Annotated in this window: 92 protein-coding genes, 5 pseudogenes and 1 other annotated feature (2 of these 98 running past the window's edge); of the genes and pseudogenes, 81 read left to right on the forward strand and 16 right to left on the reverse strand. The window is 46.4% G+C overall.

The window, feature by feature from the left end; all coding sequences use genetic code 11:
• A protein-coding gene (locus tag G7035_RS16470) for an aminotransferase A (protein ID WP_019688116.1) crosses the window boundary here: on the reverse strand, window positions 1-97 show its 5' end (the start). It extends 1,058 nt beyond the left edge of the window; the window shows 97 of its 1,155 coding nt (coding positions 1-97); it begins with the start codon at window positions 95-97; its stop codon lies off the left edge, out of view.
• Window positions 98-405: 308 nt separating this feature from the next.
• On the opposite strand from G7035_RS16470, the gene G7035_RS16475 reads away from it, so the two are divergent.
• The 4 genes from G7035_RS16475 to G7035_RS16490 all read left to right on the forward strand — a co-directional run bounded on the left by G7035_RS16475 (window position 406) and on the right by G7035_RS16490 (window position 3,811).
• Complete coding sequence (locus G7035_RS16475; protein WP_019688115.1) at window positions 406-810, forward strand: VOC family protein; 405 nt, start codon at window positions 406-408, stop codon at window positions 808-810.
• A 106-nt stretch (window positions 811-916) separates the two neighbouring features.
• The gene (locus G7035_RS16480; protein ID WP_019688114.1) at window positions 917-1,447 is read left to right on the forward strand and encodes a GNAT family N-acetyltransferase; all 531 of its coding nucleotides are present in this window, start codon (window positions 917-919) and stop codon (window positions 1,445-1,447) included.
• 199 nt (window positions 1,448-1,646) lie between these two features.
• The gene (aspA, locus tag G7035_RS16485) at window positions 1,647-3,056 is read left to right on the forward strand and encodes an aspartate ammonia-lyase (RefSeq protein ID WP_016821686.1); all 1,410 of its coding nucleotides are present in this window, start codon (window positions 1,647-1,649) and stop codon (window positions 3,054-3,056) included.
• A gap of 167 nt (window positions 3,057-3,223) precedes the next feature.
• Window positions 3,224-3,811: a restriction endonuclease gene (locus G7035_RS16490; protein ID WP_019688113.1), complete on the forward strand. Its 588-nt coding sequence runs from the start codon at window positions 3,224-3,226 to the stop codon at window positions 3,809-3,811.
• A 94-nt stretch (window positions 3,812-3,905) separates the two neighbouring features.
• On the opposite strand, the gene G7035_RS16495 is transcribed toward G7035_RS16490, so the two are convergent.
• Window positions 3,906-7,082: a bifunctional cytochrome P450/NADPH--P450 reductase gene (locus tag G7035_RS16495; protein WP_019688112.1), complete on the reverse strand. Its 3,177-nt coding sequence runs from the start codon at window positions 7,080-7,082 to the stop codon at window positions 3,906-3,908.
• Window positions 7,083-7,371: 289 nt separating this feature from the next.
• On the opposite strand from G7035_RS16495, the gene G7035_RS16500 reads away from it, so the two are divergent.
• The 6 genes from G7035_RS16500 to G7035_RS16525 all read left to right on the forward strand — a co-directional run bounded on the left by G7035_RS16500 (window position 7,372) and on the right by G7035_RS16525 (window position 15,424).
• The gene (locus tag G7035_RS16500) at window positions 7,372-8,376 is read left to right on the forward strand and encodes a BMP family lipoprotein (protein WP_019688111.1); all 1,005 of its coding nucleotides are present in this window, start codon (window positions 7,372-7,374) and stop codon (window positions 8,374-8,376) included.
• A 27-nt stretch (window positions 8,377-8,403) separates the two neighbouring features.
• Window positions 8,404-10,077 carry a methyl-accepting chemotaxis protein gene (locus tag G7035_RS16505; RefSeq protein WP_016821682.1) on the forward strand — a complete coding sequence of 558 codons (1,674 nt, stop codon included), beginning with the start codon at window positions 8,404-8,406 and terminating at the stop codon, window positions 10,075-10,077.
• Window positions 10,078-10,274: 197 nt separating this feature from the next.
• The gene (locus G7035_RS16510; protein ID WP_019688110.1) at window positions 10,275-12,716 is read left to right on the forward strand and encodes an AraC family transcriptional regulator; all 2,442 of its coding nucleotides are present in this window, start codon (window positions 10,275-10,277) and stop codon (window positions 12,714-12,716) included.
• A 126-nt stretch (window positions 12,717-12,842) separates the two neighbouring features.
• Window positions 12,843-13,850 carry a tripartite tricarboxylate transporter substrate binding protein gene (locus G7035_RS16515; protein WP_019688109.1) on the forward strand — a complete coding sequence of 336 codons (1,008 nt, stop codon included), beginning with the start codon at window positions 12,843-12,845 and terminating at the stop codon, window positions 13,848-13,850.
• A 48-nt stretch (window positions 13,851-13,898) separates the two neighbouring features.
• On the forward strand, window positions 13,899-14,900 hold the full coding sequence (gene kdgT, locus G7035_RS16520) for a 2-keto-3-deoxygluconate transporter (RefSeq protein WP_017428226.1): 1,002 nt from the start codon (window positions 13,899-13,901) through the stop codon (window positions 14,898-14,900).
• A gap of 170 nt (window positions 14,901-15,070) precedes the next feature.
• Complete coding sequence (locus G7035_RS16525) at window positions 15,071-15,424, forward strand: hypothetical protein (protein WP_016821678.1); 354 nt, start codon at window positions 15,071-15,073, stop codon at window positions 15,422-15,424.
• An 84-nt stretch (window positions 15,425-15,508) separates the two neighbouring features.
• Here the strand turns inward: G7035_RS16525 and G7035_RS16530 are convergent, their stop codons facing one another.
• Together G7035_RS16530 and fdhF are read right to left on the reverse strand one after the other, a co-directional pair.
• Window positions 15,509-15,991 (reverse strand): helical membrane plugin domain-containing protein, encoded by a 483-nt coding sequence (locus tag G7035_RS16530; protein WP_019688108.1) that lies wholly within the window; start codon window positions 15,989-15,991, stop codon window positions 15,509-15,511.
• Between the two features lie 12 nt (window positions 15,992-16,003).
• Window positions 16,004-18,946 (reverse strand): formate dehydrogenase subunit alpha, encoded by a 2,943-nt coding sequence (fdhF, locus tag G7035_RS16535; protein ID WP_019688107.1) that lies wholly within the window; start codon window positions 18,944-18,946, stop codon window positions 16,004-16,006.
• A 602-nt stretch (window positions 18,947-19,548) separates the two neighbouring features.
• On the opposite strand from fdhF, the gene moaA reads away from it, so the two are divergent.
• The 11 genes from moaA to G7035_RS16590 all read left to right on the forward strand — a co-directional run bounded on the left by moaA (window position 19,549) and on the right by G7035_RS16590 (window position 27,989).
• On the forward strand, window positions 19,549-20,562 hold the full coding sequence (gene moaA, locus G7035_RS16540) for a GTP 3',8-cyclase MoaA (RefSeq protein WP_019688106.1): 1,014 nt from the start codon (window positions 19,549-19,551) through the stop codon (window positions 20,560-20,562).
• 39 nt (window positions 20,563-20,601) lie between these two features.
• Window positions 20,602-21,414, forward strand: coding sequence for a formate dehydrogenase accessory sulfurtransferase FdhD (fdhD, locus tag G7035_RS16545; RefSeq protein ID WP_016821674.1), 813 nt, complete (start codon window positions 20,602-20,604; stop codon window positions 21,412-21,414).
• Between the two features lie 133 nt (window positions 21,415-21,547).
• The gene (locus tag G7035_RS16550) at window positions 21,548-21,796 is read left to right on the forward strand and encodes a MoaD/ThiS family protein (protein WP_016821673.1); all 249 of its coding nucleotides are present in this window, start codon (window positions 21,548-21,550) and stop codon (window positions 21,794-21,796) included.
• Between the two features lie 59 nt (window positions 21,797-21,855).
• Window positions 21,856-22,560, forward strand: coding sequence for a molybdenum cofactor biosynthesis protein (locus G7035_RS27835; protein ID WP_017428222.1), 705 nt, complete (start codon window positions 21,856-21,858; stop codon window positions 22,558-22,560).
• 90 nt (window positions 22,561-22,650) lie between these two features.
• Window positions 22,651-23,730: a thiazole biosynthesis adenylyltransferase ThiF gene (locus G7035_RS16560; protein ID WP_019688105.1), complete on the forward strand. Its 1,080-nt coding sequence runs from the start codon at window positions 22,651-22,653 to the stop codon at window positions 23,728-23,730.
• Window positions 23,731-23,805: 75 nt separating this feature from the next.
• The gene (gene modA / locus G7035_RS16565) at window positions 23,806-24,627 is read left to right on the forward strand and encodes a molybdate ABC transporter substrate-binding protein (RefSeq protein WP_019688104.1); all 822 of its coding nucleotides are present in this window, start codon (window positions 23,806-23,808) and stop codon (window positions 24,625-24,627) included.
• A 27-nt stretch (window positions 24,628-24,654) separates the two neighbouring features.
• Window positions 24,655-25,320 (forward strand): molybdate ABC transporter permease subunit, encoded by a 666-nt coding sequence (modB, locus tag G7035_RS16570; protein ID WP_016821669.1) that lies wholly within the window; start codon window positions 24,655-24,657, stop codon window positions 25,318-25,320.
• Window positions 25,321-25,505: 185 nt separating this feature from the next.
• Window positions 25,506-25,853, forward strand: coding sequence for a Na-translocating system protein MpsC family protein (locus G7035_RS16575; RefSeq protein WP_016821668.1), 348 nt, complete (start codon window positions 25,506-25,508; stop codon window positions 25,851-25,853).
• Window positions 25,854-25,953: 100 nt separating this feature from the next.
• Window positions 25,954-26,691: a tRNA(His) guanylyltransferase Thg1 family protein gene (locus tag G7035_RS16580; protein ID WP_019688103.1), complete on the forward strand. Its 738-nt coding sequence runs from the start codon at window positions 25,954-25,956 to the stop codon at window positions 26,689-26,691.
• A gap of 3 nt (window positions 26,692-26,694) precedes the next feature.
• Window positions 26,695-27,132 (forward strand): AAA family ATPase, encoded by a 438-nt coding sequence (locus G7035_RS16585; RefSeq protein ID WP_019688102.1) that lies wholly within the window; start codon window positions 26,695-26,697, stop codon window positions 27,130-27,132.
• 26 nt (window positions 27,133-27,158) lie between these two features.
• Window positions 27,159-27,989 carry a hypothetical protein gene (locus tag G7035_RS16590; protein WP_019688101.1) on the forward strand — a complete coding sequence of 277 codons (831 nt, stop codon included), beginning with the start codon at window positions 27,159-27,161 and terminating at the stop codon, window positions 27,987-27,989.
• A gap of 37 nt (window positions 27,990-28,026) precedes the next feature.
• Here the strand turns inward: G7035_RS16590 and G7035_RS16595 are convergent, their stop codons facing one another.
• Window positions 28,027-28,515, reverse strand: a complete 489-nt coding sequence (locus tag G7035_RS16595; RefSeq protein ID WP_019688100.1) for a hypothetical protein — start codon at window positions 28,513-28,515, stop codon at window positions 28,027-28,029.
• 337 nt (window positions 28,516-28,852) lie between these two features.
• Between G7035_RS16595 and G7035_RS16600 the strand changes: the two genes are divergently transcribed.
• From G7035_RS16600 to G7035_RS16610, 3 genes and pseudogenes are all read left to right on the forward strand, one after another.
• Window positions 28,853-30,319 carry an Ig-like domain-containing protein gene (locus G7035_RS16600; RefSeq protein WP_019688099.1) on the forward strand — a complete coding sequence of 489 codons (1,467 nt, stop codon included), beginning with the start codon at window positions 28,853-28,855 and terminating at the stop codon, window positions 30,317-30,319.
• Window positions 30,320-30,530: 211 nt separating this feature from the next.
• Entirely contained in the window at window positions 30,531-31,409 is an 879-nt protein-coding gene (locus G7035_RS16605) for a hypothetical protein (protein WP_019688098.1), read from the forward strand.
• A 231-nt stretch (window positions 31,410-31,640) separates the two neighbouring features.
• Window positions 31,641-36,229 (forward strand): annotated as a pseudogene (locus G7035_RS16610) (OmpL47-type beta-barrel domain-containing protein).
• Window positions 36,230-36,273: 44 nt separating this feature from the next.
• Here the strand turns inward: G7035_RS16610 and G7035_RS16615 are convergent.
• Window positions 36,274-36,783, reverse strand: a complete 510-nt coding sequence (locus G7035_RS16615) for a discoidin domain-containing protein (RefSeq protein WP_019688096.1) — start codon at window positions 36,781-36,783, stop codon at window positions 36,274-36,276.
• A 333-nt stretch (window positions 36,784-37,116) separates the two neighbouring features.
• On the opposite strand from G7035_RS16615, the gene G7035_RS16620 reads away from it, so the two are divergent.
• Complete coding sequence (locus G7035_RS16620; protein ID WP_019688095.1) at window positions 37,117-37,488, forward strand: hypothetical protein; 372 nt, start codon at window positions 37,117-37,119, stop codon at window positions 37,486-37,488.
• A 108-nt stretch (window positions 37,489-37,596) separates the two neighbouring features.
• On the opposite strand, the pseudogene sigK reads toward G7035_RS16620, so the two are convergent.
• A pseudogene (sigK, locus tag G7035_RS16625) lies at window positions 37,597-38,297 on the reverse strand (RNA polymerase sporulation sigma factor SigK).
• A 189-nt stretch (window positions 38,298-38,486) separates the two neighbouring features.
• Between sigK and G7035_RS16630 the strand changes: the two are divergent.
• Both G7035_RS16630 and G7035_RS16635 read left to right on the forward strand, forming a co-directional pair.
• Window positions 38,487-38,627, forward strand: coding sequence for a hypothetical protein (locus G7035_RS16630; protein ID WP_019688094.1), 141 nt, complete (start codon window positions 38,487-38,489; stop codon window positions 38,625-38,627).
• 56 nt (window positions 38,628-38,683) lie between these two features.
• A pseudogene (locus tag G7035_RS16635) lies at window positions 38,684-39,153 on the forward strand (2-thiouracil desulfurase family protein).
• A gap of 92 nt (window positions 39,154-39,245) precedes the next feature.
• On the opposite strand, the gene G7035_RS16640 reads toward G7035_RS16635, so the two are convergent.
• A complete protein-coding gene (locus tag G7035_RS16640; RefSeq protein ID WP_019688092.1) occupies window positions 39,246-39,995 on the reverse strand; it encodes a YdcF family protein in 750 nt (249 codons plus the stop codon).
• Window positions 39,996-40,206: 211 nt separating this feature from the next.
• Here G7035_RS16640 and G7035_RS16645 point away from each other — a divergent pair, with 211 nt between their 5' ends.
• From G7035_RS16645 to G7035_RS16665, 5 genes are all read left to right on the forward strand, one after another.
• Window positions 40,207-41,094 (forward strand): DMT family transporter, encoded by an 888-nt coding sequence (locus G7035_RS16645; RefSeq protein ID WP_019688091.1) that lies wholly within the window; start codon window positions 40,207-40,209, stop codon window positions 41,092-41,094.
• Between the two features lie 169 nt (window positions 41,095-41,263).
• Entirely contained in the window at window positions 41,264-42,040 is a 777-nt protein-coding gene (locus G7035_RS16650) for an NAD-dependent epimerase/dehydratase family protein (RefSeq protein WP_019688090.1), read from the forward strand.
• 234 nt (window positions 42,041-42,274) lie between these two features.
• Window positions 42,275-43,267 (forward strand): ABC transporter permease, encoded by a 993-nt coding sequence (locus tag G7035_RS16655; RefSeq protein ID WP_016821653.1) that lies wholly within the window; start codon window positions 42,275-42,277, stop codon window positions 43,265-43,267.
• An 18-nt stretch (window positions 43,268-43,285) separates the two neighbouring features.
• Window positions 43,286-44,179, forward strand: coding sequence for a carbohydrate ABC transporter permease (locus G7035_RS16660; RefSeq protein ID WP_016821652.1), 894 nt, complete (start codon window positions 43,286-43,288; stop codon window positions 44,177-44,179).
• Window positions 44,180-44,288: 109 nt separating this feature from the next.
• The gene (locus G7035_RS16665; protein ID WP_019688089.1) at window positions 44,289-45,830 is read left to right on the forward strand and encodes an extracellular solute-binding protein; all 1,542 of its coding nucleotides are present in this window, start codon (window positions 44,289-44,291) and stop codon (window positions 45,828-45,830) included.
• A 71-nt stretch (window positions 45,831-45,901) separates the two neighbouring features.
• On the opposite strand, the gene G7035_RS16670 is transcribed toward G7035_RS16665, so the two are convergent.
• A complete protein-coding gene (locus tag G7035_RS16670; protein ID WP_019688088.1) occupies window positions 45,902-48,163 on the reverse strand; it encodes an AraC family transcriptional regulator in 2,262 nt (753 codons plus the stop codon).
• Between the two features lie 230 nt (window positions 48,164-48,393).
• Window positions 48,394-49,107 (reverse strand): expansin ExlX, encoded by a 714-nt coding sequence (gene exlX, locus G7035_RS16675; protein ID WP_016821649.1) that lies wholly within the window; start codon window positions 49,105-49,107, stop codon window positions 48,394-48,396.
• A gap of 350 nt (window positions 49,108-49,457) precedes the next feature.
• Here exlX and G7035_RS16680 point away from each other — a divergent pair, with 350 nt between their 5' ends.
• A complete protein-coding gene (locus tag G7035_RS16680; RefSeq protein WP_016821648.1) occupies window positions 49,458-50,174 on the forward strand; it encodes a metal-dependent hydrolase in 717 nt (238 codons plus the stop codon).
• Window positions 50,175-50,269: 95 nt separating this feature from the next.
• Here the strand turns inward: G7035_RS16680 and G7035_RS16685 are convergent, their stop codons facing one another.
• Entirely contained in the window at window positions 50,270-51,349 is a 1,080-nt protein-coding gene (locus G7035_RS16685; RefSeq protein WP_019688087.1) for a M42 family metallopeptidase, read from the reverse strand.
• 183 nt (window positions 51,350-51,532) lie between these two features.
• Here G7035_RS16685 and spoVAC point away from each other — a divergent pair, with 183 nt between their 5' ends.
• From spoVAC to G7035_RS16760, 15 genes and pseudogenes are all read left to right on the forward strand, one after another.
• A complete protein-coding gene (gene spoVAC, locus G7035_RS16690; RefSeq protein WP_016821646.1) occupies window positions 51,533-52,039 on the forward strand; it encodes a stage V sporulation protein AC in 507 nt (168 codons plus the stop codon).
• On the forward strand, window positions 52,036-53,058 hold the full coding sequence (gene spoVAD / locus G7035_RS16695) for a stage V sporulation protein AD (protein WP_016821645.1): 1,023 nt from the start codon (window positions 52,036-52,038) through the stop codon (window positions 53,056-53,058). The genes spoVAC and spoVAD overlap by 4 nt, the downstream gene beginning before the upstream one ends.
• Window positions 53,055-53,411, forward strand: coding sequence for a stage V sporulation protein AE (gene spoVAE, locus G7035_RS16700; RefSeq protein ID WP_016821644.1), 357 nt, complete (start codon window positions 53,055-53,057; stop codon window positions 53,409-53,411). Before spoVAD ends, spoVAE begins: the two co-directional genes overlap by 4 nt.
• Window positions 53,412-53,626: 215 nt before the next feature.
• Window positions 53,627-54,586, forward strand: a complete 960-nt coding sequence (locus tag G7035_RS16705) for an AAA family ATPase (RefSeq protein ID WP_019688086.1) — start codon at window positions 53,627-53,629, stop codon at window positions 54,584-54,586.
• 3 nt (window positions 54,587-54,589) lie between these two features.
• The gene (locus G7035_RS16710; protein ID WP_029515144.1) at window positions 54,590-55,837 is read left to right on the forward strand and encodes a DUF58 domain-containing protein; all 1,248 of its coding nucleotides are present in this window, start codon (window positions 54,590-54,592) and stop codon (window positions 55,835-55,837) included.
• Window positions 55,834-58,080, forward strand: coding sequence for a transglutaminase TgpA family protein (locus tag G7035_RS16715; protein WP_019688084.1), 2,247 nt, complete (start codon window positions 55,834-55,836; stop codon window positions 58,078-58,080). Before G7035_RS16710 ends, G7035_RS16715 begins: the two co-directional genes overlap by 4 nt.
• Before the next feature lie 141 nt (window positions 58,081-58,221).
• Window positions 58,222-58,752: a YqeG family HAD IIIA-type phosphatase gene (locus G7035_RS16720; protein ID WP_013372205.1), complete on the forward strand. Its 531-nt coding sequence runs from the start codon at window positions 58,222-58,224 to the stop codon at window positions 58,750-58,752.
• The gene (yqeH, locus tag G7035_RS16725; protein ID WP_019688083.1) at window positions 58,745-59,872 is read left to right on the forward strand and encodes a ribosome biogenesis GTPase YqeH; all 1,128 of its coding nucleotides are present in this window, start codon (window positions 58,745-58,747) and stop codon (window positions 59,870-59,872) included. The genes G7035_RS16720 and yqeH overlap by 8 nt, the downstream gene beginning before the upstream one ends.
• Before the next feature lie 105 nt (window positions 59,873-59,977).
• Window positions 59,978-60,847, forward strand: a complete 870-nt coding sequence (gene aroE, locus G7035_RS16730; RefSeq protein WP_019688082.1) for a shikimate dehydrogenase — start codon at window positions 59,978-59,980, stop codon at window positions 60,845-60,847.
• A 67-nt stretch (window positions 60,848-60,914) separates the two neighbouring features.
• Window positions 60,915-61,211 (forward strand): ribosome assembly RNA-binding protein YhbY, encoded by a 297-nt coding sequence (yhbY, locus tag G7035_RS16735; protein WP_013372202.1) that lies wholly within the window; start codon window positions 60,915-60,917, stop codon window positions 61,209-61,211.
• Window positions 61,212-61,228: 17 nt separating this feature from the next.
• Window positions 61,229-61,818 (forward strand): annotated as a pseudogene (nadD, locus tag G7035_RS16740) (nicotinate-nucleotide adenylyltransferase).
• The gene (gene yqeK / locus G7035_RS16745; RefSeq protein WP_016821637.1) at window positions 61,802-62,398 is read left to right on the forward strand and encodes a bis(5'-nucleosyl)-tetraphosphatase (symmetrical) YqeK; all 597 of its coding nucleotides are present in this window, start codon (window positions 61,802-61,804) and stop codon (window positions 62,396-62,398) included. Before nadD ends, yqeK begins: the two are co-directional and overlap by 17 nt.
• On the forward strand, window positions 62,395-62,742 hold the full coding sequence (gene rsfS, locus G7035_RS16750) for a ribosome silencing factor (protein ID WP_017428187.1): 348 nt from the start codon (window positions 62,395-62,397) through the stop codon (window positions 62,740-62,742). Before yqeK ends, rsfS begins: the two co-directional genes overlap by 4 nt.
• Window positions 62,739-63,647 (forward strand): CvfB family protein, encoded by a 909-nt coding sequence (locus G7035_RS16755; protein ID WP_016821635.1) that lies wholly within the window; start codon window positions 62,739-62,741, stop codon window positions 63,645-63,647. Before rsfS ends, G7035_RS16755 begins: the two co-directional genes overlap by 4 nt.
• A gap of 2 nt (window positions 63,648-63,649) precedes the next feature.
• Entirely contained in the window at window positions 63,650-64,423 is a 774-nt protein-coding gene (locus G7035_RS16760; protein ID WP_016821634.1) for a class I SAM-dependent DNA methyltransferase, read from the forward strand.
• A gap of 72 nt (window positions 64,424-64,495) precedes the next feature.
• On the opposite strand, the gene G7035_RS16765 is transcribed toward G7035_RS16760, so the two are convergent.
• A complete protein-coding gene (locus G7035_RS16765) occupies window positions 64,496-64,885 on the reverse strand; it encodes a tautomerase family protein (RefSeq protein ID WP_019688081.1) in 390 nt (129 codons plus the stop codon).
• Between the two features lie 179 nt (window positions 64,886-65,064).
• Window positions 65,065-65,323: a binding site (T-box leader), on the forward strand.
• A 61-nt stretch (window positions 65,324-65,384) separates the two neighbouring features.
• Here G7035_RS16765 and leuS point away from each other — a divergent pair.
• A complete protein-coding gene (gene leuS / locus G7035_RS16770) occupies window positions 65,385-67,823 on the forward strand; it encodes a leucine--tRNA ligase (RefSeq protein ID WP_019688080.1) in 2,439 nt (812 codons plus the stop codon).
• Here leuS and comER read toward each other — a convergent pair.
• On the reverse strand, window positions 67,804-68,649 hold the full coding sequence (comER, locus tag G7035_RS16775; protein WP_016821631.1) for a late competence protein ComER: 846 nt from the start codon (window positions 68,647-68,649) through the stop codon (window positions 67,804-67,806). The two genes, leuS and comER, sit on opposite strands and share 20 nt — an antisense overlap.
• A gap of 289 nt (window positions 68,650-68,938) precedes the next feature.
• Between comER and G7035_RS16780 the strand changes: the two genes are divergently transcribed.
• The 6 genes from G7035_RS16780 (at window position 68,939) to holA (ending at window position 76,679) form a co-directional block, all read left to right on the forward strand.
• Entirely contained in the window at window positions 68,939-69,595 is a 657-nt protein-coding gene (locus G7035_RS16780) for a ComEA family DNA-binding protein (protein ID WP_016821630.1), read from the forward strand.
• Window positions 69,596-69,680: 85 nt separating this feature from the next.
• Window positions 69,681-70,199: a deoxycytidylate deaminase gene (locus G7035_RS16785; protein WP_016821629.1), complete on the forward strand. Its 519-nt coding sequence runs from the start codon at window positions 69,681-69,683 to the stop codon at window positions 70,197-70,199.
• A gap of 202 nt (window positions 70,200-70,401) precedes the next feature.
• Window positions 70,402-73,020 (forward strand): ComEC/Rec2 family competence protein, encoded by a 2,619-nt coding sequence (locus tag G7035_RS16790; RefSeq protein WP_019688079.1) that lies wholly within the window; start codon window positions 70,402-70,404, stop codon window positions 73,018-73,020.
• A 407-nt stretch (window positions 73,021-73,427) separates the two neighbouring features.
• A complete protein-coding gene (locus tag G7035_RS16795; RefSeq protein ID WP_013311184.1) occupies window positions 73,428-73,976 on the forward strand; it encodes an RNA polymerase sigma factor in 549 nt (182 codons plus the stop codon).
• Window positions 73,973-75,436, forward strand: coding sequence for a zf-HC2 domain-containing protein (locus tag G7035_RS16800; RefSeq protein ID WP_019688078.1), 1,464 nt, complete (start codon window positions 73,973-73,975; stop codon window positions 75,434-75,436). Before G7035_RS16795 ends, G7035_RS16800 begins: the two co-directional genes overlap by 4 nt.
• 214 nt (window positions 75,437-75,650) lie before the next feature.
• Window positions 75,651-76,679 carry a DNA polymerase III subunit delta gene (holA, locus tag G7035_RS16805; protein ID WP_029515142.1) on the forward strand — a complete coding sequence of 343 codons (1,029 nt, stop codon included), beginning with the start codon at window positions 75,651-75,653 and terminating at the stop codon, window positions 76,677-76,679.
• 83 nt (window positions 76,680-76,762) lie between these two features.
• Here the strand turns inward: holA and rpsT are convergent, their stop codons facing one another.
• A complete protein-coding gene (gene rpsT, locus G7035_RS16810) occupies window positions 76,763-77,035 on the reverse strand; it encodes a 30S ribosomal protein S20 (RefSeq protein ID WP_013372187.1) in 273 nt (90 codons plus the stop codon).
• Between the two features lie 198 nt (window positions 77,036-77,233).
• Between rpsT and gpr the strand changes: the two genes are divergently transcribed.
• From gpr to G7035_RS16840, 6 genes and pseudogenes are all read left to right on the forward strand, one after another.
• The gene (gene gpr / locus G7035_RS16815; RefSeq protein ID WP_019688076.1) at window positions 77,234-78,235 is read left to right on the forward strand and encodes a GPR endopeptidase; all 1,002 of its coding nucleotides are present in this window, start codon (window positions 77,234-77,236) and stop codon (window positions 78,233-78,235) included.
• A 233-nt stretch (window positions 78,236-78,468) separates the two neighbouring features.
• The gene (locus G7035_RS16820) at window positions 78,469-79,728 is read left to right on the forward strand and encodes a stage II sporulation protein P (RefSeq protein ID WP_019688075.1); all 1,260 of its coding nucleotides are present in this window, start codon (window positions 78,469-78,471) and stop codon (window positions 79,726-79,728) included.
• Between the two features lie 28 nt (window positions 79,729-79,756).
• Window positions 79,757-80,266: a hypothetical protein gene (locus G7035_RS16825; protein WP_016821622.1), complete on the forward strand. Its 510-nt coding sequence runs from the start codon at window positions 79,757-79,759 to the stop codon at window positions 80,264-80,266.
• A gap of 70 nt (window positions 80,267-80,336) precedes the next feature.
• Window positions 80,337-82,151 carry a translation elongation factor 4 gene (lepA, locus tag G7035_RS16830; RefSeq protein ID WP_016821621.1) on the forward strand — a complete coding sequence of 605 codons (1,815 nt, stop codon included), beginning with the start codon at window positions 80,337-80,339 and terminating at the stop codon, window positions 82,149-82,151.
• A gap of 412 nt (window positions 82,152-82,563) precedes the next feature.
• Window positions 82,564-83,751, forward strand: a complete 1,188-nt coding sequence (gene hemW / locus G7035_RS16835) for a radical SAM family heme chaperone HemW (RefSeq protein ID WP_019688074.1) — start codon at window positions 82,564-82,566, stop codon at window positions 83,749-83,751.
• 156 nt (window positions 83,752-83,907) lie between these two features.
• Window positions 83,908-84,383 (forward strand): annotated as a pseudogene (locus G7035_RS16840) (N-acetyltransferase).
• An 86-nt stretch (window positions 84,384-84,469) separates the two neighbouring features.
• On the opposite strand, the gene G7035_RS16845 reads toward G7035_RS16840, so the two are convergent.
• Window positions 84,470-84,805, reverse strand: coding sequence for a hypothetical protein (locus tag G7035_RS16845; RefSeq protein ID WP_230877791.1), 336 nt, complete (start codon window positions 84,803-84,805; stop codon window positions 84,470-84,472).
• 556 nt (window positions 84,806-85,361) lie between these two features.
• On the opposite strand from G7035_RS16845, the gene hrcA reads away from it, so the two are divergent.
• From hrcA to G7035_RS16920, 15 genes are all read left to right on the forward strand, one after another.
• A complete protein-coding gene (gene hrcA / locus G7035_RS16850; RefSeq protein WP_182096012.1) occupies window positions 85,362-86,393 on the forward strand; it encodes a heat-inducible transcriptional repressor HrcA in 1,032 nt (343 codons plus the stop codon).
• Window positions 86,394-86,513: 120 nt separating this feature from the next.
• A complete protein-coding gene (grpE, locus tag G7035_RS16855; protein WP_019688072.1) occupies window positions 86,514-87,086 on the forward strand; it encodes a nucleotide exchange factor GrpE in 573 nt (190 codons plus the stop codon).
• Window positions 87,087-87,174: 88 nt separating this feature from the next.
• Window positions 87,175-89,010: a molecular chaperone DnaK gene (gene dnaK, locus G7035_RS16860; protein WP_013372176.1), complete on the forward strand. Its 1,836-nt coding sequence runs from the start codon at window positions 87,175-87,177 to the stop codon at window positions 89,008-89,010.
• Between the two features lie 247 nt (window positions 89,011-89,257).
• Complete coding sequence (gene dnaJ, locus G7035_RS16865) at window positions 89,258-90,385, forward strand: molecular chaperone DnaJ (protein ID WP_019688071.1); 1,128 nt, start codon at window positions 89,258-89,260, stop codon at window positions 90,383-90,385.
• Between the two features lie 152 nt (window positions 90,386-90,537).
• A complete protein-coding gene (gene dcuS / locus G7035_RS16870) occupies window positions 90,538-92,193 on the forward strand; it encodes a DcuS/MalK family sensor histidine kinase (RefSeq protein ID WP_080561187.1) in 1,656 nt (551 codons plus the stop codon).
• Window positions 92,186-92,893, forward strand: coding sequence for a two-component system response regulator DcuR (dcuR, locus tag G7035_RS16875; RefSeq protein WP_019688069.1), 708 nt, complete (start codon window positions 92,186-92,188; stop codon window positions 92,891-92,893). The genes dcuS and dcuR overlap by 8 nt, the downstream gene beginning before the upstream one ends.
• Window positions 92,894-93,013: 120 nt before the next feature.
• Window positions 93,014-94,360 carry a 2-hydroxycarboxylate transporter family protein gene (locus G7035_RS16880; protein WP_019688068.1) on the forward strand — a complete coding sequence of 449 codons (1,347 nt, stop codon included), beginning with the start codon at window positions 93,014-93,016 and terminating at the stop codon, window positions 94,358-94,360.
• A gap of 62 nt (window positions 94,361-94,422) precedes the next feature.
• Window positions 94,423-95,619, forward strand: a complete 1,197-nt coding sequence (locus tag G7035_RS16885) for an NAD(P)-dependent malic enzyme (protein WP_019688067.1) — start codon at window positions 94,423-94,425, stop codon at window positions 95,617-95,619.
• A gap of 180 nt (window positions 95,620-95,799) precedes the next feature.
• A complete protein-coding gene (locus tag G7035_RS16890; RefSeq protein ID WP_016821610.1) occupies window positions 95,800-96,174 on the forward strand; it encodes a hypothetical protein in 375 nt (124 codons plus the stop codon).
• A 24-nt stretch (window positions 96,175-96,198) separates the two neighbouring features.
• Entirely contained in the window at window positions 96,199-96,384 is a 186-nt protein-coding gene (locus G7035_RS16895; RefSeq protein ID WP_016821609.1) for a YfhD family protein, read from the forward strand.
• Between the two features lie 230 nt (window positions 96,385-96,614).
• Window positions 96,615-97,580: a 50S ribosomal protein L11 methyltransferase gene (prmA, locus tag G7035_RS16900; RefSeq protein ID WP_019688066.1), complete on the forward strand. Its 966-nt coding sequence runs from the start codon at window positions 96,615-96,617 to the stop codon at window positions 97,578-97,580.
• Window positions 97,581-97,582: 2 nt separating this feature from the next.
• On the forward strand, window positions 97,583-98,275 hold the full coding sequence (locus tag G7035_RS16905; RefSeq protein ID WP_016821607.1) for a site-2 protease family protein: 693 nt from the start codon (window positions 97,583-97,585) through the stop codon (window positions 98,273-98,275).
• A gap of 159 nt (window positions 98,276-98,434) precedes the next feature.
• Entirely contained in the window at window positions 98,435-99,199 is a 765-nt protein-coding gene (locus G7035_RS16910) for a 16S rRNA (uracil(1498)-N(3))-methyltransferase (RefSeq protein ID WP_019688065.1), read from the forward strand.
• A gap of 1 nt (window position 99,200) precedes the next feature.
• Window positions 99,201-100,544, forward strand: a complete 1,344-nt coding sequence (mtaB, locus tag G7035_RS16915) for a tRNA (N(6)-L-threonylcarbamoyladenosine(37)-C(2))-methylthiotransferase MtaB (RefSeq protein WP_019688064.1) — start codon at window positions 99,201-99,203, stop codon at window positions 100,542-100,544.
• A gap of 103 nt (window positions 100,545-100,647) precedes the next feature.
• Window positions 100,648-101,082 carry an NUDIX hydrolase gene (locus G7035_RS16920; RefSeq protein ID WP_019688063.1) on the forward strand — a complete coding sequence of 145 codons (435 nt, stop codon included), beginning with the start codon at window positions 100,648-100,650 and terminating at the stop codon, window positions 101,080-101,082.
• Here G7035_RS16920 and G7035_RS16925 read toward each other — a convergent pair.
• Window positions 101,072-102,094, reverse strand: a complete 1,023-nt coding sequence (locus G7035_RS16925) for a Na/Pi cotransporter family protein (RefSeq protein ID WP_019688062.1) — start codon at window positions 102,092-102,094, stop codon at window positions 101,072-101,074. The genes G7035_RS16920 and G7035_RS16925 overlap by 11 nt on opposite strands.
• A gap of 297 nt (window positions 102,095-102,391) precedes the next feature.
• Here G7035_RS16925 and G7035_RS16930 point away from each other — a divergent pair, with 297 nt between their 5' ends.
• The 5 genes from G7035_RS16930 to G7035_RS16950 all read left to right on the forward strand — a co-directional run.
• Window positions 102,392-103,771, forward strand: a complete 1,380-nt coding sequence (locus tag G7035_RS16930) for a class I SAM-dependent rRNA methyltransferase (protein ID WP_019688061.1) — start codon at window positions 102,392-102,394, stop codon at window positions 103,769-103,771.
• Between the two features lie 241 nt (window positions 103,772-104,012).
• On the forward strand, window positions 104,013-107,579 hold the full coding sequence (addB, locus tag G7035_RS16935) for a helicase-exonuclease AddAB subunit AddB (protein WP_019688060.1): 3,567 nt from the start codon (window positions 104,013-104,015) through the stop codon (window positions 107,577-107,579).
• Window positions 107,576-111,595 (forward strand): helicase-exonuclease AddAB subunit AddA, encoded by a 4,020-nt coding sequence (gene addA / locus G7035_RS16940; RefSeq protein ID WP_019688059.1) that lies wholly within the window; start codon window positions 107,576-107,578, stop codon window positions 111,593-111,595. The genes addB and addA overlap by 4 nt, the downstream gene beginning before the upstream one ends.
• 28 nt (window positions 111,596-111,623) lie before the next feature.
• Complete coding sequence (locus G7035_RS16945; protein WP_019688058.1) at window positions 111,624-112,808, forward strand: exonuclease SbcCD subunit D; 1,185 nt, start codon at window positions 111,624-111,626, stop codon at window positions 112,806-112,808.
• Window positions 112,805-115,343, forward strand: the 5' portion of a protein-coding gene (locus G7035_RS16950; RefSeq protein WP_019688057.1) for an AAA family ATPase. 851 nt of this gene lie beyond the right edge of the window; only the first 2,539 of its 3,390 coding nucleotides appear in the window; it begins with the start codon at window positions 112,805-112,807; its stop codon lies beyond the right edge, outside the window. Before G7035_RS16945 ends, G7035_RS16950 begins: the two co-directional genes overlap by 4 nt.

The following is a 115,343-nucleotide window of genomic DNA, read 5'->3' on the forward strand; positions in this document are numbered from 1 at the left end:
ATGACAGAGTTCCGGGTAATGCGGCAACTTTATTGGCGATTTTGCGGATGCCGCTGATTTGAATATTTTTAACCTGATCGTTAAGCAAATGCTCCATAGTGTGTAATGCCACCTTTTTCTGTATTAGAACAAGTTTACAATAATATGATCTGATTTTGCTACGGCAAGAAGAATTCATTTTTACATAATTCAGGTACTAAATTGGCTAATTTGTGGTATCTTAAATATAGGGTATGTTTGTAAGCGTAATCATAAGGAAAATGGGGAGTGATCAAAGCCAATTGACTTAACGATCACAGAACTAGATAAATGTCAGCTTGATTGACTTTGTGAGATAGTTAAGTTATCTTTTGTGGAGAAGTAGTATGATAAAGTAGAATGAATAGAATGAAGAGGTGAAATGTCGTGGGAGTAACAGCTAAACAAATTTTTGTGAATTTACCAGTTAAAAACTTGCAACACTCCATTGATTTTTTCACTACCATCGGATTTGAATTCAACGCTCAGTTCACAGATGAACATGCAACCTGCATGGTTGTTAGTGAACATATTTTTGTCATGCTGTTGGTTGAAGAACGTTTTAAAACGTTCACTTCAAAGGAAATTTCAGATGCCACGAAAAGCACAGAAGCGATTGTTGCCCTATCGGTGGAGAGCCGAGAAAAGGTGGATGAGATCGTTCACAAAGCTTTGAAAGCAGGCGGCAAACCCTCAAATGAGCCTCAAGATCATGGTTTTATGTATGGCTGGAGTTTTCAGGATTTGGATGGTCATCTATGGGAGTTCTTTTATATGGCAGAGCAGTCATAGAAGTAAGGATGATTAAGCAAACGAAGTATCATGGAAAGTAATCTATCCTAAAAAGATAGTTTACTTTCTTTCTTGCATGTGATTGAACTCATCAGGAGGAATTACAATGTCTAACGAAGTGAGAATATACTCTGTTCAAGTGCTCAGCGAAGTATTGTCAGATTCACTAAGCCGACTGTTGATCGACGTGGTTGCTGATGGTGCATCTATAGGTTTCTTACCGCCACTGAGGTATCAGGAGGCAGCAGCTTATTGGAACAGTGTGCTTGAGGACGGTGTAGTTCTGTGGATTGCCGAGAAGGACGGAATACCTGTGGGGACGGTTCAGCTTCAGTTGGCTCAAAAAGCGAACGCTACACATCGTGCAGAAATTGCAAAGCTTATGGTGCATCCGTCCGGACGCAGGCTTGGGATCGCACGACAGTTAATGAAGGCAGCCGAAGAAGAGGCAGTGCGTCAGAACAGAACCCTACTGGTGCTGGATACGCGTGTTGGAGATCCTTCTAATAGATTATATGAGTCGATCGGGTTTGTGGAAGCTGGTGTTATTCCGAACTACGCTCAATCAGCCGATGGTCAGCTGCACGCCACTCGATATTATTATAAGCCATTAAATCCGTATTCCAGTCATAGCTGAGCATTTGCCGAATAACCGTGGTATTTGCGGGAAATCATAACTTGTCATTGGATTACATAACCTTTTTCCGCGTTTATTCGACTGGTAAAGCACGGGAATCGGAACGTATAATGAAGAGGAAATCAGAAAAGGTTTTTTTATGTCATTTGACTGTACTGAATTGAAGAACGTAGCAAACACAGCGGAGGAATCAAAGAATATGAGGCTGGAGCATGATTTTTTAGGAACCAAGGAAGTGCCGTCAGATGCTTATTACGGTGTACAAACTCTAAGAGCAAAAGAAAATTTTCCAATTACAGGCCAACGATTGCATCCTGAGTTGATTAAAGCCATGGCGATCGTAAAAAAGGGAGCAGCGACGGTAAACATGGAACTAACCCGTTTACATCGCCCCAAAGCAGAGGCCATTATTCAGGCTGCTGACGAGATTATTCAAGGACAGTTGCATGATCATTTTATCGTCGATCCGATTCAGGGCGGCGCAGGCACGTCCATTAATATGAATACAAATGAAGTGATTGCAAACAGGGCGCTGGAGCTGATCGGTAAGCAGCGAGGAGACTATCAGGAGATCAGTCCTAATAATCACGTTAATATGGCGCAATCGACGAACGATGCTTTTCCTACGGCCGTACATTTGGCTGTATTAAGTATGATTGATAAGCTGTTAGTCACCATGAGTGAGCTTCAGGAAGCTTTTTCCCGCAAGGCCACTGAGTTTGATAGTGTGATCAAAATGGGTAGAACCCACTTGCAGGATGCAGTGCCGATCCGATTAGGGCAGGAGTTTCAGGCTTATGCTCGTGTGCTGGGCCGTGATATCGGACGCGTTCGTGCAACCAAAGATCACCTGCTAACCATTAATATGGGTGCAACTGCAGTGGGTACCGGCCTGAATGCAGACCGTCGTTATATTCAGCGTGTCGCTGAGGTACTGGCTGAGGTTAGTGGCTTTCCTGTGGAAGCAGACGAAAACCTCGTAGATGCCACACAAAATACGGATGCCTATACTGAAGTGTCCGCTGCCTTGAAAATTTGTATGATGAATATGTCCAAGGTGGCCAATGACATCCGTTTGATGGCTTCTGGACCACGCGCTGGTCTGGGAGAACTGAGTCTGCCTGCTCGTCAACCAGGATCATCCATTATGCCGGGCAAGGTAAATCCAGTGATGTGTGAAGTCATTAATCAAATTGCCTTTCAGGTCATTGGTAATGATCATACAATCTGCTTGGCTTCGGAGGCAGGCCAACTGGAGCTGAACGTGATGGAGCCTGTACTTGTCTACAATTTGCTGCAATCGCTGGAAATTATGAAGCAGGGCTTCCACGTTTTCCGTGTTCATTGTGTGGAAGGAATTGAAGCAAATGTGGAGCGGTGCCGTGAATATGTGGAGAACAGTGTAGGTATTATTACAGCGCTCAATCCGCACCTCGGATATGAGGTCGTATCACGCATTGCCCGCGAAGCAATTACGACTGGCAAATCGGTACGTGAGCTGTGTCTGTTATATAATGTACTGACTGAGGAAGAATTGGACATTATATTGGACCCGTACCAAATGACTCAGCCTGGTATTGCCGGAGAATCTTTGCTGAATCGTGAATAATATTGCGGAGTTTAGAATGTAGGCAACTTTGAGATAAAATGAAGGCAGCCCCGTCGAATTCGGCGGGGTTGCTTTTGTGTAAAACCGTGTCAGTGTGATAGGTAGTAACGGTAACCCTACTAAGGAATATACCGCTTGCATGCCTGCTGTAGAAAAGGGGAAGAGGAATGCTGCTGGAGCAATTATCGGCGTATAAGGAATTAGGAATAGGACTTATTGTATTACTATTACTGCTTGTGCTCATCATCAGGGGAATGATACGTGGTCGTCGGAATCGGATTTTACGTGATCTGGACCCGCGTAAAATCGGAATTCAGGATATAGATCGTATGGAGGATGGCTCGGAATTTGAGTTTTATTTGCAGCGGTTGTTATCCGCACTTGGCTATAAGGACATTTATAAAACAACCAGCAGCCGGGATTTTGGAGCGGATCTGGTATTTACAGACCGTGAAGGCGCCAGAGTCGTAATTCAAGCCAAGCGTTATGCTGTACAACATCCGGTGGGGTTGGGTGCGGTGCAGGAAATTTACACCTCTATGCGTTATTATGCAGCCGACAAGTCCATCGTTATCACCTCCGGTCGTTATACAGAATCCTGTAAAACACTTGCTGCTGTCAACGGGGTTAAATTATTGGACCGCAATGATTTGGAAGACATGATTGATTTGTTCAAGTCAAAGCGCCGCGAGGAGGTTATGGATGTAATAGAAAGTAGGGCAGAGGTGATCGCTTCCAAATGGAGTGAAAAATAATTATAAAAGGGACTGAACTACTGGCGGCAAGCTTGAAGCCTAGTAATCAGTCCCTTTTATTATTGAATATGATGCTGCTCTTATACCGCTATCATCAGATGCCTGTCCAGACATCCTTGGCATAGCGTTTATCCTGTTGGAGCTGCTCCAACCATTGCTGCGCTTCTTCTTTACTAGTATGGTGTACATCCGCATAGGCCGCACAGAGCGTGTCTTCAACGTCGGGGGCCATCCGGCTACCGTCGCCGCATACATACAGATGCGCTCCTTCATCAAGCAAGTGAATCAGAGTGTCTGCATCTTCATTCATGACATGCTGTACATACCTTTTGGGTTGACCAGGCAGACGTGAAAAGGCTGTATGAACCGTAACGATTCCTTCCTGCTCCCAGGCCTCCAGCTCTTGCTTGTATAGATAATCGAGCTTTGGATCACGGCAGCCATAGTATAGATGCGCCTCGCCGAGCTGTTCTCCTCTCTCCTTAAGCACATGGCGTGTTTGGAGAAATCCGCGGAATGGAGCAATACCAGTCCCTGGACCGACCATGATCACAGGCACGGTCGGGTCTTCCGGCAAACGGAAGCCAGACTGAGGCTTTCGCACAAAAATGACAACCGGATCATCTGGTTGGAGCTGTGCTAAATAATTGGAGGCGATACCGAGATATTCGCCCTTTCCGCTACGGGCTGGTCCACGCACGACGCTCACGGTTATACTCGCTGAATTCTCCGACTCAAGCGGAGAACTGGAGATGGAGTAGTATCTAGGCTTGAGTGGTGGTAACAGCGAGATGAAGTTTTCAAATGGCAGCTCGCAGGCTGGATACTTCTCCAGAATATCCAGCATCGTGACGCGCTTCTTTCGTATCTCTTGATCGAAAGTAGTATCCTCGAGCAAAGCTTCGATTTCTTTCTTATGCGGTGGACACACTGTAAAGGATGCCAGTTGCCTTAGCTGGGCTCTGGTTGCCGATTCTTGCAGTTCCACACTGAGAGTGAGCAAATCTCCTACGCTGACAGGCCGATCCAAGGGGAGATGCGCCGCATCCCGGTCACTGCCTTTTAATACAATGTAGTCCTGATCCTGTAACTTAAAGCGTTGCATCACCCTATTAACCAGCGAAGCAGGATTACGCGGCAAAACACCAAGATGATCACCCTCGCGATAGGACAATCCGGTTGGTAATTGGATCTCCAGATGTCGTGTACTGCGTTCACTTTCAGCAGCGTGCAGTTCACGATTCGCGGTAACAACGGCAGTAGCTGCCTCATAGTTGGCCGCCAGCGGAGCGCTTAGTACATCGCTTACAAACTCTATGCTCAGACTGCTGGTGTCCTGCGGTTCTGTATCACTGTGCTCTATTCCGAAGGCATTTAGCAATTCCGGCCATAAGCCATGGTTCCAGTCTTCCCAATCCTTCTCGAAGTCACCACTGGCGTCGCCTTCACCCCGGTCATACAGTCGCTCTGCCCCTTTGGCAGCCATTAGCTCATCAATCATCCTTGGAATGCGTTGATACGTGCTGGCCCAATTCCGGTCACCGCAACCAAAGACAGCATACCTTATGCCTGCCAATTGTCCCTCGTCTACCTGCTTCAACCATTCTACGAAGGCATCTGCATTATCTGGCGGATGCCCGTTATAAGATGCGGTCGTAATAAGTACCACACCTTCTTTAGGCAAATGGTCCACACGATCATTTAGAGTTGCAATGCTACTGTTGAAACCCCAATTCCGGCCTAAATCGGCTAGTTCACCTGCAAGTCCCTCAGCTGTACCCAGATTCGAGCCGTACAAAGATAGCAAAGAAGTATCATGCTTTTCGGCATGGCGGGCTGCAACTTTTTGTTCCTCTTTTTCATGAAGTTCTTGAGCGGCACCTGGCAGCATGACGGCAGTCTGTGTACTGCGTGGCCGTACTTGAATGGTGAAGCCTTCCGGCTTGAGCGTGAGCGTTTCTTTGACTTTCAACTCATAATGAGTATGGTCAATCAGCTCAAAATGTTTCAGTACCATACCCAGCACAAGAGTGGCCTCCTGTAAGGCAAACTGTTGTCCGATACAGGCCCGTTGACCGTTGCCAAACGGTTTGTAGGCATCTTGCGGAATGGCGGATGGGTCCTCAAAGCGTTCGGGTCTAAATTCCTCAACATCTTCGCCCCAAGCCTCGGTATCACGGTGAAGTTTGGGAATAAGTACATTGACACTGTCGCCTTTTTTAAGCGGATAGGTTCCGTCGAGCAGCGTATCTTCTTTGGCGAAGAGAGAAAAGGCGGGAGCTGTTGGCCATAGCCGCAGGGCTTCATTCAGTATCATCCTTATGTACTTGAGTTCACGCACCTGAGTATAGGAAGGCAGCGAATCGGTGAGCACGCGATCTACTTCTTCATAGGCTTTGGTTAGTGTTCGTGGATTTTTAAGCAAATAGTAAATGGCAAAGGATAAAAGTCCACTGGTCGTTTCATGACCGGCGATGAGAAAGGTAATGATCTGATAGCGGATATTTTCATCATCCAGCGTTTCACCTGTTTCCGGGTCCTTGCCTTCCAGCATACGTGCCAGTAAATCCTCTTCACCTTGGTTGCCCGTGGTTTTGCGTTCTTGAATAATGCTGTCCACCAGAGAGAACATCGTTTCGATGTCGTGTTTAAACTGTTTTTTCTTCGATAACATCAGCTTGTTTTGCAAATTGAGACGTTGCAACTGACCCATTGCTTCATCCAGTGCGCGTGTCATACTGGTCACGAACGGATGGGGCTGGTCGCGGTAAAAGCTGTTAAAACGATAATTAAAGCCGCATAACCCGATAGTATCCAAAGTCAGGCGGGTCATATCCTCCGGTACCTCTACACTTTCATCTGGATTGAGCCGAGACCATTTTTGCACCAACTGAACAGCAAGATCAAGCATCATATTGTGGTAACCCTTCATGGCCCGCTGGCTGAAGCTTGGCAGCAATATTTGATGGGCCTTGCGCCAGTTCGGCTCCTCAGTCCAGCTTGTGAATAGTCCATCTCCGGCAAAAGCTCGTACTTTTTGTAAGGGAGCCCACACCTGTTTGTCGAAACGGGATTCATCACAAGCATCTGCGACCAGCTTATGACCGGAAATATAAATGTTCGTTCCTTCAGGCAGATCCATGCGAAAGATGGGACCGTACTCATTTGCAAGCTTAACCAGCGACTGGACAGGGGCATGGGTATCGATCAAGGGCAGATTTCCTAAGGGACCGTATGTTTTAGGCTGCGGAATTGAATTTGTTGAAGTCATTCTAAATGTAGCTCCTTTCAGTTTCAATATAGAGTGATGGTTGAAGGGGGTTCCTACGTTTACCATAAAAATTACACTTTATTCTTTCCGGATAAACGAAATAAATAATTTTAGACAGTTCGTACAATAAAAGCAGTACGAAAAGAGACGCTTATTACATGTAGAAGAAGATGAACCCATTGTCATTATCCATTTACAATGAATTTACAGAAAAATTTATGAACAAATTCACCTCTATAACCGATATAAAGATGTTGGGGATTTGCATTTTATGTTGAGGTGATATGTCATGAAAAAACGAGCTGTATTATTAATTTTTAGGTGGATTCCCATTGTCACGATCTTTGCATTATTGCTAAGTGCATGTGGGCAATCAGACGTACAAACCAAGGCCGAACCCATTAAGGTGGGAATCGTGCTGTCAGATATTGGTCTGGGTGATCAATCTTACAGCGATGCGGCTTTTCGAGGTTTGGTCAAGGCACGGGATGAGGGGAAGATTGTTTTTGAATACCGGGAAATAACTGAGACCAAGACGTATGATGCTGCTTTTAATCAGCTTGTTCAAGAAAAAGCGGATTTAATCATTGGATTGGGTTACATGGTGAAGGACAGTTTGGAGGCCGTTGCCAAAAAGAATCCAGACCGTAAATTTTTAATTGTGGATGAAACATCGGAATTGCCGAATGTGGCCTCCATTACCTTCAAAGCAGAAGAGGGCAGTTTTATGGCCGGGGTTGTTGCCGGTTTGACGAGTCGTACGGAACAGGTGGGTTTTCTCGGAGGTGCGGAATCTCCTCTGTTGAAAAAGTTTGAAATTGGGTATCGTGCAGGGGTGCAATCAGTCAAGCCTAATGCCAAAGTTACGGCAACGTATGCAGGAGATTTTGGCAAACCGGAGCTGGGTACGAAAATTGCGGATGACATGATCAATCAGGACCAGATTGATGTCATTTTTGCAGCAGCAGGGCTAACCGGTGTAGGTGCGCTACAGGAAGCGCAGAAGCAGCACAAATTCGCCATCGGGGTCGATAGCGACCAGTTTTTTATTGCAGAAAAAGCGGTGGTGACCTCAATGATTAAAAACGTAGACAGTGCAATTTATACAGTAGTCAAAGGCTTTGCAGACCATCAAAGAAAATTTACGGAGAAGGATATGGTGTTTGGACTTGCGGAAGAAGGTATAGGTTTGGCGCCTATTCGTGTCGTGACACTGAATCCGGATCAGCAAAAGGTAATGGATGATTTAATGGAAAAAATCAAATCCGGCACACTTACTGTACCCACCCAATAAATTTTCGCAAACGGAGGATGAATGCTGATGAAACTGCAAGGTAAACTGGTGCTTAACGCGATGATTTCCCTGATCGCTTGCCTGGCTTTAGTAGCTTATATCATTTTTGAATTGTTACGTATTAACGCTCAAAGCAGTAATCTTGTTCCAGCTATGTTGAATGTACAGCAGCTTAATGCCTATTTGATTCAGTCGGGGCAGGCACTGCAAAATTATTCTACTTCCATGACGGAGAGCAACAAAGCCGATGTGCAAAATCAGCTAACTCAGTCTGAAAAAACGATTACTTTGCTTTCACAGGGCATGATGCAGACCGAAGCACAGCAAAAGCGACTGGATTCGATTAAAATAAAATTCAGCCAATTGAAAGTAGCAACGGAAAAAGCGATGAGTGCTCAGAACAGCCCAGAATCCAAACGAGAGGCCATGCGTGCCCAGGGGATTCAGAACGATGTATTTATGCTGGATCTGCTGACCAAGGCGCGTTACGACCAATACACAGAAGACCTGACCAAAAGTATTCGTTTTACTTGGCAATTAGCCTTGGCAGGTGCAGTTCTACTTCTGGTGGCGGTTGGGCTATATAATACATATACCTCCAGGCAGCTTGCCCTTAGAACTCGCAAGTTAACGGATGCAGCGAAGCAAATTGCCGAGGGGAATTTAACTGTTCAACTTCCTCAAACAAAGGGCCGAGATGAGCTGGACGAGCTCAATGAATCTTTCCGTGTTATGATCGGGAACTTGCGCAGCATTGTACTTTCCATTGATCAGGCGGGTAATCGTGTCGATCTGATGGCTCGGGATATTGATCAGCACAATGAGGCCATGAAGGAAATTGTGACACAAGTCAGCACATCAACAGAGGAACTTGCGATAGGCAGTCAGAAAATTGCTGAGGACCTGTCATCGACAGTTAGCGTGGTGGATGATATGCAGCAGAAGTTTGAATCTAATTTGCTGGAGACTACGCAATCAACCACGTATAGTGAGGATGCTTTGCGTGTCATTGAGCAGGGTGCGCGTGTCATGAGTGATCAAATGCGAATTGTTGCAGAGAACCGTTCGGCAATGTCTGAAGTGGAACAAACCGTTAGAGAGCTGGAATCTAATGCAGCTGAGATCACAACTATGACCGGTTATGTATCTGAAATTGCCAGCCAAACGTCGCTGTTGTCCTTGAATGCCTCGATTGAGGCTGCACGTGCGGGTGAAGCGGGAAAAGGCTTTGCTGTTGTTGCCAATGAAGTGAAAAAGCTGGCGAGTCAATCTGAATCTGCTGTAAAGAAAATTTATACCGCTGTTGAGGGGATCACGCAGGCTATGGATAAGGTGAAGACTTCTGTGGCACAAAGTCAGGAGTTGTTCCGCGAGCAGGAGAAGGCAACCTCCTCCACCGGAGAATCGTTTAGAGAGATTAGTGGCAAAGTGCAGCAAATTGCCGGCCAAGTCAGCAAATTATCCATAGACATGAATGTATCACGAGAACTGAGTGTACAGGTGCAGCAAGCTATTGAGAATATTAGCGCAATCACTCAGCAGTCCGCCGCAGGCAGTGAAGAGATTACGGCTTCCACGGTGGAGCAGAAGCGTTCCTTCGAGGAATCGGCTGAGAAGGTAAAGGAGCTTCGCCAGATTCGTGAGGAGATGCAGCGGGAACTGAATCGTTTTCAGGTGGAAAAGACGAGCCAAACACTGTAATACGAATATCTATGCCGCTGAACAATGGATGCAAGCAGCACATAAGAAGAAGTTCTACCTTGTACAGGGAGACTTCTTCTTTTTTATTATTAATGATGTGACTTCTGTTAAGTTTGATTTGTAAAGGCAGGAAATTCCACTTCATGTGTCAAATAGATGTAAAGGTAATATGTCATCTAATATTGAGTAAGAGGAAGATGGACAACGTAGTCCGGAAGGATGAAGTTACAGGAATGTTGCGACTTAAGCTTCGATTGATACTGAAAAATAAGCAGACAAGACTGATTCTGCTGCTCACGCTGTGCGTGTCGCTCGTGATCAGCGTGATCGGCTTGCTATCGTATTCAAGATACCGTGAAGGTTTGGATACCGAGTTGAATACACCTAATATAGAATTGTTGCAAATCAATCTGGATGTGACTAATCGGGCTTTTCGTGAGTCGGATAACAAGGCACTGGATGCGGCTTATTATCCGGATGTAGAGTCTTTTATACGTATTTATGCGGATGGAAAATCGGTATCCAACAAAGCCTCCGTTATCGAACGACTTCAGAAATATTTGAAAACCCTTTCTTCACACGAAGAAATTTATTCGATTGAAGTCATTTCTTTGGATAATCATGCTCTCGTGTCCAGCAATTATGGTTATTTGCCCGATTGGAATCAAGCACCGGATACAACCTGGGTTCCCTGGATTCAGGACATTCAAAAAAAGCCGCTATTGATTAAGCGGAGATGGTATGGTACTGATCAACAGCATGGCACGATAGAGCTGCTCTCGCTGGCTAGACCTATAGTAGAGAATGGACAGGTCAGGGGTGCGGTGTTAATCAATCTGGATTACGACCGTTTTTTCTCCAAACTGTATATTCATTTATCCAACTCGCAATACGTCTATGATCTGGAGGGCGAGCTGATCTATCCCAAACTGAGATCGTCCATACCCTTAAATGATATGGGCAGGGTTTTGAAAGAGTTGGATGTGAATCCTTATGCTTATGTAGAAATTGGAGATATGGAATATATGGCGAACCAGACCTTCTCCGATGTTACAGGCTGGCGTCTAGTATCACTTGTGCCGATGGACAAGCTACTGAAAAATGTAAAACTGGCGCGCAATATGATGTTGTGGCTGGCCTTGATCTCTATCCTGGCTGGGTGCTCGGCGGTGTACTATTACAGTTATGCCGCTTTTCGCCCTATGAAAAAAATTAATAGTCTCTTGAATTCAGGCAACAAGGGAACGCGTCAGGGAGGATTGTATGATCTGGAACCCGTGATTAGCAAGTTGGTTGGAGAATTTCACCGCAAATCATTGGTGGTAGAGCGAAGCTTGCCGGAGCTGCGTTCCAAATATATAGAAGATGTCTTCCAGCGTAGAATGGGTGTACAGGAAATGCGTACGAAATGGGAACAGTATTTTTCCGATTGGGACCATAATTCTTTGGTTGTTATGATCGTGTCGATTGATCGGTATTCTACGTGGAGCGCAAGCTTTCTGGAAGAGGACAAAATGCTGCTTAAATATGCGCTGAACAATATTTTGCTGGAGATGCTTGAGCCTCATTGGAAAGCAGTTAGTGCGCCGGAGGAAGAGAGTGGTTTGGTTGTACTGCTGCAGTTCAGAGAAAGCACATATGAAGTTGAAGCGGAGGGAGCTGCTAAAGAGAGAGCATGGCTTCGCAACAGCGTTGACAGGCTAATTCAGGTTGTTGGGGAATATCTTCCTATGACGATTTCGGTAGGGATTGGGCATAGGGTCACAGATATTCAAGAGGCACGGGCGTCTTTTATAAAAGGAAAAGAGGCGCTTAATTTGCGTTTGTATGAGGGGTATGGACGTTCACATATGAATTTGAGCAGCAACATAAATGTCAAACAGGATTGCATAGTGGATATGCAGCCACAGGATCAGGCTCAGGATGCAAGATTACTGGACCATCGGCGTGTGGATCTGATTCGTGCTGTGGAGTCACAGGAACCTGGTGCAAGTGCAAAGTTAGTCAGCCAATGGGTAGAAGAACTTCGACTCTTTAGGACATCTCCAAACCAGGTCTACCTATTTGTTCATGAACTGCTGGAAGATTTGTTAAAATGGTGTACCACTCAAAGCGTGACTCCGCCAGATCAGCTCGCTGATTATCATTGGAATCAGATTCTGACGCTAGACCTTCAAGACATTGAGGCGCTGCTGGCCATCATGTTGACTGATATTGAAGAGAAATGGCATGGACGCCAACAGTCCAAAGATTTTGTACGTGTACAAGAGATGATCGACTATATGGAACATCACTTGCATTTGAACATCGGGCTTCAGGAAATTGCGGATCATGTTCACATGAGCGTGTCTTCGGTGAGTAGTATGTTCAAAGAGGAAACGGGGACTACCGTATATGATTATTTGACTGGATTACGTGTCAAAAAGGCATGCATATTGCTGTGTGAAACGCATTTGAAAATTGGTGAAATTGCAGAGCAGGTCGGGTACCGAAACGAGAACAGTTTTATTCGTGTATTCCGCAAGTATAAGCAATTGACCCCAGGGAAATTCAGACAAATCAACAAATCTTCTAATGAATATGCAAATCGGTCAAAAGATCGGCGCTTTGGTGAAATAGAAGATAAACACGAAGATTAGACGATAGATGTGGGCCTCCACGTTGCGGTACATTGACTTCATGTAAGCGCGAACAAATGACCGAAAACGTTGGAGGTGACGGCGGGCGTAATAGGCCCAGTTTATTTGTAGAGAAGAGGAAGCGTAATGAAGAAAAAGCCATGGCAAAAATATGTGCTGGTTGCGGCAGGAGTGGCTATGCTTTCTGCCTTGAGTATCAGTGAATATGTGGATCACCGCGCCCTGCAGGATCACAGTCGTATATTTCCTGCGAAGCCAGTAACGCTTGTCGTTCCGTATGCGGCGGGGGGCGGTACAGATATTACCGCAAGAGCGTTGGCAAAAGCCGCCGAAAAGCATCTCGGGCAGCCGATCATCGTCATTAATCGAACAGGTGGCGGCGGTTCTGTCGGGCTGATGGAGGGAGCTGAGGCGCAGGCAGACGGTTACACCGTAACGTATCTGGTCGCTGAACTGACTACATTACCACATTTGGGACTGCTACCCATCACCTATGAGCGTTTTAAGCCGCTGCTTCAAACCAATATGGACCCTTCTGCCATTACGGTTCGGGCGGATGCGCCGTGGAAGACAGCGGAGGCATTTCTAGAGGATGCTAGGGCCCATCCAGGCAAGCTGAAAATGGGGAATGCAGGCACAGGTAGTATATGGCACCTAGCTGCCGCGATGCTGGAGCAGAAAAGCGGAGTCCGCTTCACCCATATCCCTTATGAGGGAGCAGGCCCAGCAGTTTCTGCTTTAATGAGCGGATTCGTGGACGCTGTACCTGTCAGTCCCGCAGAGGTGAAGAAATACGTGGACGATGGGAAACTTCGCATACTGGCGATCCAGGCAGACACCATTTCGGAAGCGTTTCCAAAAGTGCCAACACTTCAGCAGGCGACTGGGCTGCGTGTCCATTTTATAGGCACCTGGAGAGGGCTGGCTGTACCTAAGGATACACCGAATGAGGTGGCTCAAACGCTGGCGGATGCACTGATCAAGGGGACGAAAGACGAGGAATTTAGGGAGGAAATGCGAAAACATGGATTGGGATTGCGTGTCCAGGATGCAGAGGCATTCGCGCGTCAACTGAAGGATAGTCATGATACTTTCGCAAAACTGATTCCTGAGCTCGGCTTAAGCCGCAAGTAAAACGGCCTTGTTTTTGCATTGGCAAAAACGAAAGGGTTGAATGAAGTTATGAAAATCAAACAAAACATCGATAAAATTCCAGGGGGCATTATGCTGGTGCCGCTGTTTATCGGCGCACTTTTTCATACATTTACTCCATGGGCAGGCGACTATTTTGGATCTTTTACCAAGGGATTGATGACCGGTACGGTGCCCATTTTGGCAGTGTGGTTTTTTTGTATGGGTGCTTCCATAGATGTGCGAGCGACAGGCACCGTATTGCGTAAATCAGGAACGCTCGTATTGACTAAAATCGCAGTCGCTTGGGTCGTGGCGATCATTGCGTCTAGATTGCTGCCTGTTGGCGGCGTAGAAAGTGGGCTATTTGCAGGTTTGTCGGTGCTGGCGCTGATCTCGGCTATGGATATGACGAACGGCGGTCTCTACGCCTCCATTATGCAGCAGTATGGCTCCAAGGAAGAGGCAGGAGCATTCGTGCTGATGTCACTGGAATCAGGTCCACTGGTGACTATGCTTATTCTAGGGAGTACCGGGCTGGCCGTTTTTGAACCGCAAACATTTGTCGGGGCCGTATTACCGTTTTTGGTCGGCTTTATGTTGGGCAATCTGGATCATGATTTCCGTAAATATTTTGGAAACGCGACACAAGCTCTTATTCCATTTTTTGGATTTGCGTTGGGGTGTTCCATTGACCTGAGTGTTATTGTCCAGACAGGTGTGTTAGGTATTTTGTTGGGTGTTTTTGTAATTATCTTTACAGGTATTCCATTGATTCTGGCGGACAAATATATCGGGGGTGGCAACGGTACGGCAGGAATTGCAGCCTCCAGCACAGCAGGTGCAGCAGTAGCGAATCCAGTCATTGTTGCCAATATTAAGCCTGAATTTTTGCCTGTTGCCCAATCTGCAACGGCATTAGTAGCCGCTTCGGTCATAGTGACCTCCATTTTGGTGCCAATTCTGACGGCATACTGGGCCAATTATATGAAGCGCAAGGGGAAGTCCAAAGGAGCGGGGCCTGTAACTCCAGGGGCGAATGTACCTAAATGAGGATTTAGCAAAAATCCTGAAATAAAATTTATATGACGAGGGTTCAATTGGTCGACGTTACCATTACCCGGGAAATGCTGTTACAGTTATAGATACACCTTCCATCCTAACATGATAAAACTTGTCCTAAAACGCTTCTGCCAACATACATATGTAAGCAGAGGAGCGTGATGGAATTGGAAGACAAGGTGCGTCGCTATTACCAGTTAAAGCAAAAGCAAAAAGAAATTGAAGGTGAACTGGCTGATTTGCGCAATGACATTACCGCCCATTGTGCAGAGCAGGAAGTATCCGATTGGGAAATTGGCAACTACCGAGTCAGGATTGTACAGCAGCACCGCAAGGAATACGATCATGCGAAATTGTATGATTCATTGCCTGATCCTCAATTATGGCGTTTGTTTTCCAAGCCGGACACTTCAAAAATTTCCAGCTTGCTAAAACTTAAGGTTATCGCGGAGGAGCAAATAAAAGATGCCGTTTCTCTTAAAACAGTGACCTTGTTGCAGGTGGATAAAAAATAAATAAAAAGAGCTGCCCCGTTTTTTTCGGAGCCAGCTCTTTTTATTATCTGTGGTTAGTAGCCTTCCACTTTCATATCTATTAAGCTATTTATCAGACAAACCTTTTCCCACGCCCTTGAGAAAATGAATACCGAACCCCATTGCCCGGTTTACATCTGGATCATTCATTGCCTTCATAAGATCACGCAGCCGCGTCTTTTTATTCCGCTTTAGGTGCTCTTCGGCTTCATTCAGGCCCGTAGTGACGCTGCTTGCCAGTTTTTTCATCAGCTCAGGGTCTACCTCGGACAGCATCCCTGCTGCACCCATCAGATTATTGATGATGTTCGTCACAGGCTTGCGCGTCGCTTGTCCTACAGCGATTTTGGCAATGGTTTCTTTGGCTTTTAGCATAGACTGAGCTGCTTCGAGAAGACCACTGTCATGCAGTTCACGTACAATTTCAAGCGTCTTCTGCAATGCTGCCCTATTGTCTGCCAGGTCGGCAGTAAGTTGATCCAGCGATTGTTTTTGCCGTTCTTCTGCTGTCAATATACGTTTTCTCACAATTGAAATAGGCTTAGCCATGGTTCGACCTCCTTATTTTTGATCTACCAAATCGATATAACCGGGACGATTCCACTTACGGTTCACTTCAACCCCATTTTGCGGATGCCGCTTTTTATAACGTGGATTGATATGTGGGAGTGGATTTTGACCATCGAATTCCAAAACTTGCATCCGTACTTTGGTTTGTTTATAGGCAGGTGTACGGGTGACTACATCAAATGCTCCACCAGTTAATAGATTGACAGCACCCTCATGACTGGTAGAGTGCATCGGTACATAAATTTCTGTTCCTTGTACCCGGTCCGTCACCAGAACATGCAGCTTGACCGCCCCATAGGGAGATTCCAGTCGAACCAGCGATCCGTCTGTAACTCCGCGCTCCTCTGCCAACTCAGGGGACACTTCCACAAATACTTTTGGGAGTTTGAGCTGAAGACCTGTTGACTTTGTCGTCATATTCCCTTCGTGAAACTGTTCGAGCAGTCGGCCATTATTTAAGGTCAGATCGAATTCAGCGGGATACTCTTTTGGTGGTACATATTCGAAGAGTCCCAAGCGTGCTTTTTTATCTGGAAAGTTAAAGCCGTTGGTATGCAGAAGCGGAGTGTTGCTACCATCCGGCGATCCCCAATGGAAGCTGTTCCAGCCTTCCAATACGTCATAATTACATTGGGAGAAAAATGGAGTGAGCGCCGCCATTTCCTCAAAAATTTCACTCGGATGACTGTAATCCCAATCAAATCCCATGTGCTTGGCAAATTGGCTGAAAATCCACCAATCCGGTTTGCTGTCTCCTACAGGGCGGAGGGCCTCATATAAACGCTGTACACGACGTTCGGTGTTCGTAAAGGTACCGTCCTTTTCGAGTGAAGGTACAGCTGGCAAAATGACATCAGCGAATTCAGCTGTCTTGCTCAGAAATACATCCTGAACGACAAGGAAATCCAAATTCGCCAGCATTTCTTGGGTATGATTGGAGTCTGCATCCACCCATGCCATTTCTTCTCCAGCGATATACATACCTTTGAGCTTACCCGTCTCAATGGCTTCCAGCATTTGAATGTTGTCCAGTCCGCGCTGGCTTGGAATTTGTACGCCGTAGGCCGCTTCGAACTTGGACCGAATGGCTTCCTTCGTTACGGGCTGATAGCCAGGAAAAATATCTGGCATGGTACCCATATCGGCAGCACCCTGAACATTGTTATGCCCTCGAAGCGGATATGCGCCTGCACCTGGACGCATAAAGTTGCCAGTCACCAGCAGCAGGTTGGCAATCGCGATCGAAGTGTAAGAGCCTGCGATGTTTTGCGTCACGCCCATGCCCCAGCAAATGGCCGTGCCATCCGCTTCGTGAATCATGGTCGCTACCTGAATGAGCGTCTCTTGGGAAATACCAGTTTCCTGCTCAGCGAATTCCAGGGTGAAGTTCTCCAGCAATTTCAAATATTCAGGATAGAAATTTACATGTTTCTCAATGAATTTAGCATCATGCCAGTTTTGCTCAATGATGTATTTGGCTACAGCGGATAACCATACATAATCAGTACCTTGCTTCGGACGCATGAACAAATCTGCGCGTTCTGCCATTTCATGCTTGCGCAGGTCGACGGAGATCAACTTTTGACCATGCAGCTTATGCGCACGTTTGATGCGAGTAGCCAGCACGGGATGTCCTTCTCCCGGCGCACAGCCGACTAGTATGACCAAACCTGAAGAGGCAATGTCTTTAATCGTGCCACTGTCGCCGCCGATGCCTCCGGTATATTGTAGCCCCCATGATGCAGGAGATTGGCAATACCGTGAGCAGTTATCAACGTTATTCGTTTGGAACACCTGACGAGCCAGCTTTTGCATCAGATAATTTTCTTCGTTGGTAAATTTGGATGAAGAAATAAAACCGAGTGCCTCGCCTCCGTAGGTTTCTTTGATAGCTCCCATTTTGCTGGCCATCAGGCTCAAGGCTTCTTCCCAGGTTGCTTCCACGAATTCGTCTCCTTGACGAATTAAAGGCGAGGTCAAACGTTGATCGCTATTCACAAAATCCCAGCCGAATTTCCCTTTGACGCATGTCGAAATGCCGTTAACAGGCCCCTCAGAGGTAGGCTGTACCTTCAAAATTTTGCGGCCTTTGGTCCAAACCTCAAAGCTGCAACCTACACCGCAGAACGTGCAGACGGTTTTAGTTTTTTTCGTACGTGTTTCACGCATCGCTGCTTCAGCTTCCGAAATTGCAAAAATACCGCTGTAGCCTGGCTCCACTTCCTTAATTAGATCAACCATTGGATTTAATAAATCCTTATTTATGCCGCTCATGAAGCCGGCCTCTCCCAGCATGGACTTTTCCATCAAGGCGTTACATGGACAGACCGTTACACACTGACCGCAGCTGACGCAGGAGGAATCGTTAATGGCAACTCCATCGTCCCAGATCACGCGAGGGCGTTCAGCCTCCCAGTCGAGGGACAGTGTTTCATTGACCTGCAGGTTCTGACATACCTCTACGCATTGGCCGCATGCAATACATTGATTGGGATCATAGCGGTAAAAAGGGTGGGACATATCTACTTCTGTGGGATCAACCTTCGGTCGATATGGATATTTTTGATGTTCAATTTGCATAAGCTCTGCGGTGTTATGCAGTTTACAATTACCGTTGTTGTTATCGCACACCGTGCAGTAGAGGAGGTGATTCTCCAGCAAACGGTCCATAGCCTCGGTTTGTGCCGCTTTTGCGCGATCTGAATGTAAATGAATATCCATTCCATTTGTAGCAAGCGTTGAGCAGGAACGCATAAGCTTTCCGTCCACTTCCACAATACATGTGTCACAGGTGCGGATTGGATCCACTTCGGGAACGTAACACAGTTGGGGGTGTGCAATATTGTTTTCGTTGATCACTTCAAGAATGGTTGCGCTGCTATTTGTTTTCAGTTCCTGTCCGTTTAATGTAATTTTGATCGTATTATCCGCCACGGTTCAGGCTCCTTTCAGATTTTGAATTTTAAAATTGGGAACAAAAAAAATCCACCATAAACACAAGTGCTCGTGTTTAAGCACTTGTGTTTATGGTGGAGTAGTGACCAAGCTCTAGGTCCTGGAGGCCAATCCGCCATTGGAGTATGTATTAATACCAGACAGTACGCACCGCCTGTATATCAATAAATTGAATATGTCATTTTCTGCATGTCATCTGGTGTAACTATAGCGTAAAATTTAAGATAGTTCAACGGTGATTTATTAAAATTTTTAATTGATAATGATTATCAATTGAGAAAGCGAAAAATCATTGACAAACGTTCCAGGATTGCTAACAATAGGAATGTATCTATTTGAGAGCATTCGTGAATGGAGTGTACGTGGGAATCGCGTATATTTTATTTGGCGCAGCGCTTGTTAGTTTGATTTTTCTATATCACATGATGTGAGGATTCGTAAAATCCTGATGTAGATAAATTAACCGGCATTTAGCAGATTCTTCGATATTCATAAGCGAAGAAGTTGTTGTGATGCCGGTTTTTTGGTTCAGTTTACAGTTAAAAGAGATTTATTAATGAAGACGGATTGAGGTGAACGGGATGGCGAACCGCAGCGACGATCAATGGAATCGTCCGTTACGGGACTTGAGAATATCCGTCATAGACCGATGTAATTTTCGGTGCAGATATTGTATGCCTGAAGAAATATTTGGCCATGACTATCCGTTTTTGCCAAAAGAAAAAATATTGACTTTTGCGGAAATTACCCGCCTCTCGCGTATCTTTGTCTCGCTCGGCGTTACAAAGCTGCGTATTACTGGGGGTGAGCCGTTGCTGAGGAAAGATTTGTCCTCGCTCATTCATTCGCTAACTCAACTCGATGGGGTTGAAGATATTGCCATGACGACAAACGGTGTATTTTTGCCTAAATATGCAGCGTCACTACGGGAGGCGGGGCTGAAGAGAGTGACGGTTAGTCTGGATTCGCTGGATGACGATCGATTCCGCCGCATGAACGGGGGGAGAAGCAGTGTCAAGGCGGTGCTGGAAGGTATTGAGGCTGCAGCTCAAGCGGGAATGCAGGTGAAAATAAATATGGTCGTGCAAAAGGGCTTTAACGATCAGGATATTATGCCTATGGCTGACTATTTTCAAAAGAAAAAGCATATTTTGCGCTTTGTTGAGTTTATGGATGTAGGTAATACCAATGGCTGGAAATTGGATCAGGTTGTTTCCAAGCAGCAGATCATCGAAACCATCCATGAGCACATGCCGTTAGAACCTGTTCCACCCCAATACAAAGGTGAGGTGGCGACGCGCTACAGGTATCTGGACAGAGACGGGGAAATCGGCATCATTTCATCTGTTACGGACGCTTTCTGCTCCACATGTACACGGGCGAGAATTTCTGCTGAGGGCTCCTTGTACACATGCCTGTTTGCGTCTAAAGGGTACAAGCTTCGCACGATGCTGCGGTCCGAGCAATCCGATGATGAGATTAGATCTTACATTGAGCGTGTTTGGAGAGGACGTACCGACCGCTATTCAGAGGAACGATTGACTCATACGAAGCAAGCATCGTCCAAAATTGAAATGTCACATATCGGCGGGTGACCGAAGAGCCAGCCTGTCAGAAACAAGGGAGTTGAGCACATGGAAAAGCCGGCTGAGGTAAAACGCGAGATCCTACGTTATCGGGACGGTCAGATCAAGCGTTTTGAAGACACAGTGGTGACGGAGTATCCAGTGACCATTAAAATCAATCAGCAGGAATTTGCCACCATGGTTTGTACACCAGAGTATGTAGAAGATATGGTAGTAGGCTTTTTGGCCTCTGAAGGCGTCATTCAACGGTATGATGATATCGAAGATATTTGGGTTCAGGAAAAAGAAGGTTTTGTTCATATTAAAACCCGTCGGATGAATGAGTTTTATCAAAACTTTCATTCCAAACGATACATTACCTCCTGCTGCGGAAAAAGTAGACAGGGATTTTACTTTATAAATGATGCTAAAGTGGCAAAAAGAATGAATGATGCCCATGTCACGGTGTCTTTTGATGACTGTTTCCGCCTGATGAATTTGATGCAAACCTCGGCACATACGTTTCAGGAGACGGGTGGCGTTCACAATGCTGCGCTGTGTGACAAAGACGGAATAATCCTGTCCAGAATGGATATCGGCCGCCACAATGCGCTTGATAAAATCTATGGGCACTGCCTAAAGCATGATATTATATTACAAGATAAAATCATCGTATTCAGTGGGCGCATCTCGTCTGAAATCTTGTTGAAGGTTGCGAAAATTGGTTGTGAGGTTGTTTTGTCCAAGTCAGCTCCCACAGAGCTTGCACTTGAATTGGCAGAGGATCTGGGGATTACTACCATCGGTTTTATACGAAGTCGTTCTTTGAATGTGTATACGCACACGGAGCGGATTGATGAACTGGTTGAATCTAAAATATAATATAAAAATATCAATGTAGACCATCATAGTTAACCAGCATGGAATAAAACCTTTCGAGGTATTAGTTCATGTTGGTTTTTCTTGGTGTATATGCGATGGTTAGTCCTTGTACTGAAAGGGGGGAACCTACTTAATGAACTATCATATTCAAGTATTTGCCGGACTTGCAGAACTGATGGGAAGGCCTATGATTACGGTGCCTGCTGATCAGGAGACGATGACCGTCAACGCATTAAAAGACTTGTTGTCCCAATATTTCCCTGAAGCAGCGGCCCAGTTGCAGGGAGCTTTTGTTGCCAGAAATCAAGCCTATGTCGCTCCTGAGGATCTGGTTAGTATACATGATGAAATTGCGATTATTCCTCCGGTTTCAGGAGGATAAGCTCCAGTAGCAGGCTAGGTGAAATCGATAGATAAGGGAACAAAGGGGGTCAGATGCATATGCAATACCATATTCAATTATTCGCAGGTATGGCGGAGCAATTTGGTGACGTGCTCACTGTGGAACTTTCGCAGGAAACGGTGACCATTGCAGACATTCGAACAAGGCTGAATGAGTTGTACCCGGAGATAGCTTCACAACTGTCTAGTTGTTTTTTTACCCATCATCAAAAGTTGGCTTCTCCAGATGAACTTGTGCTTCCAACAGACGCAATTGCTCTTCATCAGTCAGCTCCCGGAATGGAGACGGTCGTTTCTAAATGCGGATTATATGCTATTACCTACGACCCGATTGATGCCAATGAGGTAACCTCAAAGGTACTCGACCCTTCTCATGGGGCTTCATTGACCTTTAATGGCACGACTCGGGAATTTACACAAGGTCAGCGAACGGTGCTGCTTGAATATGAAGCATATGTGCCGATGGCGATGAACACGATGAAGCAAATTGGTGACGAAATTGCTGATCGCTGGCCGTCAACGCGCACTGCCATTACACATCGGCTTGGTACGGTAAGGATTGGAGAGACCAGTGTCGTGATTGCTGTTTCTGCTGCACACCGTGATACTTGCTACGAGGCCAGTCGCCATGCTATTGAACGCTTGAAGCAAATCGTACCAATTTGGAAAAAGGAAGTGTGGGAGGATGGCTCCGAGTGGAAGGGGCACCAGCTGGGTGGCTGGAATCCTCATAACACCCCATAACTTTTGAGTTAGGCGGGACATCTGAACTTTTATCTTGTCTGATCGACTTGCAGCAATTAATGGATTAGAAGTATGGGGGCGTAAATAACGATGTCTGAAATGAAAAAGGACCCAACAACGGATGCGGATGCAGAAGCACACATGCAGGCGTCCCACGCCAGATATTCAAGACAAGAATTATTCGGAAAGATCGGGCTGACAGGACAACAAAATATCCGCAGCAAGCATGTGTTAATGGTAGGTGCTGGAGCACTAGGAACGGCCAATGCGGACATGCTGGTGCGAGCGGGCATCGGACGGTTGACGCTGGTAGATCGAGATTATGTAGACTGGAGTAACCTACAACGCCAGCAGCTCTACGACGAAGCAGATGCTCGTGAACAGATACCCAAGGTAGTGGCCGCCCAGAGGCGATTGCAGCAAATCAATTCGGACGTGGACATCCGTGCGCTAGTCCAAGACGTATCACTAGAGGAAATCGGCGACATTGCAGCAGGAGTGGACCTCATCGTAGATGCCACTGACAATTTCGATACACGTCTGCTTATTAACGATTACGCCGTCAAGCACCAAATCCCCTGGATATATGGAGCGTGTGTAGGTAGTTACGGAACAACCTTTACGATCGTTCCAGGAGAGACACCCTGTCTGCATTGCCTGCTCGGAACCGTACCGCTCGGCGGCGCAACCTGTGATACGGTCGGTGTGATCAGCCCGGCTGTACAGATGGTGGCAGCTTACCAAAGTGCCGAAGCATTGAAGCTGCTCACTGGGGACAATTCAGCCTTGCAGGGCAAGCTGATTTCCTTCGATCTATGGAATAATCAACATCAGGCGATCCAAATCAGCGCCATGAAAAAAACGGATTGCCCGACGTGTGGAGAGCATCCGGTGTATCCATTTCTACAATTGGAGCATCAGGCTAAAACGGCTGTACTGTGCGGACGTGATACGGTTCAGATCCGACCGGTCACGGGCGCTGTACGCAATCTGAACGAAGCGGCCCGTCTGCTATCCCGTCAGGGGGGCCAAGTGGAGCATAATCCATATCTAGTGTCCGTTGTCATTGGAGCGCATCGGTTGGTTCTTTTTCAGGATGGACGCGTTCTGATCCATGGCACCAAGGATATCGCCGAGGCGAGGTCTATTTATCACAAATATTTGGGTTAACCCAATAGATTCAGACCTTAATGAGCTGCGCACTGTCACCTCATTACGGAATTTAGAGGACAGGGGAAGAACAAGTTGAAAAAGAAATTCGGGTACATATTCACATTCGTTGGATTGTTGGCATGGGTTCTGGCTGGATGCTCGTCTCAAGCTGCTGTACAGTCGACAGCGTCTGCGCCTAAAACAGAGTTGATCGTATCTGCCGCTGCGAGTCTTCAAGATAGTCTGAATACGCTCAAGGAACAGTATGAAAAGCAGCACCCAGATATCAAGCTTACCTTTAACTATGCGTCATCCGGTACTTTACAGAAACAAATTGAGCAGGGTGCACCCGCTGACGTATTTATTTCGGCAGGTATGAAGCAAATGAAGGCTTTAACCGATGCATCATTAGTGGAAAAAAATAGCGTACTGCTTCAAAATAAACTGGTTGTGGTTGTTCCGCAAGATAAAGCCAAGAGCACAGACAACAAGGGTATTACGCTCAATGATCTGACAAGTCCTTCTTACATGAAGCTTGCCGTTGGGGAGCCTACTACTGTTCCGGCCGGACAGTATTCCAAAGAATCGCTGACAAAGGCCGGATTATGGGACAAGCTGGAACCGAAAATGGTATTCGCCAAAGACGTAAGACAGGTATTAAATTATGTTGAAACAGGCAATGCCGATGCTGGACTCGTTTATTTGACAGATGCCAAATCATCCGATAAAACGGTCGTAGCGCTAGAAGTACCTGAGGAATTGCACGCACCTATCCTGTATCCAGAAGGCATCGTAAAGGCAACCAAGCACAGCAAGGAAGCAGGCGAGTTTGTTGATTTTCTGCGTACAGATGAAGCCATGAGCGTATTCAGTAAAGATGGATTTTCAGCTCCAGCAGAAACAACCGGGAAATAGAATTCACAGATAAAGGAGGGGGTCCCGTTGGATTGGTCGGCTTTTCTTCCTCCGGTTATCGTATCTGTTAAAGTCGCTGTCGTTGCCAGCATCATTGTCTTTTTATTAGCAACTGTGGTAGCTCGGATGATGGCGAACTGCAAGCTGCGGAGAGGAATCAGTGTGATTGAGACCGTTCTGCTTCTTCCACTTGTTTTGCCTCCCACTGTTGTCGGCTTTATATTGCTCATCTTGCTGGGAAGGAAAAGTTGGATTGGCGCTGCCTTTGAAAGCCTGTTCCAGCAGACGATTGTATTTACATGGGGAGCCGCAGTGGTGGCGGCGGTAGTTGTTGCTTTTCCACTGGCTTATCGGACGATCAAAGCAGGTTTTGAAGCTGTAGAACCCGAAGTAGAGCAGGCTGCACGTGCGCAAGGTGCCAACGAATGGCAAGTGTTTCGCCATATTACGATGCCCCTTGCCTACCGACCGCTTATTTCAGGGTACATTCTCGGATTTGCCCGAGGGTTAGGGGAATTTGGTGCTACACTGATGCTTGCGGGTAATATTCCTGAACAGACTCAAACCCTGCCTACGGCGATTTACACCGCGTCCGAGGTCGGAAATATGACACTCTCCTGGAGCTGGGTAGCCGTCATTATCCTATTCTCTTTTATCATGTTGATGCTATCGAATCGACTGGTGAAGGACTAGTCCGTTTGGATTCAGTAATATACGCAGTCTGTCCGATCGGGCGGGCTGCGTTTTCTTTTCTATGACGTTCAATGGTAAGCATGTTCCAAGAATCACTTTCGCTTCATCTCTGTTTTATATGATAGGAATCGGTTATGATGGAAATAGTAACAAGGATTTTAGTAGATTTAGGAGAGCGGTGCGATATGAGAAAGGAAACGGGTTTTAACGAAATTATTCGAAAAGTACGTAAAGAGCTATTTGGAAAAGGCCCGGAACGCATACATACAACCTTTGTAGATAATATGGCCATCACAATGCTATACGGTAATTTAACTCCATCCGAAAAGTTTCTTGCGCAAGAGGATGCAGGAAGAGAGATGGTGCATGCAGCTCGAACCAAAATGGTACAAAAAATCTATCCTGTACAGTTCAATAAAGAACTGGAGGATTATATGGATTCCCGCTTACTGCATCTCTTTTCAGATATTAAAGTGGAAGAAGATATAGCCATCTCCGTTTTTGTATTTGAGGATAATATTGCTGTGAAATAAAAAGAGAAGGTGAAACCGACATTGGATTGTATATTGTTGGGGAGTTCAGCAGCACCTTTGATTAATAGATACTATGAAAAGCGAAGGAGCTACATAGTTTATGAAAAAAGATGATTTTGGAAATAGAATGAAGGAATATGAAAATGCTTATAGATTAAGTTTACCCCGCCGTTTACCCGTAATTATCAGAATCGATGGTGCTCATTTTCATACCTTTACACGTGGGATGACGAAACCTTTTGATGAGAAGCTAATCTTTGCGTTATGGGAGACGTGCAAATATCTGGCCTATAATATTATGGGCTGTAAACTGGTGTACCATCAGAGTGATGAAATCTCTCTGCTTCTTACGAATTACGACAAATTAACGACACAATCATGGTTTGAAAATAATCTTCAAAAGATGGTGTCTATATCTGCCTCTCTGGCTACTGCCAAATTTAACGAGGAAATCCAGAAAGTTTATCCGGATAAGCCTCTAGCTACTTTTGATGCAAGAGCATGGGTTTTGCCTCACGATGAGGTTGCAAACTACTTTCTATGGAGACAACAAGACGCTACTAAAAACAGCATTTCTATGGTAGCTCAAGCTCATTTCAGGCATTCAGAACTACAAGGATTAAACGGAAATCAGCTTCAAGACAAGCTTTTTGTGGAAAAAGGGCTGAACTGGAATGACCTTCCGGTCTGGCAAAAGCGGGGAATCTGCATTACCAAACAACAGTATAACAAAGGAGAAGCCGTCAGAAGCAAGTGGGATGTTGACCATCAGACACCAATCTTCTCACAAAATAGAGATTATATTAACCAATATGTATACTTGGACAAGGATGTGTGAGGTTTGGAGTGTGTCATTTTTATAGGAATTCAGGCTTCGGGCAAGTCGACTTTTTATAAAGAACGATTCTTCAAAACACATATGCGGATAAATCTTGATATGCTTAAAACACGGAAAAGGGAAAATATGTACCTTCAGACCTCCATCGAAACGATGCAGCGTTTTGTAGTGGACAATACCAATCCCACAGTCGAAGAACGAAAGAAATATATAGATGCTTGTAAAAACAAGGGATTTAAAATCATTGGCTACTACTTTGAACCTGATTATGCTGAATCTATTAAGCGTAATGAGCAGCGCACAGGCAAAGAGTATATTCCTGAAATCGGTATTAAAAGTGTAATGAGTAAACTAGAGGTCCCAAGTTACGAAGAAGGATTTGATGAAATTTACAGCGTGATTTCGAGTGAAGGGACGTTTCGGATCGAAAAGCAACCATAGAACCGTACAATTTAGGAGGAGCATCCATGAACATACCAGAGAGATTTATCAAACGTTTTCCAGCATACGAGGACGTATTTGCCAGCGATCTTGAACATCACCGCAAGCACCTTCTGCCAATTTGCTCGATTAATCTCCAATTTTTATTTCCAGAGCAGGACGAGTGGCTTCATTTTCTTTCCGTAAAAGAAATCCACGAAGGCTGTGTGGGTGAAAATACTCAGCAATTTCATACCTTATATACCAAGGAAGATATGCTGGGATTCGATGTAATTGACGGCAAATACAAATTCGAAGCAGACTGGAATTATTTTAGTCTTCATCAGAAAGAGCAATTAGAAGCCACCTATGAGGCGCTGAAATCTACCGGAGATAAAGCGTACCTACGTATGAAGAGAGAAGTCATGGCACTGGACGGACTGGAACAGGTGTACATAGCTAATGAACAAGACTACGAAGCTCGCAAAGCATTTTTCCTGGAAAACCATAAAATTTATCCATATTCCTCCTTTGGAGAGGCCAAAAAGTCTGTGGAAGAGCTCACTCACGATTTTGAGGAAAAACAATCCAGTGGTTGGGGGCTAAGCTTTCCCGAAGTCAACGGTATTCTGGATGACATCGCATTTCAGTCTGATGAGGCCCAAAGCTACATCAAGGAATATGACGAATCCTTGGAAGAAATGCTCAAGTTCGAGCAAACCAATCTGCTTCATGTGCCTAAACGTGCCAATGGTGAGACATTTACCTATATCGGTTCTTTCACCGGATATTATTTTCAAGCGTTTGGAGCCGATAAGGTTTACTTATTTTATGATAGAGAATTAAGGAAAGCGATAATTTGCTTCGAGTATTCCTAGGATATAGAAAAAGCTCCCGAGATGGGAGCTTTAAAATTTATTTCTTATTGATCTTCACATCGTGCTCTTTAGCCAGTGTGTTAACCTGTTCACCAAAATCTCTAAAGAGCTTTTTACCCTCGCTAAGCTTGGTGTTACTTTCATTAATTAAGTTTAGATCTCCTTTTTCCAACGCATCGATCATCGTAATGAGTGCTTCTTTTTGAGTGCTAACCGCCTTGATGTAGGTTTCGTGGACGGCCCGTACCTCAGGAGTTTCCGTCTTTACTGCTTCAACTTTATCGAGGTATTTGGTGTATTCTGGGATAATATCATCTCGTAACGTATTATATAGTGTTTCATCATCTGTGAAGTTATCCCCGGTCACAGATTCATATTTTTCAGTTACTGCTTTTTCATCTTGTGTTAACGGAAGCATTCCATCATTCACATAGGTAATTAAATCTTTTTTTACCGGATCGGTAGAGCAAGCTGCCAAAATTGAAAAGCAACACAATACTAACATAAATATACTAAGTTTTTTCATCTGTATTCCCCTTTTTCTATGTATGTTTATGGGTAATTAGATATATTACTTAGTCTAAAAGAACTACCCATATCAGTTTATTATATCGTATGAATAAGAGAATGGTAGGATTTTTATGGTAAAAAGGTGTCTAAAGTAAGTCTATTATCCTAGTATTATCATTTAATCTATGGATTCTAGAGCTTTCTATTTTAGGAAATGACGACTAAAAATATTTACTACAATATATTCCATTAGAACCAAGAATGTTTTATGATAGAGACAACAGCCTAGAAGATACCCTGATTCTCCAGGGAATAGCGGGAATTCCTTAAACCATTTGAGAGGGGATTTCAGTATGAAGAGGTTCAGAAAGGCTATTTCAGTTATGCTAAGCTTGATGCTCCTGTTTGCTTTTGGGATGACTGCAAACGCGAGTCAAGGTACAGAGTTGAACAAGGAAAAACAAGCTATTGAAGCTGATTCCAGTTTTCAGCTAACAACGAACAACGAAGATGTTATTGAGCATTTAACCCGGGTGGACAAGCCTGAAGGTATTACATCCTCCGTTTATAACATGCAGGAAAATATCAATTTTAAAGCACCAGAGACATTCTCTTTGAAAAGGGAGACCCTTCCTTCCCTGAAAGCTAGTCCAACGGCAGCCACAGCTTCTTCTGCTACGTATTCAGGTACAATTACGGAAGAGGGAGGCACGCAGTTTTTATATCCGATTTATGTGAAGCCAGGTGAATTGTTGCAGGCACAGTTGGATGGTCCATTTTCAGAGCAGCTTGACTATGACTTATACTTGTACGAATTTGATATGACAACAGGGGATATCAACCCCAATGCTATTGACGCCTCCACCTATGGAACCTATTTTAACAAGTATGAACAGGGATCGGCATCACTTCCTGAAAACGTAGGAAGCCGCAATGCTACCGGATCTGAGAAAGCTTACGCAGTTGCAGTCCATTCCAAAAAGGGATCGAGCATAAATGATCCTTTCTATTTAACCGTGGATGTAAACTCCCAATATGATGCCTATGAACCGGATGAGAGTGCTTTTCATGCCTATAACTTTACATTTAGTACAGGGGGATCTACCCTTAATTCACGCTCCATTCATTCAGGAATTGACAATGATTGGTATCAAATCACAATTCCTGCGAATCGCAATTATGATGGTTTGAATGTCAAACTGGACAGCACTTCGGAAAGCTACGGTTACAAAGCGGAAGTTTATGGGGCTCTTAGTGGCAACCAAATGGCGCTTCTGCCGCAAACCAATCATAATGTCACTTTGAATACGGGAACCTACTATGTGCGAGTGTACACCACAAACCAGTATTCACCGGACCATTTATATGCACTCACACTTAAACCAGTACTTCGGGCTGGAAAAATTGTAATTAACGGTTATGACTCTAAAAACGGTCCGAATGACTATCCATCCTACTCTTACGGTCGCCATTATCGGGTTAATGGAAACACCAGCCTGACTGTAAAGGGTGTTGTTACTACAACGGATAATTATCCAGTAGCAAATGCACCAGTTAATGTGACATGGTTGAACCAGAACTGGACTGAAAGCAGCGGGAATCGAACTCGTACAGGTACTGGTTATACGGATCAAAATGGAGCCTTTAGTGTGACCCTTTCCCTGCCGCATTCTACGGGAAGTATTGCAGAATACTTGTCTGGTCCCATAAGCTTTACACATTACTATGATCTTTCAGGTGTAGCTGCCCAGGTGTCAGGTACTTCACTTACAGCTACAGATATTGTATATCACTTTGCTTATAGCATTTATGGTGGTTGATGTACTGTCTATAAAGCAATGACAACGTCAGATTGTTTATTTTAACAATTTATATTCAGAGTCAGGATCTTGCTTCAAAAATTGTTCATTTTTAGGACAAAGCATATATTCATTCCATATATGCTTTGTCCGATATATATAGCAACAGGGTTACATTACATCGTACATACGCCTTAGATTGCCTGTTACAAACATGACAGGAGGAAGTAGAATGAATTTTGAACCTCTTAAAGCACAACAAGCGGTTCTTAGCTCTGGTAGCTTACGGATCAATCCGACAAGCAAGCAAGTTCCGTCCCCCCAGCTACATGAAGAAAAAGTGCCCAGGTTCGTCGTTCAGGACACCGTGGAGATTAGTGAAGCTGGCAGAAAGCTGGCTGAGGGGGATATCGTGTCACATGCTGCCAAGTATTTTGGCACAACTCAGATCAACGATGCATTAAACCGGGTTTTGGAGGGCCAACCGGAAGAAGTATCCGATGCTGTGTACAATATGATTCAATCCAATTTTATCGTCGATGGAACGGTAACGGATGAGAAGCAGCGCGCGGTATTGCTGGAGATGGGAGTTTCCCAGTCCAAGTATATTGCGGATCATTACATGGAAGGCGATAAAGCCAAGGAATTTATGCAAACCATGAACCAGATAGCTGGTATTGCCTTGACACGAACCATTGATTCAGAGACCGGAGATATTAGCTACACGACTCCTACAGATCGTCCGATAGGTGCCCCTGAGGACTACGTCAAGCTGTCGGAAGTGATGAAACAGGTCGATCCTCAAAAATATACTGCGTTCATGAATGACATTAAGGGTGGAGGAAATGGATTAAGCCAGCTGTTGAGTTTTGCACAAAAGGTTCCTCAAAACCCCGATTGGATTAATAAATACAAGGAACGTACAGAACAGACTGAAGAGCTGTTAAATAAACCACAGTTAACGAATCGGTTTGACAAAGCGGATACATCCTCAGCTTCCGCGTTTATGAATAGTATGCAAAATCTTCTTAAGGAATCTTCTGCTCCTGAGGATTCTTACATGCAGAATATGCGGGGATTTTTTCGGAACTTGGGTGTTCAGGCCAATTAAAGTTTCAAAAGGATCTCTGGGATGAGTGTTTCGAAAATTTATTTCAGTTCATTTTGCTGTTCTGTTTACATCCTGTTTGAAACGAAGTATAATAACTTCAAAACATACTCGTGAAATTGAGGAAGCACCTCAAACTTAGGCATTACTGCCTTCGTTTGAGGTGCTTTTTCTATTTTAGCCAAAGCGAGTACGTAGAACTCTTTGAAAATAAAATAAAGTAAGGAGAAGTGTATGTATCGAAAAAATAAACGAAAGGTTAGGAAGCACAATAACTGGGTGTATGGAGTACTGGCTTTACTCCTCTTATTAATGATCATTCCCATATTCCCGGAAAGGGTATCGGCTGCTACCCAAGAAATCATCGGAGGTCCTTTTTGCCAAAATAATTTGCCAGGTGGAGGCGATAGTTGGGGCTCTTGGTCAGGAAGTGGAGTAGGAGCAACGGAAGTATACACTGGCATGGGGTCGGCAAGGTATACATGTGATGGAACTAAACAGCCGACAAATCGTTTTATTGATATTGGAAGATCTATTAAGACTTCGGATTACAGGATTTTTGTTTACATTGAGGGGTCTTATCATACAGATATATATACATCTAATGCCGCCGCAGGCGACAGCTGGAGACCCAACGGAACGAATTTATATACATGGACCAATGTAACGAAATTCTATGCCGATAGCTATTACCAGGGGAAATGGATAGATATCACTGACTCTATTACATTAAGGGATGTACGATATTTCAGAGCGATGGGAACTAGTCAACAGACAAGTGATGAAATATCCAAGTTTGGAATTCGTATTATTCCCAAATCAGACTTGATGCCTAAACCACCCCAGATTCATGCTGGTGCAGAGGGACAGGCTGTTACAGAGTGGACCAAAGAGCCTGTAACCGTGTGGATTGATGGGGATGTGGCTCCTGAAGGACTAAAATACTATGAATATAGCCTGAATGGAGGACCATTTCAGCAATATACCGGTCCTTTGACTGTCAATGATCATGGTGTAAATACAATTTATGCGCGTACAGTGGACGTACATAACCAGTATAGTGGTCTTTCTTCCGCCAATGTCCGAATAGACAGGATGCCACCCACTCCCCCATTATAGATGCAACAGGAAACAGTAATGAATATACCATTTCATTACAACCGGGTGCAGACGATTATTCTGGAATAGCTCATACTCAATTTCGGTTGACCGGCGTTGTGAATCAGGATTGGCAGGATTATGGTGGAGTATTTCATGTCAATCAAGATGGCAAAAGCACGATTTATGCTCGTTCCATTGATAACGTCGGTAATGTAAGCCGGGAGGTAACCAAAGAAGTCACCGTTGATAAAAAAGGGCCAACGGCTCCTGTTATACGGGCTAGCGAAACGGGTCCAACGAACCGTGATGTGGACATTGCCATTGAGTCGGGAAGTGACTCTACAAATGGAATTAAGAAGACACAGTATCGTTTGAGTCCAACTGGGGAGTGGCTGACATACAATGGCATTTTTACATTAAATGCAGAAGGGAGTTACGAACTATCAGCGCGGACGATCAATAATCTTGATGTGTCTAGTCCCATTGTGACTCAATCGGTCATGATTGATCGTACCAAACCCACCCCTCCGAAAGTTATGTTTTCTGAGGTAACGAATCCTAACCGATATATCAATAAACCAGTACAGTTTACACTCTCGGGTGCAACGGATACTACAGCAGTGCATTATGAATATCAATTGGGTTCTGGCGCTTATATGCCTGGTTCATCGGGAATATTAAATAGTTCGGGAATTGTAAAAGTGACTGCTCAAGCTGTAGATGCAGCTGGAAATCGAAGTGTTCCGGTGAACGCAATGTCTTATATCGATTTGGAGCCGCCGAGCATTCAACTGACACCCAGTATGCGTGAATGGAAAGATACTAATATTCATGTGAACATAAAATATACTGACCAGCACTCGGGGATTGATCCATCGACAAGGCAGTACAAAGTCACGAACAGCTCCGATTCACCTGAAAACTGGGAGGCTGCAGCCGATCCCATAGTCCAGCTGGATCTTTCAAATGAAGGTGAATGGTATGTCCATGCGAAGGTGAAAGACCAGGCAGGAAACATGTATGAAACGGTCAGCAGTGCACTTCGCATTCAAAAGCAACCGCAGCCGGTTGTGCTTTCGGCGACATCTGTACGCAACACAGAGGTTGATTTGCAATGGACTCTCCCCTCTGGTCTTGATGATGGTTATATCTATACAGTCCGAAATCTAACAACAAATGAGGTTTGGGATGTTAACCATCCGACAAATTTTTTTACAGATACAGGGCTATTAGGAGGACATGAATATGAGTATGAACTGCGTTGCAGTAATTATGTAGGAGGCAATGCATATTCTAATCGAGTCCGTGTATTAACGTTACCTGATGCCCCTGAGCATGTTCAGTTACGACCGGTCTCTCGTCATTCAGCAGAAATCATGGCCGACTTTACGCCAGTTTTTTCAGCTAATAAATATAATATTACAGCAGCGGACGCAAGCACGGGAGAAATCATATTTAAGGATACGGTTACACAGGATGTGTATAATCCGATTAAGGGGATGGAGCCTGGTAAGTATTATGAAGTTTCTGTATCCGCTATAAACGCCATGGGAGAGGGGGCACCAAAGCATGTATCTTTTTTAAGTCTACCAGACAGCCCAAGCGGATTCCGGAATGTAACCGTAAGAGAAGATGGAATCGACTTGAAGTGGAATTCTGTAATCACTGCCACCTACTATGCTCTAGAGCGAGATAAGGTCTCGGTTTATAACGATGTGTATATAGAATTCACCGATACTGAGCTTCAGGCGGGAACGGAGTATAACTATCGTATATCTGCTGAAAATAAAACAGGATTTGGAGACTATGCTCATCTCGGCGTTATGACATTACCAGAACAGGTAACTACACTTTCAAGTGTAACGAAGGATGTATATTCTGTTGGTGTAGCGTGGCAAGATGTGCAGGGGGCTGAAGGGTACATTTTGAATGTTAACGATGAACCAAAGGTGCAAATTCCGCGTGGTATCCATTCTTATACTTTTGAAGGTTTGCCAGCAGGTAGATCTGCCAATATAAAAATTCGGGCTTACAATCGAAGTGGTACGGGTTTGGATGCTTCTATCAATGCATTAACGCTGCCTAATTCGGCCTTACAACTTGCAGCTGTAGATGTTCGCGAGCACGATGCCACATTGATATGGGCTCCGGTTGACGGGGTAACTCAATATAAGGTAACAATCAACGGTCAAAATTATTATAGTACGGAACCACGGGTAGTTGTATCTGGTTTAACAGGTGGGAAAAACTACACTTTTCAAGTGAGTAGTGGGAACAGCAGTGGTTACAGCCCGCCAGCGTTGGGTGAACTGCTGACACTCCCGCCTCAAGTACAAAATGTAAAAGTTACGGAGCTTAGGAATGGACAGATTTCGCTGGCCTGGGATGAAATCAAGAGTGCTGCCCAATATGCAGTAATCCGCAAAGATACAGGGGAAGTTTTTGACACTCGAAAAGCTCACATCATACTTTCAGATTTCCAGCCTGGTGTAATTTACTCGTTTGGTATACAGGCGATGAATATCACGGGGGAAGGTGACATAGCTCCCTTTACGTATCGAGCGTTGCCAGGTCAAATACCAGATTGTAGGTTGGTAGTGAAAAGTGTAACAGATGCCGATTTGCTTATTACATGGCAAGAAGCTCAGGGTGCAGATGCTTACAATGTCTACAAAAACGAGATGCTTATCGGCCATACGAGCACTCATGAGTTTAAAGTAGACGGATTAGACAGCTCTTCATTGTATCGTATTAACGTTAAGCCAGTGAACACAAGCGGTGAAGGTAAGCAGTCAGAAGGTCAGGTCGAGACGTTACCGTCTTCAGCATTTGCGTTTTCGAAGACAGAAACAACCAATAGTGAATTTATCATCCATTGGGAGTCAGAGCATGAAAATGATATTTTTGTTCTCGCTAGTGAAGGAGTAGTCCTATATCGTGGTAAGGATCGAGCTTTTATCTGGAGACAGCTGAGAGAAAAGCAATTGTATACCGTTCAACTTTGGGCAGAAAATAGTCAAGGAAAACGCACAGAGGCAAAAGAAGCGAGTGGTAAAACTACAGGGAATGCTGTGGACACAGGTGTTGGAGCAGGAGGCGCAGGGAGTGCAAAACCGATTCAGACTGTTGTAGAGGAGCCGACAGAAACAAAAACAGAGTTCTTTCAAGGCTTAACAATCGAGACGAAGCCAAATCATTTTAGTGACATTGATCGGGTATTTAATAGAGAGAAGATAAATACGCTTGCCGATTTGGGCGTAGTGAAGGGGAGATCCAGCACGCTTTTTGAACCGAATAGACCCGTAACACGTATGGAATTCACTTCGATGCTTGTTCGTTCTCTTAAATTACCGCTCGAAACAGATGTGACTCTAGACTTCGAGGATATTGATCTATCTGCATGGTATGTTGATCTGCTCAAAACAGCAATTAAGGCTCAAGTTGCTCGAGGTTTTAGTAGCAAAGCCTTCGGTCCAGATCGGGTCATAAATCGGGAGCAGGCCGCTAAAATGGTGAATAACATTATCAAGGCTACACCACAGCAAGAAAGCAGTGTATACTCAGATTCCTCTCAAATTGTAGAGTGGGCCAGAAAGGATGTACTTGGTCTAACTGAGATTAATTTAGTACAAGGATATCCAGACGGCAGCTTTCGTGCCAAACAGGAAGTTACGCGTGCGGAAGCGGCTGAGATGATTTATAATATGCTTCAAATGAAGTAGCCAAAATAAGGGGGCGTCGGCCCCCCTTATTTCTGTGTACTAGCTTATTCCGCAATAGCGGGATTTATATTGGATGCTCTGTAGGCAGGGACGCCATTGATGAGAGCGGTTCTTAGTTGAATATACCGGATACCATAATAGCTGGTTGTATTGTTTAATCCAGAGGAAAGTACAGTTATTTTATAATATGAAAAAGGAATCTCATTACTAAATTGATAGGTTATTTTTGCAGTACTTGGCAAAGCCTCTACTTGTCCTAATCGATACCAGTTTTCTCCGTCATTCGAGCCATGAAAAGAAAACGAAAGTATAAAAGCTCGAGAAGATGGTTGGGCTAAGAGAATATCATTGATCGTTTTGCCTGTATCTAATTTAAAAATGATTTCTCCACCTCTACCGCTTAAGCTGCTTTCCCAATAGAGATTATTATCGATTAGAACATTTTTCGGAAAAGTATTTTTGCTATCACCGTTCGTCGTAACATTATCTTCAGTTATTACGGCGGGTTCCATGGAAAACGAATAACTGTCTGGATTTTGGCTGAATTTAGTCATGCTGATTTACCTCCCTTGGTTATGATTTTTAATTTGTTGAATACGTTGTTGTATATGATTTATATGAAACTCTCAATGAATGTATACCTAATAGCAACTGGTTATTTCATGGACTATACTAGCAAATGATAGAAAAAGAACCTAACGTAATTGGAAATTCAAACAGTATAGGAGGAATTAAGATAAGGGTACCGTTTTCGGGTTCTTAACTAGCTCATTCCAAAGACTAGGCTAGTTTATATAGAAATGTTTGGAAGAAAGAATATGAATAACTTGAATAACTTGAATAACTTGAATAACTATTTTAGGTGCGAGAAGGAGAATGTATAGAATATGAAAATATACACTTATTATTTGGCAAATGGCGTATTCCCTTTGGATTGGGAAGTTTGTTTTAATACTGTTGAGGAATACAAAACCCAGTTATTTGAGAAGTATACCGCTTCCCAAGAGTCCAATGATTTTGTAATAGGTGGATTTCATGTGCTTACCGATAAAATAGATGCAATTCTGAATTATGCTTTAGAGGATTTTCAAAAAGAATTTCCTCATAATTATGAGTTGCGTTGTCCCGCTATGATCTTCCCGTTGCCAAGAGGCGATGAGAGTAATGGTGCTGAGTTCGCTATTATTTTAAAACGAGATGAGGATGGAGATACGATAGTCTATTCCCCACTTCCATTGTCATATTTAGAAAAAAGTTAGTACTTATTTAAGAAAAAAGGAAAACAAATTGAAATTCAAATCATGAAAAAAGGCCCTGTATAGGGCCTCCAAATAGTCAAAAGTTCTAGGTAGGTATCTGTTTATTCATTATCCCTTCTGCTTGTAAAATTCATGGTATAACTTCATCAACGCACGCTTTTCAATTCGTGACACATACGAGCGAGAAATTCCCAGTTCTCGTGCAATTTCCCGCTGTGTTCGTTCTTCTCCTCCGGCTTCCAGGCCGAATCGGCCAATCACCACTTCTTTTTCACGCTCATCTAAAATATCGAGATTGCGATAAATTTTACTCTTCTCGATTTTGAGCTGTACCTTGTCTACAATATCGTCCGCCTCGGATCCGAGGATATCAATTAATGTAATCTCGTTGCCTTCCTTGTCAGTTCCTATAGGATCGTGGAGAGATACGTCTTTACGTGTTTTTTTTAAGGATCTTAAATGCATCAGGATCTCATTTTCTATACAACGGGCTGCAAATGTTGCCAGTTTTGTTCCTTTTCCGGTCTGAAAGCTTTCAATAGCCTTGATCAGTCCGATGGTGCCGATGGATATAAGATCCTCCAAATCTTCGCCGGTGTTGTCAAATTTTTTACAATATGGGCCACCAGCCTTAGGTTATGTTCAATAAGTGTGTTACGGGAATGTGCGTTGCCTTCGGCAAACAGCTTCAGGTGTCGAGCTTCCTCTTTCTCAGTCAATGGCTGCGGAAAGGCGTTGTTTTTCACGTAGGAAACGAGTAGCGTCAATTCCTTGATGAACAGAGCGATAGCACTAAATAGTCCGGGCACGGATGACACCTCCTGAGGTAGTTGCGAACTTACTGGACTTTGTTACTTACCAGGCTTGCGGTCTGTTTATTGTATGTAGGCAGGTGCCCATCCGTGCCTGTACTCCGAAAACTGCTTCGTAACAAATTGTCAGATATCTTTCTTGAGCAGCATTAATACATATTTCAAATCGTCAGGAGTTTTATCAACATGCAGGATCATGAGTATTTCATCAATTGGACGACATCCTTGTTTAAGGAAGGATTTCACATGGTTTATTGGATGGCTGCAGAAGCAACGGCCGTTAGAGAGATAGCAGCAACTATATTTCGAACGATGACTCTACGATAAAACTCGTTTATACTTTAATTACTTAACAGTGAAAGCAATGGATATGAGGTGTATTAATGATTCTGGTAAGTTCATGTTTGGCAGGCATGAAGGTGCGATATAACGGGACGGATAGCTTGGATGTACATATTCAAAAGTTGGTAGAGGAAAAGAAGGCAATGACGATCTGTCCTGAGCTACTGGGGGCTTTGTGATACCGCGAGAGCCTGCTGAGATTATTGGAGGGACTGGGGAGGACGTACTGAGTGGCACAGCCAAGGTGATCGAGCTTTCAGGCAATGATGTCAGTGATATGTACATTAGAGGTGCGCACGAAGCTTTGCAAATAGCCAGAGAGGTTAACGCGTCGCTTATTGTTTTAAAAGAAAACAGTCCATCCTGCGGGTCGGCAGCGATCTACAATGGGGCATTCGAAAACCGCAAAATTGCAGGCAATGGGGTAACCTCAGCCTTGTTAAAAAGGGAGGGCTTTAAGGTCATATCAGAAGAACAAATATCGGAAATTTTCTTGCATGAGAATATGTAATGATAAAACAAGCGTCTTAATCGCTTACTGGCTTATAGCGTAAGCGCAAGACGCTTGTTTGTGCTGTGTTCGTTTTACACCTGTGTATCACACTATTTAAGCTTTAAGGCCAAAATCCCCAAATACTCCTTGAGGGCTGTCCCGGTTGTAGATATGGCTCCAGCAGACGGTGAAAGTTTGGCAGCATATAGTGACAGCTTTTCACTTGCCAGATAGTCGGTTGGATAAGCTGTGGCTTGCATACCTGCACGCTGAAATTCCAGTGCAGCACGGGGCATATGGAATGCGGAGGTCACCAGAATAGGTTTTGTGAGCTGGTGCTGTTTTAAAATTTGGGAGGTATATACGGCATTTTGCTGTGTATTTAAGGAACGGTTTTCGATGAAGATGTCCTTTGCCGGAATACCGAGTCCTAATAGCTGCCTCTGCGCAATATTCGCTTCATTACCACTGTCTCCAAACACTTGTCCACCGGAAAAAAGGATAGGTAGACCTGTTGCTTCATGCAGTCTAGCCGCAGTGAGCAGTCGGTTGGCCGCAGACCCTAGCAGATTACCTTGTCCATTGATGTCGGGAGTTCCCTCTGTAGCTCCGCCCCCAAGTACGACAATAACATCCCCTTGAACAGTAAGGGGCTGTGGGTACTGCTTTTCTAGGCTACGAATTAACACATCTCCAGCCAAATTGGTCGATGAAACATACAGCAGCAATGTGACAAGGAGCAGTACAATCGCAGGTTTACGCGCCCGTTTCCATAGCCAGATTACAAGCCCTGCCATCACGAGGATAAACAAACCGGGAGGAAGCACGAAGCTGTATAGAAATTTGATGAAATAAATCAAGTGCAGACACCCTCCTATCCTTATAAGCTTTATCTATTGGGTACATTGTAACATAGGCCAAAGACTGGATTCCTCTGTTCGAAAACCTATCCTATGAACAAACGCACTGGAGAAGCGGAGCTTTTCCCTATATATTTTTGTTTGATAAAGTTGTCCCATAGGCGTAATATATAAAGTCTAGTGATTTTTTTCATAGAGGAGCGAGTGCATCATGGGAGAGTTAACGACAGCCAAGCGGATAATGATGATCGCGCTACTGGTCGTATTGTGGGGCATTTCTTGGCCCATCTATAAAGTTGCACTGGAATTCACGCCTCCCCTTTTGTTTGCAGGGCTACGTACACTGTTGGGTGGCCTGCTATTGGGAGCGATTTTAGCACCGAGATGGAATCGCATTCGCTGGAAAGAAAATTGGCGGGTGTATGCTATTTCAGGTATTTTTAACGTAGTTCTGTTTTATGGCTTGCAAACCGTGGGGCTCATGTACGTTCCATCAGGTCTGTTCTCTGTGCTGGTATATCTTCAGCCTGTGCTGGTTGGCATTTTTGCATGGATGTGGCTGGGGGAAGCAATGTCCAAGCTCAAAGTGATTGGATTGATCATTGGATTTCTGGGCGTGGCAGCTGTCAGTATCGGAGGCTTTTCAGGACATGTGGCTATTGCAGGTGTAATTATTGCCATTATTACAGCGGTGAGCTGGGCGTTAGGAACCGTGTATGTGAAAAAGGTTAACAAGCGTGTGGATTCGTTGTGGCTGGTCGCATTTCAATGTACACTTGGAGGCATCGTGTTGACAGGGACTGGATCGGTAACGGAAAGCTGGTCAGACATCGTGTGGAATGTTCCGTATGTGTCAGGACTGTTGTTCGGGACTGTGCTCGGAATTTCACTATCCTGGCTGCTGTATTTCACGCTGGTCAATTCGGGGGATGCCAGTAAGGTCGCTTCCTATACGTTTTTGGTGCCTGTGATTTCAGTGTTTGTCAGTTCTATGCTGCTTCACGAATCGATTACGGCTTTTCTGCTGATCGGTCTGGTATTAATCGGCTTTAGCATTTATCTGGTTAATCGCAGAGTGAGGGTAGTACGGCAAGCTTGAAATTAATAACTTAATAATAGCAACAAGTAAGGACTCTGCTCAGGTAGCAGAGTCCTTTTTTTATAGGTGACAGAATGTAATGAATGATGGTAACAAGGTTCCTACTCTAGGGAGTTGGTTAAGCTATGAATGACGGCACACTGCCAAATAAAGAAGGGAGATGCGGGCGATGGCACGGAAATTATTGATAACAGGAGCAGCGGGCACAATTGGGAAAGTACTCTATGAAGGGCTAAAAGCGGAAGGAAAATATGAAATAACCGCTGTCGATGTAATGAGGGATGAAGAAGCAGGGATTGTCGAACTGGATATACATGATACTGCAAGGTTGGCTGAGCTTACCAATGGAGTGGATACGGTACTGCATTTTGCATGGATTAAGGATGAAGGGGACTTCCTCGGCAAAGTGCTGTCTGGCAATGTAAGCGGAGCGTATAAGCTGTATGAAGCTGCGGTCAAAAATGGGGTGAAGCGCATTATTTTCGCCAGTTCCAATCATGCCACAGGGTTTTATAAAGTAGGCGAAGCGATAGATGTAGAAGATCCCTACCGACCGGATAGCTTTTATGGATTGAGTAAGTGCTATATTGAACTGTTGGGACGGCTGTATGCCGATCAGGGCAAAATATCTTCAATGAATATCCGCATCGGTAATTTTCCTGGGGATGATCGGCCGCATTCGGAGCGTGCTGCTCATATATGGATCTCCGAGCGCGATATGATCCATCTGACCGTCTGCTGTATCGAGGCCCCTTCGGAGATGAGTTATCTTAATTTGTACGGTACGTCAGCCAATACGGATAATTATTATGACATTGGTTACTTGGAAGAACTAATCGGATATAAGCCGCAGGATAATGCCGCTGAGCTGCTGGAGCAGGCCAAGAAAAACGGATTTCGAGTAAAACAGGATGAAACCATTTTTCAGGGTGGGCAAAAGGAATAGAGCAGATCGTCCAAATATGCTTGACGAATGGGCTGAAGGCGTCGATCAGGCGCCTCATATCACATAAAACTTCACAAATATCAGAATTGTTCACTCCTCTGGACACTCCTTTGTTCATGAAGCATGAGAGGCTTCACTTTTCATTTTGAATGCGCTTACATAATATATAGTTATACGGCGGCAATGCTACAAACCTTGCAGTCGGTAATGTATATAGAGGGGGAGTGACTCACATTGAATCAGCCTATGCCCAAAAATTCTGCAATGCTTACGACGGATTCCCGCTTGAACGGTAGGCTGGGAACAGGCAAGAAACACGGTTTTTTCTATGAACTGATCCGCAATCGAGTATTATTTCTGATGTTGTTACCTACTTTAATCTTTTTCTTCATAAATTCGTACATTCCTATGGTTGGCATTTATTACGCATTTACCCAGTTTGACTTTAATACCAGCCTATTTGAGGCCCAGTTTGTCGGACTCCAGAATTTTCGCTTTCTATGGCAATCCGGCACGCTGACCAAATTGACATTGAATACAGTTGGATATAATGCAGCGTTTATTTTACTCGGCAACGTGTTAGCGATTGTCCTCGCTATTTTACTGAATGAGTTGCGAGGCCGCTACTTTAAAAAGATCACTCAATCTGTGATGTTTCTTCCATACTTTGTTTCCTTCGTCATTCTAAGTGTCATCGTGTACAACATATTTAATTATGATAATGGTTTTCTGAACACGCTGCTCGTGCAATTTGGTGGTGAACGTGTGGATGTGTATAACAAACCATGGGTGTGGATTTTCCTGATTATCCTGTTCTATTTGTGGAAAAATCTCGGCTACAGTATGGTAATCTACCTGGCAGCGATCACAGGGATCAGTGACGAGTATTATGAGGCAGCTAAAATAGACGGAGCCAACATTTTTCAACGAATTTGGTACATTACCGTTCCTATGCTCAAGTCGACATTCGTTGTGCTGCTGTTATTTGCACTGGGTAGCATTATGAAAGGACAATTCGATCTGTTCTATCAGTTAATCGGTAACAACGGTGTGCTGTACAATACGACGGATATTTTGGACACTTATGTGTATCGTTCCTTGAAAGTAACTTTTGATGTGGGGATGGCTTCGGCCGCAGGTGTGTATCAATCCCTGTTCGGATTTGTACTGATTATGACTGTGAACTATATCATCCGCAAGCTGAACGACGAATATGCCTTATTCTAGAAAGGAGAACCCAAACGGATGGCGATCAAAGAAGATGTATACACTCGACTATTTAAAATCATCTCTTATGTGATTATCATTGTGGCATCCATTGCCTGTTTACTCCCGTTCCTACTTATTATTTCAGCTTCACTAACCAGTAATGAATCGATTATCAGGGATGGCTATCACTTTATTCCACAGCAATTCTCGCTGGAAGGATACCGGACGGTGTTCACCTTTCCTGAAGAGGTGTTGCGGGCATATGGGGTGACGATTTTTACCACGGTTGTAGGTACGACGCTGGGCCTGTTCCTGATGACGATGGCCGGATATGTGCTGGCACGCAAAGATTTTAAATACCGCAACGCGTTTTCATTCTATATTTACTTTACGACGTTGTTTGGAGGCGGATTAGTACCTTGGTACATTATGCTCACGAAGTATTTGGGGCTGCTAGATACGTATACAGTGCTTATTTTCCCGGGATTAATGACTCCATTTCTGATCATTTTGATGAAAAACTTCATTCGTTCCTCTATGCCCGAAGAACTGTTCGAGTCCGCTAAAATAGACGGTGCAGGTGATTTTAAAATTTACTACCGAATTGTACTGCCTTTATCTACGCCGGGTATTGCCACTGTGGGGCTGTTTCTGGCTTTGGCTTACTGGAATGACTGGTTTTCATCCTCACTCTTTATTAATGACCCGCATAAATACCAGTTGCAATACTATCTGTATAATGTCATTAACTCCATGCAATTTATTGCTCAAATGGGTGCAGGCACCGGCGTGTCCCTGTCCAACGATATGCCGACAGAGTCGACCAAAATGGCAATGGCGATCGTGGTTACGGGTCCCATTTTACTCCTGTACCCGTTCATTCAGCGTTACTTTGTCAAGGGGCTGACGATTGGTGCGGTAAAAGGATAAGCGGCACTAAAGGCTGAGATGGCATAATGTGCTGACATTGTGCCATCCAAGCAGCACTTTTTGTAAGTGTTTTATTTAAACGGACTACCATTTCAAAGGGAGGATTCACATGACATTCACAAAGAAAAGAAAACAACGCATGTCCATCCTGATTGCAGTAATGGTTATCATGGCGCTCTTAGCCGGATGTGGGGGCGGTAGCGGAAACAGCGCACAAAAAGCAAATGGAGAGGATGATAAAGCCCAGAAAGTACAGCTGCAATTTTATATGCTGGGTGATGCTCCTAAGGATCTGTCTACCATTGAGGCAGAGATTAATAAGTTGGCAGAAAAAGATCTGAATGCCACCGTCAAATTTAACTACACGACGTGGACAGACTGGGATCAAAAATATAAGCTGTTATTGTCTTCGGGTCAGCCTATCGACCTGATCTTCACTGCAGATTGGACGCAGTATCAGGCCTATGCCAAGAAGGGGGCATTCCTGCCGCTAGACGATCTGCTGCCTAAGGCCGCACCTGCCTTGCAAAAATTCGTGCCTCAGGACATGTGGGATGGGGTTAAAATCGGAGGCAAAATTTATACCGTGCCTGGCACGTATAAAGAATATGTCACAAACGGTTTTGTATGGCGTGAGGATTTACGCGAAAAGTACAATTTGCCTAAACCGACAGACATCAAAAGTTACGAGGCTTACATGGACGGGATACGTCAGCATGAGCCTAATATGAAAACGGTATCTTTGAACAGTGATATCAAGGGAAATCTGCATGATCGTTATACCGAATTAGTAACGAAGAGTGTAGGTGCTTTGCCTTATGGCATTGGTATCAAATATGAAAAACCAACAGAGGTATATAAGTATTGGGGCTCAGATGAACAAAAAGAAGAGCTGAATACTTACAAACGCTGGGCTGATAAAGGGTTTATTCCCAAAAACGTATTAAACGTAAAAGATACGCTTCAGGATCAAGTCACTTCTGGTAAAGCAGCGAGTATTTTTGGCGACAACCCAACCCGGTTTAATGATATGGTCATTAAGCTCAAAGCATCCCACCCGGACTGGAAGCTTGAGTACTATCCATTCCCGCTGACAACGGGCTATGCAACTCCGGTGCATCCGATTCATAATGGCTTTGCAATTCCAAAAAGCAGCCCGAACCCAGCCCGCGCGCTGGCCTTTTATGAAAAGCTTGTAACGGACAAACGCTATAACCTGCTTACGCAATATGGTATCGAAGGCAAAAACTACGAAGTCAAAGATGGTTACTATCAAATGATAGGTAGCGGTAGTACGAATGGATTTTCACGGGAAGGAATGAACAGCTGGGCTTGGCGTAACCCGGAATACATGCTGTTTGATTCAGGCTTTGACCGTGTGAAGAAGATTTTTGCCGAGCTGGATAAAATCCAGAAGCCTGACCTGTTTACCGGTTTTGCAGAGGACTATACGACCTACCAAGCAGAAAAAGCGGCATTAGAACAGGTCGAGAAGCAGTATCTGTACCCACTTCAAGCTGGACTGATCGACAACGTTGATCAAGGTCTTGAGACTTTCATGCAAAAGGCGAACCAAGCGGGTTTGGAAAAAATTCAAACCGAATATACAAAACAATGGGAAGCTTATGTGAAGGAGAAGGGGATCAAGTAAAACGCTAAGAGTTGTGATCTAAAGTAAAAGCAAGTCTCCAGATAGTTGGAGGCTTGCTTTTTTGATATCGCCTATTGCGCATTCGCTTTAGAACGGCGAAAATCTGTGGGTGTCACGCCCAAACTGCGTTTAAACATACGGTGGAAATAAGAGCTACTCGCAAACCCGGTTTGTTCTGCCACGTCAGCCACCGACCAGTCGGTCTGTTTCAGCAGCTCACAGGCCTTGCGAATACGAAGCTGCTGGATGACGTCTACGATGGTGGACATGGTTTGTTGCTTATAAAGCCTGCTGACATAGATTGGCGACATATCCAGCTCTTCCGCAATCTGATTGAGACAGAAATTAGGGTCCGTATAAGCTTGCTCCATTCGTTCGTTGATTTGTTGTACCAATCGTTCTTGCTTTGTATTTCGTTTTTCCGCCAGATTGGAGCGAACCTGTTCAAAGACCAATTGGTACTGAGCAATAAGATCCTCGGCGGTCTCTAATCGATCTGCGGATGGTAATTCAGGTTTAGATTCGATAGCAAATCCATTGAGCTCACTTATATGCCGAACGGCATTATTCACACTCATAATGAGCCGGGATATTGCCACCCGGACAGAGGAAAACGGATATTTCTCCATATGCATCAACAGATCTTTGAACATCCGGTGTGCATCCTCCGTATGACCAGATAGCAGCGTATCCAGCAATTTTTTTTCTTTATCCGATGGAAATACATAAGTATTTTGGACATCTTCATCTGTAGTGCTTCGCGCATTAATAATACAGCCATGACCCTGAAAAAAACGGTGCATAGATGCGTTCTCTACCTGGCGGTACAGCAGATGCAGCCGTTCTGGTTGACTTGTAATTACGCTGTAGGTTAGTGATACACTTAGCTTCAAATATTCGAGACAAGCTTCACGTATTTGGCGTAATAAGGTCTCCAGTAGTACCGTGTCTGTATGTTCTGCAGGGTCTAAAATGTTGAGCATCAACAGGACGCTATCCTCATCCATATCAACGGTTTCCACCCGGTATGTCTGCCCGCATATTTCGGAAGCGATATTCATGATGGCAAACTTGTAGGGTAGCAGATCAGGTCCGCGCTCGCTTTGCCAGCGGGCATATTCATCTATGCGCAGGAGTACAAGCCGATAATCTTTATCGAACTGGAATGTAATCCCAAGCTCACGCAGTCTTTCCGGTTCTTCACCGGCAGGAAGATTTCGGATGCCGCGAATCACATTCCGTAAAATGTTTTGCCGGATTGTGTACATACTGTTGCGTTTCTCCGATTCCAGTGAATTCATATGCACAACAATTTGACCAATAGGCGTATACAGCATTTTGGACAGCAGCCAGGAAGCTACAAATCCTGCCATTCCGATGATGGCCGCGATCAGTACCATGGCATTACGAATAACACTCGCCATTTTGATAACGCTTTCATAAGGTGTGACACTAATATACTGCCAACCTAGTCCATCCGGGGAAGTATAGGAAATCAGTGATCTTTTACCATGAAAGTCTTCTACAAAATAGCCTGTTTCCTGTTTTTTGACTCTAGTGTGCAGCCATAGCTGTTCTTTTTCGTTCAAAGCTTCGTCTGTCAACGTTGTACCAGATAACAATCTGCCTTGATCGTCTAAAATATAAGCAGTCCCACCTGAGATGGGGGTCGACGCCATTTCCTTGTTCATCCAGGCCGCTGACACGTTCACAATCACAGCCGAATTTATCGCTTCGTTCGAGTTGATTGCGTCATAACATAAATACGTATAGGCTGCGATGTCTGGGCTTGCTTGCTCTACGCCAGCTTCGGGGTCTGAGGCAGACAGCAACGGATACGTGCGTGGAATAGGCGTAAAGGGTTTGTAGTCCTGATAATGATCCAGCACGCGAATGATGTCTGTATCAGCCAGTTCATGCTTGCTGAATAACCCGTTTTGGCCTTGTGAGGACGCAATGTAGAAGGTGTCACTTTTAGGGTTATACACGTAGATGGATTCAATATAAGGCATGGAGTTAAGATAATTATTTAATTCGGTCATGGCAGCGGTTACATCATATACATTGGGCTTGGGATAATACAACAGCTTGGATAGGGTACTGCTGCGATACATTTGAAATGCCAACGATTGAGCAATAGATGTCATGTTGATGACCTCTTTGCTTCTCAACGTTAAGCTATTGTGATTGGCTTCGAACGCCTGCTCCTTTTCCACGCGAATATAGTAGAAATAATATACAGTGGTGGATACCAGCAACGTTAGTGTTATACATAACGTAATGCTGACCAGCAATTTGCTGTGTAGCTTGTGATGCTTTTTGAAATTGCTCATATGAACAGGCCTCCTGTCTGTGTGAACGTAGCTGTAAAGTACACCCTATTTATGTATTCATTATACGTATGATTTTATGAACAGGACAGTGAACAAACCGATTCTTTGTGAAAAATAATGATTTTTTCGTAAAAAGACCGGGAACACGGATACGCAAACTAGATTGCGTCGGTTCCCGGCCTGTTTTATTGGTTCAAATGAAAAGAAGCAAAGATGAGGCGGCATTTCAATTAGTCAGGAAATTGAACATTACCTTTAACAATATAGGCTTGGCCTGTGCCATTTTCCGCTAGAGCTGGGATGGTATCATTCAGTACGACACCGCGAATGTCCGTAATCCGTATTTTCAGAGGCTGTTTTCCTAAGTTAGTACCCAGAAAGTGGTTGTAATCCTGTTTTTCGAGATTGAGCCATTGCCCGTTTTGTTGGACCTCCATTTTTAAGACTGGATATTTATGATTGCGTACTTGAATGGCTGCCCACCATTGGCTGCTGCCTTCTTTAATGCGGTAGGAGACATTACCACTAACCGGAGCTTTGACAACTTTCCATGAAATATTGATTTTTCCATCCTTTTGATTGCCAATCAGGTTGAAGGCATTCGGAGACAGATCAAGTGCGCCACTCGGACCCTCAGGGTATAAATCTGTTACATAGACGGTTGTTTTTCCTTTGGGGCCTTGAACTTCTAAATAGGCTCCAGCTAATGCGGCTTTAATTCCGTTATAATTCAATTGTGTGGGGTTAAGCGCTGTAATTTTGGCATCAGAAGGGATAGGATCAAGCAGTAATGCTCCTCCAGAGTAACCTGATCCTGTATATGTGGCGTACCCCGTGTATGTATCATTCCAAGCAGCTGAAGCGGGAAGTGCGAACAATACGACACTTAGCAACGACGTCAGACCAATCGTTTTGAACTTTCGGAACAGAGATTTTTCTTGCATAATCATTTCCTCCTTGTTCATTTAATAGATTTATATAGTAAATATAAACACTATATTACCTAATATTCCAAATTGTACAATAGGACTTTGAGGCAAAAAGAAAATGTTGAAGATATTTGTCAACATACCCATAGGTCATATGGCGTGTTTTTTGAGAAATGGCTGTACAGATAAAGAATAAGGGGAGGGTCAAGTAATGGAGGGCGAAACTAGGACTTTTGGATGAAGTCTTTTAAATAGAATAAGCGAACTATTGTTCTCGTTTTGATTGTCGTATACAATCGAATCATGCTGATTCAAATAGAGTAATGTCGACTCTGTGTATACTGCAAGAAAGGATGTTATGCATCATGATGGGAAGAGCCCATTTAATTATTGGAACCGGGGTCTCCCTATCGGTATTAGCCTTAAGTGGATTCGAAGTGACTCCGGCTGCCGTGGCAGCCGCTGTGGTTGGTTCATTGCTGCCGGATATTGACGAGCCTAACTCCATGCTTGTGAGCCGTGCGTTACCGAACAAAATGCTTAGGCTCATACAGCTTCTAATGATTGGGGCTGCGGGTTGGGTGTTTTTCACCCGTTTGGCTCCGCCACCCTGGAATCTTGTTTTGGCTTTGCTGATGATCAGCGCTTCTTTTATGCCGTCACGGTCTATGCGTAAAGTTATCATTTTTTTAATTGGTATCGGCCTTGCCTGGTATGGGGAATCATATGCACCGTGGAATTATATCGCCGGGTGTCTGCTGATCATATGTACGCTTGTTCCGCACCGAGGATTGACGCATACGGTATATGGGACAGTAGCATGGACCGCGCTGCTTTACGGCACGACACGTTTGCATGGCGACAGTATATGGCTGGCTGGAGGTATAGCGTACTTGCTACATTTATTGGCAGATTCCTTGACGAATAACGGAATTAAGCCTTTGCCGCCATTCAAATGGAAGCTAAGATTTAGATTAATGAGCACCGGAACCCGGAAGGGAGCAAAGGTAGAAAATATCTGTATCACCTTAACAGCTGTACTTGTAGTGATTGCTTTGCTTCGGTACAAGCATTTAATTTGAGAACTTCTATTTTTTCTTCTATTAAATTAAAAAACAGTCAAGCACACGTATGTGTCTTGACTGTTTTTTTATAGATTCTTATTCTCTGTTACTTCTTAAGCTCGTTCAATAATGGTATTCAGTGTTGTGCGATCCAGATTTTGAACCAACTTAATGATCAGTTCCTTGGCCGCATCATAATCATCGGTGTGAATAATGGACGAGGAAGTGTGGATGTATCGTCCACATATGCCGATGACGGTAGATGGCACACCAATTCCGCTCAAGTGCACTTGACCAGCATCCGTTCCCCCAGTGGAGATAAAATATTGGTACTTAATTTTGTGAGTTTCCGCCATGTCCTGCACATACTCCACAATTCCGCGGTGTGTAATCATACCTGGATCAAAAACCCGCAACAGTGCGCCTTTACCAAGCTGTCCGTATGCGTTCGGATCCCCACCCATATCGTTGGCAGCACTGCAATCCAGTGCAAAGAAAATATCCGGCTGAATCAGATTGGCAGCTGTGCGTGCACCGCGCAGTCCCACTTCCTCCTGAACCGTAGCTCCTGCATACAATGTATTTGGAAGCTGGTCCTTTTCCTTATGTAATGCCTCCAACAGCTCAATGGCCAGGCCAACACCATATCGATTGTCCCATGCTTTAGCCATGATTTTTTTTGGATTCGCAAGTGGAGTGAAATCACAGATCGGAGCGATCGCCGTTCCGGGTACAATCCCCAGATTTTGCGCCTCCTGTTTGCTGTCTACGCCGATATCCAGGTACATATGCTTGATGTCCATCGGTTTGCTGCGTTGCGCTTCATCAAGCAAATGTGGTGAGACAGATCCAACTACACCAATGATTGGGCCATTTGGGGTCAATACTTGAAGACGTTGTGACATGATGGCTTGGCTCCACCAGCCTCCAACCGGCTGAAAACGAATCATTCCATTTTCCGTAATGCCATTCACAATAAAACCAACTTCATCCAGATGTCCTGCCACCATTACACGTGGGCCACTTTCTTGCCCGCGCAGTACACCAAAAAGACTGCCCAAACGGTCCTGAACGATTTCATCCGTATAACCGGATATTCGTTCTTTAACCCATGCCCGCAGATCTCGCTCATGTCCAGAAATGGAAGGGAACTCTGTTAAGGTTTTAAACAATTCCAATGTTTTTGCTTCCATGATGTTATCTCACTCCTTATTAATTAACCAGTGGTCGTCATGTATTCAGTATGAATGGATTTGTACGGAATGTCCACGATATCATTTTCCTGACATAACATTTCCCCAAAAAGCTCATAATGTTAAGGAGCCAAGCAATCTGAACCGCCAAGCGCGGAACTTTTGAATAAGGGGTGGTGAATGATGCCAGCTAAGTCAGGACAGCGCGGTTTTCGTACCAATTCGTCGCCGTTGTCCATAAATGAGAAAGACTATCAAAGTGTTTCCCAAAAGCATGAACCTTCCAGAAAAGTATTTGCCAATTGTGTGCGTGCTTTTCTGGTTGGTGGCGTCATCTGTGTGATTGGGCAGGCGATTCAGGAAGCCTTTATGGCAGGGATGCATATTCCAGCCAAAGAAGCTGCGGCACCAACTGCATCCATGATGATCCTCTTGTCTGTTATATTAACCTGCATCGGGGTCTACGATAAGATTGCCCAATGGGCAGGAGCGGGAACCGCTGTACCCATCACAGGTTTTGCGAACTCAATGTGTTCAGCTGCATTGGAGTATCGTTCCGAGGGATTGGTACTTGGAGTTGGTGCAAATATGTTCAAGCTGGCAGGCTCCGTTGTTGTATTTGGTGTTGTGGCCGCATTTATCGTGGGCGTTATATACGCAATCCTCGGTGTGGGGGGCAATCACTTATGAGAAGACAGGGAGGACAAACCTGGAAGTTCGAGTCGAGACCGCGCATCATTGGGAGTGCAACTGTTGTAGGCCCGGATGAAGGAGAGGGACCGTTGTCCACAGATTTCGATTATATTTATGACAATATCGAAATAAACGAGAAAACATGGGAAAAAGCGGAACGAAGATTAATTGAGCATTCTACAGAGCTTGCGTTAATTAATTCAAATTTAAACAAAGAGGAAGTGCAATTTTTCATAAGTGGTGATCTGATGAATCAGATTATCAGCAGCTCATTTTCGGCTAGCAAGCTTGCTATTCCTTATTTAGGTGTTTTCGGAGCCTGCTCAACGTCGATGGAAAGCTTGGCTTTAGCAGCACTTATTGTGGATTCAGAGGCGGGCGACTACGTGATGGCGGGTACAACCAGCCATAACTGTACTGTGGAAAAACAATTCCGCTATCCTAATGAATACGGAGCACAGAAGCCCCCCACAGCTCAGTATACTGTTACCGGTTCCGGTGCGGCCATTGTGGGACATGCGAAGTCAGGTACGGTGGTAGATTGTGCCACTATTGGGCGTGTAATGGATATGGGCATTAAAGATCCCTTTAATATGGGCGGGGCCATGGCTCCAGCGGCGGCGGACACGCTTTTGTCTCATTTTCGAGATACAGGCAGGGACCCAGGCTACTATGATCTTATTGTAACAGGGGATTTAGCCTCCGTAGGGCTGCCGATTGCCAAGGAGCTGCTTAAAAAAGATGGATTCGATATGAATCAAACGGAATTTAATGATTGCGGTTTACTGATTTACGACATCAATAAGCAAAAGAAGGTCATTGCAGGTGGAAGTGGTTGCGGATGCTCAGCTGTTGTAACCTATGGACATCTGTTAAAGCGGATCGAAAAGGGAGAACTACAAAAGGTGCTGGTCGTGGCGACCGGAGCGTTATTGTCTCCTTTGACTACACAGCAGGGTGAAAGCATTCCATGTGTTGCACATGCTGTAGCTTTTGAAGCGGGAGGAAAAGTATGATATTTCTATGGGCTTTTTTAGTGGGCGGTGCCATTTGTGTCGTGGGTCAGTTGATGATGGATGTAATCAAATTGACCCCGGCACACACAATGAGTACGTTGGTGGTAGCAGGTGCAATTGCCGACGCTGTCGGAATATATGATCCCCTTATCAAATTTGCTGGAGCGGGTGCGACGATTCCAATTACCAGCTTTGGTAACTCACTCGTACATGGGGCACTAACCGAATTGGAAAAGGACGGATGGCTTGGTGTTATTACAGGGATCTTTAGTCTGACAAGCGCAGGGATTTCCTCGGCGATTATTTTCTCTTTTCTGGCATGCTTGTTTGTTCGTCCAAAAGGAAGCATATAAAGCAGGGTGCTTTAAATAGGATAAAAAGTAAAATAAATTGTATACGTGAACCCTTCGGATTTGATAACCGAAGGGTTTTTGACTGTTCCAAAAAATATGTACCTATAAGAGAAGATGGAGCTTGAATAATATGGGCAAGGAGTTAAGTGTACTCTATGTCCACCTTCATGTACAATAATAGGAAACATGTTGCTATCTAGGAGGTTTACAGAGTTATGCCCGTGCGTCAAGAATCTGTGCAGATTGTATCTGCAATCCGTTCTAATCTGGAATCATGCATATTAGGGAAATCCTTTGAAATAAAATTATTGCTTACGGCTATGCTGGCGGGTGGACACATTCTGATCGAAGACGTTCCGGGTACGGGGAAAACGCAAATGATCAAGGCTCTTGCAAAATCCATGCGTGGTGATTATCGCCGTGTTCAATGTAATCCTGATATTCTACCGAGTGATATTACAGGGGTATCTATATTTCATCCACGGGACGAGCGTTTTTATTTCCGTCCGGGTCCGGTTATGACTAACATTTTGCTGGCAGACGAAATTAACCGAGCGACGACGAAAACCCAGTCAGCTCTGCTGGAGGTTATGGAGGAACGAAGTGTGACGGTGGATGGGGACACTCATATGTTGCCTCATCCTTTTATGTTGTGTGCCACTCAAAATCCAATTGATTTTGAAGGCACTTATATGCTGCCGGAAGCACAATTAGATCGTTTTATGCTCAAAATCAGCCTGGGCTATCCTGATTTGGAGACAGAGCGCAACATGCTGCTTCATCATCAGACGGGCCAGCCAGCAGATCGTCTGGAGGCTGTAGCGCATATGGAACAGATTGCTGACATCCAGCAGGAAATCAGAGATATCTATATGGACGAAGCGGTGACGTCCTATTTACTCGATATCGTGCGTGCGACAAGAGAACATCCATCTGTGCTACTGGGAGCTAGTCCACGGGCCGCACTTGCTTTTGTCATGGCTGCCAAGGCATTCGCTTTTCAGGATAACCGTGACTATGTGTTGCCTGATGATGTGAAGGCGCTGGCACCTTATGTACTGACGCATCGTTTGCTGCTGCGTCCCGAAGCACGCCTCGATAGCTCCAACGCCCAGTCCGTGTTGCAGTCCGTGCTCCGACAGGTTCATGTACCCGTACGAATGGAGCGTTCTTAAGGAATGAACATGGTCAAAAGGAAGCGCAGGCTTCCCCGGCTATCAAGTCGCATCTGGCTTATGCTATGTATATGGGTAGTGTGCCTGCTTTATTTGTTGTTTCAGGGTGGAAAGACATCGGTCATGCTGTTTTCTATGGTTACGTTGTTAATCGTTTATTTATGGATGGTTGGTCTGAGTGGAGTTCGTCGCGTCCAGGGCCATCGTCAGCTTTCGCAAGGCTCGGAGTTTGGCGAGCTGCTGCATGCGGGAGATCAGGTACACGTAAAGCTCAGTCTGAGCATTCCTGGCTTTCTTCCGTTACCCTATGTCATTGTTCGCGAGGTGCTCAAGCGACATACGGGGGAATCCTGGTCGTTTGAAGACAGTGTTATCCCTAGTATGAAAGGTGGCGGCCAGCTTACATTTCAAACCCCTGCTTTAGAACGAGGAAGCTACTATTTTGAGGAAACCGAATGTGTGAGTGAGGACATCTTTGGCCTGTTGGAGCACAAGGGCAGGTTGAATGCACGCGGTGAATTTCGGGTGCTTCCTCGCACGGCATTCATTCCATATTGGCAGATCAATGATCGCCGCTCAAGGATGTCTGGACCGCAGACCGTTCAAACTCGAACGCGCCGTGAAACGACACAAATCAACGGTGTACGAGATTATGTATATGGAGATCGGTTTTCACGTATCCACTGGAATGCGACGGCTCGCACAGGTAGTTGGAAATCGAAGGAATTTGAGCATGAGACGGTTCCCAAAACGATGCTCGTGCTCGACGTACAAACAAAGCATTATGTAAACGCCGACCAGTTTGAGCTAGCTGTATCTTCTACCGCTTCATTGCTGGAATATGGTGGACGGGAGCGGATGGGAGTCGGACTGTGTACAGCTGGAGGGAAGGGGACTGTTTTTCAGCCAAGTGAGCAGATGATGGAACGACAACGAATGATGCATCACTTGGTAGACATCCACACCACTTCGCAAGGCAGCTTGATGACTGCTGTAGAAAGCTGTGTGCGCCAGTTTCCGAAAGGCTGTTATTTTATACTGATTAGTCCGCTGAAGGATCATCAGGCGCTGGAACTTCTTCGCTGGGCCGATACCCGGGGGATGACTCCGTGCCATGTCTATATCGGCGAAGGCTCTGCCGAGGGAGAAGCTGAAAAGTGGATGAGTATGCTTCGTGCAAGGGGAATTAAGGGCTACGATGTTGAGAGCCTCGAAGAGCTCCCGGCTGTAATGGGGGGAGGGACACAATGAAAAGCTGGTTACAATCGTTAAAGAGCTCCTGGGCTCCCACTTTTACGTTCTTGTGGATTATTATTATTGCTATGCAATGGGTGTCTTTTGCTTCTGAATTATGGCTGGAAGAGACGAGGGCACTTGTACTGATGACCATTACAATGCTGGCGCTGGTGAAGATTTTACTACCATTTCGTCCATGGATTGAATTTGTCGTTAAGGCGGTAACGCTGTTCTTTATTTTGTATCGGACATTAGTGTCTTACTCCATCATTATCCCCTTTGGCGGGGCAGCCAATCGTCTGGATCAGTTTATATCTAATATGTCTCCTTATGTTTGGTTTTCCCTCATTGCTTGGCTAGTCATTGAAATGGTGCCGCTCATCGTTACCACGAAGCAGCGGATTCTAGTTTTTGTGGGCATCAACGTTGCAGCTCTGGCGGTGCTTGATTCCTTCACACCAACTGTGCTGTGGGAGGAGGTTGCCTGGATCGTCTTTGCTGGTATGGGATGGCTAGTGACACAGCATCTGCAGCATTTTCGTCAGCATTATCCTCAAGGATGGAAGCATATTCGGCGTTATCCGTATAAAATTGCGGCCAATATTGCTGTCATTTTTGCGCTTATAATTATGGCGGGTGTGAATATGCCCGAGGTACAGCCAGCTTTGACGGACCCCTATACAGCGTGGACCCAGCGCATTAGCTCAACCACCGCAGGAACCACCAATGGATCTGGGGCACTGAATCAGCGCATGAACACCGCATCTGGTTATAGTCGCCAGGATAATCGATTGGGTGGAGGTTTTAATTTTGATTATTCGCCTGTCATGACCATCACAACTAATCAGCGAAGCTATTGGCGAGGAGAAACGAAACGAACCTATTCCGGTACAGGTTGGGTTGACGTGGGCAACGATGATCCAGCACCAAATGAGGTGTCGATGACCGCAGAGCTTGAAAACGCACAAGAAACGAGACACTCTACTGAGCAGGTCGTGCAGACCGTTACCATGCAAAATGATCAGAGCTATCCCGTTCTGTTTGGCGCCTATTCGGTGCATCGTGTTCAATCGGTGGACAGAGATTCACGGGCAAACGGGTTGCGTTGGAATCCGGAACAGGCAGAACTGCTTTGGAATCCAGCCTCTCGAAGAACTGCTTATCCTAAAACGTATACTTTGGTATCGCATGTTCCAGTGATCCCTGAGAAAGAGCTGCGTAGAAAAAGTTTTAATGAGTTGTATGGAAAAAATAAACAGGAAGCCTACTTACAAATTCCAGAGGAATTGCCGCAGCGGGTTCGTGATTTGGCTCGCAATGTAACGGCGACGGCCAAAACGCCGTATGAAAAAGTCGGATTGCTACAGCAGTATCTACAGCAAAATTACGCATATACGAACAATCCGGATCTCTCACGGAAAAGAAGCAGGGATTTCGTGGATGCCTTTCTGTTTGAGATTCGGGAGGGCTATTGCGATTATTATTCCACTTCATTAGTCATGATGGCTCGCTCCGTTGGGGTTCCAGCCCGTTGGGTCAAAGGGTATGCTCCTGGCCAGCAGACGTTTTCAGATGATGCAACCACGGGCGATGGTGACGAAAACATGTCCTCTTATTCCGTGACAAACGCGGACGCTCATTCCTGGGCAGAGGTATATTTAGGCGAATATGGCTGGGTTCCGATAGAAGCTACGCCTGGCTTTGATATGCCGTTACTTACAGAGCAGGAGGATTCAAAGACTCCAGACGCCCCAGAGGTCAAGGATCAGCCAGAATCAGAGCAGCCTGAGCAGACTCCGCAGATAGATCCAGGGGAAGGCTTAGAGATTCATCCTGTAATTATAGGCTCTGCTGCTGCCATTATCCTATTGTGGGCTGCTTATATCATCTGGCGTAACCGAGCAGATATTCACTTTTACCTGCTGCGTTTACGCACAGGTAAACCGCTGACCCCAGATGAAAAAGTGGTCGTCGAAACGGAACACTGGTTACGGTACATGCGAAGGAAAGGCTATGTCCGCGCAAGCCATGAGACACTGAGGGAATCAGTCGACAGATGGTCACAAGAAGCACCGGAGCGCGCTGTGATTTTACATCAGTTGCTAGGACGCTTTGAACAAGCGCGTTATAGTCCTTCGTCGGTAACCGCTGAGGATTGGCGCAGTGTTCGCCAGCAAGCTTCCCTGTTGCAAAAAGAACCATGGATAAAACGATGGGCTGGGCGAAGAGCCAAGTCTGACCAGAAAGATGAAGGCTAGTCATTTTTACTAGGTTTGGTGTCGCAATTTTTAATCTTAATCTATATGTTTAGTAAAAAGCTGTCCGTTTGTTGCGGATAGCTTTTTACTAAGCCATAGTAATATGGTATAGTTTGTCGTATGAAACTGAGGTGACCGACGTTGTTTGAAATGCTGATGCCCAAATTACGGGTGAATACCGTCTTTGATATTGATCTTGAAGGCTTGTATGCTCAAGGATATCGCGGCATTATTACGGATCTGGATAACACGCTGGTCGGTGCAAAAGCGCCGAACGCAACTCCCGAGCTGGTGGCCTGGTTTGAAAAGGTCAAACAGGCGGGTTTTAAGCTTGTCATCGTGTCTAATAACAATATGGACCGTGTATCCGTGTTTGCTACGCCTTTGGACATTGAATTTATACATGCCGCCCGGAAGCCATCCAACTCGTCCTTTCGTAGAGCCATTCGTATGATGGGGCTTACTCCGGAAGAGACTATTATGGTCGGGGATCAAATGTTGACGGACGTATTGGGAGGCAACCGAATGGGTTTGCATACCGTTTTGGTGCTGCCGATATCCATTCATGATGAAGGAGTCATGACCCGATTTAATCGACGGTTGGAGCGAATCGCGCTCACAAGGTTACGTAAGAAAGGCTTATGGCTTGAGGAGGAAAAGAAGAATGACTGAAAGACCTGACGGCGGAACTGCCGTCAAATGTAGTGGTTGCGGTATCGCCATGCAGACCACTAGCCCGGACCTTCCGGGATATATTCCGGAAAAATTATTAACTCGTGAACCGGTCATCTGTCAGCGTTGCTTCCGGATCAAAAACTATAATGAAACCTCTTCGGTGACGGTAGATCAAGATGAATTCTTGAAGCTGCTTAGTCAGATTGGGGACAAGGATGCGCTCGTCATCCACATTGTAGATATTTTTGATTTTGAAGGTAGCTTGATTTCCGGCCTACAGCGTTTTGTAGGTTCGAATCCGGTTGTACTGGCAGTCAATAAGACTGATTTGTTGCCTAAGGTCACAAACTGGAACAAGGTACGTAACTGGGTACAAAAGCAAGCGAAGGAGCAAGGGCTACGCACGGAAGAAATCGTACTGTGCTCTGCTAAAAAAAATCAGGGCTTTGACCGTCTGCTGGATGTGGTATCTGAACTGCGTGGTAACCGTGATGTATATGTAGTCGGAGCCACAAATGTGGGTAAATCCACGCTCATTAACCGCTTGATTCGTGATTATAGCGATATGGAGCAGGAACTCACAACATCCCGTTACCCAGGAACTACACTCGATATGGTGAATATTCCGCTCGACGACGGCAAGCACATTATTGATACTCCGGGTATTGTGTACCCTTGGCGGTTCAGTGAAATTGTCTCCCGTCAGGACTTGAGTGCTATTATGCCGGACAAGCCGCTGAAGCCTGCTGCATATCAGCTTGATGCCGGACAAACATTGTTTTTCGGCGGTATGGCCCGATTTGATTTTGTAGACGGTCAGCACCAATCTTTTACCTGCTACATTAACGGTGGTCTTAAAATACATCGCACGAAGCTGGAGCGAGCTGATCAGTTGTTCGCTGATCATGCCGGGGAGCTATTGTCTCCACCAACACGCGATCAATTGGCAGAGATGCCAGAATGGACCAGACATGAGTTCCGCGTTCCACGCAAATCTCCATCGGACATCTATATATCCGGTTTGGGATGGATTAGGGTGAATAGTGAGAACGGAGCTCTGGTAGCGGTTCATGCTCCTCGGGGAGTCCGTGTGCTTTTGCGGCCTGCGTTGATCTAACAATGCTGTAACCAAGCTATAGGGCGGCAAGGAACACATACGGGTTCCTGCCGCCATTCATGTATTTGAGCGGCCTAATATTTTGCAATATGGGGGAGAGCAACGATGAACAGCGGGGAGTCTGGAGCGACCGAACGAGATCTTGTACTATTGGGCGTATTGGGTGATCCGATCAAGCACTCCAAATCGCCTCTTATGCATAAAATAGCTTTACAGGCAGCGGGGATTGAGGGAGATTTTGTACCTCTTCATGTCACACCGGATCAGCTGGAGGATGCTGTGAAGGGGATTCGGGCTTTGCATTTCCGCGGAGTCAATGTGACGATTCCCCATAAGGTTGAAGTTATGAAATATCTGGATGAGATTGATGAAGGGGCCCGGCTCATCGGCGCTGTCAATACGATAGTGAATGACAATGGACGGCTCAAGGGCTATAATACGGACGGAATTGGCTATGTGCGTTCCCTTAAAGAAGAGACTTCTGTTGAGTTAAAGGGTGCAAGAATTGCTGTTCTAGGAGCCGGTGGGGCTGCTCGGGGCGTGATTCATGCTTTGTTGGAGGAGCGACCTGAATCGGTCATTATTCTGAACCGAACACGTGACAAAGCTGAACAACTGGCATTGGAGTGGACGACAGAAGCAATTCCAGTAATGGGCTATTCCAACGAGGAAGCCAAGAATGTACTCACGACAGTGGATGTATTGATTAATACAACCTCGGTGGGAATGTCTCCTTTATCTGATGAGCTTCCACTGGAAACGAATCTGATTCCGCAGGGAATCATTGTGAGCGATTTGATCTACAACCCGCTGGAAACGAGGCTTTTACGCGAAAGTCGTGAACAGCGTGGCTGCACTGTACATGGAGGTTTAGGCATGTTTGTGTACCAAGGGGCAGTGGCTTTTGAGTATTTTACGGGAGTGGCCCCTGCAGTAGACCAAATGAGAGCGGCTGTGCTGAGAAGCCTAACGTAAGTCGGATATACATTAAAATTATGGAAATGCTGCATTGTATATGTGGCGACGAAGGGGTTAAATATACATGTTAACAGGTAAACAAAAAAGATATCTGCGCTCCATGGCGCATCATTTGGACCCAGTTTTTCAAGTAGGTAAAAACGGTACGAATGAGCATCTTATGCGTCACATCAATGATGCGATTGAAAAGCGTGAGCTGATGAAAGTACAAATTTTGAACAACTGTTTAGACGACAAACATGAAATTGCGGAAGAACTGGCAGCAGAGACGGGTTCCGAGCTTGTACAGCTTATTGGGAGCACCATTATTTTGTACAAGGAATCTCGTGATCATAAGCAAATCGAGTTGCCTAGAGGATAATACGCGGGGAGAAAATTATGAAAATCGGTATTATGGGTGGTACATTTGATCCCATTCATATTGGACATCTGCTGGCTGGAGAAGCGGCAAGAGATGCCTATGGGCTGGATCAAGTATGGTTTATGCCTTCTCATATTCCTCCGCACAAGCATCAAGCGGGGGCAAGCGGCAAGGAGCGTCTGGAGATGACGAGTGAAGCGGTGGCGGGTCATCCTGCTTTTGAAGTGCTGGATATTGAAGTGCTTCGCGGGGGGTATCCTATACCATTGACACGATCAAGAAACTTCAGGAGCTGCATCCTGCTGTAGATTTTTATTTTATTATTGGTGCAGATATGGTGAACTACTTGCCTCATTGGCAGGGGATTGAGGAATTGGCGCAGCGGATTTGTTTTATTGGGGTGCGGCGACCGGGCTTCCAGCTTGCGCTGGATGAGTTGCCATATTATTTGCAGGACAAGGTACTGCTGGCGGATATGCCAGTGGTGGACATTTCTTCGACGGATATACGAGAGCGTGTGGCAGAAGGCCGCACTATTCGTTATCTTGTGCCTGATCGTGTTCATGACTATATTACAAGGGGCGGTTTGTATGAAGTACAGCCGTGAGCAGCTAATGGAAGTCGTATCTGGCCAGATGCCTGAAAAACGCTGGAAGCACACGCTGGGTGTTATGCATACCTCTGTTGAGCTTGCGAAGCGTTATGGAGCAGACCCGGATAAGGCAGAACTGGCGGCTATTTTGCATGATGTAGCGAAATATTGGCCTGTTCAGCAGATGGAGGAAGTGATTCGTAACTATCCCGAATGTGATCAGGCGCTATTGGAGCATGACAAGCAGCTCTGGCATTCAGAGGTAGGGTACTGCGTTGCGGCAAGAGATTACGGAGTGGATGATCCGGAAATAAGGAATGCGATCCGCTGGCATACGTCAGGCCGCGTAGGTATGAGCCTGCTGGATAAAGTCGTGTGTCTGGCTGATTACATCGAACCGGGGCGGGATTTTCCCGGGGTTGAACATATCCGTAAACAGGCAAAGAAAAGTTTGGAGCAGGGCCTTATCGCTGGCTTTGATTCTACGATTTCATTGTTGCTGGAAAAGCAAAAGGTTATTTTTCCGCTGACGGTTTTGTCGCGCAATGACTTGATTCGACAGCTAAAACAGAAAAAAACGGAGGTTCATGAATGACCCTAACGAATGAGAAATTAATGCAAACGGCGGTTGAGGCCGCTAATGATAAAAAGGCAATGAATATTGTCGCACTGGATTTGCGTGGAGTATCGCTAGTTGCGGATTATTTTGTAATCTGTCACGGTAATTCGGATACACAAGTACAGGCGATTGTAACAGAAATTCGCAAACGCGCTCATGATGAAGGTGTAACCATCAAAGGAATCGAAGGAATGGATTCTGCTCGCTGGGTTCTAATGGATTTGGGAGATGTTGTAGTGCATGTCTTCCATCGCGACGAACGCGAATATTATAACATTGAACGGCTTTGGTCGGATGCTAAGGTTGTGGAGAAGGTATGAGTTTGATCGCTGGTACTTATGTCACCATTATGGTGGATCGTGAGGTATCTCCTTTCGGCTACTTTCTTACCGTCGGTGAGCAGGATGTTCTGCTGCATTATACCGAGCTGACTCGTGAAATCGAGGTGGGTGAACGGCTGGAGGTATTTATCTTCCATGATACAGAGGACCGTTTGGCTGCAACTATGAAAAAGCCGTTCTTGTCTCTGGGGGAAATGGCCAAGCTTGAGGTGGCCGATGTGCATCCGCGGTTGGGATGCTTCCTGGAGATGGGATTGGGGCGCCAACTTTTGCTGCCGATTCGTGAGTTGCCAGAAAACCGTGATCTGCATCCTCGGGTGGGTGACTACGTGTATGCCATTATGGAGCATGACAAACAAGGCAGACTGCGAGCTAAGCTGGCAGGGGAGCAGGAACTGGCTCCATTGTGTTTCCATGCTCCTAGTTCGTGGCTTAATACATGGGTGCAGGCGACGGTGTACAAGCCGCTTCAGATGGGAACATTCGTCCTGGTGGACGGGGGTGTGCTTGGTTTTGGTGCAATAGGAATGATTCATTCGTCGGAACGTAACCGCATGCTTCGCTTGGGCGAGGAGGTTAAGGTACGGGTCACGCTTGTTCGTGAAGACGGTCGGGTCAATCTGGCGATGTCGCCACGCAAGGAAGTAGGCCGTGATGAGGATGCGGATCGGTTGATTGCATTTCTGAAGGAACGTCCGGGTGGCGGTATGCCATATTCTGACGCAACGCCGCCGGATATTATCAAGCAACGGTTTGGTATCAGTAAATCCGCCTTCAAGCGTGCGATGGGCAAGCTGATGAAGGAAGGGCTGGTTACACAAAAAGAAAACTGGACCTACCTGGTGGAGAAGATGCCTAAACCGAAGGACGGGAATGGGGAATAAAGATGGCTTCTTACCGCAAGTTTGCCTATGTGTATGATGAGCTAATGCAGGACATGCCGTACCCGGACTGGTTGCGCTTTGCACGGCAGGCTTGGGATCGATACGGTATGCCACATACAGTGGCCGAGCTGGGCTGCGGAACGGGCTCAATTACGATTCCACTGGTTAACTCAGGCTTCGAGGTGGCTGGCATCGATTTGTCCTCTGACATGCTGGCAGTAGCCCGTCGCAAAATGGAAACTACTCCTCAAGGGCAGCGATTGTTTCGTGAGGGGAGCGTTCGCTGGATACAGCAGGATATGCGAGAATGGATTTTACCGGAGCCCGTGGATTCTGTCATTTCTTTTTGCGATTGCCTGAATTATTTACTTGAGGAAGAAGATATCATTTCTACTTTTCGCAGAACGTATGCTGGTCTGAAGCCTGGTGGAACCTTTCTGTTTGATGTACATCATCCCCAGACATTTTTGCGTTATGATGAAGAACAACCATTCGTACTGGATGAACGCTCTATTTCGTATATCTGGACATGCGCATTGGACACTCCCCGTTGTGAAATTGAGCATCATCTCAGTATCTTTGCGAAAGCAGAACATGAAGGACGCGATCTGTACCAGCGTTTTGAGGAAATTCATGTACAGCGTGCTTATGATCCAGACTGGATGAAGGCAGAATTGTCCAAAGCGGGTTTTCGTGATGTGAAGGTATATGCAGATTTTGAATGGGTAGAAGCAGCAGATGACGCGGCGAGACTTTTTTATGTCGCTGTAAAATAGCTAGGATTCATTGAGCTAATATAGAAAAAGAAAGACGCTTTTCATGAAGTCATGAAGGGCGTCTTTTTGCTCTCATATATTCACTTTATAGTTCAGCTGAAGTTCATCACCCGGTACACCCCGAATGCCCCAATTCTGTTTCGGGGTTTCAAATATAGTAATTTCAAGATCCTGTGGAGAAATACCCAAAAGATCGTTAATTCTTTGAAATAACAGGTTGATGAGTTGCTTCTTAGCTTCTGTCGTTCTGCCTTCGAAGATACTGATTTCAATAATGGTGTATGCGTCGGAGCGACCATCTGCATATATAAAATCTTCATGATTCATAGGAAAAAAACGATGAAACCTCTTTTCTGGAGGATAATTGAACGCATCCACCACGGCAGAGTGAATCACCTCTGAAAGTTGCTTTTTGATCGGATTTAGCTTTTCTTTTGTCCCGAAAATTTTAATCTGTGCCATGTCTCCACTCACCTTTCTTATCTCATCTCAACTTGAACCATTGCAACTTGGAGTTATTATAAAACATTCGTATTCATGTGTCATGGACAACTAGTATGAAGATGGCGCTTCGTATCAAATGTAGTCCTTATTTGACTTTTTTCGCGGTTTTCAATATAATAGTGCCATTATTAACGGTTAAATAATCGCTGATGAGGAATAGTAGTTTTGTCTGGACATGTAGAGAGCCGGCGGGTGGTGCAAGCCGGTTGACAGTGCAAAGCGAACTCGCCTCGGAGATATGCGTCCAACGCAGGAAAGCACCTATATAGGTGTCAGTGTCCTGTTATTAATACGCATCGGATCACCTCCGTTATCAGGTGCAAAGGGAGTAGAATGCGAAGAACGCTTTCTGCTAACTAGGGTGGTACCACGGGAATATAACCTCTCGTCCCTAGCGCTGACACGCTACGGGATGCAGAGGTTTTTTTGTTGCATACCGTTTGAGGAGGAAAAGACAATGACAGACACACAGCCGAAGCACGGCTATCAACCGCAAAGTATTGAACCAAAATGGCAGAAATATTGGGATGAGAACAAAACGTTCCGCACTGGGGAAGAACCGGGTAAACCGAAGTTTTATGCTTTGGATATGTTTCCGTATCCGTCTGGAGCTGGTCTGCATGTAGGCCACCCGGAGGGATATACAGCTACAGATATTGTTTCACGTTATAAAAGAATGCGTGGCTACAACGTACTGCATCCGATGGGTTGGGACGCCTTTGGTCTGCCTGCCGAACAGCATGCGCTGGATACAGGCGAGCACCCACGCGAAATTACGGTGAAGAACGTAAATAACTTCCGCCGTCAAATCAAATCACTTGGCTTTTCATATGACTGGGATCGTGAAATCAGCACAACTGATCCTGATTATTACAAATGGACACAGTGGATTTTCATCCAGCTGTACAAGCGTGGCCTCGCTTATGTAGCTGAAGTGCCCGTGAACTGGTGCCCAGCACTGGGAACGGTACTGGCGAATGAAGAAGTAATTGATGGTAAGAGTGAGCGTGGCGGCCATCCGGTTATCCGCAAACCCATGCGTCAATGGATGCTGAAAATTACGGAATACGCCGATCGTTTGCTTGACGATCTGGAGGAACTGGACTGGTCCGAAAGCATTAAGGATATGCAGCGGAACTGGATTGGTAAGTCTACCGGGGCAGAGGTTCATTTTCCAATTGAAGGCTATGACGAACAACTCACAGTATTTACAACCCGTCCAGATACATTGTTCGGTGCAAGCTACTGTGTGCTGGCCCCAGAGCAGGAATTGGTGGATATGATCACTACACCTGAGCAAAAGGACGCTGTACAACAGTATCGTGAACAAGCTGCTCGGAAAAGTGACCTGGAGCGTACGGATCTGGCCAAAGATAAAACAGGCGTATTCACAGGAGCTTATGCAGTAAATCCGGTGAACGGCGAAAAGCTGCCAATCTGGATTGCGGACTATGTACTGGCAGGCTACGGAACAGGTGCAATTATGGCAGTACCGGGCCATGATGCACGTGACTGGGAATTTGCCAAGAAGTTCGGATTGAAAATCACTGAGGTCGTTCAAGGTGGAGACGTGGACAAAGAGCCATACACCGAGGATGGTCCGCATGTCAATTCAGGCCTGCTGAATGGACTGACCAATGAGGAAGCTATTCCGAAAATGATTGAATGGCTCGAAGCTGAGGGTAAGGGGCAGGGCAAAGTAACCTATCGTCTGCGTGACTGGCTGTTCAGCCGCCAACGCTATTGGGGCGAGCCGATTCCAGTAATTCATCTAGAAGATGGAACGATTAAAACAGTTCCTGAGGATCAACTGCCGCTCGTATTGCCAGAGATGGACAATATCAAGCCTTCAGGTACAGGTGAATCCCCACTGGCGAATGCGACAGATTGGGTAGAAACCGTTGATCCTGAAACAGGTATGAAAGCACGTCGCGAGACAAATACGATGCCGCAATGGGCAGGAAGCTGCTGGTACTACCTGCGCTTTATTGATCCAAAAAATGATAAAGAGCTTGTGTCCAAAGAGAAACAGCGCGAATGGATGCCTGTTGACCTGTATATTGGCGGAGCGGAACATGCGGTTCTTCACTTGCTGTATGCCCGTTTCTGGCACAAGGTGCTGTATGATATCGGCGTAGTGGAAACGAAAGAGCCTTTCTATAAGCTGGTCAACCAGGGTATGATTCTAGGCAACAATAATGAAAAAATGAGTAAATCACGCGGTAATGTCATCAATCCAGATGATATTGTTAATACGTTTGGCGCCGATACGCTGCGTATTTATGAGATGTTTATGGGGCCGCTGGAAGCGACCAAGCCATGGAATGAGAATGGGGTAGAGGGAGCGCATCGTTTTCTGTCCCGCGTATGGCGCCTGTTTGTTTCCGAGGATGGTAGCCTGAACGAAAAAATTAAAAATGACGGCGGTAGCGACGAGTTCAAACGGACCTGGCATAAAACGCTGAAAAAGGTAACCGAGGATCTGGATGCATTGCGTTTCAATACAGCGATCAGCCAGCTGATGATCTTCACCAATGATGCATACAAAGCAGACCTTCTGCCGCGTGCAGCGATGGAAAACTTCGTGCAAATGCTGTCGCCGCTTGCACCGCATCTAGCCGAGGAACTGTGGCAGCTACTGGGACACAACGAGAGCATTACCTACGCGGCTTGGCCTGCCTATGATGAAGCATGGACGGTAGACGCTGAAGTGGAAATTGTCATTCAGATGAATGGTAAAATCGTACAGCGTGCAACGATTGCCAAAGATCTTGATGCCAAAGCGATGGAAACTTTTGCATTGTCGCTGGACAGCGTTCAGGAAGCACTGGCTGGTAAAACGGTTCGCAAGGTAATTGCTGTTCCGGGTAAGCTGGTTAATATTGTTGCCGGTTAATCGGCTTTAAGCCGAAGGAGGCATCTATCTTTTGCATGTCCTCTTCATACTTGTTGTGCGTGACCCGTATTAGCTCAGGGAAGACACTATGCAGGCTGATGTCTAACAACGCAAGAGCTTCAGCGGTTATACCTCCGGGAACCGCTACTCTTGCTTGTAACTCGGCTGGTGTCATCCCGCCTTCCGTGAGCAGCTTTCCAGTGCCGATGATCATTTCACCGGCCAATGCGCATAGTTCTGTACGGTCTATACCCGTAGCTTGAACTGCGGCTTGAATCCACTGGTCCATAAAAAAGGCCAAGAAAGCAGGGCCGCAGCTCGAAAAATCCGATGTGATCCGTGTGTGAGACTCTTTAACCCGAATTGGCCTGCTGATGTGGGACATAAGCTCTTCCAGAAGGGAGCGATCCTCCTCTGTAATCCGGTTTCCATGGATGCACAGTGAGGCTCCGCTTCCAATCTGGTGAGTGATACTCGGAATAATTTTGGACACCTTGGCTTTCAGTGCATGCTCCAAAATACGGATCTGTACTGGACTTGTGATAGAAACGACGATCTGCTCTTCTGTAATGACATTGCGTATTTCATCCGTTACGGTTTTTGATTCCAGCGGCTTCACGCAGATAAATAGGATATCGCTTTCCGCTGCCGTCTCACGGTTGCTTTGGGCTGCATGCAAACCTGGATAACGACGGGCTAGCTCGGTTACCTTGGAATACGTTCGGTTGCTTGCTAATATTTGCTGCGGTTTGAGTGCGTCCGAATGAATAAAAGATTCGATTAGCAGACTTCCCATGCTGCCAGTCCCGATAAATCCAACTTTCATTGTTCAACGTCCTCCTTTCATACTTTGCGGTATAGACGCTGTGCTGTCATTCTTCTTAGTGTATGCACTTGGTCTTGGCCGACATGACGAATTTTATGTCTGAGCACATTAGATCGTGCCTGGGGTCGTACCACCCTTGTGTATAAATACTCACAGCGATACCGTATGGAGGTGTTTACAACCTCCGGTTTGACGGGAATTGAACAGACTTGCTCTGTTTAATTGAGACGGTGTTTTCAGTTGGCTCAAAATTCTCGAAATCCATGTGGAGTAGGGGACGATACGAAAAATGAAACGCGTATGGACAGGAACGGCAATAACGCTTGCTGTAATCGGGAGTGGACTTATTTTGTTTGCTGGAGGGCAGCGAACTGAGCCACAAGAAGAGTGGAGTTTGCTTAACCATAAGGTGGAGCAGGCTTTGGCGATAGAGTCGCAGCCAATTGAGTCACAGCGCAGCAGTGAGTATGCCGAAGGAAAGCATGCTGTAAAAGAGGCTTCAGACCAAGCTGAACGCAGTGCGAATGACGAAGCTGTTGACAATGTGAAGCATAATACTAAGCAGAGTTCTACGGGTATATCTGCTGATTTAAGTGAAAACTCTGAACACTCCATGGCGGGGAATTCAAGTACCGTAAAGCAGTCAGATGTTGCGGATTCGAGATCAGACACAGCTGTTGCCAGTTCGAATGCTGCAACGACGAGTAGGACAAATACGGTGAATGATTCGGCTACTCCATCCGTTTCCGGTGAAAAAAAGGTGAACATTAACACAGCGACTGCTGCCGAGTTAATGGAGCTGCCGGGAGTTGGGGCTAAAAAGGCCGAGGCTATTTTGAACTATCGTAATCAGCACGGGCTGTTCAAACGTGTGAACGATTTGGATCATGTAAAGGGAATCGGAGCTAAAATGTTAGCGAAAATGAAGCCGTATGTTAGCTTATAACTTATTTAAGTTTACGGTGTAGGCTTTGAGAGTGGCTGTAACGGATATGTTTTACGTTTAACTTGTTTATACGGGAGAGATGGAAATGAGTGCAGATGTACGCAAGGACTGGGACACCTATTTCATGGATATCGCTTATATGGTATCCACCCGTTCGCGCTGCTCGCGGCGTCATGTTGGAGCCGTACTTGTGCAAGGTAAGAAGCTATTGGGGACGGCCTATAATGGAGCACCATCCGGGGTGCCTGACTGTTCTGAGGCAGGCTGTATGATCTCGGAGGAATATGAGGTCGTTCACCGTGATGGACGGGAGGAAATGGTTAAGAAGCAGCGTTGTATTCGCACTATTCATGCGGAGCAGAACCTGCTGCTGTTTACTGACCGGATTGACCGTGAAGGCTCCTCAGTATATGTCACCGACCAGCCGTGCTGGACGTGTGCCAATATGCTGGCGAACAGCGGCATTGTGGAGATTGTATATCACCGACCTTATCCAAAAGATGCCGACAAGGTTCGAGCTATGATGGAGGAAAAGGGAATCGCCTTTCGCATGCTGGAGACTTATCATCCACCGCAGGAAACGCTGATGGATGTTAAGGATTAAATAATAACGAGGAAGAACCTCTGACAATGTTATTTTGTCAGGGGTTCTTTTTTTGTTTTGTGTGTTGACAGAAAGCAATGTTTGCTAATGGGAAGGTGATTGTATTCAAGCCCAACTTGTGTTTGCTAGGCCTATATTAAGCCTCACTGTTTGTTGGATTATAGGAAGTGCGGGAGCGTGTCTGTATTCGGGACGTATACTTTTGGTGCTGTGGGCGGGAATTACTCTGGTTTTCCCGCTTATAGCTTTATTGATGAAAATTCCTATCCGACATATGGTATTGCTATGGATTGCATTGAGTGGTGGTGGATTTCATTGGTTTTGGCATGATACGCATAACGTGAGCAGTATTCCTGGTGCACTTCATGTATCTTCTTCTGTCATAGAAGACATGCCTGTTCAAGCAGCAGGGTTTATTGCTTCAGAAGTTGAGATTGATGGTGATCGCGCGCAGTTTGAGATGAGAGTTACTTCAATTCATCACTTTGCCAGTCATTCCAATAAGGATGAACATCGGGGGTCTATTTCTGAACAGGCCATTGTTCATATCAAGTTGGCTGCGAAGCAGGAACAGCAACTTGCGGCAGCATGGCAGCGTGGGGATGCAATCCTGCTGCGTGGCAGCTTAAAGGCACCAGCAAAAGCGGGGAACTTTGGTAGCTTTGATTACAGTGAGTACCTGCACACGCAGGAAATTCACTGGCTTATCAAGGGGGCTGGAGCCGCCTCGTTACAGAGGCAGAAGGCTTCACTGTGGAACCGCTACACATTATTGAGATGGAATGATCAGCTTAGAGAGCAGTTAGGTCAGAAAATGGAATCTGCTTTTACATCACTTCTTCACGCAGGATATATGAAAGGTCTGATACTTGGGGTTACAGATGAGCTGGACCCAGCAACGTATAATGAATTTACGCAGCTTGGTTTAACGCATATTTTGGCGATATCAGGTATGCATGTGGCGGTATATGCGGCCACATTATTATATTTACTCAAGCTGTTACGAGTTAGCCGTGAAACCTCCCTTACGATTGTGATGGTACTGATTCCGGCTTATGTGCTGCTGACAGGTGCTTCTCCCTCTGTTGTAAGAGCAGGGATTATGGCGATGATCGGCTTGTTTGCAGCTCGGCGAGGGTTGCTCAAAGACGGACTTAATATTTTAAGTATATCTGCGTTGCTTATGCTGCTATGGAATCCATACTACCTGCTTAGCGTCAGCTTTCAGCTTTCCTTTTTGGTGACAGGTGGGTTGCTCATATATATGCCGCTTATGAAGCCGTTTTTCGCCAAATGGCCCCTCCTGATCGGTGGTGAAGTTGCGATCACAATTACGGCACAGCTTGTTTCGTTTCCAATGACGGTGTTCTACTTTAATCAATTTTCGATATTATCATTTGCGGCTAATTTTTTACTTGTCCCCCTAATTACATATATCGTGCTTCCACTAGGTACGGTGGCAATGGGAATGGCCTTTTTATGGGGGGAGGGGGCTCGCATCCTTGCGTGGCCAGCGGAGCAATTAAACGATCTAACCTTTTCGCTTGTGAAATGGATGAATGTGGATGATGCTTATGTGAGTATTTGGCCGTCTTCTTCTATTCTGTGGGTTCTGGCATATTACGCAGCTTTGTACAGCGTTCTGTACTGGCTCAAAACATGGTTGATATCTCGAAGGCAAACAGGCGACATTTCCGATGTGAAATCTAATCCCATAGCTTCACCTGTGCATACAGGACTAGCGGCTTCTGCCGAGTGGGCGGCTATTTTGCAAACGGATCATGAACCGAAGGGTGCAGGGAAATTTGCGCATCGACAGTGGGATGGATATCGTCATGTGGCACTGGCTTTAAGTGGTATTGCCTGGCTTGGCATACTATGTATAGGGTACCAATCTCCTAGTGAAAGAAACACGGGAGTTGTTCAATATCTGGATGTGGGCCAAGGTGATAGCATTTTAATTACAACGCCGGGAGGGAAACATATTTTGGTAGATGGCGGGGGTACGATGGACTTTGCAACAGGGAAAAATGCTTGGCGCAAGCGTACAGATCCCTACGAGGTTGGCGCGGATACGATTGTCCCTTTGCTAAAGCAACGTGGGGTGCATCGGCTGGACGCTGTCATCTTAACGCATGGAGACCATGATCATGCCGGAGGACTACAGGCTATATTTGACCAGATTCCCGTAACCACCTTGTTTTTTAACGGTACCCTAACAGACAAAGCTCCATTTCGAAAGTTGTTAAACACGGCTTTGGACAAGCAGATCAAGCTGTACGGTGCACATCATAGCATGGAGTGGGAACCAGACCGGGATACGAAAATTCGCTTTCTCTATCCGTTTAAGCTGGAGGAGAACGAATCTGAGCAGTTGCCTGTTATGAAGGAACAGAATCATTATTCCGTTGCCATGATTTTAGAGATGGAGGGGGCCTCATTTTTATTCACAGGAGATATGGATGATGCCGCAGAGTCGCTGTTACTTTCTGAATTAACCCATTCTCCATCCAGTGTGAAAGCTCAGGGGGCGACAGGAGCTGCAAGGAAAGCTGTAGACGTTATGAAAGTGGCACATCACGGAAGTAAGTACTCTACTTCGGAAGAGTGGTTGTCCTACTGGCAGCCTAAAGTATCCGTCATTTCAGTTGGTGCAAGCAACACTTATGGCCATCCGAATCAAGCAGTATTGGAACGTTTGGCGGAGGTTGATTCTGCCATATATCGAACAGATACAATGGGAGAGGTACAGATTCGTGCGCAGCAAGGGAAGCTGAGTGTTCGGTATCAACGCAGACGTGAACAGACGAATTCAAAATGATTTTGTTAAAATCATCTTCAACTACAAAAAAGCAGGCTTGTAACAGCCAAGAACCTGCCTGTCGTTAAATCAGATAAGGTATATCAATTCTTAATCGACGATTTTTATTTTCAAGATCCGATTGCTCTATCTTATCGATTACAACTCATATCTGATTTTCTGATTTCTAAGAAGTGACAAAATGTTTCATGCAGTTTAATAGGTCTAGTATTTAGATGTATGTAGGGGCTGAGGGAAGGTGACTACCTTCCCTTTTTCTGTTATTCTAAGGGAGGATACAATGGGGATTCTGGGCATTTTGTTATAATTTTTTTTATTAAAAAAATAAAATTAGCGTCAGGCGTCTATCCTGCAACAATTTGCAAAAGGGATACGTCTGTAATATTGCAGGGAGAGGGGGATCCTTTGTGGTAGAGCAGGGACTCATCCGAGCCGCTCAATCGGGCGATCGCGACGCTCTCATTACCCTATTAAGAGAGATAGAACAGCATGTGTACCGTACGGCATATTACATTCTAAATAATGAGCAGGACGCCATGGATGCTTCACAAGAAGCCCTCATACGAATATATTCCAAAATTAATTCTTATGAGGAAAAAGCACAGTTTAAAACCTGGGTCCAGCGCATTGTAACGAACATATGCATCGACAAATTCAGAAGAACAAAGCCTTCGGTTTCCATTGACGAGCATGACATGATATTTAACGACCCCCAAAACGTGGAGGTTGAGGTGTTAACCTCTTACATGGCACAGGATGTTCGTGAGGCTATACAACAGCTCCCAGAACACCACCGGACGGTAATTGTCCTGAGATATTTGCAGGATTTCTCTTATAACGAGATTGCCGATTCTCTGGATTTGCCGCTAAATACGGTCAAGTCATACTTGTATCGTGCAAGACAGCAATTGCAAGGGCTACTTCAGGAATATCAGAAAGGTGGTGTATCAGGATGAAGTGTGGAGAAGAGGTGATGGATTGGATGCAGCGTTATGTGGATCATGAACTGGGCGAAGAAGAGACGTCCCAATTAATGAACCATATTGCGACTTGCCCGGACTGTGCGGAAAAATTCCATATTCTTCAGACACTCTCTCGCGAGCTGGAGGAATTGCCTGCGGTTTCCCCGGCGTTCAGCCTGGTGGATTCCATCATGCCTCAGCTTGATGCCATTGACCGCGCACGTGAAGAGCAGGGAAGCGCGCTTCAGGAAATGCAGCCTGTGGCTGCTGATCCAGAGTCTGGAGCAGGGCCTAGACAACGTACTCAGCCTGTACCTTGGTGGAACCGGGTGGGAGGGCGTGCTGCCATGGGCGTGGCTGCTGCTGCCGTTGTACTGGGGATTGTAGTATTCAACTTCGAGCCTAAAACGGTGCAGGATGCGGAAGGTATACTTACATCCCAGTCACCCGAGGTGACAAGCCAGCAGACTCAGACGGAAATTCCAGGTACGACCAATGGGAGTGGAGGACGTGATGCAGCCATTGGAGCGGAATCGACCAAGCAGCCATCTGAACAGGGACAAGGTGCTGATTCCTCACTGACACCTGCAGATAAGGAACCTGACCTGGGCAACCAGGGAACAGACAGTTCAGATAGCGAAAAGAATCCTTCCAAACAGGATACTGGGAAGGTGGATGATCAGCAAGCTGGCGAGGAACCTTCAACAAAGTCTGCACCGACTAAGCATTCATCCCATCAGGATGAAAAGCAGGGACAGCCGAACATCGATCGTCAGGCGACAAAGGATGACTCGCCTGCAGATGCTCCTACATCCGATGACAAACAGCTAAAACAGAAAAAAACTGATCAACCCACGATTGCTCCTGATGAACAGCTGGATCCGAAAATGGAAAAGGCACCTTTAGCGGGTACGAGTACCGCTCAGGAGGATAATAGCGATGATACAAGTACAAATGATGCATCTTCGTCGCTTAGTCAAGAATTAAAGGTACAGAGTCGAATTGCTTCAAATGAAACTTCGAAAGATGCGACATCCAAAAGTGCCACCAAGGATGAGGGGAACTCTTTAGGGGCGGATAGCAGCAATGCCGATTCTAATGATCAGCAATCATCGGTGTCACAAGACCCGGTTCGTAGAGAAGGCTTTGTATCTAATTCGCTGGTCTCTCCGGACAGTAATAATGCTTCCACCTATGGTGCCCAGTCGGCCTCTACAGATCAGTTCAACTCGCCTGATGGTAGCTATGCGGTGGCTATTGAGGGCAAAAAGCTGAAAGTGTATAAGCTTTCCGATAACGGTGTAGACCGAACAACACTGGAAGTCCGTACCCTGAAGGGTGCTTGGGTCAAAGGAAGCTGGTCAGATGACAGCCAGACCTTTATGTATGAGACAGAGCAGGATGGGACTGCAAGTAAATATACGTACACCGTTCCGCGTGGCACTGGAAAATAGTTTTCGTAAGTTGGCACACTTTTTAGAAACAGAGAATAAACTATATGAACCGACGTCGTATCCCGACGGCCGAAAGTTTCTAGAGCTTTCTGCTGCCGTGTTGATATAGATGGTGGTGAAGGGATTCTGCCTAAAGGTGGGGTCCCTTTGTTTGTGTCATGACTTGCCTTCCGGTCAGATGTCAGGTACGATCAGTGGGTGGGGGGAACGGAAAATGGATGTAAAAACAGCCTCTAAGGCTATTCGTAAAGGTGATATTTCGCCAGTGTATCTGTTATATGGCAATGAAAAATATCAAATGAAGCAGTTTGTTGAGATGCTAAAAGAGAAGGTGGTGGAGGAGGAGCATCGTGACTTCGCCATTAGTTCTTATGATTTAACCGAGACGCCAATTGAGGTGGTTGTAGAGGACGCAGAAACAGCGCCTTTTCTGGTGCCAAAGAAGCTAATTATTGTACGGGATACCAGTGTATTTGCAGGCAAAGATAACGGCAAAATAGAGCACCGTCTTGAGACGCTGTTGACTTACATGGATAACCCGACTGACTATAGCGTCATCGTTTTTACGGTTCAGGCTGAAAAGTTGGATGAACGGAAAAAGATCGTCAAGAAACTGAAAAGTGATGCCTCAGTTATTGCTTTCGCCCCTATGGGTGGAGATGATCTTGTGGCTTGGGTCCATAAGCGTGCAGCAGAAAGAGAAGTGCAGTTGGCAGCAGGAGCGGCTGAGAGACTCATTCAATACACGGGTGTCGGGCTTCAATCCTTGGCAGCCGAGATAGATAAGCTGTGCTTGTACGCAGGAGCGCAGGGAACGATCTCATCCGCTGACATTGAATCCCTTGTGCCTCGTAATACAGAGCAGAACGTATTTGCGATGGTTGAGGATCTGGCTAATTTGCGGCTGGATAAGGCGCTCAGTATTTTTTATGAATTGCTTAAGCAAAAAGAAGAACCCATCAAGATAGCAGCTTTGATCACACGGCAGTTTCGTATTATGTTGCAGGTCAAAGAGCTGGCAGGTCAAAGCTATTCTCAGCAACAAATTGCGAGTCAGCTCAGCTTGCATCCTTATGGGGTGAAAGTTGCAGGAGATCAAGCACGACGCTTCCGTTCTGAGCAGCTGCGCCAGCTTCTCTATGAACTGGGCGAACTGGACTATCATATGAAGACAGGTGTCGTTGACAAGGTGCTGGGACTGGAACTGTTTTTAATGAAAATGGGGGCAGGCGCTTCAATCTAATCTCATAAAGTTATAAACTAAAAAATCCTGATCAGCCAAGGCTGGTCAGGATTTTTTCATTAACGTATAAAAGTAGCTCTTGCTTACGCTTGAGCTGTAAGAGCGTTAAGTTTTTTCGCCAAGCGGGATTTCTTGCGAGCAGCTGCATTTTTGTGGATCAGACCTTTAGTTACAGCCTTGTCCAGCTTTTGGGAAGCCACTTTGAAAGCAGCAGCAGCAGCTTCAGCTTCGTTACCTACCAACGCTGTATCGGCAGCTTTAACTGCTGTACGAAGCGCGGATTTTTGGGAAGCGTTCAACGCACGGCGTTTGTCGCTAGTTTTAACGCGTTTGATAGCGGATTTGATGTTTGGCATTACATTCACCTCCTGTAAAGGCATTACTTATGAACACAAACGTTTCACAACTTAAAATATTTTAGCATGCCACACCTCAAATTGCAATAAGAAAACATTCTAAGACGATGCAAATTACAGGATGAAAATGGATGTGCATAAACCTGTTGGGTGTCTCGCACACTATAGCCAGAGATGGTATACAAGGAGGTTTAACAGATGGATCTGGATTTGCAGAAGTATGCGGTACGCACGGATTTGGCATTAGAGGCAAGAGAGCTGGCAGAACGGAATCAGCCTGTACCGCTGGCGGGTATAAATGAGAATGTGGAGGAAGATAACGGGATTAAAATTACGCGGCTGGATGTATTAAATGAGGAAGGAGCCAACCGTATTGGGCGGGTACAAGGGCATTACGTTACGCTCGAAGTACCTGGCTTGCGTGAAGGCGACACTGGACTCCAACAACGGGTAGCCATTGCCTTTGCAAAAGAAATGGAGCATTTTATACAAAAAATAGGGATCTCTAAGGTGGCAAGGGTGCTGGTGGTAGGGCTGGGGAATTGGAACGTGACTCCTGATTCGCTGGGTCCGCTTGTCGTTGAAAATTTAATGGTCACCCGTCAATATTTTGAACTGACACCTGATCAGATCAACCCTGGATATCGGGATGTGAGTGCGATTGCGCCGGGTGTTCTTGGTATCACGGGAATCGAATCCAGTGAGATCGTTCAAGGCATTGTGGACCGCACAAAACCAGAGCTTATTATTGCTATTGATGCTTTGGCGTCACGTTCACTGGAGCGTGTCAATACGACCATTCAGGTGGCGGATATCGGAATACATCCGGGTTCAGGTATTGGCAACAAGCGCCGCGGTATCACCAAGGATATTATGGGAGTTCCGTGTATTGCTATCGGCGTTCCAACGGTATGCTATGCTTCGACCATCGTCAATAATGTAATCGAACTGATGAAAACGCATTTTACCAAAGAAAAGGCTTCTACCAAAGTAATTCTGGGAATGTTGGATGATATTTCAGAACCTGAGAGACTCGGGCTGGTGAGAGAGGTACTTCAACCGCTGGGGCATGATTTGATTGTGACTCCAAAAGAGATCGATGAATTTATTGAAGATATCGCGAATATCATTGCGACCGGTTTGAACGCAGCTCTACATGAAGCTGTTGATCCCGACAATGTCGCCGCTTATACGCATTAATGAAAGGCTAGCAAAACCATCTTTCTAAGACACGGCAGAAAATCTCTATTTAACAGGTAGCCTATCTCTTTCAAAAAGGGATGGGCTTGTCCTGTAGATAGAGATTTTTGTGTTCTAGTAATTGTTCTCCGTTCATAGAGTTGAAGTATAAGAGATTTCCGAAACAGATAGGAACCCTGTGTTCTGAAATGCAATAAGCGGGTTTCGACGGGACGAAGGAGGACAAGGCTCACATGAAAAAAATTCAGACCTGGAACGTCGGAAGATGGAGAAGAAAAGGTATCGAAATTTTGGCAATGGGACATACGCTTGTGCTGCTCATCATGGGCTCGGCGCTTTTATTTGTCGTTTTGGGACTAGGAGGGCTGGCAGAAAATCGTTTGCAAACTTCTCCTGTTTCTTCGATGAAAGGATTGGCAGGCTCGGTGTCCAGCGGTTTTTTCGCGGATATGCTAGGTATGGAGGTACCTCATTTGGCACAAAAGAAACAGCATTCTTCGTTGTCGGGTGAACAATGGTCGCCATTTGTTTTTCAGATGCTTACAGGTATTAATCCGCAAGATCCCAAAAGTCTCATTTCTCGTGAAATTCCTGGCATGGCTGCTGGAGCGCCTGTCTTGCTGCGTAAGGGTTCGGGGAACATCAAGGTAGAGGGTCCTACGGATTATCAGCCTGATCAGGGAACGACAGATACCCCTGGGAGCTCAAACGCAGCTGAGAACCCGCCGTCTACTACGCCGGATATTCCGACAACACCGGAAACAGACCCTGCACGTGAGGATGATCCAGGTGATTCCGCCAAAGGCGAGAAGCGTATATTAATCTACCATTCTCATCCCAGAGAAGCATATAACCCATTACTGAGCAAAACCAGTTCCAACCCCAATTCAGGCTCTAAGTCAGCTAATGTATCAAGGGTAGGAGACTTTGTAAAGAAGAGACTGGAAAAGCAAGGGATATCTACACTGCATGTAAACAAGGATTATGCCACCACAGTTCAAAATTACAATTGGAACTACTCCTATAAATATTCACGCACAACAGTCAAGGAGGCTTTGGCTCAAAATAAAGGTTTAACTTATCTGCTCGATATTCATCGTGATTCCCAACGTCATGGAAAAACAACAGCCACGATTAATGGACTTTCTTATGCCAAAGTGTATTTTATTATCGGACATGACAACAAAAATTGGCGCAAAAATGAAGCTTTTGCTGCTCGCATTCATGAAAAGCTGGAAAAATCATATCACGGCGTATCGCGCGGTGTATGGGGAAAAGATGGCGGCAAAGGAAACAATGGTGAATACAATCAAAGCTTGTCTTCTCATAGCATTTTGATCGAAATCGGAGGGATTGACAACACCGAGGAGGAGTTAAAACGAACTTCTGACGTTTTGGCGGACATGATCAGTGAAGTGTATTGGGAGGATCAGAAAGCACAGAAGGCGGGTACTAACGTATCTGACACCAAAAAGAACAACAGCGGTAATTAAATAAGGTAGCAGTTAGGGGGGGGATATAATGACCGGACATTTTCGTAAAAAAGCGCTTGGATTTGTGCTTCTGATCGGAGCAGGCGTATTACTTGGCATGCAGCTGGCAGGCTCTGGCCTGCGCTCAGTCTATGGCCCGGAATGGGACGAGAATCCAGTTTCATCGGTGAATCAACAGAAAGTTGATTATGAGCAGACGGTGATTGAAGATACCCCGGCAGCTAATGCCCGAGCGTATAATCGTACGTATAATACAAGTGGAAAGGTCGAGTTCGAGCCACAAACGGACACGAATGAAGGAAAAACAAACGAACGAAGTGAGGAGCAGACCGCACGCTGGACACATGAATGGGATACGAAGACTGCTCAGAATGACAATATTCGGCAGGGCCTAGAGACGCCTCGTGAGCTGCTAGCCGTAAAGGCGCAGCAGGCTTCGGTGGATACCATGGCCGATAAAACGGCTGGGCTGCTTCAAAACCTGTCAAGACAAGGTATTCGCTGGGTTGTATCTGTATTTGACGGGGTAACAGAATAGAAATATTGCTGCCCCCCTTACAACTGCTATAATAAGCTGATTGATACTAGGCATTGTGTGGGGGTAAGGCATGACTGACATTTTGGCAAGACAACGTAAAATTCGGAACTTTAGTATCATTGCACATATAGACCATGGTAAATCCACGCTGGCTGACCGGATCTTGGAGTACACCGGTGCACTCACTTCCCGCGAAATGCAGGAGCAAGTGCTTGACCAGATGGAACTGGAGCGGGAGCGCGGGATTACAATTAAGCTCCAGGCAGTGCGACTCACCTATAAGGCCGATGACGGCGAAGAGTACATTTTGAATTTGATTGATACACCGGGACACGTCGATTTTACCTATGAGGTATCTCGTAGTTTGGCAGCCTGCGAAGGTGCTTTGCTGGTAGTAGACGCAGCGCAGGGGATTGAGGCGCAGACATTGGCTAATGTTTATTTGGCGCTCGACAACAATCTGGAGATTTTGCCAGTGCTTAACAAGATTGATTTGCCAAGTGCTGATCCTGAACGGGTAAAGCAGGAAATCGAGGATGTTATCGGTTTGGACACGAGTGAAACTGTACATGCTTCAGCCAAAGCTGGAATCGGTATCAAGGAAATATTGGAACAGGTGGTCAGAAGTGTGCCTGCTCCGCAAGGAAATCCGGATAATCCGCTTAAGGCGCTTATTTTCGATTCGCATTATGATCCTTATAAAGGCGTAATCGTATATGTACGTGTTGTGGACGGCAGTATCCGTGCGGGTTCGAAAATTAAAATGATGGCGACTGACAAAACGTTTGAGGTTATCGAGGTTGGAGCTTTCATGCCACGTATGACGATCGTGGATGAGCTAAATATCGGTGATGTTGGTTTTATCGTGGCCGGAATCAAGCATGTGGGCGACACTCGTGTCGGGGATACGGTAACGGATGCCAAAAATCCAACACCAGAACCGATGCCAGGCTATCGGAAAATTAATCCGATGGTGTATTGCGGTCTGTATCCGATTGAAACATCGGAATACAACGATCTGCGTGAGGCGCTTGAAAAGCTGCAGCTGAACGATGCTTCGCTCAGCTTTGAACCGGAAACATCCAGTGCGCTGGGCTTCGGTTTCCGTTGCGGTTTCCTTGGTCTGCTGCATATGGACGTTATTCAGGAACGTATTGAACGTGAATTCAATATTCCGTTGATTACAACGGCACCAAGCGTAATTTACCGTGTACAATTGACTAATGGGGAAACGATCGAAATCGATAACCCTTCCAACTACCCAGAAGTAGGGCGTATTGAACATGTACAAGAGCCATATGTTAAAGCGGGTATCATCGTGCCAAATGATTATGTAGGTACAGTTATGGAGCTTTGTCAGAACAAGCGTGGTGAGTACGTGAACATGGAGTACCTAGATACAACACGGGTAACAATTACGTACCAGATTCCTTTGTCTGAAATCGTATATGATTTCTTTGATCAGCTAAAATCCAGCACCAAAGGCTATGCTTCCTTTGACTATGAGATTTCAGGCTATCGCCAATCAAATCTGGTGAAGATGGATATTCTGTTGAATGGTGAGCAGGTCGATGCGCTGTCGTTCATCGTGCATAGAGATCGAGCTTACCACCGCGGACGTATCATTTGTGAGAAGCTGCGCGAGTTGATCCCGCGGCAAATGTTCGAGGTGCCAATCCAGGCATCTGTAGGAACAAAGGTTGTTGCGCGTGAAACCGTTAAGGCTATGCGTAAAAACGTCTTGGCCAAATGTTATGGCGGCGATATTTCCCGTAAACGGAAACTGCTTGAGAAGCAAAAAGAAGGCAAGAAGCGTATGAAGCAGGTCGGTAACGTAGAAGTACCACAGGAAGCATTTATGGCGGTACTGAAGATAGATGAGTAAAGCAGTTTGAAGTATTCGTCCATTCTTTCATGGGGCATTTGCCATGCATGGAGAATGGACGTTCTTTATTTGAGCAAGCTATTCAGGACAGAGAGCTCGTTCAAGTTACAATCAGCGTAACAAAGCATAGTATCATTAAAACTTTAGAGTATTTCTTAAAGCAGTGTCTCTTTTACTGCAACACCTACACCACAAAAATGGGCCGACTCGTGGTGGGCAGCAGCGGAGTGGGCCATTTGAATCTGGAGAAGCGTAGCGTTCGCCTTTACTCCCCAATTTTATCCCTAAGAGTGCTTATATAATGGAAAATTGGGGAGTAACAGCGATCAGAAGATCAAATGGAACACGAAGCGGTTGGTCTCGACCTCGGCTCATTTTCTCACTAAACCCTGAATCGACAAGGAGGATCGGTATGACCGCATCCATACAAAAACATGAATATTCATCCGCGCCTCAAGCGGTTTATCTGCATATACCTTTTTGCACGAATAAATGCTTTTACTGTGACTTTAACTCTTATGTGCTCAAGGATCAGCCTGTTATGGAATATCTGTATGCCTTGGAACGGGAGATGGAACATACGGTCAAACTTCACCCGCCAGGACAGATAAAAACCATTTTTGTCGGGGGCGGAACACCAACAACCCTCAATCCGAAGGAAATGGAATATTTCCTGAAGAGCGTTCGTACCTATTTTCCAAACTGGGCGGAAGATATTGAGTTTTCTATGGAAGCCAATCCAGGCACAACTGATTTTGAAAAACTTTCTGTGATGAAAGAAGGCGGTGTCAATCGACTCAGCTTTGGTGTGCAGGCTTTCCAGAATGAGCTGCTTACAGGCATAGGTCGTATTCATAGTACAGATGACGTCTATCGTAGTTTGGAAAACGCACGTAAGGCCGGCTTGGACAATCTGTCGATTGACCTGATGTTCGGTTTGCCGAACCAAACGGTCGACATGCTGGATGAAAGCGTCAGTAGAGCGCTGGAGCTGGATCTTCCTCATTACTCTATCTACAGTTTGAAGGTTGAAGAGAACACGCTCTTCCACACGTTATACCAGAAAAACCAGCTGCCACTTCCACATGAAGATGACGAACTGGAAATGTATTTGCTCCTTATGCGTCGCATGAAAGAAGCGGGTTATGAACAGTATGAAATTAGTAATTTCGCTAAACCAGGTTTGGGTAGTAAGCACAATATGACTTATTGGCGGAATGAGGATTATTATGGTCTTGGCGCTGGGGCACATGGTTATGTTGGCAGAGAGCGTCATATGAACATTAAGGGCATTAACCCTTATGTGGAGGCTACTCGGAATGGCCTACCGCGTTTGGACAGTTTTGAGGTGCCGACGGCGGAAGCCATGGAGGATTTCCTCATGGTCGGTTTGAGAATGCTGGAAGGTGTGTCTAAATCCCGCTTTGAGGCTCAATTTGGTCAGACATTGGAAGACACGTTTACAGTTCCTCTCAGAAAAATGCTGAATGCGGGATTAATTGAATCAATCGAGGATGGGTATCGTTTGAGCGAACGCGGTATTTTATTCGGAAATGACGTATTTGCAGAGTTCATCGGTTCTATCACGGTAAATTCATAAGTTGCAGGTTTCAATACAATACATTTTGACATCGTAAGCTGGGCTATCATTTTATTACACCATTCTGCCACAGCAGGGTAAATGGAGTATTGCGATTCTATGCGTTATGTTGTATATTTATTCATTATATGCGGCAAGCGGCAGGAGGAGAGCAAGATGGCTTCAGTGTGTAAAGATGTATTGTGCAGAAGTGCGGTTCCTGAGGATGTGGAGCCTTTATATCAAATGATTAGTGGCTATGCAGAGCGGGGATTATGCTGCCACGTTCAAGGGAAGTGCTTACGCGCCAACTGGAGCTGTTTATTGTTGCAGAGGTGGACGGCCAAGTCGTTGGCTGTGGTTCTTTATGCAAATTGGGGGCTGATTTGGTAGAGATTCGCTCCCTTGGCATCTCTGAGGGGCATAAAGGAATGGGGATAGGCTCCAAGCTTGTGGAAGGCCTTATTATAGAAGCACGGCGGCAACGTATTCCTAAAATTATGGCACTGACCTACGAGGTATCCTTTTTTATAAAAAACGGTTTTGATGTAGTTAGCAAAGAGATTTTCCCCGAGAAGGTATGGACCGACTGCATTCACTGTAGTAAGCAAAACAATTGTGATGAAATCGCAGTGTTGAAAGTACTGAACTGACCTGTCAATAATGAGGTCAGTTCAGTGTTTTTTTATCAGGACGTAGCCGTGTGTATGTGTTACGGCTTACATTATTGTGTCCCTGTTTATTTCTCAAATGTTTGGAGTAACCACCAAATGAATTGATGATGAGGCTCCAGTTCCGAAGGTATATCACTCAAGCTTCCTATGGGATGGTCCTTATGGTAATCCGTATCATTATAAAAGTATGTAGTGCCATCTAACGGGACCTGACGCTTGTATTTATACAAGGCGACAACATATTTTTCAGACTCTCCGGTTCGGCTTGGATGATATGTGTACCCTTCCCAGTCGGCTGGTGTTACATCATCATAATGCAGTATAGCTGCCACACTATATTTGATTTGCTTGGGAATGCTTGGACTGAATTCTTGTGGGTAAAATAAAATGGTATTCCACATGCTTAACAGAATTGTAGGGACCAAAATTAAGGCACACCATAGGGGGCTTAATTTACGAATTAAGTGGATCACCGAAATGATAAGGGCAGCGTTCAGAATAAAAACTAGTGGCAAAGCAAGTATTCTTCCTAGTCCTGTGTACGGAAACAATTCGATTAAAATGTAAAACATACAAATTGTAGGTAAAAGAGCGATTAATGCGTATAAAAGGTTGCGGCGCTTGCTTCTCAGACCCCATTCCTCCTTAAAGGCAATAAAGTTATATAGTTTGTAGGCACAGTCTCAAATTTTTCAGTTTTACGCATCCCTATACATAAATATGGTTTGGATATGGTAAATAATGAGGTTTTCCGTGAAAAAATGCAAACCCTCTGTTTTGCCATAGTAATTAAAATGGATATAATAAATATCGTTTATTGAAAATACTGATCTGACTTGACAATGATCAGGTCGGTTTGGTATTTTTGTATTATCAGTTAGCACTCATCGCGAACGAGTGCTAATGATTCCATTTAACAATCATGCTATTATGGATAAATGACAAGGGGGGATTCGCTTGTTAACCGAACGTCAGAGACTCATTTTGAATGCGATTATTGATGACTACATTCGTTCGGCTGAGCCAGTGGGTTCCCGCAGCATATCCAAAAGGCAGGATGTCGGATTCAGCCCAGCCACAATCCGTAATGAAATGTCGGATTTGGAGGAACAGGGCTATCTGGAGCAACCCCATACTTCTGCGGGACGCATCCCGTCTCATAAAGGCTATCGTTATTATGTGGACCATTTGGTGCCGCTAAATACACTGAAGCCTATGGAAATGCGGGAACTAAAAGCCTTTTACGCCGAAAAGCTGAATGTAATGGAGCAAGTGATCCAGCATGCATCAGGCATTTTGTCCCATATGACCAATTATACTTCCATCCTGCTTGGGCCGGAGGTTTTTCATACTTCGTTGCGTCATTTTCAGCTGTTGCCGCTCAACGAAACGACGGCTGTGGCGATTATCGTGACCAATACCGGTCAGGTGGAGAATAAAACGGTGGATATTCCGCCTAGAATTTCAATCTCCGAGATGGAAAAGGTTGTGAATTTACTGAACAGCAAGCTGGTCGGTGTACCGATTTATCAGCTTAAATCACGCCTTTACACCGCGCTGGGTCAGGAAATGGAGAAGCATGTATCTCATTTTGAGGACGCTATGAAGGTGCTGGATAAAGCACTCGATAATGAATCAGATCAGCGCCTATATTTAAGCGGTGCGACGAACATGCTGAATCAGCCTGAATTTAAAGATGTAGAAAAGGTTAAACATATTCTCGATCTGCTGGAGGAAACACCAACGCTACTTAAACTGATGACTCCTGTAGCCGGAGCACCTGAAATTCAAGTCCGCATCGGCACAGAAAATGATCATGAAGCATTTGCCAATTGCAGCCTGATTACTGCTACATATGCAGTAGACGGAGAAGCGTTGGGTACTATAGGTATATTGGGTCCGACGCGGATGGAGTATGCGAGAGTTATTAATATTTTGGGTATCCTGTCTAAGGATTTGACCGCAATGCTAACGCAACGGTTTAAATAAAATAAGATCGCATAGGTTGCGGTCCTACATGTTCCGCGCTGGGATACGGTTTGTATCCTGCGCGGGTGCATTGTTGCGTGCTTTTATAGGGGAGTTACAACTTGAAGGAGGTGAAACATTTTGAAGGAAGAACAAGCGTTCCAAGATGACAAACAACAAAATGTAAGCACAGAGGAAGCCGCCGAAACGAGCCAGCAGGACGAGCTGGTGAATGAAGCGGCAGCACTGGAAGCCGAGGAAGAAAACACAGAGGTGGCAAAACTTCGTGCAGAGGCTGAGGAGCATCAGCAACGGTTTTTGCGCGCACAGGCGGATTTTGATAATTTTCGCCGCCGTACGCTGAAAGAAAAGGAAGACCTTGCTAAATATGCGTCTATGAAGCTTGTTACCGAGTTGGTGCCTGTTCTGGATAACTTCGAGCGAGCGCTGGCAACAGCATCGCAAGGAGCGGAGTCTGAGTCATTCACCAAAGGCGTGGAAATGATTTTCCGCCAGTTTGAGAGTGTGCTTCAGGCAGAGGGAGTGACGGCCATGAATGCAGTGGGACAACCGTTTAATCCTGATTTCCATCAGGCTATTATGCAGGTGGAGAGCGAAGAGCATGATGAAGGCATCGTCGTTGAAGAGGTACAAAAAGGATACATGCTGAAGGACAAGGTGCTTCGTCCAGCGATGGTAAAAGTTAGCATGTAACTTTTTCTATATACATTAGAATTACATCATTTTTGATTCAACCATTCTGGCCTGAGGGCCTCGTATATACAGAAGGAGGAATTGTCCGATGAGCAAAGTAATCGGTATTGACTTAGGTACAACCAACTCTTGTGTGGCTGTTATGGAGGGCGGCGAAGCCGTCGTTATTCCGAATCCGGAAGGCGCGCGCACAACCCCTTCCGTTGTCGGTTTCAAAAAAGATGGGGAGCGTACTGTAGGGGAAACGGCAAAACGCCAAGCAATTACGAACCCGGATCGTACAATCATGTCCATCAAGCGCCACATGGGTACAAATCATAAAGAAAACATCGACGGTAAGGAATATTCCGCACAGGAAATTTCTGCTATGATTTTGCAAAAGCTGAAAGCTGACGCTGAAGCTTACCTGGGCCAAACGGTTTCTCAAGCGGTTATCACTGTTCCAGCTTACTTCAATGATGGTCAACGTCAAGCAACTAAGGACGCAGGTAAAATTGCCGGTCTGGAAGTTCTGCGGATTGTCAATGAGCCAACAGCAGCTGCATTAGCATATGGTATGGAAAAATCCGAAGACCAAACCATCCTCGTATATGACTTGGGCGGCGGTACATTCGACGTATCCATTTTGGAACTGGGCGATGGTTTCTTCGAAGTTAAAGCAACAAGCGGCGACAACAAGCTGGGTGGCGATGACTTTGACCAAGTGATTATTGATTACCTCGTAAATGAGTTCAAGAAAGATCAAGGTATTGACCTGAGCAAAGATAAAGCAGCTGTACAACGTCTGAAAGATGCAGCAGAAAAAGCGAAAAAAGAACTGTCCGGCGTGCTGACAACGACAATTTCCTTGCCGTTTATCACAGTAGCTGATGGCGTTCCACAGCATTTGGAGTTGAACCTGACTCGTGCGAAGTTTGAAGAATTGTCCGCAGGTCTGGTAGAACGTACTTTGGGACCTACTCGTCAAGCGATGAAAGATGCAGGCATGAGTGCTAGCGACATCGATAAAATCGTTCTGGTCGGCGGCTCCACACGTATTCCAGCTGTACAAGAAGCAATCAAAAAACTGACAGGTAAAGAGCCTCACAAAGGCGTAAACCCTGATGAAGTGGTAGCTTTGGGCGCGGCAGTTCAAGCAGGTGTATTGACAGGTGATGTGAAAGACGTCGTTCTCCTTGACGTAACTCCACTGTCCCTCGGTATTGAAACCGCAGGTGGCGTATTCACTAAAATGATTGATCGTAACACGACAATCCCTACGAGCAAATCGCAGGTATTCTCGACGTATGCCGACAATCAGCCTAGCGTAGAAATTCACGTGCTGCAAGGTGAACGCGAAATGGCAGCAGGCAACAAAACACTGGGCCGTTTCCAATTGGGAGATATCCCTCCAGCACCACGTGGTGTACCGCAAATCGAAGTTACTTTCGATCTGGATGCGAACGGTATCGTGAACGTATCTGCTACGGATAAAGGCACAGGCAAAAGCCAAAAAATTACGATCACTTCTTCTAGCGGCTTGAGTGACGAAGAAGTAGAACGTATGATGAAGGATGCCGAGTTGCATGCGGAAGAAGATAAGAAACGTAAAGAGTTGGTAGAAGCGAAAAACGCTGCAGACCAACTGATCTACTCCGTAGACAAAACGATTAAAGATCTGGGCGAAAAAGCGGATGCAGGTGAAGTCGAAAAAGCAAATGCAGCTAAAGAAAATCTGCAAAAAACGCTAGAATCCGATAACCTGGAAGACATCAAAAAAGCTACTGAAGAGCTGACTGAGATTGTTCAGCAATTGTCTGTGAAATTGTATGAGCAAGCTGCTCAAGCAGCGCAAGCTCAAGACGGAGCAGCAGACAGCAAAGGCCGTGACAATGTAGTTGATGCGGACTATGAAGTTGTTGACGAAGATCAGAAGAAAGACTAAGCAACGGATCGGATAGTGGCAACTTTACGGTATACCGGTGCGTTATGATATACTGAATAGTAATTAGCAGCGTAGCTGCCTTGATAAATAACAATTAGCCCAAGGGTAACCGTTATTTCCAAGATAAATAAGCATATTACGGGTTGTACTGCCTTGAAAGATGGGAAGGTCAAAGCCGGGTCATCCCGTGCCTTTGGCTTTCCTTTTATATGTAGTGCAGACACGTTGTAGGCATGGGGGTGGAACATTGGCTGATAAGCGTGATTATTATGAGGTGCTGGGTGTCGCAAAAGGCGCTTCGGATGAAGAAGTCAAAAAGGCTTACCGTAAGCTTGCGCGTCAGTATCATCCGGACGTGAATAAGGCTGCGGACGCAGAAACTAAATTTAAAGAAGTTAAAGAAGCTTACGATGTTCTCAGCGATGGTCAGAAGCGGGCAAGATATGATCAATATGGCCATGTAGATCCGAATCAGGGCATGGGAGGCGGCTTCGGTGGTGCCGACTTCGGTGGCGGCTTTGGTGATATTTTTGATATGTTCTTTGGTGGCGGCGGCAACGGTCGCCGTGATCCGAATGCGCCGCAGCGAGGGAACGATCTTCAGTATACGATGACAATTGAATTCAAAGAAGCAGTGTTCGGTAAAGAGACTGACATTCAAATTGAACGTACGGAAACATGCGATACGTGTCATGGTACGGGAGCCAAAGCGGGTACTCAACCACAAACCTGTTCCGTCTGCCACGGTAGTGGACAGGAAGAAGTGGTACAGAATACACCGTTTGGCCGCATGGTTAACCGACGCGCCTGCTCCAATTGCGGCGGTTCCGGTAAAATCATCAAAGAAAAATGTACGACTTGTAGCGGATCAGGCCGTGTCCGCAAGAAACGTAAAATTCATATTCGCATTCCGGCGGGTGTGGATGACGGCGCACAAATGCGTATCAACGGTGAAGGCGAAGGCGGTGTCAACGGAGGACCGGCAGGTGACCTGTACGTCGTATTCCGCGTGAAGTCGCACGACTTCTTTGAGCGTGAGGGAGACGATATCTACTGTGAAATTCCGCTGACGTTCTCACAGGCAGCCTTGGGAGATGAAGTTGAGATCCCAACGTTGACCGAGAAAGTGAAGCTGAAAGTTCCAGCAGGCACGCAAACAGGGACTTATTTCCGTCTTAAAGGAAAGGGTGTGCCAAAACTGCGCGGTGTAGGTCAAGGTGACCAGCATATTAAGGTAGTTGTGGTAACGCCTAGCAAGCTGAGTGAGGAACAGAAGGATTTGCTGCGTCAGTTCTCTTCGCTTAGTGGAGAGCAGACACATGAGAATGAGCAGTCCTTTTTTGACCGTGTGAAGCGGGCTTTCCGAGGCGACTAAGCCAAAGTCGAAATCGCGGAGCTTCAATTATGAATCCGAGGGACTATTCCGCAATTGCGGGATAGTCCCTTTTTTTATATTCACGTAAACACATACATAGCCATTTTTGTATAACCAGAGTTAACAATTGAGCTTCTATCAACTAGAAAGGGGTGAGTTCCATCGAAAAAATACGGACAAGTCTGCGTCGAGGTAAGCCGCTATTAAAGCTTAGAGGTCTAATAACGCTGCTCGTTTGTCTGGTTATGGCACTTGTGCTCCTGCCAGTAACACTGTTATTTGCCGAGAGAGTTGAGCATGAAACGGAGAAGGGGCTCGAGGAAAAGGCAATGTCCATTGCGCGTACACTCGCCCATACACCGCTTATTATTGAGCAATTGCAACAGACAGGTTCTTCTCCTTCCATGCAGGAGTATGTGAAGAAGGTCTCAACGGCGAATCATATCCAATTTGTCGTGGTTATGGATATGAAGGGAATTCGTAAAACCCACCCGGATGCTAGGAGGATCGGCAAAGCCTTTGTCGGAGGGGACGAGTATACTGCACTTCATGGTCAGGAGAGCGTGTCCGTTGCAAAGGGGACATTGGGCATGTCCATGCGGGCCTTCTCCCCCGTGTTTAGTGTGACGGGAAAACAGGTAGGTGCGATTGTTGTCGGTATATCCATGCAGGATGTACAGCGGGCCCAGGAAGGCAACACCCGTCTTATTGCTATCGCCATTGGGATCGGAATGTTGATTGGCACAGGAGGAGCGGTTGTGCTGGCTCGTAAAATCAAAAATATGCTGGTCGGTCTGGAGCCGCCGGAAATCGCACGTTTGCTGGAGGAACGCAGCGCGATGTTACAGTCCATCAAGGAAGGTGTCATTGCGGTGGATGAATGCGGTCGTATCATGCTGATGAATGCAGAAGCGATCCGTCTACTGAGGCAAGCGGGGATTGAAGATTTCTCATTCTCTGGACAGGAAATTACTGTTTATTTATCTGCTTTCCGATTACAAGAGGTCTTGGAAGTAAGCACTCCACTGATGGATGAGGAAATGGAGCTGGGTGGGATCACCTTGCTGACCACCAGTGTTCCGATACGGGTCAAAGGAAAAATTGTCGGAGCCATTGTAACCTTTCGGGATAAGACGGAGATGAAACAGCTTGCTGAACGTTTGACAGGAGTTTCTCTGTACACGGAAGCACTACGCGCGCAGGCTCATGAATTTATGAACAAGTTGCATGTCATTATGGGGATGGTGCATTTGCGAATGTATGATAAACTGGAGCACTATATTATGGATGCTGTCGAGCATCATCAAGTAGAGATTGGCTCCATTACTCGGCAGCTTAAGGACCCAGTGATGGCGGGGTTTGTGTTAGGGAAATTAAGCCGGGCCAGAGAGGCAGGGGTAAATTTTGAACTGACTCCGGGTAGTTACTTGCCTGAATCCAGTCAAACTCAAACGACTCATGAACTGATTACTATTCTTGGCAATCTGTTTGATAATGCAGTGGAGGCGATGGAATCTCTGGAGCACAAGCGGATTACCCTTTCACTTTATTATGAAGAAAACCAGAAAAATGGCTGTCTGACCTGTATCATGTGCGACAATGGTCCAGGTATACCGGAGGGCCTTGGGAAGGCCATTTTTGAAAAAGGTTTTTCGACCAAGGGAGAGTCACGAGGGATGGGACTTTACCTAGTGTCGCAAAGCGTGAAAAGGCTACAAGGTAGTGTAAAGTTGATCCCAGTCGAGCAGGGGTGCTGTTTTCAGATTAAGATTCCATACATTATAGCGGGGAATGATGAACATGATTAATGTCCTGATTGTAGAAGATGATCCGATGGTTGCGGAATTCAACCGCAAATATACGGAGCAGGTAGAGGGGTTCCAATGTGGTGGTTGGGCTTCTTCGGTGGAAGAGGCTAAGAAATATATAGCTGAACAAGCCATTGATCTGATATTGCTGGATGTGTATATGCAAGAAAGTAATGGCCTCGATTTACTGTCATTTATACGGGAGGCTGGAGTGAATGTGGACGTTATTGTCATCTCAGCTGCAAGTGACATGAGTAGCATCAAAAAAGCGATGAACTTTGGCGCGGTGGATTATTTAATCAAGCCTTTCCACTTTAACCGTTTTTTAGAGGCCCTTACCGGGTACCGAGAACACATTAGTATTGTTCGTGAGCGTAGTCTACTGTCGCAGGAGGAGCTGGACCGACTAATTTATCATAAAAGCTTGACTAAAGACTTGGCACGGTTGCCTAAGGGGATAACGAAATCCACGCTGGCTATGATATGGAATTGTATACAGCAGCATCATAAGGTTCTGTTTTCCACCGAGGATATTGCGGAGAGTGCAGGGATCTCCAGGGTGTCTATGCGCAAGTATCTGGCTTTTATGACAGAGATTGAAGTGCTTTCTATGGAAACTATATATGGTACCATTGGACGTCCTGTTTACCAATACCGGGTGTTGCCGCAGGCAGAAGGAATCATGAATAGTTATATATAGCCCTATTTCTGATTACTTTAGTTACTAAAGTTAGTTCTTAGTTTTAAAACCAAATAAAGCGTTTTCCAAGGTGTAGAATGGGAACATGATCATCATTCTTCACTTTATGGAGGGAGATTTATGGAAAATGCTACGAACCAGCCTGTCATGCAAAAAGGGCAAAGATGGAGTAAAAATACTGTAGATGGGTTTAGGATGCTGGGCAGGATAAAGGTGGGAGTTATTCCTCTTCCGCTATACGCCGTGATTGCGCTAATTGTTTATGCGGCTGCAATTACAGAAAGACTTCCGAACGATCTATTGGGCGGGTTTGCCGTCATCATGATTTTAGGTATACTGCTCAGTGATCTAGGGGCCAAACTTCCACTGCTCAAACATATAGGTGGTCCAGCCATTTTATCCCTTATGGTTCCATCGTTAATGGTATTTTGGAATATGTTCAGTCCATCTGCAATGGGGGCTGTGCACACGCTTATGAAAACCTCGAATTTTCTTTATTTTTACATCGCATGTCTAGTAACAGGAAGCATTCTTGGCATGGATCGCAAAATGCTGATGAATGGAATTGTCAAAATTTTTGCCCCCATTATCATAGGATCTATTGCTGCTGTTGCTGTCGGTATGGTGGTGGGTATGGCTTTTGGCTACAGTGCTTATCATACATTTTTTTTCATCATCATTCCGATTATTTCCGGTGGGATTGGAGAAGGTATTTTACCGTTGTCCATTTCGTATGGAATGGTACTGGGCAAGGATTCTGCGGAATTCGTATCCCAGTTTATCCCGGCTGCCATTATCGGTAACATTGTTGCAATTATAGGTGCAGGCGTCTTGAAGAGATTAGCGGAGAAAAAACCAGAAACTTCTGGTAACGGGAGGTTGTTAAAACTAGAAAAGGACGAAGACAAGTTAGCTCCGGTAAATTTGGGGCAAACCGTTTCTTTTCCATTAATGGGTGGTGGTCTGCTGTTGGCCTGTACTTTTTTTATTGTGGGTAAGCTGCTAGAGCCATATCTCCATATTCCAGGGCCGATTCTCATGATTCTGGCGGCCGCATTAATAAAGTGTATTCAGATCATGCCGAACACATTGGAGCAGGGAGCTTTTCATTTGTACAAATGTATAACCGCTAGTTTGACGTGGCCCTTGATGGTGGGGTTAGGCATTTTGTATGTGCCATTAGATAGTGTAGTTGGGATTCTAACGGTTCCTTATGCGATCACCTGTGCATCTGTAGTGGTTGCATTGATTGTTACTGGATACTTCACAGGAAAATGGATTCATATGTATCCCGTAGAAGCTGCCTTGGTGACCAGTTGTCGCGGCGGATTGGGGGGCACGGGCGATGTAGCCATTCTGTCTGCATCCAATCGGATGGAACTGATGCCTTTTGCCCAAATTGCAACACGGATTGGTGGAGCAGGCACCGTCATTTTAGCAACCTTGTTACTACAATTATGGAGCTGATGAGTTTTAGACCAAGCTATAAAATTCATATCATATACAGTCATGAAAGGATGGAGAAATATATGGGCAGTTTAAGAGATGAAATCAGAGAATTACACGAAGGTGGCAAAATGGAGACCTTACCCAAGAAGCGAATTGAAACGATGGAGGGGTTGTCCAAAGTTTATACGCCAGGTGTGGCTCAAATTTGCATGGAAATTGCCAATGATCCAGCCAAAGCGTTTCAATTAACGATCAAAAAAAATACAGTAGCAGTCGTTTCAGATGGAACAGCGGTACTTGGATTAGGAGATATCGGGCCGGAGGCAGCTATGCCTGTGATGGAGGGGAAGGCAGTACTGTTCAAACAATTTGCAGGTGTCGACGCATTCCCAATCTGTCTCAATACGAAGGACCCTGATGAGATTGTTCAAATTGTCAAAATGATCGCTCCTGCCTTTGGCGGCATTAACTTGGAAGATATATCTTCACCACGCTGTTTTGAGATCGAGAGACGGTTGAAGCAGGAACTCGACATTCCAGTATTTCATGATGATCAGCATGGTACGGCAGTCGTGGTATTAGCGGGTTTGGTCAATGCATTAAAGGTATGCGGCAAAAAAATGGAAGATGTCAAAGTAGTTTTTGCCGGTATCGGTGCGGCGGGTATGGCTTGCTCGCGCATGCTACTCAAGGCAGGAGTACGCAATCTGATTGGGGTCGATCGGCAAGGAGCCATTCACCGCGATGTGGAATACAGTAACCCGCATTGGACAGAGTATGCGAACATGACTAACCCGCATAATCTAAGTGGAAGCTTATCCGAGGTGATTGTGGGAGCTGATGTGTTCATCGGTGTGTCGGGTCCAGATATACTGACTGTGGAAGACATACAGAGCATGGCAACTGATCCTATAGTGTTCGCCATGGCGAATCCGAAGCCAGAAATTGATCCGGCAATAGCTTCACCTTATGTACGTGTGCTTGCTACCGGTCGCTCCGATTTTCCTAATCAGATTAATAACGTGTTGTGCTTTCCGGGAATTTTCCGGGGCGCTCTGGATTGCCATGCGAAGACGATTAACGAGGAGATGAAACTGGCTGCCGGGCTTGCCATCGCTGATGCAATTTGCCCTGAGGAGCTAAGTGAAACTTATATCATACCGGATGTTTTTAATCCGAAGGTGGTGCAAAAGGTACGGGATGCTGTTATTCACGCAGCCTGGGAGACAGGAGTAGCCATGTCAGGTGAAGCTCCGGCTGCTACTTTACGTCCGTAAAAGTTATGTTCTTCACAAACTTTAGCTCACCGTCTTGCCCTGCTGTTCATGACAATGTCTGTATCCGTTAAGTTTTCGTGGAGAATATAAAGTCTTGCCAATGAGCAGGATATAACAAAGCGTAACGATCTATGTTCTCAAACACGAGTTGCGCTCAATACTACACAGGGAGATTTTGGGATGGGCGAAAAAAATATTTTGGCGTATTTCAAAAGTCCTGAGGAAGCACAGGGAGCCGCGAGAAAACTGGAAGCTCTCCGGGTAACGGATATGTCGATAGATCGTTTTAGCCGGTATCCGCGGCAGTCTACAGGCAACGCCGGATTGCCTGTGTTTTCGGGACAGATTAGCAGCTTGTCCTCACTCACACAGGGCGTGGATTTTACAGATGCTTCTCCAGCGATACTGGCTGCGGCTGATCCTGCTGCCAGTGGCATGAGTGATGGAGGACAAGGTGGACCGACAGGCCGCGATATTTTGTTGACTGCGGTGGTGGACGAATCAATTCATCATCAGGCGATGTCGATTGTGGAACAAGCGGGTGGAATGCTGTGACAAGTTTGGAAGGAGCAGTGACCGATGTCTAAAAACAAACGGTTCGATAAAGTGCTGACCAAAACCGAGAAAATCAAACGCATGCAATCTGCCAAAAACGAAGATGTTGAGTTCTCGGCAGAGCAGGCAGATGCTGAGGATCTGGAAGCGATCCGACGTAGTGAAGTAGCTGACCGCCGTCAGCAACGGATCATAAACGACAACGAGTAGAATACAATAAGGCGGGTATCCCACCTATAAAGGTGATTTGTGGGATAGCCCGTCTTATTTATGTTTCTCCTTTGTTCTATTCATTAGTAGATTTATACCAGATGATAGCCGTAACAATAACTAGCATTATAATCTAATATTGTCTTTGTCATACTGGCTTTTTTGAACTCCTATGCGAGTATATAGTACAATGTAATGTATGCATGTGAAATGAGGAGGAAATGTAAACCATGTTGTGGAATGAAATTACAATACATACAAGTGAAGAAGCCGTCGAAATGATTTCGAATTTTCTGCACGAAGCAGGTGCGGGAGGGGTTTCCATTGAAGAATCCGGTTCGCTTAATAAGCCCCGGGACACGTCTTATGGACAATGGTACGATCGTCCTTTGAACGACATTCCTGAAGGACAAGCGACCATCAAGGGCTATTTTGCCGAAGAAGTAGACATGGACAGCGTGCGTGCACAAATTGAGCCGCGGGTTGAACAATTGAGAACTTTTGATATTGACCCTGGCGAGGTTCGGTATGAGCTGAAAACGGTCCACGAGGATGACTGGGCTAATGCCTGGAAGCAATATTTTAAGCCTTTACGTGTATCGGATCGTTTGACCATCAAACCGACTTGGGAAGAGTATGAGCCTGCGAGTGAAGATGAAAAAATTATTGAGCTTGATCCAGGTATGGCCTTCGGTACTGGTACACATCCGACGACATCCCTTTGCCTGAGAACGCTGGAATCCGTGATTCAGGGTGGAGAAGAAGTCATTGATGTTGGTACAGGCTCCGGTATCTTAGCGATTGGAGCGGTCAAGCTGGGAGCAAAGCATGTACTTGCCTTGGATCTTGACCCGGTAGCGGTATCCAGTGCGCGTGAAAATACGCGTTTGAACGAACTGGAGGAGCGCATCACCATTAAAGAAAGCGATTTGCTCTCCGTGCTTAATGCAAGCGATCCAACGCTGGGTATTCAACTGCCAGTCAAGCTGGTGGTAGCTAATATTTTAGCTGAGATCATTTTGCTGTTCATTGATGATGTATATAATGCCCTACAGCCAGGCGGTATTTATATTGCATCAGGAATTTGGAAGAACAAAGAAGAGGCTGTCGAAACCGCATTGAAAGCAGCTGGCTTTGAGATTACCGAAATCAACCGGGATGAAGATTGGCTGGCGTTTGTGGCGAGAAAGAGGTAAGCATGGATTTTTTACAAAGTATTTTTCGTGTGAATTTAAATGTCCTTCCATTTTACTTGCTGGCTGTGATCATATCGTTTACGGTGCATGAATTTGCGCATGCGTATTATGCCAATAAATTTGGCGACCCTACGGCCAAGCTACTGGGGCGCGTGACTTTAAATCCGGCAGTGCATATTGATCTGCTGGGTACGCTGTTACTGTTGATCGGAGGCTTTGGTTGGGCCAAGCCAGTCCCGGTCAATCGTGACAATTTTAGCCGCCCGCGCCTTATGGGCATTATTGTATCGGCTGCTGGTCCGCTGAGCAATCTGCTGCTTGCATTTGTGACTACACTGATCTATGCTGTGCTTCTTCATTTTCAGGTATTGCCGGGAATGGAGAACCAGCGGGTGGCTCAGGCAATCTATTTGTTTATCAATGCGCTAATCAATTTAAATTTGTTTTTGTTTATCTTTAATCTGATCCCACTGCCTCCACTCGATGGCTACCGGATTGTGGAGGACGTGGCTCCGACTCCTGTGCGCCGCAAGCTTCAGCACTTTGAGCAATGGTCGATCTTTATTTTTCTGCTTATACTGGTAATTCCGCAAGTACGAGCTGTAACGATTGAACCTCTTTACACGCTGTCTCAGATGATTTATATACAGTTTTTACAGTTCTCTTTTTACATTACCGGATTGTTTGGAGCCTAAGGGCTCCTTTTTTTTACGAGAATTGGTATAACATAATCGGAAAAGGGAACAGACTGGTCATACAGGCGCAAAAGATGATATGATGGTGCTTGGTGATTTCATCGGATTTTGTACGGAACGTTAGTGGACAATAGTTATTTTTAGAATAGGTGTGAGAGAATGCAGCGTTATTTTATTCCGGCAGAGCAATTTCTAGAAGATCACGTAATTGTTACGGGTGAGGACGCGCGACATATCGCCAAAGTCATGCGAGGCCGTAGTGGTGACAAAATTATAGTCAGTGACGGGGTATCCAGGGAAGCGCTGGCTGCATTGGATACGATTGAGCAGGACCATGTGAAGGCGACGATTATCGAATCGCTGGAGATGACCTCTGAACCGCATGTTCAGATCACCATCGCGCAGAGTCTTCCTAAAGGGGACAAGATGGAGACGGTGATGCAAAAATGTACGGAAATCGGAGCCACCGGGTTCGTACCGTTTTTATCGGAGCGTACGGTCGTACAGTATGATGCCAAAAAGGAAGGCAAGCGACTGGAGCGTTGGCGCAAGATTGTGAAGGAAGCGGCTGAGCAAAGCCATCGTAACCGGATTCCGGAAATTAGCGCACCCTTGACGTGGAAAGAACTTCTGTCTTCTTTTGCTGGGTATGATTTGATATGTTATTGTTATGAAAAAGAGCAGGGTCGGCAGCTACGGGATGTAATCCAGCCTTTCGCAGGACAATGGGCGTCCACAGACAAGCCGCGTGTGCTGGTAGTTGTGGGCCCGGAAGGCGGCTTTACTGAAGCGGAAAGCCTAGAGGCCGAGCAGGCCGGGGCACAGTCTACAGGACTGGGAAGACGTATTTTACGTGCGGAAACCGCAGGTATGGTTGCATTGGCATGCATTTTATATGAGACAGGAGAAATGGGAGGGGTTTAATATGCCATCAGTGGCATTTTACACATTAGGTTGTAAAGTAAACTTTTATGATACAGAAGCGATCTGGCAGCTGTTCAAAAAAGAAGGTTATGAGCAGGTGGATTTTGACGAGCAGACTGCTGATGTCTATTTAATTAATACATGTACGGTTACGAATACCGGTGATAAGAAGAGCCGTCAGATCATTCGTCGTGCAATTCGCCGAAATCCAGATGCCATTGTGGCAGTGACGGGCTGTTACGCTCAAACTTCTCCGGCCGAAATTATGGATATTCCAGGTGTTGATCTTGTTATTGGTACGCAGGATCGAGATAAGATTATTCCGTTTGTGAAGGAGATCCAAGAGTCGCGTCAACCTGTAAACGCTGTGCGTAATATAATGAAGACCCGTGTGTTTGAGGAAATGGATGTGCCTGATTTTGCTCATCATACCCGTGCGTTTCTAAAAATTCAGGATGGCTGTAACAACTTCTGCACCTTCTGCATTATCCCGTGGTCGCGGGGCTTATCCCGTAGCCGTGATGCTGCAAGCATTATTACACAGGCGCGTCAACTGGTGCACGCAGGCTACAAGGAAATCGTACTCACGGGTATCCATACTGGTGGTTATGGCGACGATATGGATAATTATGACCTGTCCGATCTGCTGTGGGACCTGGAGAAAGTGGAAGGGCTGGAACGTATCCGTATCAGCTCGATTGAAGCCAGTCAGATTGATGAAAAAATGCTGGATGTACTGAAACGCTCCAATAAGCTGGTTCGCCATTTCCACATACCGCTTCAAGCAGGGGACGATACCGTGCTGAAACGGATGCGCCGCAAGTACACGACAGAAGAGTTTTATAACAAAATGCTCATGATTCGTAAAGCGATGCCAGATGTAGCAATTACAACAGACGTAATTGTCGGCTTCCCTGGAGAAACGGACGAAATGTTCCGTAATGGCTATGAGCTGATGAAAAAAATCGGCTTCTCGGAAATGCACGTGTTTCCGTATTCCAAGCGTACTGGCACGCCTGCAGCACGTATGGAGGATCAGGTGGACGAGGACGTGAAAAATGCGCGTGTGCGTGACCTGATTGAATTGTCAGAGCAAATGCAGCTGGCATATGCTGAAAAGTTTGTTGGTCAGGTGCTGGAGGTTATTCCTGAAGTAGCCCCTAAAGGGACGGAAGATAGCGGTATACTTTATGGTTATAGTGACAATTATATTCAACTGGTGTTTGAAGGTAATAAGGATCTGGTTGGCAAGGTGTGCCGCGTGAAGCTGACGAAGGCGGGCGTTAATGAAAGTGAAGGCCAATTGGTCCGCGTATTGGAGAACGGGCTGCAAACAGCTTTGTAAAATAAAAAGAGCCTGAACAGGCAATAGCGATGGCCAACAAGGATTTCGCCTTTCCCTACAGAGAGGACGGAATCCTTGTTGCGCAAGGAAAGGAGATTACAGGATGGCAGCAAAAAAGGAAATTTCCGCAGGTGGCGTAGTGTTTCGCAAACAGGGGGAGCAGCTTGAAATTCAGCTGATCACCGACCGATATGGCAAGACATCTCTGGCTAAAGGCAAAATGGAGCCAGGTGAAACAATCGAACAAACTGCTCTACGTGAAATTCGTGAGGAAACAGGGCTGAACGGGCGGATTATTCAGCATGTGGATATGATTGCTTATACGTACCAGCACCCTGAATATGGGGAAGTGGACAAGGAAGTTCATTATTATCTCGTAGAGGCACTGGATGGGAATTTGCAGGCACAGATAGAAGAAATCAAAGGCGTCGCATGGCATACGCCCGAAGAAGCATGGCGTCTCCAGCGTCAGGGTGGATATGACAATAATGATGTCATTCTGAACAAGGCGCTGTCTATGCTAGGAATTAACGTTTAACCCTATGGGAAGACACTTGCTCCTCTATACGAGTCCATGCAGGTAAATAGCAGAGGGGCAAGGCAAGCAGAGAACTGATGACGTTAAACAGGGTTTGGGCATGCGCTACCTTGGCTCCGGGCTCAGTAGATATCCAAGAAGCGGCCATATCCAGCCCGGGGATTAACGGCATAAAGAGCAATGCCCCGCCTACGTTCAGCAGCACGTGGGACCAGGCCACAAATTTGCCGGACACGCTGCCGCCAACAGCGGCAATCAGGGCAGTCACGCAGGTGCCCACATTGGAGCCGATGACGATGGCGATCCCTACATCAGCTGGCAGGGCACCCGCAGCAGCCAGGCTAATCGCCATACCAATGACAGCTGCGCTGCTGTGAACCAGTGCGGTTAGGCAGGCTCCAGCAGCGAAGGCCCACCACATGTTGGCTGCAGCATGATCAAGAAACCAGCGGAATAGTCCGGCTTGCTCAATCCAGGGGCCAACGGCTTGCATCACGCGGATACCTGCGAGAATCAGCGAAAATCCGGCAAAGACGAGGCTGATAAATTGTACAGCCTGTGGGCGGCTCAGCCCATTGGAGGTGGCTGAAGCTCCGGCAGCTGCATACTGACGGCCAGCGACCGTTTCCCCCCACAGAACAGCAGTGCCCCAGCATAGCAGTGATCCACATAGCAGTGGAGCAGCCAGCTTGCCGAGCTGGAGGCCCATCAGCTCGGTTGTCAGGCAGGTACCAATATTGGTACCAAGAATGATGCCGAGCGTGCGGCCGTAGGTCAACAGCCCGGCATTGACCAGTCCGATCGTCAGCACCGTTACGGCGGTGCTGCTTTGCAGTAGGGCGGTAATGCCTGAGCTAAACAACATACCCCGCCAAGGGGAAACCGTAGCCCGGTTTAGCCAGCGAGTAAGGAAGGGGCCGGCCAAATGCCGGAGGGCAGCTTCCATCAGCTTCATTCCACCTAAAAAAATAATCAGCCCACCGCACAGCGGCAATATTACATGTATAAACACGGCTTTAGCCCCCCCTTTTCTAGGTGAAAATGAGAATACTTATGTAACAGCCTATGATCTACCTAGGACAGCCATGACAAGCATGGCCGAGCAGTTTTTTATGGAACGAACATTTTGTAGTATCTTCACAAGCTTTTAAAGCGTGACGTCGACATACAGGCGGGCAGTAGCGAAGCGGTTCATTTGAAGCTGGAGAAGCGCCAGCGATCGTAAGACCAAATGAATCGGCGGAGCCGCGCCCCTATCGAACAAAATGTTTTAACACTTTGAGTAATCCAAGAATAGGAGTGAAGGATTTTGCCTTCAGTAATATTAGAGCGTAGCCGTAAAAAAAGGCTGGAGCAAGCACACCCTTGGGTGTTTAAAAATGAAATAGCCAAGATTGAGGGTGATCCAGAAGCCGGTGATTTGGTCAGCATCCTGAACCATCAGGGGCGTTATTTGGCGACAGGTTACTATAATCGTGCTTCACAAATTACAGTGCGTGTGATGTCCTATGAGCCGCTAGAAGTGATGGACCAAAGCTTCTTTGCCCAACGTTTCCGCAATTGCTTGGAGCACCGCGAACGCTTTGTGACCGGAGGAAACGCTTATCGTTTGGTGTACGGCGAGGCTGATTTTTTGCCTGGGCTGATTGTAGACCGTTTTGGTGATGTATTGGTCGTTCAGCTGTTAACGCTTGGCATGGATCGGCGCAGGGAAGAAATCAGAGATGCACTTGTTGAAGTAATGGGACCAGTTGGTATATATGAGCGTAGTGATGTATCCATCCGTGAGCTGGAAGGGTTGGAACAGACGAAGGGTCCTTTGTACGGCGATTGCCCGCGCCATGTGGTGGTAACGGAAAATGGCTTACAAATCAAGGTCGATATCGAAGAGGGACAAAAGACCGGGTATTTCTTTGACCAGCGTGAAAATCGTGCGGCAATCGCGCCGTTGATGACAGGTTGGGGAGCGCGTAGCGGAATTACGTTGCAAGAAGTAGCTGCAAACCCAGGGGATGACGGCACAACGGTCATAAAGCCTGTGAATAAAAGTGGTAAGGTTGTTGAATTCCCATTCTGGGACGGTGCAACTGTATTGGAATGTTTTTCACATACTGGTAGCTTTACGCTCAATGCGTGTAAACATGGTGCGAAAAAAGTAACTTGTCTGGATATTTCTGAACATGCGATTGAAAGTGCTCGGGATAATGTGAAGCTGAACGGTTTTGAGGATCGCGTCGAGTTTGTCGTCGACGATGCTTTTCAATATTTACGTAATCAGGTTAAAGGTGTAGAGGAACGCACCGCGCGAGCGGGCGGCAAAGGAGATACATCTAAGCCGCTGACTGCGGGTGGCGGACGTACCTTTGACGTCGTTATTCTGGATCCGCCGGCTTTTGCCAAAACGAAGAGTGCTGTCAAAGGAGCTACACGTGGATATAAAGATATCAACCTTCACGGAATGAAGCTCGTCAATGAGGGCGGTTATTTGGTAACAGCGAGTTGTTCGTTCCATATGCGGCCGGAGCTGTTTTTGGACACGATTAAGGAAGCGGCTGCAGATGCTGGCAAAATCCTCCGACTGGTAGATTGGAGAGCGGCAGGGAAGGACCATCCCCAAATTTTAGGTGTGGAGGAAGGTCATTATTTGAAATTTGCCATCTTTGAGGTGCGCAGCCGGACACAGCTGTAGATTTCATACCCTTGTCAAAGTTAAACTACTATTAGGCGATAAAGATAAATAGGTGAAAACAAACTCAATTTTAGTATACATCAGTCCTGTAGAGAAGGCTTGCACCAAGCCATCCTGCGGGACTGTTTGTTTTTGAGAAGAGCCCAATTGCTACAACATGGCAAACGTACGTTCTTTTCTCTTTTGCCTGATATGCTATACTGTTTAATAGAATGTTGTTGGTTGGAAAGGAGGCCGCATCATGTCGGTCCGCTTATTGATTGGCCGCTCTGGTAGTGGTAAAAGTACGTTAATCCGTAATGAAATGACCTCTATGTTACGCGAGGAGCCGCTAGGTAAGCCTATGCTGTTACTTGTGCCTGAGCAATCGTCATTTGCTTCAGAACATGCGTTGCTTACAGAAGACGGAAACGGTATTCAGGGGTCGGTGCGCGCCCAGGTGATGGGATTCCATCGTCTTGCCTATTTAGTCATGCAGGAAACAGGGGGTTCAGCACTGGTGCCTGTAACGGAAGAAGGCAAGAAGATGCTTTTATATAAAATTATTCGTCGTCGCAAGGATGAACTGAGTTTATTTAAAGATTCAGGAGACCAACTCGGTTTTGTGGATCGGTTGAATACGTTGTTCACAGAGCTAAAGCAGTACGGAAATGATGCTCGGTCTGTACCGGAGCAACTGGATAGAATGCATGCTGCGGGGGAGTCCACTCCGATTTTAAGAGGCAAGCTCAAGGATATCAGTCTAATCTATGAGGATTTTGAACGGGAGCTGACGCTTAAATATATCGATGGTGAAGATACGCTTCGCATGCTGACAGAACAGATTGCACAGTCTTCCCTCGTGCGCGGAGCAGACATTTGGATGGATGGCTACCGGAGGTTTACACCACATGAATACAAGGTGGTGGAGCAGCTTATGCTGCACGCCTCTTCGTTGACAGTGGCGCTGACCTGTAACCGCAGCTACGAAAGTGGACAGCTTCCGCATGAGCTGGATTTGTTTCATCCTTCAGCGGCTACCTACGTCAAGCTTAAAGGAATGGCAGAGGAGCTGATGATTGAAACGCAGACACAGTTATTACGCCCCGATCCGATGCCTAGGTTTAAGGAACGTCCAGCGTTGGCGTATTTGGAGGCTAATTTCGAACATCGCACAGGGCTGCGGAATCAGGAACAGCGGCTGCGGCTACAGCAGCTACGAGAGCAATGGGCAGGTACAGAACCTAAGGGTATAAAACTGCATGCTGCGGCAAATCGTCGTGCCGAGCTGGAAGGAGCCGTACGCGAAATGCGCCGCCTGGCCCGCGATGAAGGTGCACGTTATCGGGAAATGGCCCTGTTTGTGCGTCATATTGAAGATTATGAGCCATGGGTGGAACCGATATTCAAGCAATATCAGGTTCCAGTATTTTTGGATCAGCGGAGAAGTATACTTCATCATCCCTTGGTGGAATTGATTCGGGCTTCACTGGATATCGTGCAGCGACGCTGGCGATACGAGGATGTATTTCGTGCGGTCAAAACAGACCTTCTATTGCCGCTGGACGGTCGAGTGAGCCGCGAGCAGATGGACCGTCTGGAAAACTATGTGCTGGCCTGCGGAATACAAGGTAGCCGTTGGACAGATGGTCGGGCGTGGCAGGCTGTGCCCAGTTTGTCGCTCGAGCTGGAGGAACAGGAACGTAACCGTCAACGGGATGAAACGCTGGATTTGATGGAGTTGTGCCGAGATGTGATTGTGACGCCTTTGCATGCGTTTGAGAAGCGTATAGGTAAGGCACGAACGGCGCTTGAGAAGAGCGAAGCCGTATATCTGTTGCTGGAGGATGCAGAAATCGGTCACAAGCTGGACGCCTTCATTCATCAGGCAGAAGAAGCTGGAAATCCCGAGCAGGCGAAGGAGCACCGTCAGGTATGGGATGCGGTGCTTGAACTGCTGGATCAAATCGTCGAAATGATGGGTGATGAGAGACTGGATACTGCTTTGTTTGCGGGTGTGCTGGAAACGGGATTGGCTGAGTTCCGTATGGGGCTTGTTCCACCGGCTCTGGATCAGGTACTGGTCGGAAACACGGACCGTACGCGTGTATCCGGTATTCAACATGCCTTTGTGATAGGTATGAACGAAGGTGTAATGCCGGCTGTGTTCCATGAGGATGGGGTGCTCAATGAGCAGGAACGTACGGCATTAAATGAACAAGGCGTAGACCTGGCGCCAGATATGACAAGACGTCTGTTGGACGAACGATTTCTCGCTTATACGGCCCTTACCTCTGCTGGTAAAAGCCTGTGGATGAGCTATGCAGTGACTGATGAAGAAGGCAAGCCATTGCTGCCGTCAGAGTTAGTGCGACATGTGCGGCAACTGTTTCCTGGCCTGAACGAACGTCCACTGGCTGGATACCCTCTGCCTGAAGACGCTTGGACGACGCAATGGGAGTACGCTTCCCATCCGTCTGAGGCATTGCCGCAGCTCATTGCGCAATTACGGCATTGGCGGCGTGGCGGTGATATTTTATCTCCCTGGTGGGAGGTATATAACTGGTATGCCAGCCAGCAGGGACGTGAGAAGGACAAGTTGCGTCAGCTGTTGACCTCACTTTTTTACGAGAATCATGCCGAAATGCAGAAGGAAACGAGCCGCCGTCTGTATGGCAGCAAGCTGCGTACCAGTGTATCTCGGATGGAACGTTTTGTCGCATGTCCATTTTCTCACTTTGCCTCTCATGGTCTTCGTTTGAAGGAACGTCAAATGTATCGTCTGAAGGCTCCGGATATCGGACAATTATTCCATGCAGCGCTTGGTGAGATGGCGATCAATCTGCGTGAACGTAATGTCAGTTGGGGAAGCCTCACTACCGAGGAATGTCGCCAAGAGGCGGAAAGTACGGTGGAGCGTCTTGCTCCTCGCCTGCAAGGCGAGATTTTAATGAGCTCCAAGCGGTATGGCTATATTTTGCGCAAGTTAAAAGACATTGTGAGCCGTGCTTCATTAATTTTGGGTGAACATGCACGGAGAGGTAGCTTTGAGCCGATTGGGCTGGAGTTGGACTTCGGACCGGGTCAGCCGCTTCCTCCCTTAAGCTTCCGGTTAGATAACGGCGTGGTGATGGAAATTGTCGGACGGATTGACCGTGTGGATGTGGCAGAAGGAGAAAAAGGATTGCTTTTGCGTGTCATTGATTACAAGTCTAGCCAAAAGGATCTTAAGCTGCATGAGGTGTATTATGGCTTATCCCTGCAAATGCTCACCTACCTGGACGTGCTGCTGAATGCGGCGGAGGAATGGTTGGGCGAGACTGCTTATCCGGCGGGTACACTGTATTTTCACGTCCACAATCCGATGCTGCAATCACCTAACGGTCTTAGCGCAGAACAGGCGCGTCAGGAGCTCTTGAAACGTTTTAAGATGAAGGGATTATTGCTCGCGGATCGGGATGTAGTTGGGCAAATGGATACAGCATTGGACAAAGGATATTCCTCTATTCTACCTGTTGCAGTGAAAGCAGACGGCAGTTTTTATAGCAGTGCTTCCGTTGCTTCGCCTGAACAGTGGGATAGCCTGTTAGCGTCGGTGCGCAACAATATTCGGACGATTGGCACACGGATGACGGAAGGCGATGTTGCCATTGAACCTTATCGCATCCAGCAAGAAACGGCATGTACCTTCTGTTCTTTTAAGCCTGTTTGTCAATTTGACGACAGTCTGGAAGGCAGTGGTTATAACCAATGGGGGAAACCGGGCAAGGATCAGGTCTGGGATCTGCTCGGTCATACACAGGAAGGGAAAGGAGGGATGAAGCAATGATAAGCACATCAAACGCTAAAGGCATACCGAAGCCGGAAGGAAGCATGTGGAGCGATGATCAGTGGCGTGCCATTTCGCAATCCGGTAACAACATGCTGGTTGCGGCAGCGGCGGGGTCTGGTAAAACAGCGGTGCTCGTAGAGCGTATTATTCGTAAAATTGTCGATCCTCAGCTCGGCTTCAGTGTAGATCGGTTACTGGTGGCGACCTTTACGAAGGCTGCAGCCGCAGAAATGCGTCAACGGATACGCGAAGCGCTGGAACGTGTGCTGGAACAGGAACCGGAAAGTGAACATGTACGTCGCCAGCTATCGTTGTTGAATCGAGCATCGATTACGACGCTTCACTCTTTTTGTATGGAGGTCATCCGCAGGCATTATCAGGCCATTCCTCTTGATCCCGGCTTTCGGATTATGAATGAGCATGAAACAGAATTGCTGCGCCAAGAGCTTTTAGAAGAACTGTTTGAGGAGAAATATGAGCATCATGATGAAGGCAGCACATTCCGCAGACTGGTCGACTGGTTTAGTGGAGAACGCACCGATGATGCCATGTATGTGCTTGTTCAGCGTTTGTATGATTTTTCTCAAAGTCATCCTTGGCCGGAGCATTGGCTGCGCGAGACGGCAGCAGCATTTCGTGTACAGGATGTAGCAGCTTTGGGGGAGACTCCCTGGGTTCGTAGTATTTTGACGGATGCTGCCCTTTCGTTGCGCGGAGCAGCGAGTTTGCTGGAACAGGCGCATGAAACAGCTATGCAGCCTGGCGGTCCTGCACCCTATGCCATGACATTGCAAGAGGATACGGCGATGGTGAAGGAATTACTGCAAGAGCTCGAGACACAGCCGTGGGCATCCTTGTATGATCAATTTCAAGCAGCATCCTTTGGCAAGCTCAAGCCAGTTAAAAAAGATCAAACCGAGCCTGCATTGCAGGAACGGGTTAAGACGCTGCGCGAGGCTGCCAAAAAAATGATTACAGATATGAAGGCTTCCCTGTTCGGTCGGAGAGCAGAAGCTTATTTGGAGGAACTGCATGCGACCGCTCCTCTGATGGACGAACTGGTGGAGACTGTGATTGCTTTCGGGGAACGATTTCAACAGCACAAGCAGTCAAAAGGACTGGTGGATTTCGGGGATTTGGAGCATTATTGTTTGAAAATATTAAGACACCCCGAATCTACTCCGTACAAGCTGTTACCTTCCGATGCTGCACTTGAATACAAGGCGCAGTTCGACGAGGTACTGCTGGATGAGTATCAAGATACGAATACCGTACAGGAAGATATCGTTAGACTGGTATCGCGCGAGGAACCGGGTAACCGTTTTATGGTGGGAGACGTGAAACAGAGTATTTATCGGTTTCGGCTGGCAGAGCCAGGGCTGTTTTTGAATAAGTATCAACGGTACGGTATACAGGAGCAGGAAGATGGCTTTTTGATTGATCTGGCGCGTAATTTCCGCAGTCGAGAGGAAGTTGTCGATGCGGTTAATTTGGTGTTCCGCCAGATTATGAGTGTGGATGTGGCGGAAATTGAGTACGATGAGCGAGCGTGGCTTGTACATGGCGCGTCCTATCCCGAAAAGACAGAGCAGGACGCTACATCTGCATACGCACCTGAGCTGCTGTTAGTTGATAAAGGCGGGCGTGGTCTTTCTGAGGTTTCGGAGTTGTCTGAAACGGGGGACGAATCGGCTTTACAGGAAAGTGAGCTGGCCGAGCTTGCGGAGCTTGAAACGGCTCAGTTGGAGGCTCGTGCAATCGCTCAACGGATTAAGGAGCTGACTGGAGATACTGGACAGCCACTGTTGATTTATGACAGGGGATTAAAAGCGATGCGTCCAGCAGTCTACGGTGATATTGTCATATTGCTTCGTTCAGCAAGCGTATGGGCTCCCTTAATTGTGGAAGAATTGCGGCTTGAGGGCATCCCAGCCTCTGGAGAGCAGACGACAGGCTTTTTTAAAGCAACGGAAGTTGAGGTAATGTTGTCCCTGCTGCACATTATTGATAATCCGCAGCAGGACATCCCGCTTGCATCCGTGCTTCGTTCGCCAATTGTCGGCTTGACCGAAGATGAACTGGCACAAATTCGTCTAGAGAAGCCGGATGGAATGTTTTATGATGCATTGCTGGCGGCGGCACAGACTGAACAAGTTGAGGAGAGTTTAAAAGAGACCTCTGCTGATGTTATGGAGATGGATCTTTTCACTGAGGACCCGCTATCTTCACCTGACCCAGTCCATAGGAATGACGGGAATACGTTGTCTACCCGACTACGTTCATTTTTGCGTAATTTGGACGCATGGCGGCAGGAAGCCAGACAAGGCAGCTTAAGTGTATTGATTTGGAATGTGCTGGAGGAAACAGGATATCTGGATTGGGTGGGTGGACTCCCTGGCGGCTCACAGCGTCAAAGCAACCTACGGGCTTTATATGACCGAGCGAGACAGTATGAGACTTCTACGTCCAACCGAGGCTTGTTTCGATTCCTAACCTTTATTTCCCGTCTGCGGGAGCGAGGCGGTGATTTAGGATCCATCAGCGGGGGGACTGAACCAGATCAAGCTGTCCGCATTATGACCATTCATAAAAGTAAAGGACTTGAATTTCCTGTCGTGTTTATTGCCGGGACGGCAAAAATGTTCAATCAGCAGGATCTGAATGCGCCGTTTCTTATGCACAAGGAGTTGGGATTTGGTCCTAAATATGTGGAGGAACAAAACCGCGTTAGCTACCCTACGCTGCCTAATTTAGCGATCCGTCGACGCTCACAGCTGGAGCTTTTGGCTGAAGAAATGCGTGTGCTATACGTAGCGCTTACGCGTCCGCGTGAAAAGCTGATTATGACCGGAACCGTGAAGGATCTCGCTTCCCGCGCAGCAGGTTGGGCACGTGCCAAGGAACATGCGGAAACAGTACTGCCAGACTATATGCTGGCGGCAGGTCGCAGCTATCTGGACTGGGTAGGTCCTGCATTGATTCGTCATCCTTCTGCAACTTCGCTGAGGGAAGCGGCAGGGGATCAGGAGGGGTACTATCATAGACTGGAACACATGCCGGGGGCAGACTGGTTATTTAAAATCGTAGCCTCAGAAACACTTTCTGGCTCTCGTGTGAACTCGGATCGTGGAGAAGAGGTATCGGCCGAAGAACGCCAAAAGAAAACAGAAGCACTGAGAAATGTTGAGCTAATCGAATTAGACGAAGAAAGTGAAACGGATATTGCTGCGGCTCTTTCCTGGACCTACCCGTATGAACGGGCGGGCAAGACAGCAGCCAATACATCGGTCACAGAGATGAAAAGATGGCTGGAGATGCAGGAGATAGGATCTGATGATTGGCTGAATCTATCTTCTATCTCCCAACAAGCAGACTTACCAGAGGATCGCGAAGATTCTGACACTAGGGGCAGTCAATTACACTTGCGCAGACCTAAGTTTATGGGAAATCAGCGACTGACTCCTACAGAACGAGGGACGGTCTATCATACGTTGATGCTGCATGTGCCCCTAGATGGAGTCATGAGCGCTGAGGTTATTGAGGAAACCAAAGCTCGTTTGCTGAATCAACGTATCTTACTGGATGTTCATGCAAAGGCGCTGGATACGAATAAAATATTAAGATTTTTCTCTAGTGAGCTAGGGGAGAGAATGCTGGGTTCATCCCGTATTCAGCGTGAGCTTCCGTTTACTTATACCATGCGGGCAACCGATTACTGGAACCACAGTTTACCTGCGGTGTTGCCAGAACAGAAGACAGTTACGGAAAGCGGGCAGGACGATAAAGTGCTGATGAACGGGATCATTGACTGTTTGTTTGAAACTCCCGAAGGGCTTGTGCTGCTGGATTATAAAACAGACCGGATCTCTGAATATCGTACGCTGTCACATTTAACAGACCAATATCGTTTTCAATTGGAGCTGTATGCCCGTGTGATTGAAGAGATTACAGGCAAAAAGGTTGCTGAGAAATGGTTGTATTTTATAGAAGCTGGAGAGAGTGTGCAGCTGTAGTGATATAGATAGGGAGAGGGGGAATAGCATGCGGATTTTGCATACAGGTGATTGGCATTTGGGTCGCACATTGGAAGGTCGAAGCCGTCTGAAGGAGCAGGAGGCGTTTTTGGAAGAATTGGTGAAAATGGCTGACGACCAGCAGGCTGATTTGATTATGATGGCTGGGGATGTGTACGACTCAGTCAATCCTTCGGCCGCCGCAGAGCAATTGTTTTATGAAGCATCTGCTCGTCTTACGGCTGGAGGAAGACCGCTAGTCGTCATTGCCGGCAATCATGATCAGCCGGAAAGAGTATCCTCGGTCACCCCGCTGGTGAGCGGGCGTGGAATTACATTGCTGGGACTGCCTCACGGGGAAGCAGTGCGTGTCCATACACCGCGAACGGGCGAAATGGCATGTATTGCGGCCTTGCCATATCCGTCTGAGTCTCGTCTGAATGAGCTATTGTCTGAAGACGGGGATGAAACCATATTACGCGAGGCATATAGCCGTCGTGTAGGGATGCTGATGTCACAGCTGGGTACAGCGTTTCGGCCCGATACTGTTAATTTGTCGATGAGCCATATATATGTGCTTGGCGGGCTGGAGTCGGATTCGGAACGTCCGATTCAGGTCGGGGGAGCCTATACCGTAGATCCGTCTGCTTTGAGCATTGGAGCGCAGTATACGGCTCTAGGGCATTTGCATCGTCCCCAATATGTGAAGGGCGATGGACTGATGCGTTATAGTGGTTCTCCGCTGGCTTATAGCTTTTCCGAAGCTGGACAAGCCAAATCAGTTACGTTAATTGACGTGATTGCCGGCAAGCCAGCACAGGTTGAGGAACTGTATATTACCAGTGGACGCCCATTAGTGAGGTGGCGAGCACGGGGAGGTCTGGAGGAAGTATATCGCTGGCTGGATGAAGGATTGGATGCTGATGCCTTTATTGACCTGGAAATTACGCTGGATGAAGCGATGTCAATGGGAGATATTCAACGGTTGCGCAAAAGCCGTGAAGGCATCATTCATATTCGCCCCGTGTACCCAGAAATGGCTGCGGCACAGTTGGAACAGCAACGTTCAGAACTGCCGGTTCATGAGCTGTTCCGGGCGTTTTACCAACGACAGACGGGCGGAGCACAGCCGGATGAAGGATTAGTACAGTTGTTTCTAGAATTGGTAGAACAGGATGATGCAAGAGACCACGCTGAGGAGGATGAGGTATGAAGCCGATCCTTCTGAAACTGGCGGGATTGCAAAGCTACCGGGAGTCCCAGGAAATTCGCTTTGACGATTTGACCGAAACGGGGCTGTTCGGAATTTTTGGTCCAACGGGTAGTGGTAAATCAACATTGCTGGATGCTATTACGTTGGCCATGTACGGTAAAGTGGAGCGGGCGGTGAATGGTACACAAGGCATCATGAATCATGCCGAGGATACGCTGTCTGTAGCATTTACATTTGAATTAATGTCAGCTCAAGGACCTCGCCGTTACCGTGTAGAACGACGTTTCAAACGTGCAGGAGGCGTATCGGTTAATAATACGCTTAGCCGTTTTATTGCATATACAGAAGACGGCGAGGAAGTACTTGCTGACAAAGTACAGGATGTGACGCGCTGTGTGGAGGAGTACATCGGCCTGAAAATGGACGATTTTACGCGCGCTGTCGTATTACCGCAGGGGAAGTTTGCGGAATTTTTATCCTTAAAGGGCAGTGAACGTAGACAGATGCTTCAGCGTTTGTTCCATCTGGAGAAGTACGGAGATCAACTTGCTCAGAAGCTGAGCCGTCGTGTGAAGGATAACGACATCGCCTTGAAGTCGTTGGAAGCGGAGCAGCAAGGGCTGGGGGATGCGAGTGCTGAAGCGCTTGAGCTTGTAAAGCTGCGCCTCCAAGAAGCGATGGACCATGCAGAGGCCTCGCGCCGCGAGCTAGAGCGTGTTTCACGGGAAGCGGAGGTGCTGAACAAAACACGGGAACTGGTCATCGAGCTTAGCCAAAGAGTGAATGAGTTGGAGGATATGGCAAGACAGGAACCAGGCATTGCTTTGCTGGAGCGCAAGCTGCGACAAGCATCTGCAGCGGAGGCGTTGTTGCCTGCACTGACAGATTGGAAGGAAGCCGTTGCCGAAGCAGAAAAACGGCAAAAGAATGCTGAACAAATGGCAGTCCTGGCTACCTCCGCAGCGAAGGCGGCGCTTGTATCTGTGCAAGCAGATGAGCAGGCGCGGCAAGCACTCAGTGCTGAAGAACCGAAGCTATTGCTTCGGATTGACCAATTGGAGCAGGCGCTTCAACTGGAACGTGATACGGAGGTGCTGCGGACCGAACAAGAACGTTTGGCGGCCGAACTGGCGCATAGCGAACAAACCCTTGCAGAGCATGCCGCAGGTCTCGCAAAGGAACAAGAGTTACAGACACGAGGTTTAAAGCGGCAGCAGGAGCTTCAGCAGGAGTTGAAGCAAAATGAAGTGCGGGCAGATGAGCGGCGTATGCTGCAAGAGGCTGTGCAGCGGCTACAACAGCTGGAGACAGCGCATGAGCAATGGCGTGAAGCTGAACAGGAGTATTTAGCTCAGGAGAAACGGCTTACACTAGCAGACGAACGTCTAAAGCTAATGGAGCAGGAGACACAGGAGACGGAGGCACGGCGTTCTGTCCTTGCTGCACAGGTGGCTGAAGGCATTGAGGCGTTGCTGGCGCTGGATGCGGAAATTACAGCCGATGTGTCGGCACTGGTTACCGAGGAGGAGCAGCTGCGTCACGAGCTCCGTGCCGAGGAGCTAGCGCGTCTCGCACAGCACCTCGCTGCCGAGCTGCGCGAAGGAGAGCCATGCGCAGTGTGTGGCTCTCTGCATCACCCCGCGCCTGCCGCTGTTGCGGCCCATGGCGCGGATTCCGCTGCGCCGGATGAGCTGCACCGCCTGCGGCTCGGCTTACAGGAGCTGCGTCTCACACTGCGCCAGCAGTTGCACGAGCAGCGCAGCCTGCTGACGCAGCCCGCCGCCGCAGACAGCGGCGCTGCCGCCACGGGCGAGCCTTTTACGCCTGCGGCTGCTGTGCCTCGTGGTGTCGCCGTATGGGCGGAGCGCTGTGCAGCGCTGGAGCGTACAGCGGCTGAGCTGGCAGCGCGTGCGCATACGCTGCCTGCCGAGGCACAGGCACTGCGTGAGGCGGACGCCGCCGGACAGCAGCGGCGTATCCGTGCAGCCGCCGAGCAGGAAGCGGCGGTTGCAGCCCTGGCGCAGGCGCGGAGCAAGCGCGAGGCATGTACCACGCGCAGCGAGGGGCTGCGCGCCGAATGGGCAGCGCAGCTGCCGGATGTCGGCCCCGACCAAGCTGCGGAGCGTTATCGCGCCATGCAGGAGCGCGACCGGCGTGCGGAGGAGCTGCGATCCCGCCTGGAGACGAGCGTGACCTTCCTCGAAGAAAAGGCAGCGCGTGTACAGCAGATACAGCAAAGCATCATCGAGGAGGACAAAATCATTATTGCCCGTCGTACAGGGCTGCAAAGTAAAGATGATTTGCTGCGTGAAAAGCAAGAACAGCTCCGAAAGTGGGTTGGAGAAGGCCAAGCAGCCTCATTGCTGGAAGAAGCGACCTCACGCTTGTTGGGACTGAAAAACGGAGCCGAAGCCGCTGCACGCCGCCGTACCGAAGCGGAAGAACGCAAGCAGCAGGCTGTTCATGCTTCACTGATAGCGCGGCAGGCCTCCGACTCGGCAGAAGAAAGACGGCAGACAGCATCATCCCGTTGGG

This window comes from Paenibacillus polymyxa, from assembly GCF_015710975.1.
Classification (GTDB): Bacteria; Bacillota; Bacilli; order Paenibacillales; family Paenibacillaceae; genus Paenibacillus; species Paenibacillus polymyxa.

Coding starts and splice junctions, on each gene's coding strand:
- G7035_RS16480 (WP_019688114.1), top strand. CDS start 917: ATGTCTAACGAAGTGAGAATATACTCTGTTCAAGTGCTCAGCGAAGTA.
- aspA (WP_016821686.1), top strand. CDS start 1,647: ATGAGGCTGGAGCATGATTTTTTAGGAACCAAGGAAGTGCCGTCAGAT.
- G7035_RS16490 (WP_019688113.1), top strand. CDS start 3,224: ATGCTGCTGGAGCAATTATCGGCGTATAAGGAATTAGGAATAGGACTT.
- G7035_RS16495 (WP_019688112.1), bottom strand. CDS start 7,082: ATGACTTCAACAAATTCAATTCCGCAGCCTAAAACATACGGTCCCTTA.
- G7035_RS16500 (WP_019688111.1), top strand. CDS start 7,372: ATGAAAAAACGAGCTGTATTATTAATTTTTAGGTGGATTCCCATTGTC.
- G7035_RS16505 (WP_016821682.1), top strand. CDS start 8,404: ATGAAACTGCAAGGTAAACTGGTGCTTAACGCGATGATTTCCCTGATC.
- G7035_RS16510 (WP_019688110.1), top strand. CDS start 10,275: ATGGACAACGTAGTCCGGAAGGATGAAGTTACAGGAATGTTGCGACTT.
- G7035_RS16515 (WP_019688109.1), top strand. CDS start 12,843: ATGAAGAAAAAGCCATGGCAAAAATATGTGCTGGTTGCGGCAGGAGTG.
- kdgT (WP_017428226.1), top strand. CDS start 13,899: ATGAAAATCAAACAAAACATCGATAAAATTCCAGGGGGCATTATGCTG.
- G7035_RS16525 (WP_016821678.1), top strand. CDS start 15,071: ATGGAATTGGAAGACAAGGTGCGTCGCTATTACCAGTTAAAGCAAAAG.
- G7035_RS16530 (WP_019688108.1), bottom strand. CDS start 15,991: ATGGCTAAGCCTATTTCAATTGTGAGAAAACGTATATTGACAGCAGAA.
- moaA (WP_019688106.1), top strand. CDS start 19,549: ATGGCGAACCGCAGCGACGATCAATGGAATCGTCCGTTACGGGACTTG.
- fdhD (WP_016821674.1), top strand. CDS start 20,602: ATGGAAAAGCCGGCTGAGGTAAAACGCGAGATCCTACGTTATCGGGAC.
- G7035_RS16550 (WP_016821673.1), top strand. CDS start 21,548: ATGAACTATCATATTCAAGTATTTGCCGGACTTGCAGAACTGATGGGA.
- G7035_RS27835 (WP_017428222.1), top strand. CDS start 21,856: ATGCAATACCATATTCAATTATTCGCAGGTATGGCGGAGCAATTTGGT.
- G7035_RS16560 (WP_019688105.1), top strand. CDS start 22,651: ATGTCTGAAATGAAAAAGGACCCAACAACGGATGCGGATGCAGAAGCA.
- G7035_RS16575 (WP_016821668.1), top strand. CDS start 25,506: ATGAGAAAGGAAACGGGTTTTAACGAAATTATTCGAAAAGTACGTAAA.
- G7035_RS16580 (WP_019688103.1), top strand. CDS start 25,954: ATGAAAAAAGATGATTTTGGAAATAGAATGAAGGAATATGAAAATGCT.
- G7035_RS16590 (WP_019688101.1), top strand. CDS start 27,159: ATGAACATACCAGAGAGATTTATCAAACGTTTTCCAGCATACGAGGAC.
- G7035_RS16595 (WP_019688100.1), bottom strand. CDS start 28,515: ATGAAAAAACTTAGTATATTTATGTTAGTATTGTGTTGCTTTTCAATT.
- G7035_RS16600 (WP_019688099.1), top strand. CDS start 28,853: ATGAAGAGGTTCAGAAAGGCTATTTCAGTTATGCTAAGCTTGATGCTC.
- G7035_RS16605 (WP_019688098.1), top strand. CDS start 30,531: ATGAATTTTGAACCTCTTAAAGCACAACAAGCGGTTCTTAGCTCTGGT.
- G7035_RS16615 (WP_019688096.1), bottom strand. CDS start 36,783: ATGACTAAATTCAGCCAAAATCCAGACAGTTATTCGTTTTCCATGGAA.
- G7035_RS16620 (WP_019688095.1), top strand. CDS start 37,117: ATGAAAATATACACTTATTATTTGGCAAATGGCGTATTCCCTTTGGAT.
- G7035_RS16630 (WP_019688094.1), top strand. CDS start 38,487: ATGCAGGATCATGAGTATTTCATCAATTGGACGACATCCTTGTTTAAG.
- G7035_RS16645 (WP_019688091.1), top strand. CDS start 40,207: ATGGGAGAGTTAACGACAGCCAAGCGGATAATGATGATCGCGCTACTG.
- G7035_RS16650 (WP_019688090.1), top strand. CDS start 41,264: ATGGCACGGAAATTATTGATAACAGGAGCAGCGGGCACAATTGGGAAA.
- G7035_RS16660 (WP_016821652.1), top strand. CDS start 43,286: ATGGCGATCAAAGAAGATGTATACACTCGACTATTTAAAATCATCTCT.
- G7035_RS16665 (WP_019688089.1), top strand. CDS start 44,289: ATGACATTCACAAAGAAAAGAAAACAACGCATGTCCATCCTGATTGCA.
- G7035_RS16670 (WP_019688088.1), bottom strand. CDS start 48,163: ATGAGCAATTTCAAAAAGCATCACAAGCTACACAGCAAATTGCTGGTC.
- exlX (WP_016821649.1), bottom strand. CDS start 49,107: ATGCAAGAAAAATCTCTGTTCCGAAAGTTCAAAACGATTGGTCTGACG.
- G7035_RS16680 (WP_016821648.1), top strand. CDS start 49,458: ATGATGGGAAGAGCCCATTTAATTATTGGAACCGGGGTCTCCCTATCG.
- G7035_RS16685 (WP_019688087.1), bottom strand. CDS start 51,349: ATGGAAGCAAAAACATTGGAATTGTTTAAAACCTTAACAGAGTTCCCT.
- spoVAC (WP_016821646.1), top strand. CDS start 51,533: ATGCCAGCTAAGTCAGGACAGCGCGGTTTTCGTACCAATTCGTCGCCG.
- spoVAD (WP_016821645.1), top strand. CDS start 52,036: ATGAGAAGACAGGGAGGACAAACCTGGAAGTTCGAGTCGAGACCGCGC.
- spoVAE (WP_016821644.1), top strand. CDS start 53,055: ATGATATTTCTATGGGCTTTTTTAGTGGGCGGTGCCATTTGTGTCGTG.
- G7035_RS16705 (WP_019688086.1), top strand. CDS start 53,627: ATGCCCGTGCGTCAAGAATCTGTGCAGATTGTATCTGCAATCCGTTCT.
- G7035_RS16710 (WP_029515144.1), top strand. CDS start 54,590: ATGAACATGGTCAAAAGGAAGCGCAGGCTTCCCCGGCTATCAAGTCGC.
- G7035_RS16715 (WP_019688084.1), top strand. CDS start 55,834: ATGAAAAGCTGGTTACAATCGTTAAAGAGCTCCTGGGCTCCCACTTTT.
- yqeH (WP_019688083.1), top strand. CDS start 58,745: ATGACTGAAAGACCTGACGGCGGAACTGCCGTCAAATGTAGTGGTTGC.
- aroE (WP_019688082.1), top strand. CDS start 59,978: ATGAACAGCGGGGAGTCTGGAGCGACCGAACGAGATCTTGTACTATTG.
- yhbY (WP_013372202.1), top strand. CDS start 60,915: ATGTTAACAGGTAAACAAAAAAGATATCTGCGCTCCATGGCGCATCAT.
- yqeK (WP_016821637.1), top strand. CDS start 61,802: ATGAAGTACAGCCGTGAGCAGCTAATGGAAGTCGTATCTGGCCAGATG.
- rsfS (WP_017428187.1), top strand. CDS start 62,395: ATGACCCTAACGAATGAGAAATTAATGCAAACGGCGGTTGAGGCCGCT.
- G7035_RS16755 (WP_016821635.1), top strand. CDS start 62,739: ATGAGTTTGATCGCTGGTACTTATGTCACCATTATGGTGGATCGTGAG.
- G7035_RS16760 (WP_016821634.1), top strand. CDS start 63,650: ATGGCTTCTTACCGCAAGTTTGCCTATGTGTATGATGAGCTAATGCAG.
- G7035_RS16765 (WP_019688081.1), bottom strand. CDS start 64,885: ATGGCACAGATTAAAATTTTCGGGACAAAAGAAAAGCTAAATCCGATC.
- leuS (WP_019688080.1), top strand. CDS start 65,385: ATGACAGACACACAGCCGAAGCACGGCTATCAACCGCAAAGTATTGAA.
- comER (WP_016821631.1), bottom strand. CDS start 68,649: ATGAAAGTTGGATTTATCGGGACTGGCAGCATGGGAAGTCTGCTAATC.
- G7035_RS16780 (WP_016821630.1), top strand. CDS start 68,939: ATGAAACGCGTATGGACAGGAACGGCAATAACGCTTGCTGTAATCGGG.
- G7035_RS16785 (WP_016821629.1), top strand. CDS start 69,681: ATGAGTGCAGATGTACGCAAGGACTGGGACACCTATTTCATGGATATC.
- G7035_RS16800 (WP_019688078.1), top strand. CDS start 73,973: ATGAAGTGTGGAGAAGAGGTGATGGATTGGATGCAGCGTTATGTGGAT.
- holA (WP_029515142.1), top strand. CDS start 75,651: ATGGATGTAAAAACAGCCTCTAAGGCTATTCGTAAAGGTGATATTTCG.
- rpsT (WP_013372187.1), bottom strand. CDS start 77,035: ATGCCAAACATCAAATCCGCTATCAAACGCGTTAAAACTAGCGACAAA.
- gpr (WP_019688076.1), top strand. CDS start 77,234: ATGGATCTGGATTTGCAGAAGTATGCGGTACGCACGGATTTGGCATTA.
- G7035_RS16820 (WP_019688075.1), top strand. CDS start 78,469: ATGAAAAAAATTCAGACCTGGAACGTCGGAAGATGGAGAAGAAAAGGT.
- G7035_RS16825 (WP_016821622.1), top strand. CDS start 79,757: ATGACCGGACATTTTCGTAAAAAAGCGCTTGGATTTGTGCTTCTGATC.
- lepA (WP_016821621.1), top strand. CDS start 80,337: ATGACTGACATTTTGGCAAGACAACGTAAAATTCGGAACTTTAGTATC.
- hemW (WP_019688074.1), top strand. CDS start 82,564: ATGACCGCATCCATACAAAAACATGAATATTCATCCGCGCCTCAAGCG.
- G7035_RS16845 (WP_230877791.1), bottom strand. CDS start 84,805: ATGTGGAATACCATTTTATTTTACCCACAAGAATTCAGTCCAAGCATT.
- dnaK (WP_013372176.1), top strand. CDS start 87,175: ATGAGCAAAGTAATCGGTATTGACTTAGGTACAACCAACTCTTGTGTG.
- dcuR (WP_019688069.1), top strand. CDS start 92,186: ATGATTAATGTCCTGATTGTAGAAGATGATCCGATGGTTGCGGAATTC.
- G7035_RS16880 (WP_019688068.1), top strand. CDS start 93,014: ATGGAAAATGCTACGAACCAGCCTGTCATGCAAAAAGGGCAAAGATGG.
- G7035_RS16885 (WP_019688067.1), top strand. CDS start 94,423: ATGGGCAGTTTAAGAGATGAAATCAGAGAATTACACGAAGGTGGCAAA.
- G7035_RS16890 (WP_016821610.1), top strand. CDS start 95,800: ATGGGCGAAAAAAATATTTTGGCGTATTTCAAAAGTCCTGAGGAAGCA.
- G7035_RS16895 (WP_016821609.1), top strand. CDS start 96,199: ATGTCTAAAAACAAACGGTTCGATAAAGTGCTGACCAAAACCGAGAAA.
- prmA (WP_019688066.1), top strand. CDS start 96,615: ATGTTGTGGAATGAAATTACAATACATACAAGTGAAGAAGCCGTCGAA.
- G7035_RS16905 (WP_016821607.1), top strand. CDS start 97,583: ATGGATTTTTTACAAAGTATTTTTCGTGTGAATTTAAATGTCCTTCCA.
- G7035_RS16910 (WP_019688065.1), top strand. CDS start 98,435: ATGCAGCGTTATTTTATTCCGGCAGAGCAATTTCTAGAAGATCACGTA.
- mtaB (WP_019688064.1), top strand. CDS start 99,201: ATGCCATCAGTGGCATTTTACACATTAGGTTGTAAAGTAAACTTTTAT.
- G7035_RS16920 (WP_019688063.1), top strand. CDS start 100,648: ATGGCAGCAAAAAAGGAAATTTCCGCAGGTGGCGTAGTGTTTCGCAAA.
- addB (WP_019688060.1), top strand. CDS start 104,013: ATGTCGGTCCGCTTATTGATTGGCCGCTCTGGTAGTGGTAAAAGTACG.
- addA (WP_019688059.1), top strand. CDS start 107,576: ATGATAAGCACATCAAACGCTAAAGGCATACCGAAGCCGGAAGGAAGC.
- G7035_RS16945 (WP_019688058.1), top strand. CDS start 111,624: ATGCGGATTTTGCATACAGGTGATTGGCATTTGGGTCGCACATTGGAA.